113 protein-coding genes and 3 tRNA genes (2 of these 116 cut by a window edge) are annotated in these 111723 nt (G+C 64.8%); 60 read left to right on the top strand and 56 right to left on the bottom strand.

Annotated features, from left to right (window positions below):
* A protein-coding gene (locus XW59_RS06180; protein ID WP_047143838.1) for an AzlD family protein crosses the window boundary here: on the top strand, positions 1–18 show its 3' end. It extends 282 nt beyond the left edge of the window; only the last 18 of its 300 coding nucleotides appear in the window; the start codon falls outside the window, past its left edge; the stop codon is at positions 16–18.
* 18 nt (positions 19–36) lie between these two features.
* Here the strand turns inward: XW59_RS06180 and XW59_RS06175 are convergent, their stop codons facing one another.
* Positions 37–1080, bottom strand: coding sequence for a polysaccharide deacetylase family protein (locus XW59_RS06175; RefSeq protein ID WP_047143837.1), 1044 nt, complete (start codon positions 1078–1080; stop codon positions 37–39).
* A gap of 98 nt (positions 1081–1178) precedes the next feature.
* Between XW59_RS06175 and XW59_RS06170 the strand changes: the two genes are divergently transcribed.
* Entirely contained in the window at positions 1179–2384 is a 1206-nt protein-coding gene (locus tag XW59_RS06170) for a GNAT family N-acetyltransferase (protein WP_170990099.1), read from the top strand.
* Between the two features lies 1 nt (position 2385).
* Here XW59_RS06170 and XW59_RS06165 read toward each other — a convergent pair whose 3' ends face one another.
* Positions 2386–4587, bottom strand: coding sequence for a Wzz/FepE/Etk N-terminal domain-containing protein (locus tag XW59_RS06165; RefSeq protein ID WP_047143835.1), 2202 nt, complete (start codon positions 4585–4587; stop codon positions 2386–2388).
* A 190-nt stretch (positions 4588–4777) separates the two neighbouring features.
* On the opposite strand from XW59_RS06165, the gene XW59_RS06160 reads away from it, so the two are divergent.
* The 5 genes from XW59_RS06160 to XW59_RS06140 all read left to right on the top strand — a co-directional run bounded on the left by XW59_RS06160 (position 4778) and on the right by XW59_RS06140 (position 9599).
* Positions 4778–5386, top strand: a complete 609-nt coding sequence (locus tag XW59_RS06160; protein ID WP_047143834.1) for a polysaccharide biosynthesis/export family protein — start codon at positions 4778–4780, stop codon at positions 5384–5386.
* A 20-nt stretch (positions 5387–5406) separates the two neighbouring features.
* Entirely contained in the window at positions 5407–6543 is a 1137-nt protein-coding gene (locus tag XW59_RS06155; RefSeq protein ID WP_047143833.1) for a glycosyltransferase, read from the top strand.
* A 68-nt stretch (positions 6544–6611) separates the two neighbouring features.
* Positions 6612–8150: an undecaprenyl-phosphate glucose phosphotransferase gene (locus tag XW59_RS06150; RefSeq protein ID WP_047143832.1), complete on the top strand. Its 1539-nt coding sequence runs from the start codon at positions 6612–6614 to the stop codon at positions 8148–8150.
* A 56-nt stretch (positions 8151–8206) separates the two neighbouring features.
* On the top strand, positions 8207–9424 hold the full coding sequence (locus tag XW59_RS06145; RefSeq protein ID WP_047143929.1) for an O-antigen ligase family protein: 1218 nt from the start codon (positions 8207–8209) through the stop codon (positions 9422–9424).
* Between the two features lie 98 nt (positions 9425–9522).
* Positions 9523–9599: transfer RNA gene (locus tag XW59_RS06140), tRNA-Pro, on the top strand.
* On the opposite strand, the gene XW59_RS06135 is transcribed toward XW59_RS06140, so the two are convergent.
* Complete coding sequence (locus XW59_RS06135; RefSeq protein ID WP_136067966.1) at positions 9562–9891, bottom strand: hypothetical protein; 330 nt, start codon at positions 9889–9891, stop codon at positions 9562–9564. The two genes, XW59_RS06140 and XW59_RS06135, sit on opposite strands and share 38 nt — an antisense overlap.
* A gap of 59 nt (positions 9892–9950) precedes the next feature.
* Here XW59_RS06135 and XW59_RS06130 point away from each other — a divergent pair, with 59 nt between their 5' ends.
* A complete protein-coding gene (locus tag XW59_RS06130) occupies positions 9951–10268 on the top strand; it encodes a YMGG-like glycine zipper-containing protein (RefSeq protein WP_047143831.1) in 318 nt (105 codons plus the stop codon).
* Between the two features lie 175 nt (positions 10269–10443).
* Here the strand turns inward: XW59_RS06130 and XW59_RS06125 are convergent, their stop codons facing one another.
* From XW59_RS06125 to XW59_RS06100, 6 genes are all read right to left on the bottom strand, one after another.
* On the bottom strand, positions 10444–10977 hold the full coding sequence (locus tag XW59_RS06125; protein ID WP_047143830.1) for a MerR family transcriptional regulator: 534 nt from the start codon (positions 10975–10977) through the stop codon (positions 10444–10446).
* A gap of 129 nt (positions 10978–11106) precedes the next feature.
* Positions 11107–11430: an integration host factor subunit alpha gene (locus XW59_RS06120; protein WP_047143829.1), complete on the bottom strand. Its 324-nt coding sequence runs from the start codon at positions 11428–11430 to the stop codon at positions 11107–11109.
* Between the two features lie 111 nt (positions 11431–11541).
* Positions 11542–12513, bottom strand: a complete 972-nt coding sequence (locus tag XW59_RS06115; RefSeq protein ID WP_047143828.1) for a beta-ketoacyl-ACP synthase III — start codon at positions 12511–12513, stop codon at positions 11542–11544.
* A 13-nt stretch (positions 12514–12526) separates the two neighbouring features.
* Complete coding sequence (gene plsX / locus XW59_RS06110) at positions 12527–13594, bottom strand: phosphate acyltransferase PlsX (protein WP_047143827.1); 1068 nt, start codon at positions 13592–13594, stop codon at positions 12527–12529.
* 115 nt (positions 13595–13709) lie between these two features.
* Positions 13710–14261, bottom strand: coding sequence for a DUF177 domain-containing protein (locus XW59_RS06105; protein ID WP_047143826.1), 552 nt, complete (start codon positions 14259–14261; stop codon positions 13710–13712).
* Positions 14258–14806, bottom strand: a complete 549-nt coding sequence (locus tag XW59_RS06100; protein ID WP_047143825.1) for a ubiquinol-cytochrome C chaperone family protein — start codon at positions 14804–14806, stop codon at positions 14258–14260. Before XW59_RS06100 ends, XW59_RS06105 begins: the two co-directional genes overlap by 4 nt.
* A gap of 111 nt (positions 14807–14917) precedes the next feature.
* Here XW59_RS06100 and XW59_RS06095 point away from each other — a divergent pair, with 111 nt between their 5' ends.
* Positions 14918–15445, top strand: coding sequence for an outer membrane protein assembly factor BamE (locus XW59_RS06095; RefSeq protein WP_047143824.1), 528 nt, complete (start codon positions 14918–14920; stop codon positions 15443–15445).
* 87 nt (positions 15446–15532) lie between these two features.
* Here the strand turns inward: XW59_RS06095 and XW59_RS06090 are convergent, their stop codons facing one another.
* Positions 15533–17671, bottom strand: coding sequence for a sodium-translocating pyrophosphatase (locus XW59_RS06090; protein ID WP_047143823.1), 2139 nt, complete (start codon positions 17669–17671; stop codon positions 15533–15535).
* Between the two features lie 174 nt (positions 17672–17845).
* Complete coding sequence (locus XW59_RS06085) at positions 17846–18340, bottom strand: DUF2165 domain-containing protein (RefSeq protein WP_047143822.1); 495 nt, start codon at positions 18338–18340, stop codon at positions 17846–17848.
* Between XW59_RS06085 and XW59_RS06080 the strand changes: the two genes are divergently transcribed.
* Positions 18339–18650, top strand: a complete 312-nt coding sequence (locus XW59_RS06080) for a hypothetical protein (RefSeq protein ID WP_082137414.1) — start codon at positions 18339–18341, stop codon at positions 18648–18650. The two genes, XW59_RS06085 and XW59_RS06080, sit on opposite strands and share 2 nt — an antisense overlap.
* Before the next feature lie 9 nt (positions 18651–18659).
* Here XW59_RS06080 and XW59_RS06075 read toward each other — a convergent pair whose 3' ends face one another.
* The 10 genes from XW59_RS06075 to XW59_RS06030 form a co-directional block, all read right to left on the bottom strand.
* Positions 18660–19871, bottom strand: coding sequence for an MFS transporter (locus tag XW59_RS06075; RefSeq protein ID WP_047143820.1), 1212 nt, complete (start codon positions 19869–19871; stop codon positions 18660–18662).
* Positions 19868–20374 (bottom strand): transcription antitermination factor NusB, encoded by a 507-nt coding sequence (gene nusB / locus XW59_RS06070; protein WP_047143819.1) that lies wholly within the window; start codon positions 20372–20374, stop codon positions 19868–19870. Before nusB ends, XW59_RS06075 begins: the two co-directional genes overlap by 4 nt.
* A gap of 2 nt (positions 20375–20376) precedes the next feature.
* Positions 20377–20832: a 6,7-dimethyl-8-ribityllumazine synthase gene (locus XW59_RS06065; protein WP_047143928.1), complete on the bottom strand. Its 456-nt coding sequence runs from the start codon at positions 20830–20832 to the stop codon at positions 20377–20379.
* A gap of 110 nt (positions 20833–20942) precedes the next feature.
* Positions 20943–21560, bottom strand: a complete 618-nt coding sequence (locus XW59_RS06060; protein WP_047143818.1) for a riboflavin synthase — start codon at positions 21558–21560, stop codon at positions 20943–20945.
* Positions 21560–22690, bottom strand: coding sequence for a bifunctional diaminohydroxyphosphoribosylaminopyrimidine deaminase/5-amino-6-(5-phosphoribosylamino)uracil reductase RibD (gene ribD, locus XW59_RS06055; protein ID WP_047143817.1), 1131 nt, complete (start codon positions 22688–22690; stop codon positions 21560–21562). The genes XW59_RS06060 and ribD overlap by 1 nt, the downstream gene beginning before the upstream one ends.
* A 6-nt stretch (positions 22691–22696) precedes the next feature.
* On the bottom strand, positions 22697–23161 hold the full coding sequence (nrdR, locus tag XW59_RS06050) for a transcriptional regulator NrdR (RefSeq protein ID WP_047143816.1): 465 nt from the start codon (positions 23159–23161) through the stop codon (positions 22697–22699).
* Between the two features lie 37 nt (positions 23162–23198).
* Positions 23199–24512: a serine hydroxymethyltransferase gene (gene glyA, locus XW59_RS06045; RefSeq protein WP_047143815.1), complete on the bottom strand. Its 1314-nt coding sequence runs from the start codon at positions 24510–24512 to the stop codon at positions 23199–23201.
* A 175-nt stretch (positions 24513–24687) separates the two neighbouring features.
* Positions 24688–25938: a L,D-transpeptidase family protein gene (locus XW59_RS06040; protein WP_047143814.1), complete on the bottom strand. Its 1251-nt coding sequence runs from the start codon at positions 25936–25938 to the stop codon at positions 24688–24690.
* Between the two features lie 247 nt (positions 25939–26185).
* Positions 26186–26698, bottom strand: a complete 513-nt coding sequence (locus XW59_RS06035) for a winged helix DNA-binding protein (protein WP_047143813.1) — start codon at positions 26696–26698, stop codon at positions 26186–26188.
* Positions 26699–26905: 207 nt separating this feature from the next.
* Positions 26906–27328, bottom strand: coding sequence for a DUF6163 family protein (locus tag XW59_RS06030; RefSeq protein ID WP_047143927.1), 423 nt, complete (start codon positions 27326–27328; stop codon positions 26906–26908).
* A 159-nt stretch (positions 27329–27487) separates the two neighbouring features.
* On the opposite strand from XW59_RS06030, the gene hemB reads away from it, so the two are divergent.
* Positions 27488–28519 (top strand): porphobilinogen synthase, encoded by a 1032-nt coding sequence (hemB, locus tag XW59_RS06025; protein WP_047143812.1) that lies wholly within the window; start codon positions 27488–27490, stop codon positions 28517–28519.
* 7 nt (positions 28520–28526) lie between these two features.
* Here the strand turns inward: hemB and XW59_RS06020 are convergent, their stop codons facing one another.
* Together XW59_RS06020 and XW59_RS06015 are read right to left on the bottom strand one after the other, a co-directional pair.
* The gene (locus tag XW59_RS06020) at positions 28527–28922 is read right to left on the bottom strand and encodes a type II toxin-antitoxin system VapC family toxin (protein ID WP_047143811.1); all 396 of its coding nucleotides are present in this window, start codon (positions 28920–28922) and stop codon (positions 28527–28529) included.
* A complete protein-coding gene (locus XW59_RS06015; RefSeq protein WP_047143926.1) occupies positions 28922–29161 on the bottom strand; it encodes a type II toxin-antitoxin system VapB family antitoxin in 240 nt (79 codons plus the stop codon). The genes XW59_RS06020 and XW59_RS06015 overlap by 1 nt, the downstream gene beginning before the upstream one ends.
* Positions 29162–29339: 178 nt before the next feature.
* On the opposite strand from XW59_RS06015, the gene XW59_RS06010 reads away from it, so the two are divergent.
* From XW59_RS06010 to XW59_RS06000, 3 genes are all read left to right on the top strand, one after another.
* Positions 29340–29810, top strand: a complete 471-nt coding sequence (locus tag XW59_RS06010; RefSeq protein WP_047143810.1) for an RDD family protein — start codon at positions 29340–29342, stop codon at positions 29808–29810.
* Between the two features lie 121 nt (positions 29811–29931).
* Positions 29932–30684, top strand: a complete 753-nt coding sequence (locus tag XW59_RS06005; protein ID WP_047143809.1) for an arginyltransferase — start codon at positions 29932–29934, stop codon at positions 30682–30684.
* A 97-nt stretch (positions 30685–30781) separates the two neighbouring features.
* The gene (locus tag XW59_RS06000) at positions 30782–31681 is read left to right on the top strand and encodes a DMT family transporter (protein WP_047143808.1); all 900 of its coding nucleotides are present in this window, start codon (positions 30782–30784) and stop codon (positions 31679–31681) included.
* A gap of 1 nt (position 31682) precedes the next feature.
* Here the strand turns inward: XW59_RS06000 and XW59_RS05995 are convergent, their stop codons facing one another.
* Entirely contained in the window at positions 31683–33197 is a 1515-nt protein-coding gene (locus tag XW59_RS05995) for an ATP-binding protein (protein WP_047143807.1), read from the bottom strand.
* Between the two features lie 232 nt (positions 33198–33429).
* Between XW59_RS05995 and XW59_RS05990 the strand changes: the two genes are divergently transcribed.
* Positions 33430–35097: an alpha/beta-hydrolase family protein gene (locus tag XW59_RS05990; protein WP_246666009.1), complete on the top strand. Its 1668-nt coding sequence runs from the start codon at positions 33430–33432 to the stop codon at positions 35095–35097.
* 34 nt (positions 35098–35131) lie between these two features.
* On the opposite strand, the gene parC is transcribed toward XW59_RS05990, so the two are convergent.
* Positions 35132–37417, bottom strand: a complete 2286-nt coding sequence (parC, locus tag XW59_RS05985) for a DNA topoisomerase IV subunit A (protein WP_137326986.1) — start codon at positions 37415–37417, stop codon at positions 35132–35134.
* 222 nt (positions 37418–37639) lie between these two features.
* Between parC and XW59_RS05980 the strand changes: the two genes are divergently transcribed.
* Positions 37640–38824, top strand: a complete 1185-nt coding sequence (locus XW59_RS05980; RefSeq protein WP_047143805.1) for a hypothetical protein — start codon at positions 37640–37642, stop codon at positions 38822–38824.
* Between the two features lie 70 nt (positions 38825–38894).
* Here XW59_RS05980 and XW59_RS05975 read toward each other — a convergent pair whose 3' ends face one another.
* The 5 genes from XW59_RS05975 to XW59_RS05955 form a co-directional block, all read right to left on the bottom strand.
* The gene (locus XW59_RS05975; protein ID WP_246666008.1) at positions 38895–39101 is read right to left on the bottom strand and encodes a hypothetical protein; all 207 of its coding nucleotides are present in this window, start codon (positions 39099–39101) and stop codon (positions 38895–38897) included.
* A gap of 10 nt (positions 39102–39111) precedes the next feature.
* Complete coding sequence (locus XW59_RS05970; RefSeq protein WP_052957990.1) at positions 39112–39819, bottom strand: pyroglutamyl-peptidase I; 708 nt, start codon at positions 39817–39819, stop codon at positions 39112–39114.
* A gap of 1 nt (position 39820) precedes the next feature.
* Positions 39821–41611, bottom strand: coding sequence for an aspartate--tRNA ligase (aspS, locus tag XW59_RS05965; protein WP_047143923.1), 1791 nt, complete (start codon positions 41609–41611; stop codon positions 39821–39823).
* Positions 41612–41713: 102 nt separating this feature from the next.
* Entirely contained in the window at positions 41714–41986 is a 273-nt protein-coding gene (locus XW59_RS05960; RefSeq protein WP_052957989.1) for a type II toxin-antitoxin system RelE/ParE family toxin, read from the bottom strand.
* A 31-nt stretch (positions 41987–42017) separates the two neighbouring features.
* Positions 42018–42275, bottom strand: coding sequence for a type II toxin-antitoxin system ParD family antitoxin (locus XW59_RS05955; RefSeq protein ID WP_047143804.1), 258 nt, complete (start codon positions 42273–42275; stop codon positions 42018–42020).
* 171 nt (positions 42276–42446) lie between these two features.
* On the opposite strand from XW59_RS05955, the gene XW59_RS05950 reads away from it, so the two are divergent.
* Together XW59_RS05950 and rnd are read left to right on the top strand one after the other, a co-directional pair.
* On the top strand, positions 42447–43694 hold the full coding sequence (locus XW59_RS05950) for an MFS transporter (protein WP_047143803.1): 1248 nt from the start codon (positions 42447–42449) through the stop codon (positions 43692–43694).
* 78 nt (positions 43695–43772) lie between these two features.
* Complete coding sequence (gene rnd / locus XW59_RS05945; RefSeq protein WP_047143802.1) at positions 43773–44939, top strand: ribonuclease D; 1167 nt, start codon at positions 43773–43775, stop codon at positions 44937–44939.
* Positions 44940–44961: 22 nt separating this feature from the next.
* Here rnd and XW59_RS05940 read toward each other — a convergent pair whose 3' ends face one another.
* Genes XW59_RS05940 through XW59_RS05930 form a run of 3 tightly spaced genes read right to left on the bottom strand, consistent with a single transcriptional unit; the run spans position 44962 to position 49073 of the window.
* Positions 44962–45312 (bottom strand): VOC family protein, encoded by a 351-nt coding sequence (locus XW59_RS05940; RefSeq protein WP_047143801.1) that lies wholly within the window; start codon positions 45310–45312, stop codon positions 44962–44964.
* A gap of 36 nt (positions 45313–45348) precedes the next feature.
* Entirely contained in the window at positions 45349–46866 is a 1518-nt protein-coding gene (gene ppx / locus XW59_RS05935; protein ID WP_047143800.1) for an exopolyphosphatase, read from the bottom strand.
* The gene (locus XW59_RS05930) at positions 46863–49073 is read right to left on the bottom strand and encodes an RNA degradosome polyphosphate kinase (RefSeq protein ID WP_047143799.1); all 2211 of its coding nucleotides are present in this window, start codon (positions 49071–49073) and stop codon (positions 46863–46865) included. Before XW59_RS05930 ends, ppx begins: the two co-directional genes overlap by 4 nt.
* A 164-nt stretch (positions 49074–49237) precedes the next feature.
* Here XW59_RS05930 and XW59_RS05925 point away from each other — a divergent pair, with 164 nt between their 5' ends.
* On the top strand, positions 49238–49483 hold the full coding sequence (locus tag XW59_RS05925) for a zinc-finger domain-containing protein (protein ID WP_047143798.1): 246 nt from the start codon (positions 49238–49240) through the stop codon (positions 49481–49483).
* Between the two features lie 4 nt (positions 49484–49487).
* Positions 49488–50717, top strand: a complete 1230-nt coding sequence (locus XW59_RS05920; RefSeq protein ID WP_047143797.1) for an FAD-dependent monooxygenase — start codon at positions 49488–49490, stop codon at positions 50715–50717.
* A gap of 342 nt (positions 50718–51059) precedes the next feature.
* On the opposite strand, the gene XW59_RS05915 is transcribed toward XW59_RS05920, so the two are convergent.
* The 4 genes from XW59_RS05915 to XW59_RS05900 form a co-directional block, all read right to left on the bottom strand.
* Positions 51060–51863, bottom strand: a complete 804-nt coding sequence (locus XW59_RS05915; RefSeq protein WP_047143796.1) for an amino acid ABC transporter ATP-binding protein — start codon at positions 51861–51863, stop codon at positions 51060–51062.
* A 48-nt stretch (positions 51864–51911) separates the two neighbouring features.
* Complete coding sequence (locus XW59_RS05910; protein WP_047143795.1) at positions 51912–53066, bottom strand: amino acid ABC transporter permease; 1155 nt, start codon at positions 53064–53066, stop codon at positions 51912–51914.
* A 10-nt stretch (positions 53067–53076) separates the two neighbouring features.
* Complete coding sequence (locus XW59_RS05905; protein ID WP_047143794.1) at positions 53077–54267, bottom strand: amino acid ABC transporter permease; 1191 nt, start codon at positions 54265–54267, stop codon at positions 53077–53079.
* Positions 54268–54328: 61 nt separating this feature from the next.
* Positions 54329–55357, bottom strand: coding sequence for an amino acid ABC transporter substrate-binding protein (locus tag XW59_RS05900; protein ID WP_047143793.1), 1029 nt, complete (start codon positions 55355–55357; stop codon positions 54329–54331).
* 782 nt (positions 55358–56139) lie between these two features.
* Between XW59_RS05900 and XW59_RS05895 the strand changes: the two genes are divergently transcribed.
* The 4 genes from XW59_RS05895 (at position 56140) to XW59_RS05880 (ending at position 57896) form a co-directional block, all read left to right on the top strand.
* Entirely contained in the window at positions 56140–57312 is a 1173-nt protein-coding gene (locus tag XW59_RS05895) for a cystathionine beta-lyase (protein WP_047143792.1), read from the top strand.
* A gap of 86 nt (positions 57313–57398) precedes the next feature.
* Positions 57399–57475: transfer RNA gene (locus XW59_RS05890), tRNA-Pro, on the top strand.
* Positions 57476–57500: 25 nt separating this feature from the next.
* Positions 57501–57806 (top strand): ETC complex I subunit, encoded by a 306-nt coding sequence (locus XW59_RS05885; protein WP_047143791.1) that lies wholly within the window; start codon positions 57501–57503, stop codon positions 57804–57806.
* A gap of 13 nt (positions 57807–57819) precedes the next feature.
* Positions 57820–57896 (top strand) — tRNA-Arg (locus tag XW59_RS05880).
* A 42-nt stretch (positions 57897–57938) separates the two neighbouring features.
* Here XW59_RS05880 and XW59_RS05875 read toward each other — a convergent pair.
* On the bottom strand, positions 57939–58331 hold the full coding sequence (locus XW59_RS05875) for a DUF5615 family PIN-like protein (protein WP_047143790.1): 393 nt from the start codon (positions 58329–58331) through the stop codon (positions 57939–57941).
* A complete protein-coding gene (locus XW59_RS05870; RefSeq protein WP_246666007.1) occupies positions 58328–58885 on the bottom strand; it encodes a hypothetical protein in 558 nt (185 codons plus the stop codon). The genes XW59_RS05875 and XW59_RS05870 overlap by 4 nt, the downstream gene beginning before the upstream one ends.
* A 478-nt stretch (positions 58886–59363) precedes the next feature.
* On the opposite strand from XW59_RS05870, the gene XW59_RS05865 reads away from it, so the two are divergent.
* On the top strand, positions 59364–59711 hold the full coding sequence (locus XW59_RS05865; protein WP_047143787.1) for a DUF423 domain-containing protein: 348 nt from the start codon (positions 59364–59366) through the stop codon (positions 59709–59711).
* Positions 59712–59733: 22 nt separating this feature from the next.
* Here XW59_RS05865 and hdaA read toward each other — a convergent pair whose 3' ends face one another.
* Genes hdaA through XW59_RS05850 form a run of 3 tightly spaced genes read right to left on the bottom strand, consistent with a single transcriptional unit; the run spans position 59734 to position 62120 of the window.
* A complete protein-coding gene (hdaA, locus tag XW59_RS05860) occupies positions 59734–60435 on the bottom strand; it encodes a DnaA regulatory inactivator HdaA (protein ID WP_047143786.1) in 702 nt (233 codons plus the stop codon).
* A gap of 7 nt (positions 60436–60442) precedes the next feature.
* On the bottom strand, positions 60443–61591 hold the full coding sequence (locus tag XW59_RS05855; protein WP_047143785.1) for an AI-2E family transporter: 1149 nt from the start codon (positions 61589–61591) through the stop codon (positions 60443–60445).
* Positions 61572–62120: a CDP-alcohol phosphatidyltransferase family protein gene (locus tag XW59_RS05850; protein ID WP_047143784.1), complete on the bottom strand. Its 549-nt coding sequence runs from the start codon at positions 62118–62120 to the stop codon at positions 61572–61574. The genes XW59_RS05855 and XW59_RS05850 overlap by 20 nt, the downstream gene beginning before the upstream one ends.
* Before the next feature lie 214 nt (positions 62121–62334).
* On the opposite strand from XW59_RS05850, the gene purM reads away from it, so the two are divergent.
* Genes purM through XW59_RS05835 form a run of 3 tightly spaced genes read left to right on the top strand, consistent with a single transcriptional unit; the run spans position 62335 to position 64656 of the window.
* Positions 62335–63399 (top strand): phosphoribosylformylglycinamidine cyclo-ligase, encoded by a 1065-nt coding sequence (gene purM / locus XW59_RS05845; protein ID WP_047143783.1) that lies wholly within the window; start codon positions 62335–62337, stop codon positions 63397–63399.
* 5 nt (positions 63400–63404) lie between these two features.
* Positions 63405–64100: a phosphoribosylglycinamide formyltransferase gene (gene purN, locus XW59_RS05840; RefSeq protein ID WP_047143782.1), complete on the top strand. Its 696-nt coding sequence runs from the start codon at positions 63405–63407 to the stop codon at positions 64098–64100.
* Between the two features lie 40 nt (positions 64101–64140).
* The gene (locus XW59_RS05835) at positions 64141–64656 is read left to right on the top strand and encodes a histidine phosphatase family protein (protein ID WP_047143781.1); all 516 of its coding nucleotides are present in this window, start codon (positions 64141–64143) and stop codon (positions 64654–64656) included.
* A gap of 6 nt (positions 64657–64662) precedes the next feature.
* On the opposite strand, the gene XW59_RS05830 is transcribed toward XW59_RS05835, so the two are convergent.
* A complete protein-coding gene (locus tag XW59_RS05830) occupies positions 64663–66768 on the bottom strand; it encodes a molybdopterin oxidoreductase family protein (protein ID WP_047143780.1) in 2106 nt (701 codons plus the stop codon).
* A 104-nt stretch (positions 66769–66872) separates the two neighbouring features.
* Here XW59_RS05830 and XW59_RS05825 point away from each other — a divergent pair, with 104 nt between their 5' ends.
* The 4 genes from XW59_RS05825 (at position 66873) to XW59_RS05810 (ending at position 69645) form a co-directional block, all read left to right on the top strand.
* On the top strand, positions 66873–67730 hold the full coding sequence (locus XW59_RS05825; RefSeq protein ID WP_047143779.1) for a 23S rRNA (adenine(2030)-N(6))-methyltransferase RlmJ: 858 nt from the start codon (positions 66873–66875) through the stop codon (positions 67728–67730).
* Between the two features lie 60 nt (positions 67731–67790).
* Positions 67791–68237 (top strand): hypothetical protein, encoded by a 447-nt coding sequence (locus tag XW59_RS05820; RefSeq protein ID WP_137326985.1) that lies wholly within the window; start codon positions 67791–67793, stop codon positions 68235–68237.
* Positions 68238–68317: 80 nt separating this feature from the next.
* Positions 68318–68962, top strand: coding sequence for a ribonuclease (locus XW59_RS05815; RefSeq protein WP_047143777.1), 645 nt, complete (start codon positions 68318–68320; stop codon positions 68960–68962).
* Between the two features lie 80 nt (positions 68963–69042).
* Complete coding sequence (locus XW59_RS05810) at positions 69043–69645, top strand: glutathione S-transferase family protein (RefSeq protein ID WP_047143776.1); 603 nt, start codon at positions 69043–69045, stop codon at positions 69643–69645.
* 63 nt (positions 69646–69708) lie between these two features.
* Here XW59_RS05810 and XW59_RS05805 read toward each other — a convergent pair whose 3' ends face one another.
* Complete coding sequence (locus XW59_RS05805) at positions 69709–70368, bottom strand: outer membrane protein (protein ID WP_047143775.1); 660 nt, start codon at positions 70366–70368, stop codon at positions 69709–69711.
* A 437-nt stretch (positions 70369–70805) separates the two neighbouring features.
* Here XW59_RS05805 and XW59_RS05800 point away from each other — a divergent pair, with 437 nt between their 5' ends.
* The 5 genes from XW59_RS05800 to XW59_RS05780 all read left to right on the top strand — a co-directional run bounded on the left by XW59_RS05800 (position 70806) and on the right by XW59_RS05780 (position 75101).
* On the top strand, positions 70806–71570 hold the full coding sequence (locus XW59_RS05800; RefSeq protein ID WP_047143774.1) for an SDR family oxidoreductase: 765 nt from the start codon (positions 70806–70808) through the stop codon (positions 71568–71570).
* Entirely contained in the window at positions 71567–73654 is a 2088-nt protein-coding gene (uvrC, locus tag XW59_RS05795; protein WP_082137411.1) for an excinuclease ABC subunit UvrC, read from the top strand. The genes XW59_RS05800 and uvrC overlap by 4 nt, the downstream gene beginning before the upstream one ends.
* A gap of 118 nt (positions 73655–73772) precedes the next feature.
* Positions 73773–74357, top strand: coding sequence for a CDP-diacylglycerol--glycerol-3-phosphate 3-phosphatidyltransferase (pgsA, locus tag XW59_RS05790; protein ID WP_047143773.1), 585 nt, complete (start codon positions 73773–73775; stop codon positions 74355–74357).
* Positions 74358–74368: 11 nt separating this feature from the next.
* Positions 74369–74620, top strand: a complete 252-nt coding sequence (gene moaD / locus XW59_RS05785) for a molybdopterin converting factor subunit 1 (RefSeq protein WP_047143772.1) — start codon at positions 74369–74371, stop codon at positions 74618–74620.
* Between the two features lie 7 nt (positions 74621–74627).
* Positions 74628–75101, top strand: coding sequence for a molybdenum cofactor biosynthesis protein MoaE (locus XW59_RS05780; RefSeq protein WP_047143771.1), 474 nt, complete (start codon positions 74628–74630; stop codon positions 75099–75101).
* A gap of 113 nt (positions 75102–75214) precedes the next feature.
* Here XW59_RS05780 and ndk read toward each other — a convergent pair whose 3' ends face one another.
* Both ndk and XW59_RS05770 read right to left on the bottom strand, forming a co-directional pair.
* Positions 75215–75637 carry a nucleoside-diphosphate kinase gene (ndk, locus tag XW59_RS05775; RefSeq protein WP_047143770.1) on the bottom strand — a complete coding sequence of 141 codons (423 nt, stop codon included), beginning with the start codon at positions 75635–75637 and terminating at the stop codon, positions 75215–75217.
* Between the two features lie 82 nt (positions 75638–75719).
* Positions 75720–76412 (bottom strand): glutathione S-transferase family protein, encoded by a 693-nt coding sequence (locus XW59_RS05770; RefSeq protein ID WP_047143769.1) that lies wholly within the window; start codon positions 76410–76412, stop codon positions 75720–75722.
* A gap of 67 nt (positions 76413–76479) precedes the next feature.
* Here XW59_RS05770 and XW59_RS05765 point away from each other — a divergent pair, with 67 nt between their 5' ends.
* The 3 genes from XW59_RS05765 (at position 76480) to XW59_RS05755 (ending at position 79743) form a co-directional block, all read left to right on the top strand.
* Positions 76480–76992: a DinB family protein gene (locus tag XW59_RS05765; RefSeq protein WP_047143768.1), complete on the top strand. Its 513-nt coding sequence runs from the start codon at positions 76480–76482 to the stop codon at positions 76990–76992.
* 70 nt (positions 76993–77062) lie between these two features.
* Positions 77063–78940: an ABC-F family ATP-binding cassette domain-containing protein gene (locus tag XW59_RS05760; protein WP_047143767.1), complete on the top strand. Its 1878-nt coding sequence runs from the start codon at positions 77063–77065 to the stop codon at positions 78938–78940.
* Entirely contained in the window at positions 78937–79743 is an 807-nt protein-coding gene (locus XW59_RS05755) for a crotonase/enoyl-CoA hydratase family protein (protein ID WP_047143766.1), read from the top strand. Before XW59_RS05760 ends, XW59_RS05755 begins: the two co-directional genes overlap by 4 nt.
* A 140-nt stretch (positions 79744–79883) precedes the next feature.
* Here XW59_RS05755 and XW59_RS05750 read toward each other — a convergent pair whose 3' ends face one another.
* The gene (locus tag XW59_RS05750; RefSeq protein WP_047143765.1) at positions 79884–80333 is read right to left on the bottom strand and encodes a DNA polymerase III subunit chi; all 450 of its coding nucleotides are present in this window, start codon (positions 80331–80333) and stop codon (positions 79884–79886) included.
* A 16-nt stretch (positions 80334–80349) separates the two neighbouring features.
* Positions 80350–81846, bottom strand: coding sequence for a leucyl aminopeptidase (locus XW59_RS05745; protein ID WP_047143764.1), 1497 nt, complete (start codon positions 81844–81846; stop codon positions 80350–80352).
* A 164-nt stretch (positions 81847–82010) separates the two neighbouring features.
* On the opposite strand from XW59_RS05745, the gene XW59_RS05740 reads away from it, so the two are divergent.
* From XW59_RS05740 to rsmA, 7 genes are all read left to right on the top strand, one after another.
* Positions 82011–82217, top strand: a complete 207-nt coding sequence (locus XW59_RS05740; protein WP_136067962.1) for a hypothetical protein — start codon at positions 82011–82013, stop codon at positions 82215–82217.
* Complete coding sequence (lptF, locus tag XW59_RS05735; RefSeq protein ID WP_047143763.1) at positions 82214–83419, top strand: LPS export ABC transporter permease LptF; 1206 nt, start codon at positions 82214–82216, stop codon at positions 83417–83419. Before XW59_RS05740 ends, lptF begins: the two co-directional genes overlap by 4 nt.
* A complete protein-coding gene (gene lptG / locus XW59_RS05730; protein WP_047143762.1) occupies positions 83416–84504 on the top strand; it encodes an LPS export ABC transporter permease LptG in 1089 nt (362 codons plus the stop codon). Before lptF ends, lptG begins: the two co-directional genes overlap by 4 nt.
* Before the next feature lie 159 nt (positions 84505–84663).
* Positions 84664–86925, top strand: a complete 2262-nt coding sequence (locus XW59_RS05725; RefSeq protein WP_246666016.1) for an LPS-assembly protein LptD — start codon at positions 84664–84666, stop codon at positions 86923–86925.
* A gap of 113 nt (positions 86926–87038) precedes the next feature.
* Complete coding sequence (locus tag XW59_RS05720; RefSeq protein ID WP_047143760.1) at positions 87039–87977, top strand: peptidylprolyl isomerase; 939 nt, start codon at positions 87039–87041, stop codon at positions 87975–87977.
* A 30-nt stretch (positions 87978–88007) separates the two neighbouring features.
* Positions 88008–89018 carry a 4-hydroxythreonine-4-phosphate dehydrogenase PdxA gene (gene pdxA, locus XW59_RS05715; RefSeq protein ID WP_047143759.1) on the top strand — a complete coding sequence of 337 codons (1011 nt, stop codon included), beginning with the start codon at positions 88008–88010 and terminating at the stop codon, positions 89016–89018.
* Complete coding sequence (rsmA, locus tag XW59_RS05710; protein WP_047143758.1) at positions 89015–89842, top strand: 16S rRNA (adenine(1518)-N(6)/adenine(1519)-N(6))-dimethyltransferase RsmA; 828 nt, start codon at positions 89015–89017, stop codon at positions 89840–89842. The genes pdxA and rsmA overlap by 4 nt, the downstream gene beginning before the upstream one ends.
* An 88-nt stretch (positions 89843–89930) precedes the next feature.
* On the opposite strand, the gene XW59_RS05705 is transcribed toward rsmA, so the two are convergent.
* The 8 genes from XW59_RS05705 to fabD all read right to left on the bottom strand — a co-directional run bounded on the left by XW59_RS05705 (position 89931) and on the right by fabD (position 96894).
* Entirely contained in the window at positions 89931–90284 is a 354-nt protein-coding gene (locus XW59_RS05705) for a nuclear transport factor 2 family protein (protein ID WP_047143757.1), read from the bottom strand.
* Positions 90285–90445: 161 nt separating this feature from the next.
* Positions 90446–91099 (bottom strand): guanylate kinase, encoded by a 654-nt coding sequence (gene gmk / locus XW59_RS05700; protein WP_047143756.1) that lies wholly within the window; start codon positions 91097–91099, stop codon positions 90446–90448.
* A 3-nt stretch (positions 91100–91102) separates the two neighbouring features.
* Positions 91103–91990 carry a YicC/YloC family endoribonuclease gene (locus XW59_RS05695; protein WP_047143755.1) on the bottom strand — a complete coding sequence of 296 codons (888 nt, stop codon included), beginning with the start codon at positions 91988–91990 and terminating at the stop codon, positions 91103–91105.
* Positions 91991–92117: 127 nt separating this feature from the next.
* Positions 92118–93296, bottom strand: a complete 1179-nt coding sequence (mltG, locus tag XW59_RS05690; protein ID WP_047143754.1) for an endolytic transglycosylase MltG — start codon at positions 93294–93296, stop codon at positions 92118–92120.
* Positions 93297–93383: 87 nt separating this feature from the next.
* Complete coding sequence (fabF, locus tag XW59_RS05685) at positions 93384–94640, bottom strand: beta-ketoacyl-ACP synthase II (RefSeq protein WP_047143753.1); 1257 nt, start codon at positions 94638–94640, stop codon at positions 93384–93386.
* 52 nt (positions 94641–94692) lie between these two features.
* On the bottom strand, positions 94693–94929 hold the full coding sequence (locus XW59_RS05680) for an acyl carrier protein (protein WP_047143752.1): 237 nt from the start codon (positions 94927–94929) through the stop codon (positions 94693–94695).
* 233 nt (positions 94930–95162) lie between these two features.
* On the bottom strand, positions 95163–95900 hold the full coding sequence (fabG, locus tag XW59_RS05675) for a 3-oxoacyl-[acyl-carrier-protein] reductase (protein ID WP_047143751.1): 738 nt from the start codon (positions 95898–95900) through the stop codon (positions 95163–95165).
* A 52-nt stretch (positions 95901–95952) separates the two neighbouring features.
* Positions 95953–96894: an ACP S-malonyltransferase gene (fabD, locus tag XW59_RS05670; RefSeq protein WP_047143750.1), complete on the bottom strand. Its 942-nt coding sequence runs from the start codon at positions 96892–96894 to the stop codon at positions 95953–95955.
* A 229-nt stretch (positions 96895–97123) separates the two neighbouring features.
* On the opposite strand from fabD, the gene XW59_RS05665 reads away from it, so the two are divergent.
* The 13 genes from XW59_RS05665 to XW59_RS05605 all read left to right on the top strand — a co-directional run.
* Positions 97124–99067 (top strand): LTA synthase family protein, encoded by a 1944-nt coding sequence (locus XW59_RS05665; RefSeq protein ID WP_246666006.1) that lies wholly within the window; start codon positions 97124–97126, stop codon positions 99065–99067.
* Between the two features lie 271 nt (positions 99068–99338).
* Positions 99339–99806, top strand: a complete 468-nt coding sequence (rpsF, locus tag XW59_RS05660; RefSeq protein ID WP_047143920.1) for a 30S ribosomal protein S6 — start codon at positions 99339–99341, stop codon at positions 99804–99806.
* Positions 99806–100054 (top strand): 30S ribosomal protein S18, encoded by a 249-nt coding sequence (gene rpsR, locus XW59_RS05655; protein ID WP_019170551.1) that lies wholly within the window; start codon positions 99806–99808, stop codon positions 100052–100054. The genes rpsF and rpsR overlap by 1 nt, the downstream gene beginning before the upstream one ends.
* A 209-nt stretch (positions 100055–100263) precedes the next feature.
* The gene (gene rplI, locus XW59_RS05650) at positions 100264–100848 is read left to right on the top strand and encodes a 50S ribosomal protein L9 (RefSeq protein WP_047143919.1); all 585 of its coding nucleotides are present in this window, start codon (positions 100264–100266) and stop codon (positions 100846–100848) included.
* Between the two features lie 128 nt (positions 100849–100976).
* On the top strand, positions 100977–102266 hold the full coding sequence (locus XW59_RS05645) for a cyclopropane-fatty-acyl-phospholipid synthase family protein (RefSeq protein ID WP_047143749.1): 1290 nt from the start codon (positions 100977–100979) through the stop codon (positions 102264–102266).
* Positions 102267–102516: 250 nt separating this feature from the next.
* On the top strand, positions 102517–104007 hold the full coding sequence (locus tag XW59_RS05640) for a replicative DNA helicase (protein WP_047143748.1): 1491 nt from the start codon (positions 102517–102519) through the stop codon (positions 104005–104007).
* A 15-nt stretch (positions 104008–104022) separates the two neighbouring features.
* Complete coding sequence (gene alr, locus XW59_RS05635) at positions 104023–105198, top strand: alanine racemase (protein WP_052957996.1); 1176 nt, start codon at positions 104023–104025, stop codon at positions 105196–105198.
* Between the two features lie 186 nt (positions 105199–105384).
* Complete coding sequence (radA, locus tag XW59_RS05630; protein WP_047143746.1) at positions 105385–106779, top strand: DNA repair protein RadA; 1395 nt, start codon at positions 105385–105387, stop codon at positions 106777–106779.
* Positions 106780–106853: 74 nt separating this feature from the next.
* Positions 106854–107414 carry a CvpA family protein gene (locus XW59_RS05625; protein ID WP_047143745.1) on the top strand — a complete coding sequence of 187 codons (561 nt, stop codon included), beginning with the start codon at positions 106854–106856 and terminating at the stop codon, positions 107412–107414.
* Between the two features lie 39 nt (positions 107415–107453).
* Entirely contained in the window at positions 107454–108926 is a 1473-nt protein-coding gene (gene purF, locus XW59_RS05620) for an amidophosphoribosyltransferase (RefSeq protein WP_047143744.1), read from the top strand.
* 70 nt (positions 108927–108996) lie between these two features.
* Complete coding sequence (locus XW59_RS05615; protein WP_047143743.1) at positions 108997–109758, top strand: SDR family NAD(P)-dependent oxidoreductase; 762 nt, start codon at positions 108997–108999, stop codon at positions 109756–109758.
* A gap of 110 nt (positions 109759–109868) precedes the next feature.
* Positions 109869–110240: a hypothetical protein gene (locus XW59_RS05610; RefSeq protein WP_136067960.1), complete on the top strand. Its 372-nt coding sequence runs from the start codon at positions 109869–109871 to the stop codon at positions 110238–110240.
* A 225-nt stretch (positions 110241–110465) separates the two neighbouring features.
* Positions 110466–111723 carry the 5' portion of an NCS1 family nucleobase:cation symporter-1 gene (locus XW59_RS05605; protein WP_047143741.1) on the top strand. It continues 194 nt past the right edge of the window, so only the first 1258 of its 1452 coding nucleotides appear in the window; the start codon lies at positions 110466–110468; its stop codon lies off the right edge, out of view.

Below are 111723 nucleotides of genomic sequence, written 5' to 3'. Positions count from 1 at the left end.
CGCCACTTGATCGGATAGTTCCACAGACGGTCCGCCCTATACCGTCACTACCTTCCTGCCGGAATTGGCCAGCGGCGTGGTGATGCCGGAAAGCATCGTTCGCATGAACGCCAGATCCTGATAGCGGCCGTTGACGGAAAGGCGCGGTAGCGCGTGAAGCGCTTGTGCGTGGGCGGCCTGCAACAGGCCGTGGCGCGTGGTGACGGCGGAGGCGAAGCCCGCCTCTCGCGCCAGCGCCACCTCGCGCTCGCCGACGGCTGCCGCGTATCCGTAGGGATAGGCGAAATGACGCGGGCGACGACCGATCTTCTCTCCTATGAGCCGCGCCGACTCCGTCATCTCGCGAAGCGCAAGGTCGGCGTCGAGGCGCTTCAGATTGTAGTGATGAACCGTGTGCGCTCCGATCGTCGCGAGCGGATGTTCCGCAAGTCGCCGGATTTCCTCCCACGACATGAAACGCCGTCCGCTTTCGTCGTCCGGCCGCGCGCCGAGCGCCTCGAGCATGCGCTGGTGGTCGGTCTCGACGATTTGCGAGGTGAAGAAGGCGAGCAAGCGGGCGGCGGCGACGCGCTTTTCGTCCACCGTCCCGCATTCCAGCGTCGTTCCCTTCGCGGGCGAGGGCAATTCGATGCGCTCCCTGGCTGCGACCAGGTCCTCGATCACTTCCCACCATGGCAGGACATCGCCGTCGATGAGGCCGGGCGCGACATAGACGGCGAAGGGCGCGTCGTGCTCCTCGAAGACGGGCAGCGCGTCGGTGAGATTGTCGAGATAGGCGTCGTCGGCGGTGATCGCGGCGAATTTGGCGCCACCGCCCCCACGCAGCCGCTCAACCACCTCGTCGAGAGGGACGAAGGCATAGCCGGCGCGCTTCATGTCGCGGATGAGCTCGTCCAGGAATTGCGGCGTGATGCTCAGATGGCTGTTCAATCCGATCGGCGACGCGGGTCCGTCATTCACCCGATGCAGCATCAGGATGGCCCCGAGACCGGAGAGAAAGGGCGCGGCCAACGGCGCTATTCCCGAATAGCCTGCCGCCCGAAGGGCCAGCTTGCGCAGGGTTTCGCGCCTGTCGATCATTGATTCACCTTTTCGCCCTAAAGTCGCCTCGTGCCTCGTTTTTTGCCCACCCGCCGGGCCGTTGAACCATAGGCGTGAAGGATTGAGGGATGGTTGACGTGACCACCGCCGTTGAGCGCATGCCCGCGACGAGAGGCGCCAAGCCGATCGCGATGCGCGGCAGCACGAGCGCCACCGCGGCGCCCGCCGACGCAGCCGCGCTCGAGCGCTACGCCGATTTCTGCGGGACGGCCGTTCTCGCGCCGACGCAGCACCCGGTCTGGATCAAAGCATGGGTGAAGGCCACCGCCGCGGACGGGCTGGTCCTCGCCCTGTCCCTCGACGGGCGCCCGGCACTGATGCTGGCGCTCGAAGTGGTGAGAAAGGGACCTTTCCGCATCGCGAGGTTCATGGGCGGCGATCACGCCAACGGCAATTTCCCGGCCGTCCTGGCGGAAGCCGCGGCTTCGCTCACGAGCGCCGATCTCGACATGCTGATGGACGCCATACGTGACGCCAGGCCCGACATCGACATCGTCGAGCTGCATCGGCAGAACCACGGGCAAGGAGGACTTCGAAACCCGCTGATGCTGCTTCCGCAAGGTCGCAGCCCCAACGTGTCGCTGGCCGCCGACCTCGACGGCGGTTTCGACGCGCTGCTGGAGCGTGCGAGCGGCAAGCGCAAGCGCAAGAAATACCGCCTGGCGCTGCGCAAGTTCGACGAAGCGGGCGGCCACCGGCTGATCGAGGCGGCGACGCCCGGCGAGACCGAGCGGCTGCTTTCCGAATTCTTCGTGATGAAAGCCGAGCGCTTTCGCAAGAAGGGCATTCCGGACGTATTCGCAGCACCGGAGATCAAAGCGTTCTTCCACGCCCTTTTCCGCGACGCCCTCGCCGAGCCCTCGCCGCCCTTCGTCCTGCATGCAGTCGAAGTCGGTGGCGTGCTGCGGGCCGTGAACGGACTCAGCATCGGGAGCGACCGCGTCATCTGCGATTTCGGCGGCATTCGCGAGGATGAGCTGATCAACGCAAGCCCCGGCTTTTTCCTCGATTATTCGAATGTCGAACAGGCCTGCCAAAGCGGCGCGGCGATCTACGATTTCAGCGTCGGCGACGAGGATTACAAGCGTAGCTGGTGCGATCTGGAGACTTGGCAGTTCGACAATTTCGTCGCACTCAGCGCCAAGGGCGCCGCCCTGCGGCAGGCGAGCCGGTTGCGCTCGCGCATCGTCGGCTTCGTCAAATCGAACGAACGTCTCTGGTCGTTCGTCAAGCGGCTGCGCAAGGGAGTGGCCGGCCGGACCTCCGACCAGCCGACCGAATAGACTACGCCGCCGAGCGGCCTTCCGGCGCCGGAGGCGGTGTATGCCCGACTGGCGTCACCATCAGGATATCGGCATAGCCGCCCGCGGCGAGATTGGCCGTGAGGTTCGCGATCGTCTCCTCGTCAGGCTCGATGTAGCTGACAAGAACCTCCGTCCCCTCGCCCACCACGCGGCCGATTCCCTCGGCGTCTGTCGGACCGCATTCCACGACCACGACATCGTAGGCGGTCGTCAGCGAGCTCATGATGATCGGCAGCCTGTCGATCGCGCGCATGGCGACGGCCGGGTCGGCGGTGCCGACCGGGATCACGTGGCAATCGGAATAGAGGTCGCCGCGAATGATGTCGGCGAACTGCGCCTCCGAGGCCAGCAGATTGGTGATGCCCGGATAATAGGAGCTCTCCAGCATCGAGGCCGACGCCGCACCCGAATAGGTCAGGTCGAGGAAGAGGACGCGAAGACCCGCGTCGGCGACTTCACGCGCGACCATGACGGAGGCGGCAGTCGCCTCGTCGCCCTCCGGCGAGATGAAGACGGCGCGCGCGGTGCCGCCGGAAATGAGCCGTTCGGCAGCAGCCTCGACGGTGAGGCCGGCATGCGGCGCGCCGGCGGACCCAACCTCTTCTTCCTGGAAATCGATGGCTTCCGGCTGGAACGCGGCCGCGTCGTCTTCCTCGGCCGGCTCCTCGATTTCCGCCATTGCCTCGGGTTCGGGCGAAACCGGCTCCGTCGCCGCCGCGGGCTCCGCCTGCGCCGCCACAGCCGGCATGCGCACTTCCTCCACCATGAGGAATTCGGCACCCGCCGCCGGGCGCATCGCGCGCCCGCTGAAAAGCTCGCGCAGCAGCGTGATCACCGCCATGACCAGCAGGGCGCCGACGAAAGCGGCGGCCGACATCGGCAGCACCTTCGGGAAATATGGCTCGAACGGCGCGGTGGCGCGCGAGAAGACGCGCGCATCGGCCGGCAGGTAGTTGCGGTCGGACCGCGAGGCCGCCTCGCGATAGCGCGTCAGGTAGGATTCGAGCAGCGCGCGCTGGGCGGCGGCCTCGCGTTCCAGGGCGCGCAGTTCCACTTCCTCCTCGCCCGCTCGCGCGGAGGCCGCCTTCAGCACGTCGAGCTCGCCGAGGATGCGGGCTTCGCTCGCCTTGGCGCTTTCGGCCTCCGTCTCGAGGCCTGCGAGCACCTTCTGCGTCTCCCGCCTGATCTGGCCGCTCACCTCGCCGCGCTGCGAGTTGAGCGCGCGGATACGCGGATGGTTGCTCAGAAGCGAGGTGGAAAGGTCGGCGATATCCGCCTCGATCTGGAGCTGCCGTTCGCGCAGCCGCTGCACCATGGCCGACGCCATCACCTCGGGCAACGTGTCGATCGACGTACCTGACGCAAGCGCGTCGCGGATCGCGGCTGCCTTGGCTTCGGCGGCCGTGCGACCGGCGCGCACGCGGGTCAGTTCGCTAGAAAGCTCGGCAAGCTGCTGCGTCGCCAGCACCGTGTTGTTCTGGCCGACCAGCAGGTCGGACTTGGCGCGGAAGTCGGCGACCTTCGCCTCGGCATCCTTCACGCGCTGGCCGAGATCGGCGATCTCCGGCTCCAGCCATTCGGTCGCGTCCGAATTGGAAAGCCGCTTCGCCTCCTCCTGCACCGCGATATAGGCATCGGCCACCGCATTGGGCACCGCGGCGGCAAGCTCGCGATCGGCCGAGGAAAATCCCACGACGATGACGCGCGACCGCTCTACCCGGTAGACGTTGAGGTCCTCGCGCAATGCCTTCAGGACGCGTTCCTCGACGGAGGCCTGCGAAGGATCCGACTTCAGGCCGAGCAGAACCATCAGCCGGCCGACCGTCGACATCTGGCCGCCGGAAAACTCCTCGCGCTCGGCGAGGTTCAGCTTGCGCGCGACGTCGCGGAGGATGTCGGCCGAGGAGATCACCTCGACCTGGCTGGTGACCCCCTCCTCGTCGAGGATCGGCCGTTCGTTCTCGCCGGTTCCCTGCGGACGGGTGAATACGGATTCGCGGGTTTCGATGAGGATGCGGGTTTCAGCCCGGTATTTCGGCGTCGCCATCGAGGCAAGCATGTAGGCGATCGCGGTGACGCACAGCGCAACCACGACGATGCGCAGCCAATTGCGCAGCAGGCTGCCGAAGAGCCGCCCGAGATCAACATCAACGTCGCTTGCCGAAGGCCGTGCACCAGACATCCGATTCAACCCCATACTCGATCGGAGCTATGGTAAACGACCATGGTAACCGCGCGGTTAAAGCGGAAGTAACACGGCGTTGTTCTTCCCTAATGAAGTCTTAAATCCGGTACCGAGAGGTATAAGTGCGTTCGTCCAGGCACGCCTTTACCCGGCATTAACCTTAACAGGACGATAACAGGGCACAGCAATGCGGTGGCTTGGCCGCATTCATGTCGAAGGTTCTCGTCCGGTGAAAAAACGCTCAACAGCCGCTGCCCTTGCGATATGCGCCGCGCTCCTTCAGGTCGGCTGCTCCAGCTATCGCCCTGCCCCGCCTGCCTTTCACGAGGCGTTGAACCAACCTTACATGCTCGACGCGGGCGACCGCGTGCGGGTGACCGTCTTCGAGCAGGAATCGCTCACCAACACCTATTCCGTCGACCAGTCCGGCTACATCTCCTTCCCGCTGGTCGGAGCCGTGGCGGCGCGCGGCTACACCGCCCAGCAGATGGAAGGCCAGATCGCGACCAAGCTTCGCGACGGCTACCTGCGCGATCCCGACGTTTCGGTCGAGATCGATCGCTACCGGCCGATCTTCGTCATGGGCGAAGTCGGCGCGGCAGGACAATATTCCTACGTGCCCGGCATGACGGTGCAGAAGGCTATCGCCGCCGCCGGCGGGTTCAGCCCGAGAGCGCAGCAGGCCGACGTCGACGTCACCCGGGACATCAACGGCAAGGTGATGACGGGCCGGGTCGTGATCTCCGATCCGCTGCTTCCCGGCGACACGATCTTCGTGCGCGAACGATTGTTCTGACCAGAAGAAGCTGCGCGACTTTGACCACCGGCCTGCGCATCGTCCACTGCTTCCGCTCCCCCGTGGGCGGCATATTCCGCCATGTGCGCGATCTGACCGAGGCGCAGGCGGCGGCAGGGCACCAGGTCGGCATCATCTGCGATTCCTCCACCGGCGGAGAACTGGAGGAGCGCTATTTCCGCGGCATGGATGGCATGCTGGCGCTGGGCGTGCGCCGCCTGCCGATGCAACGTCATATCGGGCCCGGCGACCTCGCCGTCGCCTGGCGAACATATAAATATATCAAGGAATTGCAGCCGGACGTTCTGCACGGACACGGCGCCAAGGGCGGAATGCTCGTGCGTCTTTTCGGCTCACTCCTGCGGGTATCCAGGTTTCGCGTCGCCCGCCTCTATTCCCCTCACGGCGGGGTTTTGCACTACGATCGCCGGTCGATGGCGGGAAAGGTGTTTTTCGGCATCGAACGCGCGCTGGAGCTCGCGACCGACCATCTGCTGTTCGTCTCCGATTACGAACGGCGCACCTTCCACGCCAAGATCGGCGAGCCCCGCACCGCGAGCAGCCTGGTCTATAACGGCCTGCGCGAGCCCGAGTTCGAACCCGTCATGCCGCGTGGCGACGCGGCCGACTTCCTCTATATCGGCATGATGCGCGATCTGAAGGGGCCGGATATATTTCTCGACGCGCTGGCATTGGCCGAGAAGGAGACCGGCCGTTCCCTTTCCGCGGTGATGATCGGCGACGGCGGCGACCTTCAAAAATACAAGGATCAGGCCGAGCGGCTGGGTTTCGGGCCGCGCGTCACCTTCCTGGCGCCAATGCAGGCGCGGGAGGGCTTTTCCCATGGCCGCGTCATCGTCGTTCCCTCACGGGCGGAAGCGATGCCCTACATCGTGCTGGAAGCGCTGGCAGCCGGCAAGACGATGATCGCGACCGCGGTCGGCGGCATTCCGGAGATATTCGAGGCCGGCTCCCCGGCCATGGTCGCCCCCTCGCCCGCCGCGATCGCCGAGGCCATGGTGGCAGCGCTCGAAAACGAAAGCGCCTTCGCCGCCCTGATGCCAGGCGCGGAAACGCTGAGGGCGCGCTTCGGCGCCGGCGTGATGGCGCGACAGGTCGAGGAGGCCTACCGCGCGTGCCTGCCCGCATCTCGCTGAGTCCTCCGTCGTCAAGCATTCCTTAGCCGCTTCCTGCTATCGATGGTCGTTCTCTTGCGAGCGGGACCATGACCAAGATCGAGCCTTCGCACAGCTTCACACCCGACGCCGTCAGGAAGTTCGACGACGCGTCGAAGGGGCCGCGCCAGTCGGTGGAGCTCAACCCGATCGCGCGCCGAATCGCCACGCAATACCGGCGCGACACCATTTCCCCGGTGATGGTCAGCGGCACGGTGCGGCTCATCGAGTTCGCGCTGCTGCTGGTGTCGGGCCTCGGCATCTTCGCCCTGCATGTCGGTCTGGGCACCCATCTCGACTGGCACTATCCGGCGATCGTCTTCGTCGCATCGGCCACGGCCGTGATGTTGCTCGAAATCTGTAATTCCTATCAGATGGGGCGCCTGCGCAACCCGATCTCGACCATCGGAACCCTGTTCGTCGTCTGGGCCGGCACGCTCGCGCTCGTCTCGCTCGCCGGCTTCTTCCTCAAGATCTCGGTCGAATTCTCGCGGTTCTGGCTCGGAACCTGGTTCGTCTCGGGATTTGCGCTGCTCGCGCTGTTCAGGCTCGTGGTGGCCCGCCTGGTCCGGCGCTGGGCGCGAAACGGCGCGATCGAGCGCCGCGCCATCATCGTCGGCGGCGGCAAGGGCGCCGAAACGCTCATCCGCTCGATCGAGCAGCAGCCCGACAATGACATCCGCATCTGCGGCATCTTCGATGACCGTGACGATCGCCGCTCGCCGCCCGTCGTCGCCGGCTATCCGAAGCTCGGCAACATAGCCGAGCTGATCGAGTTCGCGCGCATCGCGCGGATCGACATGCTCATCGTCTCGCTGCCGCTTACCGCCGAGACAAGGGTGCTTTCGCTTTTGAAGAAGCTCTGGATCCTGCCGGTCGACATCCGCCTGTCGGCGCATTCCAACCAGCTTCGCTTCCGCCCGCGTTCCTATTCCTATATCGGCGCCGTGCCGATGCTCGATATTTTCGACAAGCCCATCAACGATTGGGATTCGGTAGCCAAGCGCGCCTTCGACATCGTCTTCAGCCTCGCGGGCATCGTGCTGTTCTCGCCGGTGATGCTGGCGACGGCGATCGCCATCAAGCTCGACAGCAAGGGACCGGTGATCTTCAAGCAGGAGCGTCACGGCTTCAACAACGAGATCATCAAGGTCTACAAGTTCCGCTCCATGTATGTGGAGCAAAGCGACCCGACGGCCCGCAACGCGGTCAAGAAGAACGATCCGCGCGTGACGCGCGTCGGCCGCTTCATCCGCAAGACCTCGGTCGACGAACTGCCGCAATTCTTCAATGCACTGAGAGGCGACCTGTCGCTCATCGGCCCCCGCCCCCACGCGGTGGCCGCACAGGCGCACAACCGGCTCTATCACGAGGTGGTGGACGGCTATTTCGCGCGCCACAAGGTCAAGCCCGGCGTCACCGGCTGGGCCCAGATCAATGGCTGGCGCGGCGAGGTCGACACCGACGACAAGATCAAGATGCGCACCGAATACGACCTCTATTACATCGAGAACTGGTCGCTCTGGTTCGACCTCAAGATATTGCTGTTGACGCCGATCCGGCTCCTGAACACGGAAAACGCCTATTGAGCGCGACCATCGCCAACGGGCTGCCGCGCGCGGCGGTCGACGCCAAGATCACCGCGATGCTGGCGGCAAGCGCGGTCTTCTTCGGCGTCTTCCTGTCCGGCTTCGTGGTCAACGAGCCGTCTCCCTACGAGCTCTACATGGTACCGCTGATCGCGGTCTGGTGTCTGTTCGGCCTGCCGATTTCACGTCATGCAGGCGTCCTCATGGCGATTTTCACCGTCTATTGCGTCGGCGGCCTGTTCTCCATGGCGCAGATGGCGGACCTCTACGACACGCCGATCTATCTGGCCGTCACGCTCTTCCTCGCATTGACCTCGGTCTTCTTCGCCGCCGTCACGCGCGCGCAGCCATGGCTCTTTCGCCCGATCTTCCATGGCTGGGTCGCGGCCGCGCTCGTCACCGGAACGCTCGGCATCTGCGGCTACTTCAACCTGTTTCCCGGCGCCGAGATGTTCACACGCTACGACCGGGCGATGGGCGCCTTCAAGGATCCCAACGTCTTCGGCCCGTTCCTGGCCTTGCCCGGCATCTACTTGCTCTACCTCGTACTGACGGGCGATCCGCGCAAGCTGCCGCTTCATGCAGCCATGCTGCTCGTCATCGTCGCCGCTATTTTTCTCTCGTTCTCACGCGGCGCCTGGGGCCTGTTCGTCATTTCGGCGATGTTGATGGTCGCGGCACTGTTCCTGCAGAGCAATAGCGGGCTCTTCCGGCTGCGCATCGTGCTGATGACGACTTTCGCCTTCCTTCTCCTCACGGTCGCGATACTCGTCGCGTTGCAGCTGCCTGGCGTCGGCGACTTCTTCTCCGCGCGCGCGCAGCTCGTCCAGGAATATGACGGCGGGCATCTCGGCCGGTTCGCACGCTTCGGGATCGGCTTCCAGATGGCCACGGAGCACCCCTTCGGCATCGGTCCGCTGATGTTCGGCCGCATGCTCGGCGAAGACACCCACAATATCTGGCTGAAATCGCTGATGGACTACGGCTGGATCGGCTTCGCCGCCTATGTCGGCCTCATACTGGGAACGCTCGTCGGCGGATTCCGCATCCTCTTCCGCGACAGGCCGTGGCAACCCTATCTCATGTGCGCCTACGTCGTCTTCCTCGGCCATATCGGCCTCGGCACCGTCATCGACATGGACCATTGGCGCCATTTCTATCTGCTGATCGGCCTGATCTGGGGATGTTTCGGGCTGGAACAGCGCCATCAGGCACGGCTTGCGCGGAAGACGGGGCCATCCCCCGCCGACGGAGGCATTGCGGGCGATGCGTGAAGGCCGTCGGCCGATTGAATCGCCGACAGGAATTATCGTGGCGGGCGCGAAATATGCCTTGCGTCGCGGCGGCTGAGATAATAAGCCTCTCCGCGGTTCGGAGCGTAGCGCAGCCCGGTAGCGCACTTGACTGGGGGTCAAGGGGTCGTGGGTTCGAATCCCGCCGCTCCGACCATTTTTTCCCTTTTAGACCCTAGCAATGGATCGATGAGAAATCGGCTGCAAAGTCGCCGATCGACCGGATCGATGGCTTTCCTTCGGGACGCCTGTTGGCTGAGAATCCCGCGTCCTTGCAAAGCGTCCCCATTTCCAAGACGAAGCTCCGGCTGCTGGAACCACTCGGCGCCGAGCACCGTTTTCCAGCGGGTTCGCGTTTCTTCACGGCGCGGACCATGTACGACCGCGGGCCCGATCCCCGGAACGGGCTTGCAGAACGGTTTCTTGAACAAACGGACGATTTCGTTCATCTTTCCGCCCCAATGCGTCCGCAAGCAGTCGAGGGGCGGGCATAAGGAGAGGATTTGAAATGAAACTTCGCAACACCGCGCTCGCCGCAGCCCTCATGGCAATGACGCTTGCCGGCTGTGCCTCGAGCGAGCAGGAGCAACGCGCCGGAACAGGTGCGCTGATCGGTGCCGCCGGCGGCGCTCTCGCCGGCCAGGCGCTTGGAAGAAACACGCAGAGCACGCTCGTCGGCGCCGCCGGCGGCGCGCTTCTGGGTGCAGCCGTGGGTACCGCCACGACGCCGCAAAGGCGCGGCCAGGACATGTGCCGTTACCAGGCGCCCAACGGCAGCATCTACACCGCACCCTGCGACGACCGCTATTATCGCGGCAATTACTGATCACCCAATCTCCACCCGGCAGGCCGATCGCCTCGCCGGGTGGTCCTCCTTGCGGGCTTTCCGCCGCGAGCGACATCGTTCCGGCTGCCGGAAATCGCGCATCGGCGAGCATCGGCGCGGCGCTGGACGGCGTGCGCACGGATGGCCGGCAAGCATGACCCGCTTTGTCAGCCCGCTAGCGAACCTGGTCCAGTAGCCGCTTGCATTCCAGGAGATCGAACAGGGCTTCCTGCAGGAGCGCGCGATTGTCGCGCGACAACCGGGAATCGCCGGCCTCCGCCCCGCCTTCCTCGTCGGATTTCCCGAGGCCGAAGAAGCGCCGGCTCGGCTTCACCTTCGGCTGGCCGACCAGCATCTCGTCGTCGGCGCGCTGCTGCATGGAAGCGGCTTCCGCCTCCGCCTGCTTGCGCTGGGTGATCGCCTCTATGGCGGCCAGGTCGCCGCTGCCGATGGCGACCAGGAACTGGTTGCCGTTCTCGCGCAGGAGCTTCTGCACGCCCTTGATCGTATAGCCCTGGTCGTAGAGCATGTGGCGAATGCCCTTGATCAGCTCCACGTCCTGGGGACGGTAGTAGCGCCTGCCGCCGCCGCGCTTCATCGGCTTGATCTGGTTGAACCGTGTCTCCCAGAAGCGCAGCACGTGCTGCGGCAAATCCAGGCTTTCTGCCACCTCGCTGATGGTGCGGAATGCGTCGGGGCTCTTGTCCATCGCCGTAACTCACTTTCAGGTTGCGACTCGGGCGTTATTTCAGCGCTTTATGCAGCCTTATTCAAGAAATAACGAAAATGCAGGCCGCAAGCCTGTGCACAATCGGAACCCGCCGAAGGCCGAGAAAAGCTAGCGCTTGCCGGATTTCTTCGCCACTTGATGCGCGCGCAGGATGCGCTGCTTGAGCACGTTCGATGCCTTGAACGTCATGACCCGGCGAGGCAGGATCGGCACTTCCTCGCCCGTCTTTGGGTTGCGGCCGATGCGCTCGTTCTTGTCGCGAACGTGGAAGGTGGCGAAGGAGGAGAGCTTCACCGTCTCGCCGCGCACGATGGCGTCACAGATCTCGTCGAGCACCATCTCGACGAGCTGGGCGGATTCCGTTCGCGACAGGCCGACCTTCCGATATACGGACTCGGCGAGATCGGCGCGTGTTAAAGTCTTTCCCCCCATCCGGGCTTCAACCATCTCGGAATATCTGAAAAACGATCAATATTTCGGGAGGTTAAGGAATTGGCCCTGCAAGGTCAAGGACTTAACTTTTCAACTTGCTAGATTTGCCGTTTACCAGCGCAGGAGCACCGCGCCCCAGGTGAAGCCGCCGCCCATCGCCTCCAGAAGAACGTAGTCGCCTTCCTTGATCCGGCCGTCGGCAACGGCGGCCGCGAGCGCCAGGGGAACCGACGCCGCGGAGGTGTTGCCGTGCAGGTGCACAGTGACGACCACCTTGTCGTCGGCGATGCCGAGCTTCTTCGCCGAGGCATCGATGATGCGCTTGTTGGCCTGGTGGGGAACGAACCAGTCGAGTTCTTCGGCGGTGATGCCGCCCTGCGCCAGCGCGTCCTCGACCACGTCGGTGATCATGCCCACGGCATGCTTGAAGACCTCGCGGCCCTCCATGCGCAGATGCCCCACGGTACCGGTCGTCGATGGGCCGCCGTCCACGAACAACTTTTCGCGGTGGCTGCCGTCGGAACGCAGGCTCGCGGAGAGGATGCCGCGATCGGAACGCGTCCCCTCGCCTGCCTGCGCTTCGAGGACGATCGCCCCGGCGCCGTCACCGAAAAGCACGCAGGTCGTCCGGTCGGTCCAGTCGAGGATGCGCGAGAAGGTCTCCGAACCGATCACCAGCACGCGCTTGGCCATTCCGCCCCGGATATAGGTGTCGGCGGTCGCCACGGCATAGACGAAGCCGCTGCAGACGGCCTGCATGTCGAAGGCGAAGCCGTGCCGCATGCCCAGCCGCTCCTGGATTTCCACGGCGGTCGCGGGAAAGGTATTGTTGGGCGTCGAGGTGGCCAGAATGATGAGGTCGATGTCGGCGGGCGACAGGCCGGCATCGTCGAGCGCGGCACGCGCCGCGGCCTCGCCCAGCGAAGCCGTCGTCTCGTCCTCGGCGGCGATGTAGCGCTGCGTGATGCCGGTACGCTGAACGATCCACTCGTCCGACGTATCCACGAGGCTCTCGAATTCGGCATTCTTCATGACCTTGCGCGGCAGGGCCTGCCCTACGCCGCGCACCACCGATCTGATCATTTCCTGCACCTGCTTACTCTTCACCGGCGACCGAATCCTCGGCCGCCTTCTCGCGCAGCTTGAGCGCCTTGCCGTGGAAAATGTCCAGCTCGATCTTGATCCTGTCGAGCAAACCGGCCTGGACCATATCGTAGCCGAGCTCGACGGCGGCCGCGAATCCCTCGTCGTCGGTGCCGCCGTGGCTCTTCACCACGATGCCGTTGAGCCCGAGGAACACGCCGCCATTGATCTTGCGGACATCCATTTTCTCGCGAAGCAGGTCGAAGGCGTCCTTGGCCAGCAGATAGCCGAGCTTCGCGCGCAGCGTCCTCGACATGGCCTCGCGCAGATACTCGCCGATCTGGCGCGCCGTGCCCTCGGCCGTCTTGAGCGCGATGTTGCCGGAAAAACCCTCGGTCACCACCACGTCGACCGACCCCTTGCCGATGTCGTCGCCCTCGACGAAGCCGTGATAGTCCATCGATTTGAGGTTCGCCTCGCGCAGGAGGCGGCCGGCTTCCTTGACCTCTTCCTGCCCTTTCACCTCCTCGACGCCGACATTGAGAAGGCCGACCGACGGCCGCTCGATCGCAAACAGCGCGCGCGCCATGGCCGAACCGAGAATGGAAAAGTCTATGAGCTGATGGGCATCGGCGCCGATCGTCGCGCCGACATCGAGAACCACGCTTTCGCCACGGATCGTCGGCCAGATCGCCGCGATCGCCGGGCGCTCGATGCTGGCCATGGTGCGCAGGCAGAATTTGGACATCGCCATCAGAGCGCCGGTGTTGCCGGCGGAGATGCACACATCCGCGTCGCCGTTCTTCACCGCCTCGATGGCTTTCCACATCGACGATTTCCATCGTCCCTGGCGAAGCGCCTGGCTGGGTTTGTCGTCCATGCGCACGGCCACGTCGCAATGGGTGAACTCGCTGACGGCGACCAGCTTCTCGTATCCGTCGAGCAGCGGACGCACCTTCTCGGCACGTCCGAAGATCAAAAACCTCGCGTCGGGACGGCGTTCGACCACCTTCATCAGGCCGGGCAGGACGACTTCCGGCCCGTGGTCTCCGCCCATTGCGTCAATTGCGATTCTTACCAAGCGACAACAGTCTCATTTAGGCCCGACCGGAGTCCGGGCACTGGCGAAAAGTTTTGGGGAAAATAGCGGTTTTGCGCGTCCGCACAACCTTGATTCAGCCGTGGCGACGGTCAATTCAAAGTTTCTTCCGCAATGCCTGCAGCTTTTCGAAGAGCGGGCCGCGCTTTTCCTCCCCGCCCTCGGCCCCGGCCTGCAACGAAGCGCCGGATTTGCGCGGATAGGGGTCGATGCCGAGCGAGAAGAACTCCTCCGCAAGCTTGCCGACGTCGATCGTGTCGCCGGAGAAAATCTCGGGACTGTCGGGCCCTGCGGCGTCCAAGAGGATCTCGCCGTTCTCGAGCGCGTCCGGCAGAGCGAGTTTCGACCCCTCCGGGAGGAAGAGCGCGGAAACCTCCTCGTCCACCGTCGCATCGATCGGCTCCAGCGTGACGATGCAGCTCTGCACGATCTGCGCCTGCAGGCGGCCGGAAACCTTGATCCCGTCCCGCTTCCACGAAGTGACGAGTAAATCCGCCCGCAGCGAGCCGACCGACACGAGTTCGTGCGCCCGTGCCAGGGCCGCTCGCTGGGCCTCGTCGGCGTCGATGGTCACCGGCATGCCCTTCTGCGGCAGCCTCGCCACGGAAACCGCGTGGGAGATGGGGCTTTGCTCGACGTTCAACTTCACGCCTCCATTTCACCGGCTTGCGGAAACTCGACCTTCCCGGAAACGAGATCCGCCGCTCCCTGGCCGGCAAGCGCGCGGTCCGCCGTCTCGACATAGCGGGCGAGCGCGGCCGCTTCAGGCCAATCACCGACATCCGGCCTTACGTTGCGCTTCAAAGCGGCCGCCAATGCGGCGGCGTCCTTCTTTTCCACCGCCTCGCGATAGGCCTCGGCGCGACCGTAGAACATCTTGGCGAGCTTTTTCATGCGTTTGGGAACTCCGACATCGCCGATCCCCAGTTCGCGCAGCGAATGCTCGACATCGAGAAAGAACTCGTCCGTCAATTCCTGGGCGATATCGGACAGGGCCCCTGCCTCGCCGCGCGCGCGCTGAAGGAACAGGAACATGTGGACCGACAGCATCTCGAAACGGCCGAGCGGCGTGTCAGGCACGCCGAGGCCGGAATAAAAGGCCGGTTGCCGCGCGGCTGCCACGATTTGTTCGTAGAGCGCGTTCGTTATGGCGCGGTTCGGGTTTCGGCCTAGACCAAACAGTCTTTTGAACATGCCCTGCGGCCTCCGAGGGGTAATTTGCCGATATGGCGCGGTTGCATCGGTGAGAAAGCTGGTTTACCGCTTTTGCCGCCCGGCGCAAGCCGCTGACAGGACGGGGACGATATGGATTTGTTGTTGCATTCGCGGAATTTCAAGTCGCACACGCTCGGCCGCACGCTCACGCTCGCATTGGCGGTAAGTGCCACGGTCGCGCTTTCGGGCTGCAACACGAGCGAGGCGCTGTCGCCCAGCGAGACTTTGAACCAGGGCTATCTGGTCGACGAGGAAACGCTGCAGCAGGTGCCGGTCGGCTCGAGCCGCGAACAGGTCCTCCTGGCGCTCGGCACGCCTTCCACCACCGCGACCTTCGACAACGAGGTCTTCTACTACATCTCGCAGAAGCGCGTGCGAAACGTCGCCTTCATGAACCCGCGCATCGTCGACCAGCGCATCCTCGCCGTCTATTTCGGCGACGACGGCCGCGTCGCCAACATCGCGCATTACGGCCTGCAGGACGGCAAGGTGTTCGATTTCATCTCGCGCACGACGCCCACAGGTGGCCAGGACCGCTCGTTCATCGGCCAGCTCCTCTCCGGCGCGGGCGGCATGCCGGCCAATCCGTTCGGCGGAGGCGGCGGCCCGCAATATTGAGGCCGGGCGGCCCTCGACCGAATCAATACATGAAAAAACCGCGGGAACATCCTCCCGCGGTTTCTTTTTTGCCGATCGAAGTAAGGCTCAGTGCGCAAGCACCGCCAGCAGCAGCAGCGCCATGATGTTGGTGATCTTGATCGCCGGGTTGACGGCCGGTCCGGCGGTGTCCTTGTAGGGATCGCCGACCGTGTCGCCGGTGACGGAGGCCTTGTGGGCTTCCGAACCCTTGAGGTGCTTCACGCCGTCCTTGTCGGTGAAGCCGTCCTCGAAGGACTTCTTGGCGTTGTCCCAGGCACCGCCGCCCGAGGTCATCGAGATCGCGACGAACAGGCCGTTGACGATCACGCCGAGAAGCGACGCGCCGAGGGCGGCGAAGGCCGAAGCCTTGGAACCCGAGATCAGCAGCACGCCGAAATAGACCACGAGCGGCGCAAGGACCGGCAGCAGCGACGGTATGATCATCTCCTTGATCGCGGCCTTGGTCAGCAGATCCACCGCGCGTGCGTAGTTCGGCTTGGAGGTGCCGGCCATGATGCCCGGATCATCGCGGAACTGCTTGCGCACCTCCTCGACGATCGCCCCCGCGGCGCGCCCGACGGCGGTCATCGCGATGCCGCCGAACAGATACGGGATGAGACCGCCGAAGATCAGGCCGGCCACCACGTACGGGTTGGACAGCGAGAACGAGACGTTCCCCATGTCCGCGAAATACGGGTACTGCTCGCTGTTGGCGGCAAAATATTCCAGATCGTAGGAATAGGCCGCGAACAGCACCAGCGCGCCGAGGCCGGCCGAACCGATGGCGTAGCCCTTGGTCACGGCCTTGGTGGTGTTGCCGACCGCGTCGAGCGCGTCGGTCGACTGGCGAACTTCCGGCGGCAGGCCGGACATCTCGGCGATGCCGCCGGCATTGTCCGTCACCGGTCCGAACGCGTCGAGCGCGACGATCATGCCGGCAAGGCCGAGCATGGTGGTCACCGCGATGGCGGTGCCGAACAGGCCGGCGAGCTGGAACGTGGTGAGGATGCCGCCGACGATGACGATAGCGGGCAGCGCCGTCGATTCCAGCGAGACGGCGAGGCCCTGGATGACGTTGGTGCCGTGGCCGGTGACCGACGCCTGGGCGATCGAATTCACCGGACGCTTGTTGGTGCCGGTGTAGTATTCGGTGATCACCACGATCAACCCCGTCACCACCAGGCCGATGAGACCGCAGGCGAAGAGGTTCGCGCCGGTGATCTCCATGCCGCCGACAGTGCCGATGACGCCCCAGCCGATGGTGAGCGAGGTCGCCACCGCGACGCCGCCCACGGTCAGGACGCCGGTCACGATCAGCCCCTTGTAGAGGGCGCCCATGATGGAGCTGTTGGCGCCGAGCTTGACGAAGAAGGTGCCGATGATCGAGGTGATGATGCACGCGCCGCAGATGGCGAGCGGGTAGAGCATCACTGAATTCAGCACGTCGGTGCCGGCGAAGAAGATCGCGGCGAGCACCATGGTGGCGACGACCGTCACCGCGTAGGTCTCGAACAGGTCGGCCGCCATGCCGGCGCAGTCGCCGACGTTGTCGCCGACATTGTCGGCGATGGTGGCCGGGTTGCGCGGATCGTCCTCCGGGATCCCCGCCTCGACCTTGCCGACGAGATCGCCGCCGACGTCCGCGCCCTTGGTGAAGATGCCGCCGCCGAGACGCGCGAAGATCGAGATCAGCGAGGCGCCGAAGCCGAGCGCCACGAGCGCGTCGATGACGGCGCGGTCGGCGGGCGCGTAGCCCATCGGGCCGATCAGGATCCAGTAGTAGACGGCGACGCCCAGAAGGGCGAGGCCGGCAACGAGCATGCCGGTTATCGCGCCGGATTTGAAGGCGATATCAAGACCCGCGGCGAGGCTGTTGGATGCGGCTTGCGCCGTGCGCACATTGGCGCGCACCGAAACGTGCATGCCGATGAAGCCGGCCGCGCCGGAAAGGACGGCGCCGATGAGGAAACCCACCGCGGCGGCGCCCGAAAGCAGCCACCAGGCGAGAAGGAAGACGACGACGCCAACAATGGCGATGGTTGTGTACTGACGGGTCAGATATGCCTGCGCTCCCTCCCGGATAGCGCCGGCTATTTCCTGCATGCGCGCGCTGCCCTGATCGGCCGCGAGGACCGATTGCGTCGCCCAAATGGCGTACAGGACAGAAAGCAGGCCGCAGGCGATGACGACGTAAAGCATGGTCATTGCCGAATGTTCCTTGAGCTTGGCCCGAAAGAACCCCTCCCCGGGCCGGTTTGAGGAAGGTCAGCATCCCGGACGGAATCCGACCTTCCCTTGCGGTATGCGAAACGGCCCGGCGAACGTCAAGGTTTTGTTGAGCTTTTTACCCGTCGCCCGATGCATTTAAGCGCGGAATGCTTACTCGAGATCGGCATCCGGCTGGTTCACGAAGATCAGAACGGCAAGAATTGTCATGTAGAACCTGAAGGCTGCTTCCTGACCATTCCAGGTCTGCGACTGCCACATGGCAAACCACTCGCCGCCAATCACCATGAAGCCCAGGAACCAGACGAGGAAACCCAAGGTCGCGGCAATCACCACGAAGCGCTTGGCCGCGTTGAACGCGGCGGCCGAAAGCTTGCGGGCCTGCCACAGCCTGAATGAAGCGACCAGGAAGAAGATACAGGTCAGCCCTTCGCCGAAGATGATGAGCCAGTAGCCGGCTGTCCACATTGCCGGGTTCGCGATCGCGCGATACATCAGCGCATTGCCCGGAAAGGTGGTGTCCATGCTCAGAACGTGCTGGACGAAAGCATAGTTCGAGCCGTAATCGGTAATATTGCCGAACGTCACGAGAAACGCGAATACCGCAAGGCAAAGGCACATGATGATCTTGGAAAGGCGCAGGGTCATGACGAAACCTCCTCTCGCAAAACCTGAAGACTATTCCACCGCGGCCGCGCCAAGTCTCGGCACAGCCGCCGCCGTCGATGGAGCCAAGCTGGCCCTGACTGCATCCGCCGCGCGCCATGCCGCGCGGAGCGGATTGTCGGAAAGGCTGGAAGCGCTTCGGCTCGGAACGGCCTGCCTCGTCGGTGATCTCGTCACGCTCGATGCGGAGGGCGAAAGCCAAGACTTCAGGATCATGCGCCGCAGATGGATCGCCGGCGGGAAAGGCGCCGTGCTGGAGCTTACGATCGACTATCCCGCCGGGCGCGCCTGAGGGAAAGGATCAAAGCGCGCGGGCGCGCCTCTGGCTCGCCATGAGCAACCCGAGGCTGACGAAGCAGATGACGGTCACGGGGAAGACGATCCAGTTCAGCATCTCCCAGCCCCAGCCATTGTAGACCAGGCCCGACGAGAGCGAGGCAAGCGCCACGCTGCCGAACAGGATGAAATCATGCAGCCCGAGCACCTTGCCCTTCTCCGAGGGGCGGTAGGTTTCGGCCACCATCGCGGTGGCGGCGATGAAGCCGAAGTTCCAGCCGAGGCCGAGAAGGATCAGCGCCGTCCAGAACTGCCACAACGCGATGCCCGAAAGCGCCACGATCGCACAGCCGACGAGCAGAACGAGGCCCGTCGCGAGGATCGTCTCGCGGCCGAACCTCACGATCAGCCGGCCAGTGAAGAAGCTCGGCGCGAACATCGCCATGACGTGCCACGAGATGCCGAGCGTCGCCTCGTCCGGCGAGAAGCCGCAGCCGACCATGGCGAGAGGCGCGCCGGTCATGACGAAACTCATCAGCGCATAGGTGCCGACGGCGCAGATGAGACCGACGACGAATTGCGGCTGGCGCAGAATGACCGACAGCGGCCGGGCGGGCGCGCCGGCCGAAAGATCGGCGGCGCCGGCGCGGTCGCGCACCCGCAGGAAGGAGAGGACGATCGCGCCGACGGCCGCGAGGCCGAGGATCGACGCGAACGAGCCCGCGAACATCACGGGCGCGAACAACTCGCGCGTGAAGATGACGATCTGCGGACCGAGGATCGCGGTGATCACGCCGCCGGCAAGCACGAAGGAGATCGCGCGCGCCTTGAACGCGGGCGGGGCGTTGTCCGCGGCGGCGAAGCGGAACTGCTGCACGAAGGCGCCGCCGAGACCGAGGACGACGAGGCCGAAGGCAAAAAGCCAGAAATCGGCGTTGAAGAGGCCGAGCGTCGCGATCGCGCCGCCGAGCGCGGTGATTGCGGTGCCGGTCATGAAGCCGTTGCGCTGGCCGAGCGCGCGGATGAGCGCGGCGGCGGGAATGGCGCCCAGCGCCACGCCCAGGTTGAAGCCGGTGATCGGCAGGGTCGCCAGCGATTTGTCGGCGTCAAGCAGATAGTGGCCGGCGAGACCGCCGATCGAGATCGCAATGGGAGCGGCCGAGCCGACGATCGCCTGAGAAGCGGCCAGGATGATCGCCGTGCGTCGTGCTTCCCTCTGGTCGATCCCGGTGGTCATGCCGCAGGGTCTCTGCCCCTTCCCTCGCCGCGCACCCGACGCGAAACGCGATCGAGCACGGCGTTGACGAGCTTCGGTTCGTCCTCGTCGTAGAACGCCTTGGCGATGTCGACATATTCCGAAACGATGACGGCTACCGGCACGTCCTCGCGCTTCATCAATTCGTAGACGCCGGCGCGAAGGATGGCGCGCAACGTCGAATCGAGCCGCGAAAGCGGCCAGTCCTCGGTCAGCGCCTGGCGGATGACCGGATCGACGATCTTCTGGTTCTCGACCACGCCGGCGAGGATGGCGCGGAACCATTGCGGGTCGGCCTCGCGGTAGAGCGCGCCGTCGACCTCCTTGCCGAGCCGGAATTCCTCGTATTCCGCGGTGATCTCGAGGATTCCGCTGCCGGCGACGTCCATCTGGTAGAGCGCCTGGACGGCGGCCAGCCGCGCCGCGCCCCGCTTGTTGGCGTGGCGGGGTTCCTTCGGTTTCGCGGGATCCGTCTTGGGAGACAATTTCAAGCTCCGAGGCGTTTGCGAAGGTCGATCATGGTGAGCGCGGCGCGCGCGGCGAAACCGCCCTTGTCGCCCTCCGACTTGCGGGCGCGAGCCCAGGCCTGCTCCTCGTTCTCGACGGTGAGGATGCCGTTTCCGATCGCGGCGGATTCCTCGACGGCGAGATCCATCAGCGCGCGGCAGGATTCGTTCGCCACTATGTCGAAATGATAGGTCTCGCCGCGGATCACGCAACCGAGCGCGACAAAACCGTCATAGTTCGTGCCCTCGTCCTCGGCACCATCGAGCGCGAACGAAATCGCGGCAGGAACCTCCAGCGCTCCCGGCACGGTGACGACGTCGTAGCCGGCGCCGGCCGCGTCGAGCGCGGCCTTCGCGCCCTCAAGCAGCGCATCCGAGAGATCGTCGTAGAAACGCGCCTCGACGATGAGGAGATGTGGCTTTGAACTGACTGGCATGATGGTCTCCGAATTGTCGAGACCCATAGGCCGAACCGACCGAGGGCGCAAGCATCCTGAACCCGCAGGCAGGCAGAACTGCCATGCGCCCGGCGAATAGCGCCAGGAGACTACAGCCCCTGCCCCGCGGCCTCCGCCAGGCGTGCCGCATAGCGCGCCATCGTGTCGATCTCGATGTTGACCTCGTCGCCGACCTCGCGCTGCCCCCATGTCGTCACCGACAGGGAATGGTGGATGAGGAGGACGTCGAAAAGCGTTCCTTCCACCTTGTTGACGGTCAGCGACGTGCCGTCGAGCGCGGCCGAGCCCTTCGGCGCGATGAACCGCGCCAGTTCCGCCGGCGCCTCCAGCGTGAAGCGGACGGCCTCGCCCTCGTCCTCGCGCGCGACGATCCTCGCCTTGCCGTCGACGTGGCCGGAGACGATGTGCCCGCCGAGCTCGTCGCCGATCTTCAGCGCGCGCTCGAGATTGAGCTTCGTCCCCTCGCTCCAATCCGAGGCGGTCGTCAGTCGCAGCGCCTCCTCCCACGCCTCCACCTCGAACCAGCGCTGGTTCGAGCCGCCCTGCGGCAGGGCGACGACGGTCAGGCAGACGCCGGCGCAGGAGATCGACGCACCGATGTCGATCGTCTCGGGATCGTAGGCAGTCTCGATCCGCAGCTTCACGCCCTTGGGAAGCGTCGAGACCGCGGCGACTGTTCCAATGTCGGTGACGATGCCTGTGAACATCAGCTTGTCCTCGTGAATTCCTGATACAGGTCCTCGCCGAACCGCGCTTGGCGCAGAAGCCTGAAATCGGGAGGCATATGGTCGGGATCAAGCGGGGAAGCAACACCGCCCTCGCCTATCGTCTTCGCTCCCCGGAAGAGCGCGATGCGATCCACCAGCCCCTCCTCCAGGAAATAGCGGGCCGTCTCCGCTCCGCCTTCGACCATCAGCGTCGCCATGCCCTGCGCGGCGATATCCTCCAGCAGCTCGGGCAGCGCGATCCGGCCCTGGAAGGTCTCGGTGGCGAGGAATGAGACGCCGGCCGCGGCCAGCGCGGCCTTGCGGTCCGCGTCCGCCTCGGAGGAGACGGCGAGCAGCACCGGCGCTTCGCGCGCGCTCAGAACGAGCTTCGAATGCGGCGAAAGCCTGCCGGTCCGGTCGAGCACGATGCGCGCGGGCGAGCGCTTTTCGAGACCCGGCAGGCGGCATGTCAGCTCGGGATCGTCTGCAAGCGCGGTACCGATGCCGACCAGGATCGCGTCGGTCTCGGCACGCATCAGATGCACCTGCCTGCGTGCGACCGGACCGGTGATCGCGACCTGCCCCTCGCCCAGCCGGCCGATCATGCCGTCAGCCGAAACCGCAAGTTTCAGAGTCACTTCGGGGCGTTTTTTCAGAGACCGAATCAAATAGCCGGCCATCTGGTCGGCGGCCTCGTCGGCGAGCACGCCCTCGACCACTTCCATTCCCGCGTCCCGTAAAATCGCGTAGCCGCGACCGGACACCCTGTCATCGGGGTCGCTCGCCCCGCCGACCACGCGAGCGATGCCGGCGCTGGCGAGCGCATTGGCGCAGGGCGGCGTTCGGCCATGGTGGGCGCAGGGTTCGAGCGTGACATAGGCCGTGGCGCCGCGCGCAAGCTCGCCCGCCTCCTCCAGCGCCTGCGGCTCGGCATGCGGCCGCCCGCCGATCGCCGTGACGCCGCGCCCGACGATCACCGGACCGTCGCCGTCGTCACGCACGATCAACGTCGCGACGGAAGGATTGGTGGCGGTCAGTCCCAGATGCCGGCGCGACAGGCGGATCGCCGCCGCCATGAAGCGCCGGTCGATTTCAGCCTGCCGGGCGACCTGCGAACCGCCTCTCGCCATCGAACGTCACTCCTGCTCCTCGTCCCCACGCAACTCGCCGAGAACCTCGTGGAAATCCTTGGCCTCGCGGAAATTGCGATAGACGGAGGCGAAGCGGACATAGGCGACGTCGTCCAGCGACTTCAGCGCTTCCATCACCAGACGGCCGATCTCGCCGGACGGCACTTCCGTCTCGCCTGTGCTTTCGAGCTGGCGCACGATGCCGGTGACGGCGCGGTCGATCCGGTCCGGATCGACATTGCGCTTGCGCACCGCGGTCTCCATCGAGCGCAGGAGCTTGTCGCGGTCGAAGGGAACCTTGCGGCCGGACTTCTTTACGACGACGAGGTCGCGCAATTGCACGCGCTCGAAAGTCGTGAAGCGGCCGCCGCAATCCGGGCAGACGCGACGGCGCCTGATCGCGGCGCCGTCCTCGGCTGGGCGGGAGTCTTTGACCTGCGTGTCTTCCGACTGGCAGTAGGGGCAACGCATTTTTCAATTCCGGCGATTCTAGAAAATCGCCTACTGCTTAGCCCATATAGGGATAGATCGGAAAGCGCTCGCAGAGAGCCTCGACCTTTTTCTTGACCGCCGCCTCGACCGAGGCGTTGCCCTCGTCGGAATTGGCCGCCTTGAGACCGTCGAGCACCTCGGCGATCAGATGGCCGATCTCGCGGAACTCCGCGACGCCGAAGCCGCGCGTCGTGCCGGCCGGGGTTCCGAGCCGCACGCCCGAGGTGACGAAGGGTTTTTCCGGGTCGAAGGGAATGCCGTTCTTGTTGCAGGTGACGTTGGCGCGCCCGAGCGCGGCCTCGGCGCGCTTGCCGGTGGCGTTCTTCGGGCGCAGGTCGACCAGCATCAGGTGGTTGTCGGTGCCGCCCGAAACGATGTCGAGGCCGGTTTCCTGAAGGCTGGCCGCAAGCGCTTTGGCATTGGCGACGACGTCCGCGGCGTAGCGCTTGAAGTCGGGCTGCAGCGCCTCGCCGAAGGCCACCGCCTTGGCGGCGATGACATGCATCAGCGGTCCGCCCTGGAGACCAGGGAAAACCGCCGAATTGACCTTTTTCGCCACGTCCTCGTCATTGGTGAGGATCATGCCGCCGCGCGGGCCGCGCAGCGATTTGTGCGTGGTCGTCGTCACGACATGGGCGTGCGGCAGCGGCGACGGGTGAGCGCCGCCGGCGACGAGTCCGGCGATATGCGCCATGTCGACCATCAGCCACGCGCCGACCGAATCGGCGATTTCACGGAACCGCTTCCAGTCCCAGACGCGCGAATAGGCGGTGCCGCCGGCGAGGATCAGCTTCGGCCTGTGCTCCCGCGCGAGCCTTTCGACCTCGTCCATGTCGAGCAGGTGGTCGTCCTTGCGCACGCCGTAGGAGACGACATTGAACCACTTGCCGGACATGTTGACCGGAGAGCCGTGCGTCAGGTGGCCGCCCGAATTGAGGTCGAGCCCCATGAAGGTGTCGCCCGGCTGCAGCAGCGCCAGGAACACGGCCTGGTTCATCTGGCTGCCGGAATTGGGCTGGACGTTGGCGAACTTGCAGTCGAACAGCTTCTTGGCCCGCTCGATCGCCAGTTCCTCGGCGATGTCGACGAACTGGCAGCCGCCATAGTAGCGCTTGCCCGGATAGCCCTCGGCATATTTGTTCGTCATGATCGAACCCTGCGCTTCGAGCACGGCGCGGGAGACGATGTTTTCCGAGGCGATCAGCTCGATCTCGTGGCGCTGGCGACCGAGTTCGCTGCGGATGGCGTTGAAGATTTCGGGATCGCGCGATTCAAGCGTCTCGGTGAAGAACGAGCCGGCGGTGGCCGGCGCGGCGGTCGCTATTGCCATGGAAGTTCAATCCTTCGATTGCGGGGCCGAGGTCGAGCGCGCATTAACACACTTCCCCGCCTGCTTCCATGTTCGAGGCGCGAATTTTGATCGCTGCTTTGCGGCGTCACGACGCAAGCGCACGAAAAAGGCCGCCCGAACGCCGGACGGCCTCCAAAAGCTGGGTCGGATCCGATCAGAGGGTCGAGATCTGGAGCTCGTCGACGCCGTCGCGGCCGTAGATGTCGTCGCGGAAATGGGTGACGCCGTCGCCGGTCGACCAGGCCGAGACATAGGTGAAATAGACCGGAACCGGCAGTGCGAGCTGGACCGGCACGCTTTCGCCGGTCTGGATCGTCTGCTCGAAGCGCTGGCGCGTCCAGCCGTCAGTGCCGCGCAGCAGCCAGGTGACGAGGTCGCGCACGTTCTGAACGCGCACGCAGCCGGAAGAGTGGAAGCGCTCGTTCTCGGCGAACAGGCTCTGCTGCGGCGTGTCGTGCATGTAGACCGCGTGCGTGTTGGGGAAGTTGATCTTCACCGACGCCATCGCATTGATCTTGCCCGGATCCTGACGGAAGCGCAGCCTCGCGGCCTCCTCCGTCGACCAGTCGAGCGTCATCGGGTCGACCTCGTTGCCGTCGGGTCCCAGGATGCGGATGTTGTTGTTCTTCAGATAGTTCGGATCCTTGCGCATCAGCGGAATGATGTCCTTGCGGACGATCGATTCCGGAGCATTCCAATAGGGATTGACGATGATCTCGTTGATCTTGGAATTCAGGATCGGGGTCTGGCGATCGATCTTGCCGACGACCGCCGTATGGCGCGAGACGACGCGGCCGTTCTCCACCGCTTCGATCGACGCGGCCGGAATGTTCACCATCACGTAGCGCTGGCCCAGTTCGCCCGCCATTTCGCGCAGGCGGCCGAGATTGGTCTGGAGCTGACCGAGGCGAACCGGGGCCGTCACGTTGAGCGCGGCATAGGTGTAGCGGCCGGTCACGCCGTCGGCCGGAAGGCCGTGGCGCGTCTGGAAACGCTTGAGCGCGGCGTCGACATAGGTGTCGAAGGCCGGCGAAATACCGGCGCGCTCGGACAGATCGCCCGAAACCATCAGGCGGCGGCGCAGCGCCTCGACGGAAGGATCGACGACGCCGAGCTGCAGCTTGGCATTGGCCGGAACCATGGGCCAGCCGCCGTTGCCGACGATGTTGGAATATGCGCCGATCGCCTGCTCCGTGCTCATCACGGTCTGCTCGCTCATGATCGGAGTGGTGGAGCTCACCCTGCCGCCCTCGCTGGCGCGGGCGTCGAACTGGGTGTCCCAGTTGCCGCGGTTCGGCGAGTTCAGAATATCGTTGATGACATTCTGCGCCTGCGCGCGCTGCGAAACGGCCGCGACCGCAACGGCGCCGGCGGCTGTCAGAAAAGTTCGGCGAGTGGCTTTCATTGGGATATTCCCCGAAATTTACTATCGACCCAGACGGCGCATTATGAGGGGTAACCTTAACAAATCGCCAAACACCCCTCCCGCATCGCCGAACTTCTTAACGGAAGTCGCCTTTTCCGGTTCCATTTCAATATGGCGGTATCGTGGCCAAGCGGCCGTCCGCGCATGCCTAGCCGGCATAAAGAATGGCCGGCGTGGCTTTCCCACACCGGCCATTCACGATTCCCGATCCGCGGCGGAGCGTCGCTCACATGCGGTAAGCGATCGTGTCGTTCCAGAAGCGGTCGAGGCGCTGCAGGGCCCGGTTCATCTGGCGGAACTCGTCCTGGTTGATGCCGCCGACCTGTTCGATCGAGCCGATGTGGCGCTCGTAGAGCTTGCCGACCACCTCGGCCACCTCCTGGCCCTTCTCGGTCAGGCTCACCCGGACCGAGCGGCGGTCGATGCGCGAGCGCTGGTGGTTGATGAAGCCGAGATCGACCAGCTTCTTCAGATTGTAGGAGACGTTCGATCCCAGATAGTAGCCGCGCGAACGCAGCTCGCCGGCGGTCAGCTCGGCATTGCCGATATTGAAGAGCAGCAGCGCCTGGATGGCATTGATGTCGCTGCGGCCGTTGCGGTCGAATTCATCCTTGATCACGTCAAGAAGACGGCGGTGCAGCCTTTCGACGAGCTGAAGTGATTCCATGTAAAGGGAACGGATTGCATCCTTGCGCTCGGTGTTGGTTTCAACCGGCTGTGCGGACTGTCGCGAGTTCATCGTGGTCTAGCCTCTCGTTTAACGCCCGGTGACTTTTCTTTTGTTCTCACCTTGGCACGACCCTATCGAATGCCTCTAAAATTCGACTTAAACGCCAGCCTTAACAGGTGCTTACCCAAGCCCTGCCTCGAAAGAGGGTGAATCAACGATAAAGCGCGGTAAGAAATTCTTAGGGGTTCGCCGAGCGGCTTGCCCTGCCCGGGCTCCCTACTTCTCGGCCTGGCCCCGCTTCTGCAGGAGCATGACCACCCGGAAGGTGGCGTAGAGCAGCGCCACCAGCACGTGCGATATCACGAGCTGGTAGCGGTGGCCGAAGAGATCGGGAAAACCGACATACATCACCGCCTCGATCGCGGCGCAGATGAACCAGATGACCGGCCCCCAGGAAGCCATCATCCAGAGGCCGCTCGCGGCGAAGGGAAAGAGCACCGCCAGCGTGACGGAGGCGACCTGCCAGTGAGCCGGCATCAGGTCGAAGCGCCAGTTCGGGCCGTCATAATAACCGATGAGGCGGACCCAGTAGAGCATGCCGAACAGCAGGCAATAGAACGCGATCACCCGATGGAAGAGCTGATAGGTCAGCTCCGTGGTCGTCGCGCGCAACGGCGTGCGCTCGAATGCCTGCTGCATATGGGTACGGGACTCCTGCGATTCGAAGGAGCATATGATCGATGAAGGCGCGCGGAAAGCAAATCCCGCATCCGTCGGCGCGCGGCGATTTGATCCGATCGCAACGCTTTGAGCGGCAGCGGCGGCGTGATAGAACGCCGGCAATCGGAGCTTAGCATCATGCACAAGATCGCGCGCACGGGCCTCGCCGCCCCCAGGAACGTGGACGAGATAACCGGCAGCCGCCGCCTGCGCCGCATGCGCAAAGCCGACTGGTCGCGCCGGCTGGTGCAGGAGAACCGTCTGACCGTGGACGACCTGATCTGGCCGATCTTTCTGATCGACGGCGAGAACCGCCGCGAGGAAGTGGCGGCGATGCCGGGCGTCCACAGGCTTTCGGTGGACCTCGCGGTCAAGGAGGCCGAGCGCGCGGCGAAGCTCGGCATTCCGGCGCTCGCGACCTTCCCGAACGTCGATCTCTCGCTGCGCGACCAGACCGGCTCGGAAATCCTCAATCCCGACAATCTGATCAACCGCGCGACCCGCGCCATCAAGCAGGCCGTGCCGGAGATCGGCATGATCACCGACGCCGCGCTCGACCCGTTCACCAGCCACGGCCATGACGGCATCCTGCGCGACGGCATCATCGTCAACGACGAGACGGTGGACCAGGTCGCCGCCGCCGCGGTGTTGCAGGCCGCCGCCGGCTCCGACATCGTCGCGCCTTCCGACATGATGGACGGCCGCATCGGCGCGATCCGCGAAGCACTCGACGCCAACGGCTTCCAGGACGTGGCGATCATGTCCTACGCGACCAAGTTCGCCTCCGCCTTCTACGGCCCCTATCGCGAGGCGATCGGCACGAGCGGACTGTTGAAGGGCGACAAGAAAACCTACTACATCGACCACGCCAACAGTGACGAGGCGATCCGGGAGACCGAGCAGGATCTTGCCGAAGGCGCCGACATGATCATGGTCAAGCCCGGCCTGCCCTATCTCGACATCATCTGCCGCCTGAAGGACGAGTTCCGCGTCCCGACCTTCGCCTATCAGGTCTCGGGCGAGTATTCGATGATCGAGGCGGCGGCCGCCAATGGCTGGATCGACGGCGAAAAGGCGATGCTGGAAAGCCTCCTCGCCTTCAAGCGGGCGGGCTGCGACGGCATCCTCACCTATTTCGCGCCGCGTGTCGCGGAGCTGTTGAGGGGATAGGGCGCGGCTACCCCGCCTCTATGTCGGTTTTCGTGAAGTCGCCGCCCTTGAACATCAGCGGCTGGTCGAATTGCCTCGCGCAGGCATAGGCGAAACAATCACCGAAATTGAGCTGTGCCGGATGTCGGCCCTTTCCGAACCTCTCAAAAGCATCGACCGCCGTTTTCCAGGTTTGAGGCGGCACCGCGACAAGCTCGATGTCCATCAAGGCGAGATATTTCTCGATCTCTTCCGCCACTTCTCCCGTCGGCAGACCCAATATGCGGGCAACGGCGATCGTGGTCTCCCAGACGGCGAGAGGCGAGGTCATGCGGACCTTGCTTCGTTGCAAGCGCGAGAGGAGCTCCCGCGCATCCTCCTCATTAGTGAGCATGGCGGTCAGGGCCGAAGCATCGACGAACATCAGTCTCTCTCGTAAAGGCTGTCCCGGAACGCCTTGTTCGCAGGTCGTCCGTCCCTGGCCCTCTTCCGCAAAGTACGCGTGAACGTCACGCCCGTCTCCACCAAGGGCGGCTTGCCGGTTTCACGCTCCAGTTCGTTCTCCAGCGCCCGATGTACGGCCTCCGTAAGTCCGACCTGCTTGAGCGCGGCCAGCTTCCTGGCAAGCACGTCGGTGCGCTCATTCTTTATATGAAAGGCCATGCGGATATCCTTTGTAGTGTATCCCACTATCATCTAAAGGATATCCGAATGAGGCGGCAATGTCATCAACCATATCAAACAAGGGCAAGCGATCCGCCGACATGGCTCCGTGCTTGAATTCGCTTGCGGAACGCACCATCTGCAACTTTGGCGCTTCTGCCGAAATGCGGGAAGATCGATGAACACACGCGTTCTTGATGGCGAAATCATCAGCTCCAGGCTCGACGACATGCGCGTCTATGACGGCGTGCGCACGCGCCGGGTCATGGCTTTCCTGATCGACTACCTGATCGTCGGCCTCCTGCTGATTCCCTTCGCGATCCTGGTTTTCCTGCTCGGCATCATCACGCTCGGCCTCGGCTGGGCACTGTTCGGCGTTCTCGCGCCGGCCGTGGCGCTCATCTATGTCTGGAACACGCTGGGCGGCATCAACCAGGCCACGCTGGGCATGCAGATGATGGGCATCCGCCTTGAGCGGCTGGACGGGCGTCCCGTCGACGGCATGCTGGCCATCGTCCATTCGGTGCTTTTCTGGGCCGGCAACGTGCTTCTGACGCCGCTCATCCTGCTTGCGACGCTGTTTCTCGACCGCAAGCGCACGGTCCACGACCTGCTGCTCGGCACGGTGGTGACGCGCAGCGACCGCTGATCCGACGCCGGTCTGTCCTTACGTCAGCATCACATAGGCGCGCGCACCGCACTTTCCTGTTGACGTTTTCCTCCCGCGAGACAAGCCTAGGGGGAGGATAGCACTTCTTGCAGCACCATCCATGACGCAGCATCCGACCCAGTCTCCGCAATTCTTCCTGACAGCGCCCTCGGCCTGTCCGTATGTGGAGGGTCAGTTCGAGCGCAAGGTCTTCACCCACCTCGTCGGCGAAAAGGCGCCGGAGCTGAACGACCTGCTTACGCAGGGCGGGTTCCGCCGCTCGCAGAACATAGCCTACCGGCCGGCCTGCGAAACCTGCCGCGCCTGCATATCGGTGCGCATCCTCGCCAGCGAGTTCGCGCCGACGCGCAACATGAAACGCGTCGCGTCGCGCAACGCGGATCTCATCGGCGTCGCCCACGACGCGGAGCCTTCGACGGAGCAATATTCGCTGTTCCGCGCCTATCTCGACGCCCGCCACAAGCGCGGCGGCATGTCCGACATGACCGTCCTGGATTATGCGATGATGGTGGAGGACACGCATGTCACCACCAAGATCATCGAATACCGCCGGCGCGGGCCGGATACCTTCGTCACCGGCAAGGGCGAAGGCGAGCTGATAGCCGTCGCCCTCACCGACCAGATGAGCGACGGCTTGTCGATGGTCTATTCCTTCTACAATCCCGAGCTCGTCGACCGCTCGCTCGGCACCTTCATGATCCTCGACCACATCGCGCGGGCGAAGAGCGCTGGCCTGCCCCATGTCTATCTCGGCTACTGGGTCAACGGCTCGCGCAAGATGGCCTATAAGGTCCGCTTCAAACCTCAGGAGCATCTGGGCCCCAAGGGCTGGGAACGCTACGAGGCGGACTGATCCGCCAAGATGGCGGCGCCTCGGCGGGGCGTCCGCGCCAGCGGCCCGAATTTCCTGCCATCGTTCGCAATTCGCCCGCCGGAGCCGCTTTTCCCTCATGTCCGCAAAGTTTTCCGATCATTCCAAGGGACTGATCCTCACCGCGATAGGCGGGATGACGCTGACCATCGACATTCCGCTGGTCAAGCTCGCCAATGGGGACCTCTGGTCGATCCTGCTGGTGCGCACCGGCACCACGCTGATCGCCGCGCTTCTGGTTTGGTCCTTGTGGCGGCGTTTTGGCGGCAACGCTCCCAAGCTCATCCCGGGACGGGAAGGCCTCGCGGTCGCCCTCCTCTACGGTCTCGGCTCGATCACCTTCGTGAGCGCCGTCTTCAACACGTCGACGGCCAATCTCGTCTTCATCCTGACCTTCAACACCGTGTTTTCGGCACTGCTTTCCTGGATATTCCTCAAGGAGCGGCCGCGCCCGGCGACCATCGCCACCATGTTCGCGATGATGGTCGGCGTGCTGATCATCGTCGGCGACAGTGTGGGTACCGGAAGCCTCTTCGGCGACGTTCTCGCGCTTGCCTCGTCCTTCTGCGTCGCATCCGCCATCACGATCACGCGGGCGAGCGGCAAGGACATGGGCTTCACCGCGCTGGTTGCCGTCGCGCTGCCCTGCCTCGTCGCCGCGTTCATGGTCGGGCGGAACGGCTTCGACATGGAGGTGCCGTGGTGGATCATCCTCAACGGCGCGGTGATCATGCCGATCTCGTTCTTCTGCCTGGCGACCGGGCCGAAATACATCTCCGGCCCGGAAGTGGCGATGTTCTACATCCTGGAAACGGTGCTTGCGCCGATCTGGGTCTGGCTGATCTTCACCGAAGTGCCGTCACGACAGAGCCTGATCGGCGGACTGATCCTCGTCACCGCCCTCGTCTCGCATTCGATCTGGCAGATACACCAGGGCCGCAAGCGTCGCGCCGCGATGACGCTCAGGCACTCGATCTGATCTATTCGGCCGCGTCGCGGCGTTCCGCTTCCTCATCCGGCCGGTTCGGGTCGCCCGGCGCCGTCTCGCAGCCGAGATCGGGAAAGACGACGATGCGCAGCCCGTGGAAATCGGTGCGCACCACGAGCAGGCCGCGCTCCTCGAAATAGGTCAGCAGGCGGCGCGCCCGCGACAGCGAATGCGTGCCGTAGGCGCGGGCGAGCGTCGCGTCGGATGGGCAGGGCTCGCCGGAAACCGCCGCCTGGGCGACGATGAGGAACACGCCCTGAATGTCGTCCGTCAGGCTTTCCGACATGGCGAGCGCCTGCTGCCAGACCTCCCCCGACGCCATGTCCTCGTCCATGCCGGCGCGTGCTATGGCGAGCCTACGCTTGAAGGTGGCGAGGTCCAGCGGTTCGCCCGGTACGCGGTGGATACGGCAGCGCACCAGGAAATCCTGGTAGAGGACCGCCACCGAGCGAAACGAGGCATCGGGATCCTCTACGATCTCTCGCATCACCTTGGTGAGGAGCGCGTCGCGCTCGGCTTCGTCGATCTCGGGAAACAGCGATGCCGGCGCCGCCTCGATTTCCGGCCGCGGCCTGGAAAGCTGCGCGAGGATTTCAGCCGTCGGCGTCGGCGGAGGCGGTGGCGGCGGACGCCGCACCGGCTGCCGGAATTCCTGCGGGTCCACCTTGAAGATGAGTTCGGCGGCATCTTCCGGCGCGGTTTCCGGCAGCGGCATCAGCTTCGGGCTGACCGAACGCGCCGAGGTTTCGACCGGCCCGATGGAAACGGGCAGGGAGCGGCGCGAAATGGCGGGTCCCAGCGCCACGAATTTTCCACGCTCCAGGTCGCGGAACTGCTCCGCCTGACGGCGGTCCATTCCGAGCAGGTCGGCCGCGCGCGCCATGTCGATATCGAGGAAGGTGCGGCCCATGAGGAAGTTCGACGCCTCGGCGGCCACGTTCTTGGCGAGCTTCGCCAGGCGCTGCGTGGCGATGACGCCGGCAAGGCCGCGCTTGCGGCCGCGGCACATCAGGTTCGTCATCGCGCCCAGAGACAATTTGCGCGCCTCGTCGGAAACCTCGCCCGCCGCCGCCGGCGCGAAGAGCTGGGCCTCGTCCACCACCACCAGGACCGGATACCAGTAGTCGCGTTCGGCATCGAACATGCCGCCGAGGAAGGCGGCGGCCGCGCGCATCTGCTGCTCGACGTCGAGCCCCTCGAGATTGAGCACGACGGAAACGCGATGCTGGCGGATGCGGCCGGCAATGCGCGTCAGTTCGGCTTCCGTGCGCGCCGCGTCGACCACGACATGGCCGAACTTGTCGCCGAGCGTGACGAAATCACCTTCCGGATCGATCACGCATTGCTGCACCCAGGGCGCCGACTGCTCCATCAGCCTGCGCAGGAGATGCGATTTGCCCGAACCCGAATTGCCCTGCACCAGCAGGCGGGTGGCAAGCAATTCCTCCAGATCAACCATGGCCGGCGCGCCGCCGGCGCCCGTGCCGAGATCGATACCGACCTTCATCTGCTCACTCCGGATATCATGCCGGGGGCAGGCATAGCATCGCACGGCCGATGATGCGCGGGTCCAGGCAAGAAATGCACAGGAGCTTCGCCGCCCCAAAGGGCGATGTGACGATATTTTCCGTTGGGTCTCGCCCGGCTTTGTGCGAGCATCGGCACGAATTGCCCGAGACTTCGCTTAAACGCCGCCAGAATTCACACAGCGTCCGCCTGCCATGTCGTCCAATACCACCTTGAGCAAACTGACCACCGTGTTGCCCTCCTGGCTCTTCGCGCCGGCGCGCACGCTCTCGGTGGTCGGCATTCTGCTCGGCACGCTGTTCTTCGCCGCGTCGCTGACGCCGAGCCTGCTGCCGCGCGCGCCGCTGATGCAGGGCGTGCTTTCCGGCTGCTCCTTCGCGGCCGGCTACGGCATCGGCGTCTTCAGCCGCTGGCTGTGGACCTATATGGGCTTCCGGCTGCCGAACGCCCGCTTCAGGACGAACATCACCTGGCTTGCCGGCGCCGCATGCGCCGTGATCGTCCTCATCTTCCTGTGGCGCGAGGCGGAATGGCAGAACTCGGTGCGCACGCTGATGGGGCTGGAGCCCGTGCACAGCGCGCAGCCGCTGACCGTCGGCACCATCGCGCTCGCGGTCTTCGCGGTGCTGATCGTGGTCGCGCGGCTCTTCGCCCTGACGTTCCGGCTCCTGTCGCGCTGGCTGGAGCGCTATGTTCCGAGACGGGTCTCGCGCGTCATCGGCATATTCCTCGCCGTCGGGCTGTTCTGGTCGATCGTCGACGGTGTTCTGTTCCGCTTCGGATTGCGCGTCGCCGACAGCTCGTTCCAGCAATTCGACGAGTTGATGGAATCGGGCGTGGAGAAGCCGACCGATCCGCTCAGCACGGGCAGCGCGGCCTCGCTCATCAATTGGGACGAAATGGGCCGCGCGGGCCGCGAGTTCATCTCCACCGGGCCGACGAAAGAGGAGATGGACGCCTATTTCGGCGCGGAAACGCTCGAGCCGATTCGGGTCTTCGTCGGCCTCAACTCGGCCGGCACGGCGGAGGAGCGCGCCAAACTCGCGCTCGACGAACTGAAGCGCGTCGGCGCCTTCGAACGCTCGCTGCTCGTCATCGCCACGCCCACCGGAACCGGCTGGATGGACCCGGCCGCCACGGACACGCTCGACTACCTGCATCGCGGCGACGTCGCGACGGTCGCGGTGCAATATTCCTACCTGACGAGCTGGCTGTCGCTTCTGGTCGAGCCGGGTTACGGCGCGGAGACGGCCCGCGCCCTCTTCAAGGAGGTCTACGAGCACTGGACCCATCTGCCGCACGACAGCCGTCCGAAGCTCTACGTCTACGGATTGAGCCTCGGCGCGCTCAATTCGTCGCTGTCGAGCGACGTCTACGACATCATCGGCGATCCGTATCAGGGCGCGCTATGGGCGGGGCCGCCGTTCAACACGCCGAGCTGGCGCGCCGCCACCGCGGGCAGGAATCCGGGCTCGCCCGCCTGGCTGCCGCGCTTCCGCGACGGCTCGGTGATCCGCTTCACCGACCAGCACAACGCGCTCGAAATACCCGGCGCCGAATGGGGGCCGATGCGGATCATCTACCTGCAATATGCGAGCGATCCGGTCACCTTCTTCGATCCGCAATCCTTCTACCGGCAGCCGGCCTGGATGTACGATCCGCGCGGCGCGGACGTGACCCCCGAACTGCGCTGGTTTCCGATCGTGACCTTCCTGCAATTGCTGCTCGACATGGCCGCGGCCACCACCGCGCCGATCGGCTACGGCCATCTCTATTCGCCGGTCCACTATATCGACGCCTGGGCGGCGCTGACGGATCCTGAAGGCTGGGACGCCGAGAGCATCGCCAAGCTGAAGGCGGATTTCGCCGCGCGCTTCTGACCGCCGCGACCAAGCGGCGGTCAGAAGCGAAAGTTCAGCCGAACTTGCCGGTACGCGGAAAACCCTTCGGCACCATGCGGCCGGCGCCCGCGCGGCTCGCCAGCCATTCCGCCAGTTCGTCCTTCGACTTGACGAAGGTCCGATCGGCCGAATCCTGCCAGGTCAGCCCCGCGTCGATGGCGAAGGTCTTGGCGTCGGAGACGCCGCCGTCCTTGTATTTCTGCAGCCGCACACCCTTGCCCCGCGTCATTTCGGGGATCTCGGCCAGCGGGAAGATCAGGAGCTTGCGGTTCTCGCCGACGATGGCGACGTGGTCGCCGGCGACGGGAATGCAAAGCTTGGCCTCGTCGGGCGTCTTCACGTTGACCACCTGCTTGCCCTTGCGGGTGTTGGCGACAACCTCGACCTCCGGCACCACGAAGCCGTTGCCCTGGTACGAGCCGACGAGCAGCTTGCGCGAAGGATCGTGCACGAAGGCGGTGACGATGTCCTGATCGTTCTCCATGTCGACGATGATACGGATCGGCTCGCCATGGCCGCGCCCGCCGGGCAGGCGGTCGACGCCGATCGTGTAGAACTTGCCGCCGGTGGTGAAGACCAGCACCTTGTCCGTCGTCTGCGCATGGAACGCCAGCTTGAGCTTGTCGCCCTCCTTGAAGGAGAGGCTCTCGAAATCCGCGAGATGGCCCTTCATGGCGCGCAGCCAGCCTTTTTCGGAGACCACCACCGTGACCGGCTCGCGCTCGATCATGGCGTGGTGGATGTCGCTGACGTCGTGCTCGGGCGCATCGGCGAACTGGGTGCGCCGGCGGCCGAGCTCGGTATGGGAGCCGAAGCGGTCGCGCAGCTTCTCCACCTCCCAGCGGATCGTCTTCCACTGCTTGGCGTCCGAGCCCAGCAGCGCCTCGATCTGGGCCTTTTCCGCCGTCAGCGCGTCGAACTCCTTGCGGATCTCGAATTCCTCCAGCTTGCGCAATGCGCGCAGCCGCATGTTGAGGATGGATTCGACCTGGAGATCGGTCAGGTCCCACCGCGCCATCATCACCGGCTTGGGCTCGTCCTCCTCGCGGATGATGCGGATCACCTCGTCGATGTTGAGATAGGCGATGAGGTAGCCGCCAAGCACCTCGAGGCGGCGTTCGATCTCGGCGAGCCGGTGCCGCGAACGGCGGACGAGCACCTCCCTGCGATGCTCCAGCCATTCCTTCAGAACGTCCCTCAGCGACAGGACGTTCGGCACCTTGCCGCGCGAAAGCACGTTCATGTTGAGCGGGAAGCGCGATTCCAGTTCGGTGAGCTTGAACAGCGATTCCATCAGGATCGCGGGATCGACGGTGCGGCTCTTCGGCACCAGCACGACGCGCACGTCCTCCGCGCTCTCGTCGCGCACGTCGTCGAGCAGCGGCAGCCGGCGGGCAAGAAGCAGTTCGGCGATCTTCTCGATCAGGCGCGACTTCTGGACGCCGTAGGGAATTTCCGTGACGACGATCTGCCAGGTGCCCCTGCCCTGGTCCTCCTGCTCCCATTTGGCGCGCACGCGGAAGGAGCCGCGGCCTGTCTTGTAGGCTTCGAGGATCGTGTCGAAATGGTCGACGATGATGCCGCCGGTCGGGAAATCGGGCCCACGGACCTTGTTCTCGTCGGGGTCGCCGGCATGCGGCTCGCTGGTCATCAACTCCTCGACCGTGGCCTCGGGATTGTCGATGAGATGAAGAGCCGCCTTGCAGAGCTCGGCCACGTTGTGCGGCGGGATGGAGGTCGCCATGCCGACCGCGATGCCGGACGAGCCGTTGGCGAGAAGGTTCGGGAACGCGCCCGGCAGGACGACAGGTTCCTCGTCCTCCTCGTTGTAGGTCGGGCGGAAATCGACCGCGTCCTCGGTGATGCCCTCGAGCAGCGCGGATGCGACCTCGGTCATGCGCGCCTCGGTGTAGCGCATGGCGGCGGCGTTATCGCCGTCGATATTGCCGAAATTGCCCTGTCCGTCGACCAGCGGGTAGCGTACGGAGAATGACTGGGCGAGGCGCACCAGCGCGTCGTAGATCGACTGGTCGCCGTGCGGATGGAACTTGCCCATCACCTCACCGACGATGCGGGCGCATTTCGCGAAGCCCTGCTCGGGGTTGAGGCGCAGAAGACGCATGGCGTGCATGATGCGGCGGTGGACCGGTTTCAGGCCGTCGCGCACGTCCGGCAGGGCGCGGTGCATGATGGTCGACAGCGCATAGGCGAGATAACGCTCCTCGAGCGCTTTCCTCAAGTCGACCGGTTCGATATTGTCGCCGCCGTCGGAGCCGGGCGGAATAAGGCTTTTTCCCATGAGTTCCGGTTATCCGAGAGGGCGATTCGCGGCAAGAGGCGCATTGTCCCGGTATTGTCCATAACTCGGATACATTCATCTTCAGGTTGCCGGCGGAAGAGGTTCAACCGATTTTTCGGTGAAAACCGGCTTTCTTTCCACGCCTCCTTGCCGCCACCTTATTTTCCGGTCTTTATCTTCGGCGTAAGGGCTGGGGAAACGAGATACACAACAGGGATCGCAATGAACTCAGTGCTTGGACAATCCAAATTGCTCGCCGCATGCGGTCTCATGGCCGCGCTGCCGCTGCAGGCGGCTCAGGCGCAGAATGTCGACGGCGCGCTCGATCGGCTGAAGGAGCTCACCGTCGGCCAGGGCATCGTGCTCGACTGGCAGGACGCCAGGATCTCCGGCTCCGACGTCGAGCTCGTCGGCGTGACGGCGAAGGCCGGTGAGGAGACGGCGGTCGTGGGCGATGTCCAATTGAAGGGCATCGGCGAGATCGACCAAGGCTACCGCATCGCCGAAATCACCCTGCCGCAGTACAAATTCGGCGGCGACGAGGGTTCGCTCGCGCTGGACGGCATCTCGATGACCGACGTCATCCTGCCGAACGAAGCCGAAATCGACAGGTTCGGCGGCTTCCTCTTCTACAAGACCGCCGACATGGCGAAGGCGGCGTTCACGATCGACGGCACCGACATCTTCACCATGGACGACCTGCGCGTCGAGGTGACGGAACCGGTCGGCGACGGCCCGATGAGCTTCATCGGCAATGCCCGCAATTTCAACGTCGATCTCTCCATCGTGGACGACCCGAATTCCAAGGCGGTGATCGAGGCGCTCGGATACCAGACCCTGACCGGCGACTTCCAGATGGCGGGAAGCTGGCGCGCCAGCGATGGGCGCATGGAGCTGTCGCAATACGACGTCACGGTGAACGACGCGGGAACGCTCGGGCTCTCCTTCGATCTCGGCGGCTACACGACCGATTTCGTCAAGTCGCTACGCGAGTTGCAGCAGCAAATGGCGGAAAGCCCCGAGGGCGAGGACAATTCCGCGCAAGGGCTGGCCATGCTCGGGCTGCTGCAGCAGCTCAATTTCCATCGCGCGGAGATCACATTCGCCGACGATTCGCTGACCGGAAAACTGCTCGACTACGCCGCGAAGCAGCAGGGCACCACGCCGTCGAACGTCGCCAACCAGGCGAAGGCGGTGCTGCCCTTCGTGATGGCGCAGCTCAACAATCCGGACCTGACCAAGATGGTCGCCTCGGCGGTGTCCACGTTCCTGGACGATCCGAAGAGCCTGCGCGTCACCGCCGCGCCGGAGGAACCGGTGCCGTTCGCGTTGATCATGGCCGGTGCCATGTCGGCACCGCAGGAACTGACCAAGACGCTCGGTGTGAACGTCACGGCGAACGACTGAGCCTCACCCTCGACCTTGAAAGGAAAAGGCCCGGTCGACGCCGGGCCTTTCTCCTGTTCGAACGAGGGGCTCAGGCCGTCTCCAACTCCGCCGCGAGCCGCTCGAACAGTTCGCGCCAGCCCTCCTCCCGATTCTTCACCCCATCCGGAGCACCGTCGAAGAAGGCGGCCTGCTCGGTATAGGTGAGCAGCATGCCGCCTTGCGTGGGCGACAGCAGAATGGTCGCGAGAGACACGGACATCAGCTCGCCGCCGATCGCCATCCGATAGGAAACCACGATGCGGCGATCAGGAACGATGTCGTGGCAGTAGGCTTCGTTGCCGATCTCGGGGATTCGGCTTTTCAGCCCAGGCTGCGACGCTGGCATCGATGATCAGCCGGGCGCCGGCGACGAGATCGTCTATGCCCATGGCGTGCGGATTTTCCGGCTCGGCCTCCTTCAGCGGCGGCACGTGAACGAAGCCGGACATGACCGGACGCAGCCCGTCGCAGGCATAGGCGAGCGACAGCGTCATGACGGTGTTGCACAGATAGCCGCCGGCGTCGTCGGACCATTCGACCGGCAGGCCGGCCAAGGCGAGGCGTTCGGCGATCCGATCCAGCGGCAGCGTCGACGGCAAGATGTCGGGTCCTGCGCAGATCAGCGCCGCGTCTGGCATGTGGCCGGACTGGTCCGGCCGCGCCTCGGCATGACTGTTACGCGCGACACGCTCCAGCCTGAAGCCCGAACATTCGCGCGCGAGACCGAAATGGATCACGATGTCGGGCAGGAATTCGCGGCCGATCGCCGAAAGCCGGTCCTGGATCGTCGCATATTCGACCGCGAGCACGTCGGCGCGGAACGCCTCGATCCCCTCGCCCGTGGGCGGCTCGTCATGAAGGATGCGGGCGAGCGCCTCGGTGGGATTCACCGGCGCCCCGGGAAAGACGGAAAAGCCCGTGACCAGGATGCGGACAGGACGCGCCGGGGCGGAAGCTTCCGGCGCGCCGGCCATGTCAGTCGTCCTTCTTCGGCGCCACCGTACGAAGATGCAGCTCGCGCAATTGCTGCGCAGAGGCATCGGAAGGCGCGTTCATCAGCAGATCCTGCGCCTGCTGGTTCATCGGGAACATCGTGATCTCGCGCAGGTTCTTCGCCCCGCAGAGCAGCATCACCACGCGGTCGATGCCCGCCGCCATGCCGCCATGCGGCGGCGCGCCGTACTGGAACGCGCGGTAGAGGCCGCCGAAACGCTCCTCCACGTCGTCGCGGCTGAAGCCGACGATCTCGAACGCCTTGACCATCGTCTCGGGAAGATGGTTGCGGATGCCGCCCGACGAGATCTCGAAGCCGTTGCAGACGAGGTCGTACTGGAACGCCTTGATTGTCAGCGGATCCTGGCCTTCCAGCGCATCGATGCCGCCCTGCGGCATGGAGAACGGGTTGTGGCCGAAATCGATCTTCTTCTCGTCCTCGTTCCACTCGAAGAACGGGAAGTCGACGATCCAGCACAGCTCGAAACGGTCGCGGTCGACGAGGTTCAACTCCTCGCCGGCGCGCGTGCGCGCGGCACCGGCGAAACCGGCGAACTTCTTCGGATCGCCGGCGACGAAGAAGCAGGCGTCGCCGTCCTCCAGGCCGAGCTGGGTACGGATCGCGTCGGTGCGCTCCTCGCCGATGTTCTTGGCGATCGGACCGGCGCCCTCGAGCTTGTCGCCCTCCTTGCGCCAGAAGATGTAGCCGAGGCCGGGCTGCCCCTCGCCCTGCGCCCATGAGTTCATGCGGTCGCAGAAGGCGCGCGAGCCGCCGGTCTTGGCCGGGATCGCCCAGACTTCCGCCTTGGCGTCATTGGCGAGGATGTTGGCGAAGACCTTGAAGCCGGAGCCGCGGAAATGCTCCGACACCTCCTCCATGACGATCGGGTTGCGCAGGTCCGGCTTGTCGGAGCCATATTTGCGCATGGCGACGTCGTAGGGAATGCGCGGGAATTCCCGCGTCACCGGCTTGCCGTCGGCGAAGGTCTCGAACACGCCGCGCATCACCGGCTCGACGGTCGAGAGCACGTCCTCCTGCTCCACGAAGCTCATTTCGAGGTCGAGCTGGTAGAACTCGCCCGGCAGGCGGTCGGCGCGCGGGTCCTCGTCGCGGAAGCACGGCGCGATCTGGAAATAGCGGTCGAAGCCCGACACCATGATCAACTGCTTGTAGACCTGCGGCGCCTGCGGCAGCGCGTAGAACTTGCCGGCATGGATACGCGAGGGCACGAGGAAGTCGCGCGCGCCTTCCGGGCTCGACGCCGTGAGAATCGGCGTCGAATATTCGGTGAAGCCCGTCTCCGCCATGCGTCGGCGCATCTCGGCGATGATCCTGGTGCGCATGACGATGTTCTTGTGCAGCGTCTCGCGGCGCAGGTCGAGGAAACGATATTTCAGGCGGATGTCTTCCGGATAGTCCGGCTCGCCGAAGACAGGAAGCGGCAGCTCCTTGGCCGCCGACAGCACTTCCATGTCGCGCGCGAAAATCTCGATCTCGCCGGTCGGCAGGTTCGCATTGACGGTCTCGGCGGTGCGCGCCTTGACCTCGCCGTCGACGCAGATGACCCATTCGCCGCGAACGGTCTCGGCGGTCTTGAAGCAGGGCGAATCCGGGTCGGCGACGATCTGCGTCAGGCCGTAATGATCGCGCAGGTCGATGAACAGCAGGCCGCCATGGTCGCGCACGCGGTGAACCCAGCCCGAGAGGCGGACGGACGAACCGACGTCCGATTTTCTGAGTTGAGCGCAGGTATGGCTGCGATAACGGTGCATGGGATAGTCTTCCAATTGTCCTGAAGCTTCGCGAGAGGCCGGCACTCGATAGAACGGCAGCCTCGAAAATCCGCGCGAAAAGCGCATGCGAGCCATGATTTGTCAAGGTAAAGGGCGCGGCGGGCTAAATCTCCAGCCCGCGAATGCTGCGGCCGTGGACGACGGCGACGATGAGCAGCCCCCGATCTCTTCCTGGTACAGGATCACATGGCTGCCATGCTCGTGGCGCCGAAGCCCGGGCGCTATCGTGCTCGAAAGACGGCCGATGCGCGGATGCCGCGTCAGCATGGCAAAGCAGTCCTCCAATTCCTTCTGATATTCGACCGCCTGAATCGGGCCGAACCTCTCAAGTCCGTAGACATAAATGTCGATCAAATTCTGGTTTGCTCTCGCGGACAGCCGGAACTTAGTCACGCAGCAAACCACGCTCGCGCGCGATCCGGTTTCCTTCCGCGATGCGTTCTTCGAACGTCATCGTGCTGATCCCGCTCTCCAGCCCCTCGGCAACGATGCGGCGGAGTTCGGCGAGGCGTTCGTCATGGTCGCGGTCGCGGCGAACCAGCTCGCTGATATAGTCGCCCGAACTGGAGAACTGCCCTTCGCGCACCTGCGCGTCGATCCATTCCTTGATCTGGTCCGGCACTGATACGGTCACGGTCGCCATGTCACGCGCTCCTTAGCGTTCCCGAAGATAAGGAATAGCCACCCGTCAGGCAAGGAGATCCGCCCTCGCCCGCCGGCCGCCGTGGACCACAATGCGGCGGAAACTGCCGGTAGCCTCGTTTGCCGGCGCATCCTATAGATGGGCTTCCAACGCCCGAAAATCTCCGGTCCTATGCAAAGCCTGCGACCACTCTACCCGATCCTGACGGCGGCCGGCATCCTGCTCGCGGGAAACGGGCTCCAGGGCACGCTGATCGCGCTGCGCGGCGCACAGGAAGGGTTCTCGCCGTTCCTCATCGGTTTCATGGGCGCGTCCTATTTCGCCGGCTTCTTCTTCGGCTGCATGGTGATCACCCACATGCTGCGCGCGGTCGGCCATATCCGCGTCTTCGCGGCACTCGCCGCGATCGCCGCCTCGATGACGCTGATGCTCGTTCTCGTCGTCGACCCGGTCGTCTGGATCGTGCTGCGCTTCATCGTCGGCTTCTGCTTCTCCGGCCTCTTCACCGTGATGGAAAGCTGGATCAATTCCGGCATCGGCAATGAAGGCCGTGCCCGCGCGCTCGCCGTCTACCGCATCATCGACCTCGGCTCGGTCACGCTTTCCCAGTTCATGATCCCGCTTTTCGGCACCGACGGCTTCGTCATCTTCGGCGTCATGGCGATCATGATCACGCTTTCGCTCGTGCCGGTCTCGCTCGGCGACCGCTCCAACCCGCAGCCGCCGAGCGAGGTCGCGCTCGACGTTTGGGGCGTTTGGCGCCTCTCGCCGGTCGCCTGCGCGGCAAGTCTCGTCGCGGGCCTCACGAACAGCGCCTTCCGCCTCGTCGGCCCGATCTATGCGCAAGGGATCGGCCTTTCGGTCAGCGACGTCGCGATCTTCATCAGCCTCGGCGTCATCGGCGGCGTCGCCCTGCAATATCCGCTGGGCTCGCTGTCGGACCGTTGGGACCGGCGCATGGTGCTGCTGATCTCCTCCGGCTGCGCCATGGTGACCGGCATCGTCATCGCGCTTTTCGCCGGCAGCGACCGCATCGCCAATTTCGTGCTGGTGACGATCTTCGCGGCCTTCGCGCTGCCGCTCTATTCGCTGGCGGCCGCCCATGCCAACGACAACGCCGGCAAGGGAGAATTCGTCAAGATCGCCGCCGTGCTGATGTTCTTCTATTCCATCGGCGCGGTGATCGGTCCGCTCGCGTCCTCGCTGCTGATGGAGCAATACGGGCTGTCGGCGCTCTTCGTCTTCTCCAGCGCGGTCTATGCCATTTTCGTGGCCATGACCGCCTATCGCATGCGCATCCGAGGGCCCGTGCCGAAATCGCAGCGCGGCCGTTTTACCGCGCTGCTTCGCACCTCGCCGGTCTTCGCACGCCTCGCCCAGCGCGCAAGCGAGCGGAAAAATGGCGACGGGGAGAGATGACGCTGCGGCACAAAAGGGTTGACGGATCACAAGCCGGCTGGAATTGAGGCAGACGATTTTACCACTTATGGAAGTTTGATGCATCTCATCACAAGGCAAGACGAACTGGAAACGGCCATCCGCGCGCTGGAGCAATCCGCGTTCGTCACCGTCGACACCGAGTTCATACGCGAAACCACGTTCTGGCCCGAGCTGTGCCTGATCCAGATGGCCGCTCCGGGGGTGACCGCCCTGGTCGACCCGCTTTCGCCCGGCATCGATCTGAAACCCTTCTTCGACCTGATGGCGAACGAGAATGTGGTGAAGGTCTTCCATGCCGCGAGGCAGGACATCGAGATCATCTTCCATCTCGGCGAGCTCATTCCGCATCCGGTGTTCGACACCCAGGTCGCCGCCATGGTCTGCGGCTTCGGCGACAGCGTTTCCTACGACCAGCTGGTGCAGAGGGTGACCGGAACGAGGCTCGACAAATCCTCCCGTTTCACCGACTGGCGCCATCGTCCGCTCTCCGACCGGCAGCTCGAATACGCGCTGGCCGACGTCACCTATCTGATCGAGGTCTATCAGTATCTCGGCGCCGAGCTGGATCGCGAGAACCGCGCGCACTGGCTGAACGAGGAGATGGACGTGCTGACGGCGCGCGAGACCTATGATCCGCATCCCGACGACGCCTGGAAGCGGCTCAAGATGCGTGTGAAGAAGCCGCAGGAGCTCGCCGTCGTGCAGGCCGTCGCCGCGTGGCGTGACCGCGAGGCGCGCGAACGCAACGTCCCGCGCGGGCGCGTCATCAAGGACGACACGATCTACGAGATCGCCCAGCAGGGACCGCGTGACGCCGCCGCGCTCGGCAGGCTGCGCTCGATCCCCAAGGGATGGGAGCGTTCCTCCACCGCTTCCGCACTGCTCGCGGTCGTCAATGCAGCGCTCGACATGCCGAAGGAAGACATGCCGAAACTGCCGAAGATGACCCAGCAGCCGGAAGGCACGAGTGCCGCGGCCGAACTGCTCAAGGTGCTGCTCAAGCTGGTGGCGGAAAAGGAAGGCGTGGCGCCGAAGGTGCTCGCCTCAAGCGACGACATCGAGAAGATCGCCGCCACCGGCGAGGATGCCGACGTGCCGGCGCTCCATGGCTGGCGGCGCGAAGTATTCGGCGAAAAGGCACTCAGCCTGGTGCGCGGCGAGATCGCGCTGAAGTTTCACAAGCGCAAGATCGCCGTCCTCGAAATCCCTCCGGCATCGACCTGACGTCCCGTTCGCGGCCCGCGTTTCAGACGTGGGCGAGAATATTGACGAGGCGGCCGAACGGGTCGCGCACGTAGAAGCGGCGCACGCCCCAGGGCTCCGTCGCGGGCCCGTATTCGACGACCATCCCAGCCTGGACCATCCTGCGGTGAACATCGTCGAGATCGTCCACCTCGATCGACAGGTCGGGCACCGACGTTCCCGACCCGCCCTCGGTCGCGATACTGATTTGCGGTGTGGTGCTCGCTTCGGAGGCGAACGTCACGATCCAGCCGTGATCCATCACGACATCCATGCCGAGAATGTCGCCATAGAACGCCTTGGCACCTTCGAGGCCGGGCGCTGCGATATTGGCGACTATGCGCTTTACGGTCATGCGGTCCTCCCGAACATGATCATCACACGGCCGAGTTTAGCCTTCTCCGATCACGATCTCCATCGGCCGCCCGAGAACCTTGGAAAGCTGGGACATGCGCCCGTCGGGACGCTCGCCCATCAGGGCGGCATGCCGCGGCGGCACGACCAGCGACAGCCCGCCGTCTGGCCGGTCCCGCCATTTCAGATCCGCCATGACACCGGGCATGGAGGCTGAAAAGAGATAGACCACGCGCAGGAGCGCGCCCAGGATGCGCGCGCGCTCGACATAGCGCGGACCGGCAAGGGCCCGCATTTCCGGGGACACGGCGTCGTCGAACACGCCCTCGTGGCGGAAGAGATTGGCAAGCGCGATGAAGGCCCTGCCCGGATGGTCGACGCCGATGAAGGAAGCGTGGGCGATGATGTTGAGCGACTGCGTGCCGCGATATTCGGGATGCGCGCGCCAGCCGATATCGGCCAGCAGGCAGGCCGCCCGCCGGTAGCGCTCCTCGTCCCCGGTTTCCTCGAGGCCGAACGCCCTGAACGCCTCGCCGGTCCATTCCGCCAGCTCGCGCGCATGGGCGACCGAGCGGGCGCGCAGGATCGCAAGCTCCTCGGCGGCCGAAATGAGCGGATCGGAAAGCTTCTCCCGCTCGTCGAGAAGCGAATAGAGATAGCCCTCGCGCACGCCCAGCGCCGAGACGATGATCTTCGACGGCTTCATGGCGCGGATGATCTCCTGCAGCACGGTCGCACCGTAAGGCAGAAGCGCGCGGCGGCTCTTGGAGATGCGATCCAGCCCCTTGATCTTGTCCATTTCGCCGCTGGCGACGTCCCGCAGGAAACCGGCCGAGCTTTCGACGTCGAATTCGTAATTGTGCATCACGCTCAGCGGATAGCCGGTCGTGTTCATGTGCAGTCGCGCCAGGTTTCGCCAGGTGCCGCCGACGCAATAGAACGCCCTGCCCCGCCCGGCTTCGAGCAGCTTGGCGCGGCGCAGCTCGGTCCGGGCGATCTTGATCGCGGCGGTCGGCGAGCTCTTCGCCATGTCCTGCAGGCGCAGGCCGCCCAGCGGCAGGGTGATGCCGTCGCCGATCTCGCGACCCGACACGTCGACCAGTTCGAGACTGCCGCCGCCCAGGTCACCGGCGATTCCGTCGGCGCGGTGGAAGCCCGAGATGATGCCCTGCGCGGAATAGAAGGCTTCCTCGCGGCCGCTGAGAACGCGGATCTTGGCGCGGAGGATGTCTTCCGCCCGGCGGATGAAATCCATGCCGTTCTCCGCCTCGCGCGCGGCGGCGGTGGCGATCACGTGGAGCGATTCGGCGCCGGCCTGGTCCGACAGCGCGCGGAAACGGCGGAACTCTCCGACGGCGCGCTGCACGGCCTCGGGGTCGAGGCGGCCGGTGGAGACGATGCCGCGCCCGAGGCCGGCAAGCATCTTCTCGTTGAAGAGCACGGTCGGCGAACGCGCCACGCCCTCATACACCACCAGACGGATCGAGTTCGATCCGATGTCGATGATCGACAGTGGCCGGCGATCCTGGAGCCGGCCTTGGGAAGCGGCCATCATGCGCCGGCTGCTGCGCTGGCTTTCTTGCGGCGCTTGTGCTGCGCGATGCGCTTGGGAGCGTGGGACTTGAGGGCATGCCCCCGACCGGACAGGCTCGGATTCGTCATGAAGTATTCCTGCGCGTTGAACGGTTCTTCGCCCTCCTCCGGCACCATGCGCCGGGAAGTTCCGTCTGCCAATACTTCGAAACTTTGCTGGTTGTCCATGATGTTTCCGAGCATGATCTGCCCAAGCACCTGCTCGTGAACGGTCGGATTGGTGATCGGAACCATGGTTTCGACCCGCCGGTCGAGGTTCCTGGGCATGATGTCGGCGGAGGCGATATAGACGATCGCCTCGTCGGAAGGCAGGCCGTGGCCGTTGCCGAAGCAATAGATGCGGCTGTGTTCGAGGAACCTGCCGACGATCGATTTGACCCGGATGTTTTCCGACAGGCCCGGCACTTGCGGGCGCAGGCAGCATATGCCGCGCACGACCAGGTCGATCTCGACCCCCGCGCGGCTCGCCTCGTAGAGCGCATCGATCACGAGCGGATCGACGAGCGAGTTCATCTTCATCCAGATCTGCGCGGGCTTGCCGTCCTGGGCGAACTTCACCTCGCCGGCGATGTGCTCCAGAATCCGGCTGCGCAGGGTGAAGGGCGAGATAGCCATGCGCATGTCATGGGTCGGCTCGGCATATCCGGTGATGAAATTGAAGATCTGGGCCACGTCGCGGGCGATCGCCGGATCGCTGGTGAAATAGGAGAGATCGGTATAGATGCGCGCCGTGATCGGATGGTAGTTGCCGGTGCCCAGATGCACGTAGTTGCGCAGCTTGCTGTCCTCGCGGCGCACCACCAGCGACATCTTCGCATGCGTCTTCAATTCGATGAAGCCGAACACCACCTGCACGCCGGCGCGCTCCAGGTCGCGCGCCCAGCGGATGTTCGCCTCCTCGTCGAAACGGGCCTTCAATTCCACCAGCGCCGTCACCGACTTTCCCGCCTCCGCGGCGTCGATCAGCGCGCGGACGATCGGACTGTCGTTCGAGGTGCGATAAAGCGTCTGCTTTATGGCCACCACTTCGGGATCGAGCGCGGCCTGCCTGAGGAACTGCACCACCACGTCGAAGGATTCATAGGGGTGGTGGACGATGATGTCCTTCTCGCGGATCGCCGCGAAGCAGTCTCCGCCGTGCTCGCGGATGCGCTCGGGAAACCGGGGATTGTAGGGGGTGAACTTCAGGTCGTCGCGCGGCAGCGAGACGATCTCGGATATCTGGTTTACCGCCAGAGGGCCCTGGAGCATGCTGATTCGGCCGGCGCTCACGCCGAGCTCGCTCGCCACGAACTCGCGCAGCTCCTCCGGCATCTCGTCGTCGAATTCGATGCGGATGACCTGCCCGCGGCGGCGGCGCTTCAGCGCGCTCTCGAACAGGCGCACCAGATCCTCCGCCTCCTCCTCCACCTCGATATCGCTGTCGCGGATGATGCGGAAAGTGCCGGACCCCTTGACCTCGTAGCCCGGAAACAGCTTGCCGATGGACATGCTGACCACGTCCTCGAGCGTGATGAAGCGCACGATGCTCTTGCGGTCCGGCAGGCGGACGAAACGCTTGAGCGCGACCGGCAGGCGCAGGAGCGCCGTCATCTGCTCGCCGTCGCGGCGGTTGCGGAGCTGGAGGGCGATCGAGAAACCCAGGTTCGGTATAAACGGGAACGGATGCGCCGGGTCGATCGACAATGGCGTCAGCACCGGGAAGATCGCCTCCCGGAAATGCTCGTCGAGCCATGCCTTGTCGTCCTTGTTGAGCGCGGCGGCGCGGACGATCTCGATGCCTTCCTTGCGCATCAGGTCCGTGAGGCGCGAATAGCTCGCCTGCTGGTCCTCCTGCAGTCGCTCGACCTCGAGAAGCGCGTGCTCGAGCTGCTGTTCCGGCGTGCGGCCGTCCGGGCTCTTGACGGCGATGCCGGCGCGAACCTGACCGGCGAGGCCCGCCACGCGCACCATGAAGAATTCGTCGAGATTGGTGGCCGAGATCGACAGGAAGCGGACGCGCTCCAACAGCGGATGGTGCGGGTTCTGCGATTGCTCGAGCACGCGGCGATTGAACTGCAGCCACGAGAATTCGCGGTTGACGAAACGGTCGGGATTGCCCCCGGACACGATTGTCAGGTCCCCCGCCTCGCCCGTGAATTCGCTCGTTGCCGGCTTCAGTTCGTTCATGCTCCTACCCGCTTCGTTACCGCGCTTCGGCGGATTTCCGTTTCAATCTACCTCGTGACACGCATTTGCGACAGTTTCATATCACAGGCTTGCAAACACCGGTTTTATGCTGCAAACGCTCAAGCGAAACGGCATTGCACGCGACCATTTTGCGGGAGAGTTTCATGGCGGGTCACAGCATACCGCATTTCCAGAACGATGCGGGCCACAGCGCGATCGAAATCGGCGTGAAGGAATTCATGTGCGTGGGCGCCAATCCGCCCTTCGACCACCCGCACGTGTTTCTCGACATGGGCGACGAGAGCGAGAAGGTCTGCCCCTACTGCTCCACGCTCTACCGCTACGATCCGGCGCTGAAGGCCGGCGACACGGTTCCCGCCGGCTGCCTCTACGAAGCCCGCGCGGCCTGACAAAGTGGCGCGGGGCGCCGGACCGGTCGCCATTGCCGGAGCCGGCATCGCCGGGCTGACGGCCGCCCTTGCCTTCTCCGCCGGGAAAATTCCGTCGCGGATTTTCGAGCGCGCGCCGCGCTTCGAGGAAGTCGGCGCCGGCATCCAGCTTTCCCCCAACGCGACGCGCATCCTGCGCAGGCTCGGCGCACTCGACCGCCTGCTGGCGCACGCCGTCAAGCCAAAGTCCATCGACATCAGGGATGCCGGGACGCTGAAGCGACTTGCCCGCGTGCCCCTCGGCGAGGCCGGCGAAAGGCGCTGGGGCGCGCCATATCTCGTCATCCACCGAAGCGATCTTCAGGACGCGCTCGTCCAACTCGTCGCGGAGAGGACGGATATCGAGCTGACGGCGGATGCGCGCGTGACCGGCATCGACCCCATAACGGACGGTGCAAGACTTTCCGTCACGCGGGCCGGCGGCGCGGAAGACTTTCCCTGCCGTTTCGCCGTCGGCGCCGATGGCGTCTGGTCGACGCTGCGGGATCTCGCCGGCCGGCCCGGCACCAGCCGCTACACCGGCTATCTGGCATGGCGGGCGACGATCGACGCCGATGCGAGCGCGGTGAAAATCCTCGGCGAGGCGATGCCAAGCGACCGGGTGACGACCTTCCTCTCGCCGCGGTTCCACCTCGTCGCCTATCCGGTGCGCGGCGGGCGGGAAATCAATCTCGTCGCGGTGACCAGGGGCGCCGGCCTTTCCCGCGAATGGTCGAACCTGGCCGATCCGTCGCTGCTGAATTCCACCCTGAAGCGTGCGGCCCCGCGCCTGCGCGAGCTGGTGGGCGCCGCGCCGTCGTGGCGGGCATGGCCGATCCACGCCGTCGCGAGCGATTGCCCCTGGACGTTCGAATCGCGGCTGGTGCTGATCGGCGATGCGGCGCATGCGATGAGCCCCTACGCGGCGCAAGGCGCGGCGATGGCGATCGAGGACGCCGACGTGCTCGCGCAAATGGCGGCAGAGAGCGCCGATACGGCCGAGGTTTTCGCGCGCTACGAAGCCGCGCGGCGTGAACGTGTGCGCAGGGTCGCCGCGCGTGGCGCCTTCAACCGCTTCGCCTGGCACGCCGCCGGCCCCTTCGCACTCGGCCGCAACCTCGTGCTCTCCCTGCGCGGGCCGGAGCGATTGGCCGGCGATCTGGACTGGCTCTACGGCTGGTCCTTCGAGGCTCGCTCCGCTCGCTCCTCAGGATGAGGGAAGCCGGCTCGCTCGTTCGCTCCTCAGCATGAGGAAAGTCGACTCGCTTCATTTGCTCCTCAAAATGAGAAAGGTCGAGCCTCGCTCCCAAGGATCGGCAGTCTCGATGCTCGCCGCGCCCGCTCCTCAGGATCAGCAACGTCGAGGCCCGCAACACCCGCTCCTCAGGACGGCAACGTCGAGGCTCGCCGCGCTCGCCCCTCGGGATCAGGACGGTCGAGCCTCGCCATGCTCGGAATCGGGAGCGGTTTGATCGAGCCCGCTAATTACAGGCGGTAGCACCGCGTCCCTCATCCTGAGGCGCTCCCCGAAGGGGAGCCTCGAAGGACGCACCCGACCTCAGTGAAGAATCTGCGACAGGAACAGCTTGGTGCGCTCGTGGCGAGGATTGTCGAAGAACTCCTTCGGCGTGTTCTGCTCGACGATCTGGCCCTGGTCCATGAAGATGACGCGGTTGGCGACCTGGCGCGCGAAACCCATTTCGTGGGTCACGCAGATCATCGTCATGCCTTCCTCGGCGAGCCCCACCATGGTTTCCAGCACTTCCTTGATCATCTCGGGATCGAGCGCGGAGGTCGGCTCGTCGAAGAGCATGATGCGCGGGTTCATGCACAGCGAGCGGGCGATCGCCACGCGCTGCTGCTGGCCGCCCGAGAGCTGGCCGGGATATTTGTTGGCCTGTTCGGGAATCTTGACCCGCTCCAGGAAGTGCATGGCCGCCTGCTCGGCCTCCTTCTTCGGGACCTTCCGCACCCAGATCGGGGCGAGCGTGCAATTCTCCAGGATGGTCAGGTGCGGAAAGAGATTGAAGTGCTGGAACACCATGCCGACCTCGCGGCGCACTTCGTCGATCTTCTTCAGATCGTTGGTGAGCTCGATGCCGTCGACGACGATCTTGCCCTTCTGATGCTCCTCGAGACGGTTGATGCAGCGGATCATGGTCGACTTGCCCGATCCCGAAGGACCGCAGACCACGATGCGCTCGCCGCGCATGACCTTGAGGTTGATGTCCTTCAGCACGTGGAAATCGCCATACCATTTATGCATGTTGACGATCTCGATCGCGACGTCGGTATCGGAGACCTGCATCTTCGCCCGGTCGACCTGGATCTCCTCGGCGCTGACTGCGTTTTCTACCGGCATTTCTTTTCCCCTTGGCTCTTCGGCCTTATGTGGTGGTTCCTTGGTCCGTTATCTATGGCTCGTGTCCAGCCGGCGTTCCATGAAGATGGAATAACGCGACATGCCGAAGCAGAATATCCAGAACACGAAGCCCGCGAACAGCAGACCCGACATCGGCGTCTGCGGCGAGGCCCATGCGGCGTCGGAGAAATTCTGCCGGACGATGCCGAGCAGGTCGAACATGCCGATGATGTAGACCAGGCTGGTGTCCTTGAACAGGCCGATGAAGGTGTTGACGATGCCGGGGATCACCAGCTTGAGCGCCTGCGGCAGGACGATGAGGATCATCTTCTGCCAATAGCTCAGGCCGAGCGAATCCGCGCCTTCGTACTGCCCCTTCGGGATCGCCTGCAGGCCGCCGCGTATCACCTCCGCCATATAGGCCGAGGCGAACATCGCCACGCCGACGAGCGCGCGCAGCAGGCGGTCGAAGGTCATGCCGGTCGGCAGGAAGAGCGGCAGCATGACGCTCGCCATGAACAGCACGGTGACCAGCGGCACGCCGCGGACGATCTCGATGAAGGTGACGCACAGCATCTTCACCACCGGCAGGCTCGATCTTCGCCCGAGCGCCAGCAGGATGCCGAGCGGCAGCGAGACCGCGATGCCGACGAAGGAGAGCACCATGGTCACCAGGAGACCGCCCCAGAGCTGGGTCGGCACGTAGGTGAGCCCGAAATAGCCGCCGACGAGCAGGAAATAGGCGACGATCGGAAAGACGATGAAGAACAGGAAGGCGTTCAGCATCTTGTAGGGCGCGCGCGGGATCAGCAGCGGCACCAGAAGCAGCACGAACATGATCGCCGTGTAGTCCACCCGCCACCTCTGGGTGAAGGTGTAGCGGCCATACATGAATTGCTGGAACTTCGCCGAGACGAAGGCCCAGCAGGCGCCGGACCAGCCGTCGGGATGGATGCCGCCCTGGGCGACGGTGGAGCAGAAGGTGCGGTCGGTGCCGGTCCATTGCGCGTCGATGAATGCCCAGCGCAGAAGCGGCGGCACGGTATAGGCGACGAACAGAAGGCCGATCACGGTGAGAACGCTGTCGACCGGCGTCGCGAAGAGGTTCTTGCGAAGCCATTGAACGATGCCCCTTTCGCCGCGCGGCGCGGGTTGGGCGGCCACCATTTCGGTGCGCACGAAGGTCATGTCGTGTTCCTGCATCGGACCACCCCTACCTTTCCACCAGCGCCATGCGGGCGTTGAACCAGTTCATGAAGACGGAGGTCGCGAGGCTCAGGCCGAGATAGATGACCATCCAGATCGCCACAACCTCGATCGCCTGGCCGGTCTGGTTCATCGCCGTCTGGCCGACCGCCACGAGATCGGGATAGCCGATGGCGACGGCAAGCGAGGAATTCTTCGTCAGGTTGAGATACTGGCTGGTGAGCGGCGGGATGATGATCCTGAGCGCCTGGGGAATCACGACCAGCCTCAGCGTTGGCCCTGGACGCAGGCCCACGGCGTAGGAAGCCTCCGTCTGCCCCTTGCTGACGCCGAGAATGCCGGCGCGCACGATCTCCGCGATGAAGGAGGCCGTGTAGAAGGAGAGCGCCAGGAAGAGCGAAAGGAATTCCGGCTTGATCGTCCACCCGCCCGTCAGGTTGAAGGTCGATTTCTGCGGAAATTCGAGCGTTACCGGAAATCCGCCCAGGATGTAGGCCAGAACCGGCAGGCCGACGATCAGTCCGATCGAGGTCAGGGCGACCGGAAACTGCTGGCCGGTGGCGGCCTGCCTCGTCCTCGCCCAGCGCGCGGCCAGGAAGGACATCGCAATGCCGAGCACCAGGCCGAGAAGGATCAGCCAGCTCCCCTCGCCCCAGATCGCGCGCGGGAGGAAAAAGCCGCGGGCGTTGAGGTAGGAGCCGAAGGGCAGCTCGATGCTGTCGCGGGGGGGCGGCAGGACCTGCAGGACGGCGAAGTACCAGAAGAAGATGACGAGCAAGGGCGGGATGTTGCGGAAGACCTCGACATAGACCGTGCAGATCTTGCGGATCAGCCAATTGCGCGACAGCCGGCCGATGCCGACGATGAAGCCGAGAATCGACGCGAGCACGATGCCCGACACCGCCACGAGCAGCGTGTTGAGCAGGCCGACGACGAACGCGTCGATATATCTGGAATTCGACGAGTACGGGATCAGCGTCTGCGCGATGTCGAAGCCGCTGCGCGCGTTCAGGAACGCGAAGCCGGAGGAGATGTTCGAGCGGCGAAGGTTTTCGGTGGTGTTGCCGATTATCCAGTAGATGACGGCGACGAGCGCCGCGAAGACCACGACCTGGTAGATGAGGCCGCGGATTTTAGGATCGTTCAGAAAGGCCGCGCGCGCAGGCGCGCCGCCATGGGCAGTGTCCTCTGACGCCATGACTGTTCCCCGGAAAGGAAACCGGAAGGCGGCGAGCCACCTTCCGGCAATCTGCGTTCGATCAGCGGATCGGCGGAGCGTAGAGGATGCCGCCCTTTGTCCACAGATTGTTCAGGCCACGGGCAATCTTGAGCGGGGAGCCCGAACCGATGTTGCGCTCGAAGACCTCGCCATAGTTTCCGACGCCCTTGACGATGTTGACGACCCATTCATTGTCGAGGCCGAGATCGGTGGCGAGCGTCGAGCCTTCTTCCTTGCCCAGCACGCGCTTGATCTCCGGATTGTCGGAATTTGCCATCTCGTCGACATTTGCCTGGGTGATGCCCAGCTCCTCGGCGATGATCAGCGCGTTGAGCGTCCACTTGACGATGTCGAACCATTGATCGTCGCCCTGGCGGACGGCGGGTCCGAGCGGCTCCTTGGAGATGATCTCCGGCAGAACCACGTGGTCGTCCGGCGAGGCGAGCGTCAGGCGGATGGCATAGAGGCCGGACTGGTCGGTCGTATAAGCATCGCAACGGCCGGATTCATAGGCCGCGTTGACTTCTTCCAGGGCCTGGAACACGACGGGATTGTATTCCATGTTGTTGGCGCGGAAGTAGTCGGCGAGATTCAGCTCGGTCGTGGTTCCGCCCTGCACGCAGACGGAGGCGCCGGAGAGCTGGAGCGCCGAGTTGACGCCCGGCAGCGACTTCGCGTTGATCATGAAGCCCTGGCCGTCATAATAGTTGACGCCGGCGAAGTTGAAGCCGAGCTTCGTATCGCGGCTGAGCGTCCAGGTCGTGTTGCGCGACAGAAGGTCGATTTCGCCGGACTGCAGCGCGGTGAAACGCTCGGTCGCGTTGGTCGGAGTGAAATTCACCTTCGTCGCGTCGCCGAAAATAGCGGCAGCGACGGCGCGGCAAAGATCGACGTCGAAGCCGACCCACTCACCCTTGTCGTTCGGCGCGGCGAAGCCGGCAAGACCGGTGTTGACGCCGCATTGGAGATGCCCTCTGGCCTTGACGTCGTCCAGCGTGGCCGCGGAAGCGACCGAGGCCGACGCGACCATGGCGGCCGAGCCCAGAAGTCCCAGAATAACCTTTTTCATGCCCACATACCCTTTTCTGTTTTTTTGGGACGTTGATCCCTTAGTGCTTTTCGTGGAAGCAGCAGGTTGTTCGGGCAAAAATACCTGAAACCCGCCCATCAAGGGCGACATGCATGCTCCACCTCCCACTCACGGCTCGCATCGAAGGCGATTATTGAGCGCCGGTCAAGTATGAAAGGATTTAAGTGCCGAATTGGTGATCCGTACCGCGGATTGATCAAGGAATGGGCAAGCGAAGCCGTTTTCTTCGGCGCATAACGGGCTATTTCGGCCGTCCGCGCCATGAGCGCGCATAGCGGAGCGCCGGCGGCGGCGTCCCCCGCTTCCAACCTGAAAACGAGGCCGCGCGCACCCAGCCAGCGCGCCACGATCAGCGCGCCTGGAAGGCCGCACGCGTCGTGCGCGAACGGCGGATGAAGGGCGTGCTCGACCGCCGGGATCCGCGCGTTGCTTCCTCGCCGCTCACCTCTTCTTCCCTACGATCGGTTTGTCCGGCCGAATACCGCACCAATGTTGCAGAAGTTCGATGCGACCTCTATGCCTTGGAGTCGGGTCTATCGATCTGATCGAAACGGCGCGGCCAGGCGGCCGCATGCGGGGAGGCGCGGCAGGGTGTTCCACTTTCAGATCCTTCGTGGCGGGGGCAGCGGGACGGATGAAGCGCGCCGGATTCGAGAGGCGTTCCGGGCACGATGCCTCAGGGTGCCTGGCGGATTTCCCGGCGCCGTTTCGATCATCTCAAGAGAATCCGAACCGCTCATCCAACGACAGGTGCTGCTTTCATGACCACGCGTGATTTCAAGAACAAGGGCATTCACACCAGGCTGGCGCATGGCGGCAACGATCCGCGTGATTTTCACGGCTTCGTCAATCCGCCGGTCGTTCATGCATCGACCGTGCTGTTCCCCGATGCGGCGACCATGGCCGCGCGCAATCAGAAATACACCTACGGCACCAGGGGCACGCCGACATCCGACGCGCTGGCCGCGGCCATCGACGATCTCGAAGGGTCGGCCGGCACGATCATCGTGCCCTCGGGGCTCGCCGCCGTCACGATCCCGCTGCTCGCCTTCCTTTCGGCGGGCGACCATGTGCTCATCGTCGATTCGGTCTACCATCCGACGCGCAACTTCGCAGACACGATGCTGGCAAGGCTCGGCGTCGAGGTCCAGTATTACGAGCCGACGATCGGCGCGGGCATTTCCGGACTGATGAAACCGAACACGAAGGTCGTCTTCACCGAATCGCCGGGCTCCAACACGTTCGAGATGCAGGACATTCCCGCCGTCGCCAGGGCCGCCCGCGAAGGCGGCGCGGTGGTGATGATGGACAACACCTGGGCGACGCCGGTCTATTTCCGGCCGCTCGAGCATGGCGTCGACATCTCCATCCACGCCGCCACCAAATATCCGGCCGGTCATTCGGACGTGCTGCTCGGCACCGTTTCGGCGAACGAACGCTCGTGGAAGAAGCTGCACGAGACCCACATCACCATGGGCTGCTGCGCCGCGCCCGACGACGTCTACCAGGTGCTGCGCGGGCTGCGGACGATGGGCGTGCGCCTCGAAAGGCACGAGAAGAACGCGCTCGAGATCGCCCGCTGGCTCGAACGCCAGGAGGGCGTCGCGCGGGTCCTGCATCCGGCGCTCGAGAGCTTTCCCGGCCACGAGCTGTGGAAGCGCGACTTCGGCGGCTCCAGCGGCATCTTCTCCTTCGTGCTGAAGGGCGGCGGCGAGAAAGAGGCGCACGCCTTCCTCGACGCGCTGGAGATTTTCGGGCTCGGCTATTCCTGGGGCGGCTACGAGAGCCTTGCCGTGAACGTCTTCCTCGGCGACCGCACCGTCGCCAAGGGCGACTACGAGGGGCCGATCATCCGGCTGCAGATCGGGCTCGAAAATCCGGAGGACATCATCGCCGACATCGCCCGGGGTCTTGCCGCCGCCAAAGTCGCCTGAACGGCTTTCGTTTTCGACGGCTTCGCAAGTTTCCTCTTGCGATAAGCGCTTCGAGACACTAGGCACTTGGCGATCCATCGCGGTCGCGGAGCGTAGCGCAGCCTGGTAGCGCACCTGATTTGGGATCAGGGGGTCGCAGGTTCGAATCCTGCCGCTCCGACCACGGATGGAAGAGAAGAGGTGCAAGGATGTCAGCGCGCATTTACAGCCCGGCCAAGACCGCCATGCAGTCCGGCAAGGCCAAGACCGGTTATTGGGTGCTCGATTTCGATCCGGAGCTTCCGCGCACGATAGACCCGCTGATGGGCTATACGAGCTCGGGCGACATGAAGAGCCAGATTCGCCTCACCTTCGAGACGAAGGAAGAAGCGATCGCCTATGCCGACAAGAACGGCATCGCCTATCGCGTCGAGGAGCCCAAGGAAGCGCGCCGACGCCAGATTTCCTACGCGGACAATTTCCGCTATGACCGAACGACGCCCTGGACACACTGAGGGCGGACGGGACGGTCCCGTAGCTCAGCTGGATAGAGCACCGGCCTTCTAAGCCGATGGTCGCAGGTTCGAATCCTGCCGGGATCGCCAGTTTTGAAAAGTTTCTCTCGTCAACGCGCGGGAAGAAGCCTTTCACATCTGTTTGAGTTTCGCGCTCGTCATTGGCAGTTCAAACATTGCACCGCCCTGCACGATTGCAGATTGAGTCTCCATCGCTTGCCAAAGCGCTAGGATACGCTCCATCTGCTTCGTTATCGGTGATTTATAGAGCCCTTTCGATAGAAAGAAGCCAACGAGATTTGAGCTCCTGAAAGCTCCGTATTCTGTCTTGTTACGTGTAATCCGCCTATCGCCAGAGACGATTACCCAGCGCCCCTCCGAACTTAATTGAACTATCCACTCAATATCTTTTACTCCGGGTCCAAACCGCTCCCGAATATGCACAACTTCATGCTTTCCTGCGAATAATGCATTTAGGGAGCGAGCAAGCGCAGGGGCCAAATTCTCGTCAACAAGAACCTTCACGCGGCCTTCATGAGCTCATCTTCGAAGGTCACGGCGTCGCGAACAACGTTCACCGAAACATCGAAAAGCCGTGCAACATCTTCAACCGATCCTTCAGCTTGGACCGCTTGCGCAAGGGCGACCGTAGGAACACCAAAGTCTGAAGCAATAGGCTGTCCAAATGCGCGGTTGGGGTCGATCACAATCGAACGCTTACCATGAAATGGACGCCAACTGACGACTGTATCGTCTTCTATGTCGAGATCTTTGAAGGTGCGCTCGATGACCTGTTTAAATACATACTGACGCTTCTTAAGATCGATAAGCTTACTCTCGCCAGCTTTTTCGATGCTTTCAAGAAAAATTGTACGTCCGTCTGTCTCAAACCTTCGCGTCGAAAAGGGGCGCTCATCTTCAACACATTTTCGAGCGTACTCAAGACAATTGCGGATGGCGAGTAAACCAACACCAGCATCGATGAACGCTTTGACAAAGCGCAACTCGATTAAATCACGAAACCCTATTTCAAGATGATCCTCGACTTCAGCGTGCTGTGATGACCAAAGAGGCGGCATCCGACGTTCCTCGCCACTCCTCCGGTAGGTATAACCTCGCAGCCAACGGTTGATATTGAGAGGGGAAGTTTTGAGTAGGCGAGCGGCCTCAGGCGCAGTGTATGAGCCTGCGCCGACTGCATCCAATGTCTGTGCATGCATCAAGGCCATAGCCGCAAACTAGCCAAATCTTGAGATCGTGCAAGATAGGATTCTTAACATCGGGCTAGGTTCTGAACACACGGATTCCCGTCTACGCATGCGCCCAAGCAAACACCCTGTCATCAACCTGTCACCGCGCCCGCGCTATATGTCGGTCGCTGACTGCGGATGAACCAGCAGCAAATACGCGGGGCCGGGTAAGAACCCGGCCTTGTTCGTTTCCGCTTCCTGCTCGTCGCTGTGGACGCAACCGCTCCGATCCTCATCGAAGGGACGGTGAGCTATTGGCAGCCGGCGCCTGCCGGCCTATTCCTCCACCGTTGAACCGGAGACGACAATGGATCGGCTGTTCCTCCTGGCGGCGGGCATCAGCGGCGCGGCGGGCGTCGGGCTGTCGGCCGCGGCTGCCCATATGGGCGGCGGCAATGTCGGCACCGCGGCCACTTTTCTTCTGGCGCACGCGCCGGCCTTCCTGGCCGCGTCGTTCATCCGCGACAGGATCGTCGCGCGCTACGGCGCCGCGGTCCTGCTCGTGGGCGTGATCTTCTTTTCCGGCGATCTCCTGGCAAGGGAATTTCTCGGCCAGCGCCTCTTTCCCTACGCCGCGCCGGCCGGCGGCATCCTGATGATCGCCGGCTGGCTGGCGGTCGCGCTGTCGGCACTCACGGGACGTGGATCGTCCTAGCCGGCAGCCTGCTCCCGCAGGACTACTGTTCCAGCCGCCCCTGCCCTTCGTCCAGCGAGGAAACCACCTCCGCCGCGAGCGCGCGGCTGATCCGCGTCTTCTGTTCCAGTGCCGCCCGGTCGAGCCTGGCGACCACCTCGATGGCGGTGGAAAGCGAGCGCTCGATGCGCTTGACGATATATTGCACCACATGCGGCTCGACCTCGACCTGGCGATCGGCGAAGAGCTTCATCATCACCGCCGCGAGCAGCATGTCGTCCGGCTCGTCGATCTCCACCGTCGAGGCGGCCTTCAGGCGCGACGTGAGGTCGGGCAGCCTCACGCCCCAGGCAAGCGGAAAGCGGCGCGCGGTCAGGAGCAGGTGGCTGCCCGCCGATTTCACCGCGTTGACGAGGTGAAAGAGCCCGTTCTCGTCCACCGGCTGGGAATCGATGTCGTCGATCAGCACCGGCCCGCTGGCCGCGTCCAGCGCCTTCTCCCCGATCGGGCCGGGCGAAAACGCCGCCGCGCCGCTGACCTCCCGCCAGATCGAGGCGAGGTGCGACTTGCCCGCTCCTGCAGGACCCGCGAGCACGACCACCGAGGACGGCCAGTCCGGCCAGCGGTCGATCAGGGCGACGGCCGCGGCGTTGGAGGGACCGACGACGAGATCGTCGCGGCTTGCGCCCGCCTGGTGCGCGAGATCGAGCGGCAATTGCCGCGGAGTGGTGAAGTCGGCCGCCATTCAGGATTTACTTCTTGCGCGCGGCCCGCGTCTCGGCCTCCGCCGGATGCCCCTGATAGAGCGGAGACGCGAGATAGCGCGACAGCGCGAAGCGCGTGAGCACGCCGACGGCCGCCGCCGCCGGCACCGCGACGAGAAGCCCGACGAAGCCGAACAGCGAGCCGAAGGCGAACAGCGCGAACATCAGCCAGACGGGATGCAGGCCCACGCTCTTGCCCACCAGATTGGGCTGGAGAATGTTGCCCTCGATGAACTGGCCGCCGAAAAAGACCACGGCGACCGCGACGACCCAGTGCCATTCGGGCCAGAACTGCACGATCGCCACGCCGACGGAGAGGACCAGGCCGACCAGCGAGCCGACATAGGGGATGAAGCTGATGAGGCCGGCGAACAGGCCGATCAGCAGGCCGAAATTGAGGCCGACCAGCGTGAGGCCGACGGCGTACATCACGCCGAGGATCAGGCAGAGCGTGCCCTGCCCGCGCACGAAGCCGGCCACGGCGACGTCGACGTCCTTCGCGATCTGGCGGACGGTCGAAACATGGTCGCGCGGCACCCAGCTATCGACCTTGGCGACCATCTTGTCCCAGTCGAGCAGCATGTAGAAGGCGACGACGGGGGTGATCACGAACAGGCCGGCAATGTCGATCAGCGTCTTGCCGGAGCTCCAGATCGACTGGAAGAGCGTGGTTATGAAGCCGGCGCCCTGCGTCAGCAGCGAATTGAGGCCGTCACGAAGCGCCGCCGGCTCGACGCCGATCGTGTTGCTCAGCCATTCCGGATCGATGCCGGTGAAGAGATTCTGCAGCCGCGACAGGTAATCCGGCACGCGACCGATGAAATCGGCCATCTGCGAGGCGAGGATCGGCACGAAGATGATCAGCGCCAGCACCAGGACGATGATGAACATCACCAGGATGAAAACCGTCGCCCACAGGCGCGAGAAGCCCAGCTTCTCCAGCCGGTCGGCCACCGGATCGAGGAAGTAGGCAAGGATCATGCCGGCCAGGAAAGGCAGCAGGATCGAGCTGAACACGTACAGGAAACCAATGAAGAAGACGGCCGCGAACAGCCAGAACAGCACCTGGCGCCGAAACCCGGATGCAATGACGACCTCGACCGCGCGTTCTTCTAGTTCAGGATTCGGCTTCTTCATAACGGCCCATGTGCTTCAGCCACTGAACGAGATAGGCCGCAGCGGAAGCCACGGTCAAGAGGCCGGACGACCAGATCAGCAAGGTTCTCGCCGGCCCGAACGCGGTGGCGAAGGCGAGTTCGGCAAGAACGGCGATGACGAGGACGATCTGGACCGCCGTGTTGGCCTTGGAAACGAAGAGCGGCTTGACCGCCACCGGGTGCGACATGATCGTCGACAGAAGCACGGCGCCGACGATGAGCGCGTCGCGCGAGACGGCCGCGATCACCAGCCACAGCGGCAGTTCGCCCATGAAGCCCAGCACCACGAAGACGCTGACGAGCAGCAGCTTGTCGGCCATCGGGTCGAGATAGGCGCCGAGCACCGAGCGCTGGTTGAAATGGCGGGCGATGAAGCCGTCGACGCCATCGGAAACGCCGGCGACGACGAAGCAGATGAGCGCCCAGCCCATATGGCCGGTGAGCAGGGCGAAAACCACCGCGGGAACGAGGAAAAAACGGATGATGGTGATGATATTGGGTATCGTCACGCCTTTTCGCCTCCCTTCCCGGGCCGCTTCGCCGGCCGACAGTCACGTCCTTAAATGGCCGCATCGGCGCATTCTATCAAGCTGCCAGGCGGCGGGAACGGCCTGTCCACCGGTTTCGGTGGCGCGAATAGCGGGTTTCCACGCGCTCGCGCTTGCGGCACATTCCTCTTCATGCGAATAGCGCCGACAATCGCAGCCCAAGGGACGCCAAGCCATGAGCGACGCAAAGAACGGCCTAACCTATTCCCAGGCGGGAGTGGACATCGACGCCGGCAATGCCCTCGTCGAGAAGATCAAGCCGCTCGTCCGCTCGACGCGGCGGCCGGGCGCGGATGGCGAGATCGGCGGCTTCGGCGGCCTCTTCGACCTGAAGGCGGCGGGTTTTTCCGATCCGATCCTGGTGGCGGCCAATGACGGCGTCGGCACCAAGCTGAAGGTCGCCATCGAGGCCGGCAAGCACGACACGGTCGGTATCGATCTCGTCGCAATGTGCGTCAACGACCTCGTCGTGCAGGGCGCGGAGCCCTTGTTCTTCCTCGACTATTTCGCCACGGGCAAGCTCGATCCGGATCAGGGCGCGGCGATCGTCGGCGGCATCGCCGAAGGCTGCCGCCAGGCCGGCTGCGCGCTGATCGGCGGCGAGACGGCCGAGATGCCGGGCATGTATGCGGGCGACGACTACGACCTTGCCGGCTTCGCCGTGGGCGCGGCCGAGCGCGGCCAGTTGCTGCCGACCGACGACGTGGTCGAAGGCGACGTGATACTCGGCCTCGCATCCTCCGGCGTCCATTCCAACGGGTTCTCGCTGGTGCGCAGGATCGTCGCCCTTTCCGGCCTCGGCTGGGACGAGCAGGCGCCGTTCGACAAATACCGCTCGCTCGGCGAGGCGTTGCTGGAGCCGACGCGCATCTACGTCAAATCCATTCTCAAGGCGATCCGCTCGACCCACGGCATCAAGGCGCTGGCGCACATCACCGGCGGCGGCTTTCCCGAAAACATCCCGCGCGTGCTGCCGAAGGATTTCGCCGCCGAGCTCGACCTCGACGCCGTCGACGTGCCGCCCGTCTTTTTCTGGCTCGCCAAGACCGGCGGCGTTGCCTCCGCCGAGATGATGCGTACCTTCAACTGCGGCATCGGCATGATCCTGGTGGTCGCCGCCGGACAGGCCGCGCAGGTGGCCGCCGTCCTCCAGCAGGCCGGCGAGGAGGTGACGACGATGGGACGGATCGTGCCGCGCCGCGACGCAGGCGTGATCTATCGCGGCCAGATCGGACTTTGACGCGCATGAACAAGAAGCCTGTAGCAATCCTGATCTCCGGCCGCGGCTCCAACATGTCGGCGCTGATCGAGGCAACGAGGGACCGCGATTACCCGGTGGAAATCGTTGGCGTGATCTCGAACCGCGCCGATGCCAAGGGCCTCGGCATCGCGGCGGCCGCCGGCATCGAGACGAAGGTGATCGCGCCCAAGGATCATCCCGGCAAGGAAGCGCTCGACGCGGCCCTCGACGAGGCGTTGCGCGCCATGGGCGCGGAGATCGTGTGCCTTGCCGGCTACATGCGGCTGCTGACGCCCGGATTCGTGGAGAAATGGGCGGGCCGGATCATCAACATCCACCCGTCGCTGCTGCCGCTGTTCAAGGGCCTCGAAACCCACCGGCGCGCGATCGAGGCAGGCATGCGCGTCCATGGCTGCACGGTGCATTTCGTGACGGCGGAGATGGACGACGGCCCGATCATCGCGCAGGCGGTGGTGCCCGTCCTGCCGGCCGACGGCGAGGACGACCTCACCCGGCGCGTGCTCGCCGTCGAGCATCAGCTCTATCCGCTGGCGCTCAAGCTGGTCGCCGAGGGCAAGGCGCGCATGACCGGGGGGCGGACGGTGTTCTCCGGTTCCTTCAACGGATCGGGCAGCCTCGTCGCCCCGATCGCGGGCGAAGAGGCCTTCGACATCGAAAGCCTTGCCCGGATGACGCCGTAGAAACATGCGCGGCTGACAAGGCAGGAAGGGACGAGCCCCCGTGAAAACTCTCCTTCTCCTGCGTCACGCCAAATCCAGCTGGGACGATCCGGCGCTCGACGATTTCGACCGGCCTCTCGCCAGGCGCGGCCGCGCCGCCGCTCCATTGATGGGACGTCTGCTCGCGGAACGCGCGTGGGTGCCCGATCTCGCGCTTGTTTCGCCCGCGCTGCGCACACGGCAGACCTGGCGGCTCGTCGCCCCTGAATTGGCCGAGCCGGTGGACGCCGCCTTTGCCGACGGGCTCTACGAGGCTTCCGCCGAGCAAATTCTCGGCGAGATACGGAAGCAGGCAGCGAAGATCGGTACGCTTCTCGTTCTCGGCCACAATCCCGGGCTCGAGGAACTCGCCCGCCGTCTATGCGGGCCTTCGAGCGATCGCGAAGCTCTCGCGTGGCTCACGGCGAAATTTCCCACCGCCGCCCTTGCCCGGTTCGAATTCGACCGGGGTTGGAGCAATCTCGGCTTCGGCGTTGGAAAGCTTACGGATTTCGTGCGCCCGAGGGATCTGGAGTAGAGGGCGTCAGGCCGCCCTCACCCAGACCTTGTTGTCGTGAAAGGCTGCACCTCCATACGGCGCCGCCGCATCTCCACCGGTCAGCACGTTGATGCCTTCGCCGCGCTCATGCGCGGAATTCGGCCAGATGCCCTCGGCTATGACGACGCCGCGCTTGACCCCCTCGAAGAGCTTGGCGTGGATGACGACCTCGCCGCGCTCGTTGCCGATCTCGACGCGATCGCCATCCGCGATGCCGAGCGCTACCGCATCCTCGGGATGCAGCATGAGTTCCGGTCGACCCTCGCGCTTCAGCGAGCTCGGCGTTTCGGTGAAGCTGGAATTGAGGAAGGTGCGGGCCGGCGAGGTCGCCAGCCTGAAGGGATGGCGTTCGTCGGCCACTTCGATGAGGTCGACATGATCGGGGAATTCCGGCAGCGCCTCATGGCGGCCGAGCAGACCCACCGATTCCGGCGGCTTGTTGGGCGCCCGGCCGCCCGCCCATTCCGGCTTGAAGCGGAACTTGCCGTCCGGATGGCCGAAACCGTCGATATAGTGCGCGGCCTCGAAATCGGGCTGGACGTCGGCCCAGCGCTCGTCCTTCAAGGTCTGGTAGTTGCCGATCCCCTGGCGCGACAGGATCTGGTCGATATGCTCGCGCTCGTCGAGGCCGAAACCCGGCATGTCGGCGACCCCGAGGCGCTTCGCCAGTTCCTCGATGACGTAAAGGTTCGTGCGCGGGCCTTCCGGCGGGTCGATCAGCTTCGGCCCGAGAACGAGGAACTGGTGCCCGCCGCCCTTGTAAATGTCGTCATGCTCCATGAACATCGTCGCGGGCAGCACCACGTCGGCGAGCTTCGCCGTATCGGTCATGAACTGCTCGTGGACGCAGGCGAAGAGATCGTCGCGCAGGAAGCCGCGTTTCACCAGCCTCTGCTCCGGCGCGACATTGGCCGGATTGGTGTTCTGGATCAGCATCGCCGTGACCGGCGGCCCATCTCGCAGCGCTTCCGCGTCGCCCGTCAGCACGCGGCCGATCTGCGACTGGTCGAGATGGCGGATGCGCGGATCGACGAGGCTTGCGCCTTCGAGCAGGCCCTTGTCGAGCTTGTAGATCGCGCCGTTGTTGTGAAACGCACCGCCGCCCTCATATTGCCAGCAGCCGGTGATCAGCGAGATCGACAGCGCGGCATGCATGTTGACGGCGCCGTTGCGCTGGCGGGCAAAGCCGTAGCCGAGACGGAAGAAGGTCTTCTTCGTCGTTCCGACGAGGCGGGCGAAGGTTTCGATCTCCTCCACCGACAGGCCGGTGATCGCGGCCGCCCATTCGGGGGTACGCGTCCTCACATGCGCTTCGAGCCCGCGCGGATCGTCCGTGTACCTCTCCAGATAATCCCAGTCGGCATGGCCGTCGCGGAAGAGGACGTGCATCACCGCGCAGGCGAGCGCGCCGTCGGTGCCCGGTTTGACGATCAGGCCCATGTCGGCCTGCTTCATGGTCGCATTGCCGTAGACGTCGATGACGACGATCTTGGCGCCGCGCTCCTTGCGGGCGCGGGTGGCGTGGGTCATCACATTGACCTGGGTGACGACGGCATTGGTCCCCCAGATGACGACGCAATCCGCCTTCGCCATCTCGCGCGGATCGGGACCGGCGAGTCGGCCGGTGCCCATGACGTAGCCGGTCCAGGCGAGATTGGTGCAGATCGTGTCGAAGAAGCCGGAATACTTCTTGGCGTGGCGCAGGCGATTGATCGAATCGCGCTGCACCAGCCCCATCGTGCCTGCGTAATAGTAGGGCCAGACGGCCTCGGAGCCATGACGCGCCTCGGCCTCGACGAACTTTTCCGCGACGAGGTCGAGGGCGGCTTCCCAGCTCGCTTCCCTCCACTGGCCGTCGCCCTTCGCGCCGGCCCGAACGAGCGGCTTCATCAACCTGTCGGGGTGGTGGATGCGCTCCGAGTAGCGCGCGACCTTGGCGCAGATCACCCCGGCCGTGTAGCTGTTGTCCTTGGCGCCGTGGATGCGACCTATCCTGCGTCCGTCGATGACTTCGACGTCGAGCGCGCAGGTCGAGGGGCAGTCGTGCGGACAGGCCGAATGGCAGATGTGAATATTGGCGTGCTGGTTCATCGTCGCAAACTAGCCGAAAAGGTCGCGGCAGTGTAGGCCATGACCGGTCAAAACCTTTGATGCAGGCCGGAGCGGCGTGATGCCGCCCGCGATGGAGTTTCTTCGTGAATTACCGCCATGCCTATCATGCCGGAAACTTCGCCGACGTCGTCAAGCACGTCGTGCTCGCGCGCATCCTCGACTACCTCAAGCGCAAGGACAAGGCGTTCCGGGTGATCGATACTCATGCCGGCGTCGGCCTCTACGATCTTTCCGGCGAGGAAGCGCAGAAGACCGGCGAATGGCGCGACGGCATCGGCAGGCTGCTCGCGGCAAGGCTTCCGGCCGAGGTCGATCCGCTCCTCGCCCCCTATCTCGGCATCGTGCGCGGTTGCAACCCGGACGGAACCTTCCGCTTCTATCCGGGTTCGCCGCTGATCACCCGCGAAATGCTGCGCCCGCAGGACCGGCTGACGGCGATCGAACTGCATCCCTCGGACAATGCGGCGCTGAAATCCCGCTTCGCCGGCGATTTCCAGACACGGGTGCTGGAACTGGACGGCTGGCTGGCGCTGGGCGCTCACGTACCGCCGAAGGAGAAGCGTGGCCTCGTGCTCGTCGACCCGCCGTTCGAGAAGGAGGGGGAGTTCGACCGACTGCTGGAGGGTCTCGCCAAGGCACATCGCCGCTGGCCGGGCGGCATCTACGCGCTCTGGTATCCGATCAAGGACCGTGCGGCGGTCGAGCGGTTCCGCGCTTCGCTGAAGGAGGCGGGAATCGCGAAGATCGTCGACATCCGCTTCGAGATCCGGTCTCCCTCGGCGACGCCCGCCCTCGACGGCAGCGGCATGATCGTCGTCAATCCCCCGTACCCGCTCGTCGGCGAAATGGAGACCGTTCTTCCCGTGCTCCAGCGCATTCTCGGCGGCAAGGGTGGCAGCCATGGCACGGACGTGCTCGCCGGCGAGAGCGTGGCGACTTGACCGAAAGCCTCCGGTGAAAGACAGTGACGCAAAGTCACCTCTTCGAACCGGGGAACTTCGATGATTCGCATTGCAAGGCGCGGCATTCTGGCTCTGGCGGCGGTGCTTGCCGCGGCAATCGGCGGCACGGCACCGGCGGCGGCCGCGGACATGGTGGTCGGCGTTTATGTCTCCGATCCGGGCGTATGCGCCAATCAAAGGGTGCTGAACCGAATCTCCCACCGCTTCCGCCATCAGGTGACGCATGTCCCGCACCTGCCGCAGGTCGACATCGTCGATTTCCAAGGCATCCGCGAGACCCGCTTCTTTCCCCGATACGAAGAGAGCCCGATCGAACGGCGCTACTGCCAGGCGACCGTTGCCCTCTCCGACGGCTACAGCCGCGACGTCTGGTATCTGATCGAGCGCCCGATGGGCTTCGCCGGCTTCGGCAGCAATGTCGAATTCTGCGTTTCCGGCTTCGATCGCTGGAACGTCTATGGCGGCCGCTGCCGGGTCCTGCACTGATCTTCAGCACGTCGAACCAAACCGGGAAATCCGTCGCCGGCCCGACCATAAGAGGGCTGGCAGCGGGATTCTGCCTTCTCATGGCAGCCTGCCAGGAGCAAAGCCCCGCCGGCGCGCAGGCCGATCCCTCCTCCAAGCTTCCCGAGGGGTCGGGTTTCGATTTTCTCGTCCTGTCGCTGTCCTGGTCGCCGAGCTACTGCGCGGCGGAGGGCGAGGACGCCAATCGCCAGCAATGCTCCGGGCGGAGGCAGTATGCCTTCGTCGCCCACGGGCTTTGGCCCCAATTCGAAAGCGGCTGGCCCGAATTCTGCGCGAGCGGGGAGCCCGACCGTGTTCCGCAATCGATCGTGGACGGGATGCTGGACATCATGCCGTCGGCCGGGCTGATGGGGCATCAATGGCGCAAGCACGGCTCCTGTGCCGGCGTCTCCCAGCGCGACTATTTCGCCCTGCTGCGCGCGGCATGGGAGCGGGTCGAGATACCGGACGGGTTCGGGCACGTGGAGCGCCACCAGTCGGTGCGCCCGCGGGACGTCGAAACGTCTTTCCTTCAGGCGAATCAAGGGCTGCCCGCCGACGGCATCGCGGTGACCTGCGACAACCGGTATCTGCGCGAAGTCCGCATCTGCATGACGAAGTCGCTCGAGTTCCGCGCCTGCGAGGAGGTCGACCGGCGCGCCTGCACGCGCAATTCGGTCGTCATGCCGCCCGCGCGCGGCAGATAGGCGCCCGTCTGGACGATTGCGGCCGGGCCGGAGCCCAAATAGCCTGCGTCGGCAGAATCACCACGCGGAGCGCTTCGAGAATGGCCAAGGTCCTTTATTCGTCCACATCGCCCTACAGCGCCAAGGTGCGCATGGCGGCCGCCTATTGCGGCGTCGCGCTCGAGGCGGTCCCCGTCAATACCGGCGACGAGCCCGAAATCCTGATCTCCGCCAACCCGCTCGGCAAGATCCCGACGCTCGTCCCCGACGAGGGCGAGCCGATCTTCGACAGCCGCGCGATCACCCAGCATCTCAACAGGATTTCCGGCAGCAGGCTCTTTCCGCGCAACGCCGCCAAGCGGCTGGAGGCGGAGCGCCTCGAGGCGCTCGCGGACGGCATCTGCGACTGCCTGCTCGCCCATGTCTACGAAAGGCGCTACCGGCCGGAAGACAAGGTTCACCAGCCGTGGCTCGATCAGCAATGGTCGAAGGTCATGCGCGCCCTCGACCACCTCAACGCGCATCCGCCGAAGCTCACCAAGAATGCGACCGGCGGGCAGATCGCGCTGCGCGCGGCCCTGGGCTATCTCACCCTGCGGTTCGAAGGGAAATGGGAGCGCGGACGCGCCAGGCTGGTCCGCTGGGCCAGGCGTTTCGACGAACGCTTCCCCGATTTGCAGCCCTATCTGCCGAAGGTCGGCTGAGGTTCCGCAAAAACAAAAAGGCCGGGCACAAGGCCCGGCCTTTTGGTCTCGTTACTCAGATACTTAGAACTTCACACCGAGACCAACCGAAACGCGGTTGTTGCTGCTTTCAAAGTCGGTGCTCTCACCGGGGAAGTCGAAGGTTTCCTTCCCGTAGTCGGTGTAGCGGTATTCGACGCGGCCGAAGACCTGGTCGGTCAGCTTGGCATCGATACCGGCGCCAACCGTGTAGCCGAGCATCACGTTGGTGTCGCGGTTGCCGGCAATGCCGACGCGCTGACGCTCAGCGGCGCCACCAGCCGTACCGTAGACGAGGATGTCGTCGGTGACGGCCACACCGGCGCGAGCGCGGATCGAACCGTCGACGCTCGTGCGCGAGGAGACGCCAGCCTCTTCACCCTTCACGTTGCTGTAGTTGACGTCACCTTCAACACCGTAGACGAACTGGCCGTTCTGGAAGTTGAAGCCGCCGAAGGCGCCGCCCAGGAAGCCATCGGTCTCGATGGAGTCGATGTCGGACTCGGTCTTGCCCGAGAAGCCGTAGCCGAGGCTCACACCGGCGTAGGGGCCGGCCCAGGTGTTGACCGGAGCGACTTCCATCGGAGCAGCCGGTGCCGGGGGCTCCTGATAGACGACGTCCGCTGCCATGGCCGGCAGAGCCGCGATGGAGGCGAGGCCGAGGCCAGCAACTGCCGACAGGGCGAATCTCTTGTTGATGTTCATTTCTTTCTACTCCTTAGCCGCAGGAAACTCAGTACGCGCTCCCGCTTCCTTTTTGCATGCGCCCGGGGACCGCGATGGGAGGTGAACGACCCGAGACGACAACGGTTCCCTTCTCGTGTGAAAATGAGGCCGAACCGCACCTGAATAAGGGTCATTTACCGGCAGGATTCTGGCAGAAAGGTGACGTTGCATTTGAGCAACAGCGTTGTGAAGCAACGCCTGGAGCGCCGTAGCCGGCAAAGCGCACCGCTGCGGAAATCCCGCATCCCCCTTCTTATATATGCAGGGTTCGACATCGGCGTCATCAAATGGCAGTTGTCGCCATCAAGGCTGCTTGGGGACACCGCAAAACCGTCGTTTTGCGCTATAGAGTTCGGAATCGCGATCTCGTTCCCCCGGGAACGCGACGCATCGGGCAGATCGGGAAAGCAAGGGCTGTGGCGAAACTGAAGAAAGTTGCACTGGTCACGGGCGGCGCCCAGCGTGTCGGGCGCGCGATCGCCGAGGATCTCGCCGCGCACGGTTTCGCGGTCGCGATCCATTGCAACGCCTCGCGGAAGGAAGCGGACCTGTTGGCCGAGAGCCTCGTTTCATCCGGAGCGGAAGCGGCGGTGATGCAGGCCGACCTTACCGACATGGCGGCCGTCGAGACCCTCGTCTCCGACGCCGCCTCCCTGCTCGGCCCCGTCAGCCTGCTGGTGAACAACGCTTCCGTCTTCGACGAGGACTCCGTCGAGGAATTCGACTGGAACGGATGGGACAGGCATTTCGACGTCCACCTGAAGGCACCGGTCGCCCTGACGCAGCATATGGCGGCCGCCCTGCCCGAGGACGGGGAAGGATTGGTCGTCAACATGATCGACCAGCGCGTGTGGCGCCTCACGCCGCGCTTCTTTTCCTACACGCTGTCGAAATCGGCGCTCTGGACCGCCACGCGAACGATGGCTCAGGCGCTCGGGCCGCGCCTGCGCGTCAACGCGATCGGGCCGGGACCCACATTGAAGAACGAGCGGCAGGATGCTTCCGATTTCCAGGCGCAGGTCGACGCCCTCACGTTGAAGCGCGGGCCGGATCTTGCGGAATTCGGCCGCACGATCCGATATCTATGGGAGGCACGGTCCGTGACCGGACAGATGATCGCCCTCGACGGCGGTCAGCATCTGGCCTGGGAAACGCCGGACGTCGCCGGAGTAGCCGAATGAAGCCGCCGATCCCTTCCAACAGCCTCAGCGAGGCAGAGCGCAAGGCGCGTTCCGGCTCGGATATCGCCGGTTTCGCGGGCGGCGACAACGGCGACGAGGACGAGAACGAAATCGCGGAGCCCGAGCCGGTGCCGGTGCCGGCACGCGATCTCGGCATAGAATGGGACGGCGTGGCGGGCGACGCCGACGGCAAGGACGGCATCGAGGTCATCCAGACCCTGGTCAAGCGGCTTCCGAACGCGCCCGGCGTCTATCGCATGATGAACAAGGCCGGCGACGTGCTGTATGTCGGCAAGGCGCGCAGCCTCAAGAAGCGCGTGACCAACTACGCGCAGGGGCGCGGCCACACCAACCGCATCGGGCGGATGGTCCGCGAAACCGCGGCGATGGAATTCGTCGTGACCCGCACGGAGACCGAAGCGCTGCTCCTGGAAGCGAATCTGATCAAGCGCTTGCGGCCGCGTTTTAATGTTCTGATGCGGGACGACAAGTCGTTCCCCTACATCCTCATCACCGGCGACCATCCCTCGCCCGGCATCTTCAAGCACCGCGGCGCGCGTTCGCGCAAGGGCGATTACTACGGCCCGTTCGCCTCCGCCGGCGCGGTCGACCGCACGATCAATTCGCTGCAGCGGGCGTTCCTTCTGCGCAGTTGCACCGATTCGGTATTCGAGAGCCGCACCCGGCCTTGCCTGCTTTACCAGATCAAGCGCTGCTCCGGTCCGTGCACGAACGAGATCGCGCCGGCCGACTATGCCGAGCTCGTCGCGGAAGCGAAGGCGTTCCTTTCGGGCCGCTCCAACAAGGTAAAGGCGGAAATCTCGACCGCCATGCAGGACGCCTCCGAGGCGCTCGACTTCGAGCGGGCGGCGATCTATCGCGACCGCCTCGCCGCGCTCAGCCATGTCCAGAGCTATCAGGGCATCAACCCGCAATCGGTCGAGGAGGCCGACGTCTTCGCCATCCACCAGGAGGGCGGGCAGAACTGCATCGAGGTCTTCTTCTTCCGCACCGGCCAGAACTGGGGCAACCGCGCATATTTTCCCAAGGCCGACCCCTCGCTGGAGACCGCCGAGGTGCTGGGCGCGTTCCTGGCGCAGTTCTACGACGACAAGCCCTGCCCGCGCACGATCCTCCTTTCGCATGCGGTCGAGGAACAGAGCCTGCTCGCCGAGGCGCTTTCGACGCGCGCCGGCCACAGGGTCTCGATCTCCGTGCCGCAGCGCGGCGAAAAGAAGGACCTGACCGACCATGCGCTGCAAAATGCGCGCGAGGCGCTGGGCCGCAGGCTCGCCGAAACATCCTCGCAGGCGCGCCTGCTGGCCGGGCTTGCCGAAACCTTCGGCCTTCCGCGCGCGCCGCGGCGCATCGAGGTCTACGACAACTCGCACATCATGGGCACCAACGCCGTCGGCGCGATGATCGTCGCCGGGCGGGAAGGATTCGCGAAGAACCAGTACCGCAAGTTCAACATCCGCTCGACCGAGATCACCCCCGGCGACGATTTCGGCATGATGCGCGAAGTGATGGAGCGCCGGTTCTCCAGGCTGCTCAAGGAACACGGCCTGCCTGAGGAAAGGCCGGAACAGGCCGAGGAGGAGGACGCCGAAGCCGTCGACGCGTTTCCCGCCTGGCCCGATCTCATCCTCATCGACGGCGGCCAGGGCCAGATGACCGCCGTTCGCGGGATCCTCGACGAACTGGGCATAATCGACAAGGTGACGGCGATCGGCGTGGCAAAGGGCGTCGATCGCGATGCCGGACGCGAACGCTTCTTCGTCACCGGTCGCGACGCCTTCATGCTGCCGGTGCGCGACCCCGTGCTCTACTTCATCCAGCGCCTGCGCGACGAGGCCCACCGCTTCGCGATCGGCTCGCATCGCGCGCGGCGCAAGAAGGAGATGGTGAAGAGCCCTCTCGACGAAATCTCGGGAATCGGCCCGAACCGGAAGCGCGCGCTGCTGCACCATTTCGGCACCGCCAAGGCGGTCAGCCGGGCCGGCGTGGAGGATCTGATGGCGGTTGAAGGCATATCGGAAGGCACGGCCCGCCTGATTTATGGCCATTTTCACGAAAATGGATGATCCAGTTGCATGTTTCGGGGCGACCGCGACCTTACGGCGGTTGACCCCGGCAAGAAGCATCTGATTGTAGTGTCTCAGGGGGTTTCCCTGACATCGAATGACAGAAAGACGGGAAATTATGGCCAACCGCGCCTTCAATCTTCCAAACATCCTCACCTATGCCCGCATTCTGGCGGTGCCGCTGGTGGTGCTTTGCTTCTTCCTCGAAGGCCGGTTGCAGTCGAGCGATCCGGCGCGGTGGACCGCGCTCGCGATCTTCGCCATCGCCAGCATCACCGACTTCCTCGACGGATATCTGGCCCGCATCTGGAAGCAGACCTCGAATATCGGCAGGATGCTCGATCCGATCGCCGACAAGCTGCTGGTCTCGTCCGTGCTGCTCCTGCTCGCCGCCGACGGCACGATCGCCGGCTGGACGCTCTGGGCGGCGATCATCATCCTGTGCCGCGAAATCCTCGTCTCGGGTCTGCGCGAATATCTCGCCGCGCTCAAGGTCTCGGTGCCGGTCACCCAACTCGCCAAGTGGAAGACCACGATCCAGCTCGTCTCAATCGCCTTCCTGCTTGCCGGCCCCGCCGGCGACAAGATCCTGCCCTATACCACCGAGATCGGCCTCGTCCTGCTTTGGGTGTCGGCGCTCATCACGCTCTACACGGGCTATGACTATTTCCGCGCCGGACTGAAGCACGTGATCGACGAGTAGCGGAGGTCGCGATGAAACTGAAATATTTCGCATGGGTGCGCGAGCGCATCGGCAAGGCGGAAGAGGACGTCGAGCTGCCCGACACGGTCACCACCGTGCGCGAGCTTCTCCTGTGGCTGAAGGGGCGCGGCGAGGAATACGACTTCGCCCTGCAGCACCCCGAGGCGATCCGCGTCGCGATCAATCAGGAGCATGCCGGTCACCAGGAGAAGATCGCCGGCGCGCGCGAGATCGGTCTCTTTCCGCCGATGACCGGAGGCTGACGCCGCCATGGCCGCCGCGATCACGCCGACGATCCGCATCCAGGCCGAGGATTTCGACGTCGCGGCCGAAATCGCCCGTCTGGCCGAAGGGCGCGGCGACGTCGGCGCGGTCGTGACCTTTTCAGGCCTTTGCCGCGACGAGAACGGCACGCTTGCCGCGCTCGAATTGGAGCATTATCCGGGAATGGCGGAGGCCGAGATCGGCCGCATCGCCGCGCAGGCGATCGAGCGCTGGCCGCTCACCGGGCTGACCGCCATCCATCGCCATGGAAAGCTGCGTCCCGGCGAAAACATCGTCCTCGTGGTCGCGGCCTCCGCGCATCGCCAGGCGGCGTTCGAGGCGGCTTCCTTCATGATGGATTTCTTGAAGACCAGCGCGCCCTTCTGGAAGAAGGAGCACCGCCCGGACGGCAGCAGCGAAAGCTGGGTGGAGGCGAAGGACCAAGACGATCTCGCCAGGAGGAAATGGACCGAATCCTGACACTCCTCGATCGGCGTGGATCGGATGCCCGCGGCAGGCCCCTTCCGTGGGCATCGCCAAAAAGAAAAGCCGCGGCTTTCGCCACGGCTTTTCCCGAAGCAGGATCGATCAGATCAGCCGACGATCTCGGTGTCGGAGAACCAGTACCTGATTTCCTGGGCGGCGGTTTCCGGCGCATCCGAGCCGTGGACGGAGTTCTCGCCGATCGAGAGCGCGTGAATCTTGCGGATCGTTCCCTCGGCGGCATCGGCCGGGTTGGTCGCGCCCATCACTTCGCGGTTCTTCGCGATCGCGTTCTCGCCTTCCAGCACCTGGACGATGGTCGGGCCGGAGGACATGGACTCGCAGAGCTCGCCGAAGAAGGGACGCTCCTTGTGCACGGCGTAGAAGCCCTCGGCCTCGCGGCGGCTCATCCAGACGCGACGAGACGCGACGACGCGCAGGCCGGCATCCTCCAGCATCTTGGTGATTGCGCCGGTCAGATTGCGCCTGGTCGCGTCCGGCTTGATCATCGAAAAGGTGCGTTCGATCGCCATTCTTGTGTCCTTCATTCGGGGAAACGGAAAAGATGGGGGTCTATACAGTTCCCTTTCCGCGATGTGAAGGCCCTCCGGCCGTTCATGCCGCCGCAGGCACCTTGCGCGCAAGCCCCCCATGCAGGTCCAGGCAGCGTTCGAACCATGCCGATACCGGATCGGCCTTTTCGAGCGGCTGGAAAGGCGACATCACGCGCACCCATTGGAGCGCGCCGGCGACGATGTAGTCCGAGAACAGCGGACCTTCGCCGCCGATGAAGGGCTGGTAGGCGAGCACCTGACGCAGCGGCTCCAGCGAGGAACGCCAGGCGGCCAGGCCGGCCTCGCGCCCCTGCCCGACCTCCTCCAGCTTCTTGCCGAAACGGATCTCGCGGCTCTTGCGGAAATAATCCCGGTCGGCGGGCGCCAGCCTGTCGTGGATGTCCATCAGCACGGCCGCGCCCAGGAACGAATGCAACGTCGATTGCGACCAGCGTTCGATGAAGCGGGCCATCGCCTTGCCGCCATCGCCGCGAAACAGGCTCGGCCGGTCGGGATAGGCCTCCTCCAGATAAAGCGCGATGTCGAAGCTGTCGCCGACGACCTTGCTCCCGTCTCGGATGACGGGAACGGTCTTGCAGACGCCTTCCTCGACATTCGGGACCGCGGTGAACGGCGTCGGCACGCTTTCGAAGGAAAGGCCCTTGTGGGCGAGCGCGAACGCCGTTTTCCAGCAATGCGGGCTGAAGGGGCGCGCACTGTCTTCGCCGACGAGATCGTATAGCAATATGGCCATTGGCGGACATTCTCCAGAGATGTAAACAGGCGCGATATTTGCAGCTTCGAAGCAAAAGGGAAGCGCGGTGAGGCAACATTTTTCGATGCTGGCGGCCTACAACCGGTGGGCCAACGCCCAGGTTTACGATGCCGCCGGCGAGCTGACGGCCGAGGAGCTCAATCGCGACACCGGCGCCTTCTTCAAATCATTGATCGGTACCCTCAACCACGTATTGGTGGCCGACCAGATCTGGCTCAGGCGCTTCACCGGGAGCGGCAGCGCTCCGACCGCGCTGAATGCCGTGCTGTTCAGCGAGCTCGCCCCGCTGCGGGCAGCGCGCGAGGCGGAGGACCGCAGGATCGTCGAGTGGATCGCGGGTCTCGGCGACAAGGAACTCGCCGGCCGCTTCACCTATCTGACCGTGACCGACATGCGCACCATTTCGCAGCGGCTGGCGCCGGCACTGGCGCATTTCTTCAACCACCAGACCCATCATCGCGGCCAGGCGCATGCGATACTGACCGCGCTGAAGAAGCCGTCGATCGTTCTCGACATGGTCTATTTCCAGCGCACGGAAGAAGGCAGGGAATACGCCTGACCCGCATGGATCGGTTGCGGGAGGCCCGCTGGCACTTGTCGCGGGCCGCGCAACCGTGCAAAACGCGGCCATGCTTATCATCAATGACATATCGCTGCGCATCGCAGGACGGCTGCTTCTCGACCACGCCTCCGTGACCCTTCCCGCGGGCTCCAAGGCGGGCCTCGTCGGCCGCAACGGAACCGGCAAGACGACGCTCTTCAAGGCGATCACCGGCGAGCTGCCGAGCGAGACCGGCTCGATCACCTATCCCAAGAACACCCGGATCGGGCAGGTCGCGCAGGAGGCGCCCGGCACCGAGGAACCGCTGATCGACATCGTGCTGAAGGCCGACACGGAGCGGGTGACGCTGCTGCACGAGGCGGAGACCGCGACCGACCCGCACCGCATCGCCGAGATCCAGATGCGGCTCGCCGATATCGACGCGCATTCGGCCGAGGCGCGCGCCGCGACCATCCTCGCCGGCCTCGGCTTCGACACGGAAGCGCAGAAGCGCCCCGCCTCCTCCTTCTCCGGCGGCTGGCGGATGCGGGTCGCGCTGGCCTCGGTGCTTTTCGCGCAACCCGACCTGCTGCTGCTCGACGAGCCGACCAACTATCTCGACCTCGAAGGCACGATGTGGCTGGAGAACTATGTCGCGAAATATCCGCACACCGTCCTCCTCATCAGCCACGACCGCGACCTGCTCAACCGCGCCGTCAATTCCATCGTCCATCTCGACCAGAAGAAGCTGACCTTCTGGCGCGGCGGCTACGACCAGTTCGAGCGCCAGCTCACCGAGCAGCGCGAATTGCAGGAAAAGAGCCGCGTCAAGCAGGAAGCGGCGCGCAAGCACATGGAAAGCTTCGTCGAGCGCTTCCGCTACAAGGCGTCGAAGGCGCGTCAGGCGCAGTCCCGCCTGAAGGCCCTGGAAAAGATGAAACCGATCGCCGCGCTCGTCAACGACACGGTGCGGCCGTTCTCCTTTCCCGAGCCGGTGAAGAGCGTCGCCTCGCCGATCCTCGCGCTGCAGGGCGGCGCGGTCGGCTACACCGCCGGAAAGCCGGTGTTGAAGGGGCTGACCCTGCGCATCGACGATGACGACCGCATCGCGCTTCTCGGAGCCAACGGCAACGGCAAGTCGACCTTCGCCAAGCTTCTGGCCGGGCGGCTGAAGCTGGAAAGCGGGTCGATGACGATCGCGCCTGGCCTGAAAGTGTCGATCTTCGCGCAGCACCAGCTCGACGATCTGCGGCCGGAGGAAAGCGCGGTCGAGCATGTGCGCCGGCTGATGCCGGACGCGCCCGAGGCCAAGGTCCGCTCGCGCGTCGCGCAGATGGGGCTTTCGACGGAGAAGATGAGCACCGCCGCCAGGGATCTTTCCGGTGGCGAGAAGGCGCGCCTCCTGATGGGCATCGCCGCTTTCGACGGTCCGAACCTGCTGATCCTCGACGAGCCGACCAACCATCTCGACATCGATTCCAGGGAATCGCTGATCCACGCGCTCAACGACTATTCCGGCGCGGTCATGCTGATCAGCCACGACCGCCACCTGATCGAGGCGACGGTCGACCGGCTCTGGCTCGTCAAGGACGGCACGGTCGGCAATTACGACGGCGACCTTTCAGACTACTACCAGGTCGTGACCGGCAGTTCCGTCGACCGGCGGGAGAAGCGCGAGGCCGACAAGGCGTCGAAGGCGGATCGACGCCGCGAGGCGGCCGCGCGCCGTGCAGCGCTGGAGCCGATCGCCAAGGAGATCAAAGCCACCGAGGCGCTGATGGAACGCATCCGCAAGCGGATCGACGGCATCGAAGGACAGCTTGCCGACCCCTTGCTTTACGAGAAGGAACCTTCCAAGCTCCAGACGCTTTCCAAGGAGCGGGCACAACTGGTGACCCAATTGTCCGGCCACGAGGAAAAATGGCTCTCGCTGTCGGCGGAATACGAAGAGGGAATCGCGGAATGACGATCAGGGTCGATCGGGACGGCGAGACAACCATCGTGACGATCGACCGGCCGGAGGCGCGCAACGCCGTCGACCCGCGGATGGCGGACGAGCTCTTCAAGGCCTTCGTCGCCTTCGAGCGCGACGAGGCGAGCAAGGTTGCCGTGCTCACCGGCGTGCCCGGCGCCTTCTCCGCCGGCTTCGACCTCAAGCACGCGGCCGGCGGCATCGACGATAGCTGGTTTGCCGAACACGACCTCGATGCGAGCTTCGACGGCGACGACGATCGCCCGCGCAAGGGTCCGATGGGCCCGACCCGTCTCCTGCTTTCGAAACCCGTCATCGCCGCCGTCTCGGGACCGGCGGTCGCGGGCGGCATGGAGCTGGCGCTTTGGTGCGACCTGCGGGTGATGGAGGCTTCCGCCTATATGGGCGTCTACTGCCGGCGCTGGGGCGTGCCGCTGATCGACGGCGGCACGGTTCGCCTGCCGCGCATCGTCGGCCACGGCCGCGCCATGGACCTGATACTCACGGGACGTCAGGTCAAGGCCGGCGAATGCCTGGAAATGGGCCTCGCCAACAGGGTTTGCGAGGACGGAAGCTCGCTCGAAACCGCGCTGGAGATCGCCCGCGAACTCGCGCGTTTCCCCCAGGCCTGCATGCGGGCCGACCGCATCTCGGCGATCCGGCAATGGTCCCTCGGCCCGGAAGCGGCGCTCGCCAACGAATGGAAGAGCGTTGCCGCCTTCCGCAAGGAAGGCCTGGCCGGAGCGGGACGCTTCGCCGCCGGCAAGGGCCGCTCGGGCGATTTCGAGGAAATCTGAGCCGAAAGCCGCCCTGACCGTCGCCGGAATCTCGACCGCTCGCGCCGAGCCCCTCGATCGCCGCCACCAACGTCCTCAACCGCCGCGACGTCGCCACGCGTCAGCGGGCGGGCGAACTCGGCCGGCCTGCGTCCCGACGCTCAGGCCTTGCGTTCCCAGCGGCGCTCCGGTGTCTGCTGCCAGTAGGTCGCAGCGTGGCCGGCGGCCTTCATCGCCTTCCACTGCCCGCGAGCGACCTCGAGCTGGTGCGCATCGTGGCCGTCGAACATGAAGACGGCGCGCTCATAGGCCGAGATGTCCGGTGGCTCGGCGCCGTCCACCATGAAGCGGATCCGCGCCGAATTGCCGTTCCCCGCCCCGGTCGTCAGCAGGACCGGCTGGTGCTCGGCGTGCCTGTCGTGATCGGTACCATGCGCGAGGAAGGAATCGTCGCGATAGGTCCACAGATGCTGGTCGAGCGCGTCGCGCCGCTCCTCGCTGCCGGTCTGCACGACGACGCTCCAGCCGCGGCCGAGGCTCTTCTCGACCAGCGGCGGCAACGCATCCTCGAGCGTCGATTCGGTCAGGTGGTAGAACAGCACCTCGGTCATCGGCGGGATATCCTGCTCAGCCCTCGTAATTGTCGGCGACGAGGCGATCGAGAAGCCGCACGCCGAAGCCGGAGGCCCAGGACTGGTTGATCTCCGTCGCCGGCGAGCCCATGGCGGTGCCGGCGATGTCGAGATGCGCCCAGGGCGTGTCGTTGACGAAGCGCTGCAGGAACTGCGCCGCCGTGATCGCGCCGCCATAGCGGCCGCCGATATTCTTCATGTCGGCATTCTTGGAATCGATCAGCTTGTCGTAGTCCGGTCCGATCGGCATGCGCCAGACCCTCTCGGCCGTGGCGCCACCGGCGTCGTAAAGACGCTCGGCAAGCTCGTCATTGTTGGAGAAGAGACCGGCGTGGTGCTGCCCGAGCGCCACCATGATCGCGCCGGTGAGCGTCGCCAGATTGACCATGAATTCCGGCTTGAAGCGATCCTGGCAGTACCAGAGCGCATCCGCGAGAACCAGGCGCCCCTCGGCGTCGGTGTTCAAGACCTCGATGGTCTGGCCGGACATCGAGGTGACGATGTCGCCGGGGCGCTGGGCGTTGCCGTCGACCATGTTCTCGACCAGGCCGATGATGCCGACCGCGTTCACCTTGGCCTGGCGCGCGGCAAGCGCGTGGATGAGCCCGGTGACGGCCGCGGCCCCGCCCATGTCGCCCTTCATGTCCTCCATGCCGGCGGCGGGCTTGATGGAGATGCCGCCCGAATCGAAGACCACGCCCTTGCCGACGAAGGCGACGGGGTTGGCCTTCGCCTTGCCGCCGTTCCACTGCATGACGACGAGACGCGGCGGGCGCACGGAGCCCTGCGCGACGCCGAGCAGCGCGCCCATGCCGAGCTTCTTCATCTCCTTCTCGGTGAGAATCTCGACCTTCACGCCGAGCTTCTCGAGCTCCTTCGCCTTGGCGGCGAATTCGATCGGGCCGAGGATGTTCGCCGGCTCGTTGACGAGATCGCGCGCCAGGATCACGCCGTCGGCGATCGCCTCGGCTGCGGCGAACGCCTTCTTGGCCGCCGACGGATTTGCGCACAGGATGGCGATTTTCGCCGGCTTGTCGGACGCGGGCTTGCCGTCGCCATTGTCCTTCTTCGTCTTGTACTTGTCGAAGGAGTAGGAGCGGAGCACCAGGCCCATGGCGAGCTGCGCGACATTTTCCGGACCGGCTTCAGCGCCCGCCACCTCGACCACGAGCGACACATCCTGCGACTTCCTGACGGCCGCGAAGGCCGCGCCGCCGATCTTCTGCCAAGTCTGCTCGTCGAGCGCCGACGCCTTGCCCGCGCCGATCACCGCCACGCGATCGAGATCGGAGCCCTGCGGAGCGAGAATTTCCGCCGACGAGCCGAGCTTGCCGCTGAAATCCGCCGCTGCGAAAGCCCTTTCGAACACGCCGGCGGGATCGCATTCCCTCGCGACCGGCCCCAGACCGCCCTCCTCGGCCGAAATCAGAATGGCCGTTCCCTTCCTGGGGGCCGCAAGCTTGGCAAAAGTGACGGTGGGGCGAGCTGTCATGGAATATCCTGTCCTGGTTCCTCAAATCGAACGCGATTCTGCAGTGCGATGCCTTCGCCAGTTTGGCAAGGCCCGGCCCGAATAGCCAGTTTCGGTTGAGCCTGGCCCGATACAAGAGAGCGGGCTGGCTGCCGATGTCGAGGCCCAACGTAGAATGCCGGATCGTGATCTTCAATCACGACCGCGAGAATGATGCGGTGCGACGGAGCGTTAACCTTGTTTATTTGCCGTTTATTCGCCAAATGAAGCCAGATTGCGAACCGGGTGAAGGGGCGCGGCGAGCCGAATTCCATTGTGCCGGCGCGGCGCGAGGAATAGCCTTGCTGTTGCCGCACCATCGCCAAAATGAAACGGAAAAACGCGACGCATGAAAGTCATAGAACTCTATATCATGCGTCGCGCGCTGGGCATCTTCACGGCGACGCTGTTTTGGGTTCTGGCGATCGTCTGGACGACGCAGGTGTTGACGCGCATCGACATCGTCACCGGCAACGGCCAGTCGGCCTCCACCTTCTTCGAGCTCGCATGGCTGGTTCTTCCGGCGGTCATCCCGGTGGTGATGCCCTTCGCCATCGGCATCGCGGTGGCGCACACGCTGACGACGATGAACACCGATTCGGAGATGGTGGTCATTTCGGCGGCCGGCAGCCCGCGCATGACGGTCATCAGGCCGATCCTGCTGATCGCGACCGTCGCCTGCATCCTCTCCTTCGTCATCAACAATTTCGTCGAGCCCTATTCGCGGGAACGGCTGCGCGTGCTGGTCTCGGAGGCGCGGGCGGAGCTGATCACCACCGTCATCCAGGAAGGCAGCTTCCAGAAGCTCGACGACGATCTCTACATGCAGATCGGCGAGCGCCTGCCCGACGGGCGCTTCGGCGGCATATTCCTGGCGGATTCGCGCGAGCAGAACGTCGAGCTGCTCTACTACGCCAAGACCGGCGCGGCGGTGGAGGTCGACGGCCAGCACATCCTCGTGATGGAAGACGGCGTCGTCCACCGGAAGGCCAGCGACGGCGACGTGTCGATGGTGCGCTACAAATCCTACGCGTTCGACCTTTCGCAGTTCGATTCGGCAGCCTCCGGGCCGGTTCTCCTGCCCAAGGACCGCCCCCTCGGCTACCTCATGAACCCCGATCCGTCGGACAAGCGTTTCCAGCAGAAGCCGCAATCCTTCCGGGCGGAGCTGCATCGCCGTTTCTCCGAATGGCTTTACCCGCTCGTTTTCGCGCTCATCGGCCTCGCCGTCGCGGGCGATGCCCGTTCGTTCCGCGAGGCGCGCATCCATCCGCTTTTGACGACGATGACGATCGCGCTTCTCGTCAGGTGGGCCGGCTTCTTCGCGTCCAACAAGGCCGGCACCTCGCCGTTCTTCATCTATGTGGTCTATGCGGTACCGATCCTCGCCTCGCTGACGGCCGTGTATTTCATAATGACCAATCGCGTGATGGAGCTACCAACGTCGCTGACCGACAGGGCCGGCGCGTTCTTCGGCCGCGTCCGCGACAGGCTGACGGCTCTGCGCCTCAGGCTGTCGGGCTTCAGGCGCCCAGCCAGGGAGGGCCGCTCATGATCGGCCTGACGCTGGGGCGCTATTTCTTCATGCGCTACATCTCCATCACCTTCTGGTTCTTCCTGGGGATTTTCGCGCTCGTCTTCATCATCAATTTCACCGAGCTTTCGGGTCGGATGAGCGGCCTGCCCGGCTATTCGATAGACTGGGCGCTGACGGTCGCCGCGCTTCAGGTTCCGATGGTCATGCAGCAGACCGTGCCGTTCATCGGCCTGGTTTCGGGCATGGTCACGCTGATCTCGCTCAACCGCAAATACGAACTCGTCGTCGCCCGTTCGGCCGGCATATCGGCCTGGCAGTTCCTCGCGCCGGTGTGCGCCGGCGCCTTCATGTTCGGCCTCGCCGCGATCGTGGTGCTCAACCCGATCGCGGCGCATGGCTACGCGCGCAGCCAGTTCCTCGAAACGGAGGTTCGCGGGGCGCGGCCGCAGGATGGCAACGCCGGCAACGCGCCCTGGATCAAGCAGCGGACCGACGAAGGCGAGACGATCATCGGCGCGCGCAGCGTGCTGGCCCAGGGGCTCGAACTCGCCGACGCCACCTTCCTGCGCATGGACCTGGACGGCGACATCATCGAACGGCTCGATGCCGAGCGCGCCTATCTGCGCCAGGGACACTGGGAGCTTCGCAACGTGTCGCGGCTCGGCGACGGGTCGACGCGCGAGAAGGTCGAATCGGTGTCGGTGAAGACGAATCTCAGCCCGGAATTCGTCACCGAGCGGCTGGCCCGTCCCGAGACGATTCCCTTCTTCGAACTGCCGAGAAAAATCGCCGCTGCAAGGTCTTTCGGGCTCGGCGCAAACGCTTTCGCAACACATTTCCACACACTTCTCGCACTGCCGGTCCTGCTCGTCGCCATGACCCTGATCGCGGCCACCGTCTCGATGAGATTTGCGCGGATGGGACAGTCGGCGACGATTATTCTGGGTGGAATCCTCGCGGGCTTTCTGCTTTATGTCGTTACGGTTTTGGTCAAGGCGTTCGGTAGCGCTGGATTTGTGCCTCCGGTCGCGGCGGCATGGTTTCCGGTCATCATCGCCGGTTTTTTCGGGGTCACGTTTCTCTTGTACAAGGAGGACGGTTAGTTGCGGGGGATGTGCGCGTTGAATAGCAGGTCCGCCCGGCATGCATGGTTGGCAGGCGCGACGGCGCTCGCATGCGTGTTCGCGTATACGCTTGCTCCCGACCAGGCATGGGCGCAGGACGTCGACTTCGAAGGCGCCCAGGTCTCCGAGGACGCGGAGATGCTGCTGGAAGCCGACACGCTCGTCTACGACAACGACCGCAACACCGTGACCGCCGTCGGCGGCGTGCAGATCGACTATGACGGCAACCGCCTCGTCGCCCAGCGCGTCGCTTATGACCGCAATACCAGAAAGCTGATCGCCACCGGCGCTGTCGAGATCGTCGACCGCGACGGCACGAAGATCTATTCCGACGAAATCGACGTGACCGACGATTTCCGCGACGGCTTCGTCAACGCGCTGCGCGTTGAGACCACCGACAAGACCTATTTCGCCGCCGAGAGCGCGGAGCGCCGCAGCGGCACGGTCACGACCTTCAACCGCGGCATCTACACGGCCTGCGAACCGTGCGAGGAAAAGCCCGACAAGCCGCCGATCTGGCGCATCAAGGCGCAGAAGATCATCTGGAACGGCGAAGCGAAGACCGTGCGCTTCGAGCGCGCGCGCTTCGAGATGTTCGGCTTCCCGTTGGCCTTCCTGCCGGCCTTCGAGGTCGCCGATCCGACCGTGAAGCGGAAATCCGGCTTCCTGATACCGAGCTATCAGGGTTCCTCGAAGCTGGGCTACGGGGTGCAGGTTCCCTACTATCTGGCGCTTTCGCCGACCTTCGACGCGACCTTCTACCCGACCTATTATTCGAAGCAGGGCTTCCTCGGCATGGCCGAATGGCGCCAGCGCTTCAACAATGGCGCGTACGACATCCGCATCGCCGGCATCCGCCAGCAGAGCCCGGAGGAATTCGATCCCGGCACCGTCGACAGTCGCGAGAAGTTCCGCGGCATGATCGGCACGAAGGGCGAGTTCCAGATCAATCCGCGCTGGAGCTTCGGCTGGGACGTTCTTGCCCAGACCGACAAGAACTTCTCCAGGACCTACAGCATCGACGGCTTCAACCAGTCGGTCCACCGCTCGCAGGTCTACCTGACCGGCCTCAACGACCGGAACTATTTCGACCTGCGCGCCTACCGCTTCGAGGTCCAGGAGCGGCTGCTGGATGCCGACCCCCGCTCGCGGAGTGAAAAGCAGCCCTGGGTCCTGCCGTCCTTCGACTATTCCTACACGCCGGACGAGGCGATCGCCGGCGGCGAGCTCAACATCGACGTCAACGCGCAGTCGCTCTACCGACGCGAACTCGACCGGTCCGGATGGCAGGGCAGTGGCGACAGCGACGCGCTTGTTCGCGGAACCGAGGGCTGGAACGGCCGGGTGACGGCGGAAGCCGAGTGGAAGCGTTCCTTCATCGCGCCCGGCGGACTGATGCTGACGCCGCTTCTGGCGGCGCGCGGCGACGCGATCGGCACCAGCTATTCCGGCCTGAGCGAAGCCGCCATCGCGGATCTCGCCGGCACGCTCGGCGTCGAGGACGACATTCGCTCGGCCTATTTCCGTTCGATGGCGACCGCCGGCCTCGAGGCGCGGTGGCCGATCCTGTTCTCCACGACCAGCTCGACCCATGTGCTCGAACCGATGGGCCAGATCTTCGCCCGGCCCGATGCCGCCTATCAGAACCGGCTCGGCATCCCCAACGAGGACGCGCAGAGCCTCGTCTTCGACGCCACCAGCCTGTTCGAGCGCGACAAGTTCTCCGGCTTCGACCGCATCGAGGGCGGCACGCGCGCCAATCTCGGCGTGCGCTATTCCGGCGCGTTCCAGAACGGCTGGGGTCTGCACGGCCTGGCCGGACAATCCTACCACCTCGCCGGCGACAACCCGTTCGCCTCGCCCGATCTCGTCAGCGCGGGCGCCTATTCCGGCCTCGAATCGGACCGCTCGGACTATGTCGCCATGGTCGGCCTGACCACCCCGGTGGGGCTTTCCTTCTCGGCCGGCGGCCGCTTCGACGAGGATTCCTTCGAGATGCGCCGCACCGACCTGACCGCCGGCTACACGACGCGGCCGTTCTCCATCGTCGGCCGCTACAGCTTCATCGAGGCGCAGGCGCCCGAGGAAGCGGGCGATCCGCCTGCCTACGGCTTCGATTCCGATCGCCAGGAGGTGCAGCTCAGCGCCTCGGCGAGGTTCTTCGAGAACTGGCGCGTCTTCGGCTCGGGCACCTACGACCTGGAAAAGGACGTGCTCGTCGCCCGCTCGATCGGCTTCGCCTATGACGACGAGTGCTTCGCCTATTCGTTCACCGTTTCGGAGACGGAGAACCGCGACACCAATGAAGTCGACCGCAGTTTCGGCTTCAGCATCTCGCTCAGGACGATCGGCGATTTCGGCACCGCATCCAACAGCCCGTTTGCTTCCAGCCGCCTTTGACACTATTCAGGGCCCTCAAGACTGGCATTCGTCACTCTTTTGCCCCATAAGGCGGGCAAACGACTTGTCTGGCGTGCCGAAATCGCTCTGGAAGATACGGGGATTTACTTGCAATGATGCCGATCAGGAAAAGCCTGCGCACCATCGCTCTCGCCTTGATGGTATCCGCGGTGACGGTTCCAGTCGCCTTCGCGCCGCTGCCCGCGGCGGCGACCGAAATCAAGTACGTCGTCAACAACCAGCCGGTGACCAGCTACGATATCCAGCGCAGGGCCGCCTTCCTCAAGCTGCAGCAGCGGAAGGGCAATCTGCAGCAGATGGCCGCCGACGATATGGTCGACCAGGCGCTGCGCACGGCCGAGATCAAGCGCCTCAACATCCGCATCACGGACGAGCAGGTGGCCGATTCCTATGCCCGCTTCGCCCAGTCGAACAATCTCAGCCCGCAGCAGATGGACGAGATACTCGCCCAGACCGGCGTGACCAAGGCGCATTTCCGCGAATTCATCCGCACCCAGATGGGCTGGGGTCAGGCGATCAACGCCCGCAGCCGCTCTGCCAACCGGATGAGCGAGCAGGACGTCGTGCAGCGCATGCTGCAGCAGGGCGGCAACAAGCCTTCCGCCACCGAATACATGCTTCAGCAGGTGATCTTCGTGGTTCCGGCGTCCGAACGAGGCGCCAAGCTCGCGGCCCGCAAGCGCGAGGCCGAGGCCATGCGCCAGCGCTTCCGCAGCTGCGACACGACGCGTGAGTTCGTCAAGGGCCTGCTCGACGTGACGGTGCGCGATCTCGGCCGCATCCTCCAGCCGGAGCTTCCGCCGGAATGGAAGGAATCCGTCACGGCCACGAACGCCGGCGCGGCGACCGCCGTCCGCGAGACCGACCGCGGCGTGGAGTTCATCGGCGTGTGCAGCGCCCGCGAAGTCTCGGACGACCGCGTGGCGCAGATGGTCTTCCAGGCCGAGGGAACCGGTGGCGAGAAGGCCGACGAGCTTTCCAAGGAATACACCGCCGAGTTGCGCGAGAAGGCGACGATCATCAACCGCTGATCGTCGATCAACTGCATTTAGGAGACGGGCTTGGCTCCACTCGCGCTGACATCGGGCGATCCTTCGGGAATCGGCCCCGAAATCGCAATCCGGGCCTGGCGCGAACGCAGCGAACGCGGCGTTCCCGCCTTCTACGTCCTCGGCGACCCGGCCCTCCTCAAGGCGCGCGCGGCGATGACCGGCGAGGCTGCCGAGATCGCGATCATCCACCCGGCCGAGACCCTTGCGGCATTCGACAAGGTGCTTCCCGTGGTTCCGCTCGCGGCGCGGTTCCGTGACGTTCCCGGCAGCCCCGACGGCGCCAACGCCACCGGCATCATCGAGGCGATCGAGCGGGCGGTCGCCGACGTGCGCACCGGCGAGGCCGACGCCGTCGTCACCTGCCCCATCGCCAAGAAACCGCTCTACGATGCCGGCTTCGAGTTTCCGGGCCATACCGAATTTCTCGGCCATCTCGCCGAGCTGGAGACCGGCAGGCCCGTACGGCCGGTGATGATGCTGGCCGGGCCCGACCTGCGGGCCGTTCCGGTGACCATCCACATTCCGCTGGCCGACGTCAGCCGCAGCCTGACGAGCGAGGCGATCGTGGCCACCGCCACCATCACCGCCCGCGACCTCGCCGGGAGATTCGGCATCGCCAGGCCGCGCCTCGCCGTTTCCGGGCTCAATCCGCACGCCGGAGAGGACGGCGCGATGGGCCGCGAGGACATCGAGATCATCCGCCCGGCGATCGAGGCGCTGCGCGCGCAGGGGCTCGACGTGGCTGGCCCCCTGCCCGCCGACACCATGTTCCACCCGCAGGCGCGCGCCACCTACGACGCGGCGATCTGCATGTATCACGACCAGGCGCTGATCCCGGCGAAGGCGCTCGCCTTCGACGAGACCGTCAACGTGACGCTCGGACTGCCCTTCATCCGCACCTCGCCGGACCACGGCACCGCCTTCGGCATCGCCGGCAAGGGCGTCGCCAGGCCGGACAGCCTCGTCGCCGCGCTGAAACTTGCCCGCAAGATGGCCGACGCGAAAGCCGCGCGACAATGACGATCGACGGGCTGCCGCCGCTGCGCGACGTGATCGAGCGCCACGGCCTGCGGGCCAAGAAATCGCTCGGCCAGAACTTTCTCCTCGACCTCAACCTCACCGGCAAGATCGCCCGGACGGCCGGCGACCTCTCCGATTCCACGGTCATCGAGGTCGGACCGGGTCCGGGAGGACTGACGCGCGCGCTGCTCCTTTCCGGCGCCAAGCGCGTGGTTGCGATCGAGCGCGACGAGCGCTGTCTCGAGGCGCTGGCGGAGATCGCCGCGCATTATCCCGGCCGGCTGGAGGTGATCGCCGGCGACGCGCTGAAAACCGATTTCGCCGCCCTCGCCGCCGGTGGCGGAGACGTGCGCATCGCGGCGAACCTGCCCTACAATATCGGCACCGAGCTTCTGATCCGCTGGCTGACGACGGCCCAATGGCCGCCCTTCTATTCCTCGCTGACGCTGATGTTCCAGCGCGAAGTGGCGCAACGCGTGGTGGCGCGGCCGGGCGACGACGCCTATGGCCGGCTCGGCGTGCTCGCGGGCTGGCGGACGCGGGCGCGCATCGCCTTCGACCTTCCGCCGCAGGCCTTCACGCCGCCGCCCAAGGTGACCTCCTCCGTCGTCAGCATCGAGCCGCGGGAAAATCCACTGCCCGCCGACGTGCAAAAGCTCGCGAAGATAACCGAAGCAGCCTTCGGCCAACGCCGCAAGATGCTGCGCCAGAGCCTCAAGAGCGTTGGCGGCGAGCGGCTTCTCGCGGCCACCGGCATCGACGGGACCCGCCGGGCGGAGACGCTGACCGTCGAGGAATTCGTGGCGTTGGCGAACGCGGTGTGAGCCGCAGGGCGGTGGAATCGCGCCGAGCGACCGCGAACGGCACGGCCGCTCTTGGATAGCGCCGCCTGACGGCGCTATCAGCGCCTAGCTAATAGTAGAACCGCTCCTCGACGATCTTGCCGGCCCTGACCGTGTAGACGCCGACCTCGTCGAGCGTGATGCGTTCACCGGTCGCCTTCCGCGTCAAATCCATCGTGAAACGGATGGCGAACTGGTCGCCGTTGACGTAGGGGCCCTCGACGGTCACGCCGTGGACCTCGTGATTGGCGCCCCACGTCTCGCCCTTCTGCCTGACGGCGTCCTTGCCCCTGCTGACCGCCGTCGGGCCTTCCATCGCTTCATAACTCACGATGTCGTCGGAATTGTATTTCGCGGCCGCGCCGTCGTGGTCGCCGCGCTTGAGAATTTCGGTGAAATCCTTCGCAAGTTCTGCCGTAGTCATGGGTGTTCCTCCCTGAACCGAGGTCCGGAAAATAGCACCGGCGGCGCAGGCGGCATATGGGAGGTCGCCGTGCCAGCTGACAGCTTGATGTCAGGAGCTCGTGAACGACGCGTTCCGGGCGGTCCTGTCTAGCCATGCCCGTTGCAGGCGTGGCCGCGTCGCTACAGCTTCTCGTCGAGCAATCCGGAAACGAACTCGAACAGGCCGGGGCGGCGGTCGCGCCGCAGCCGCTCGGCGGCGACGATCGCCTGCACGGAGACGAAAGCCCTGTCCAGATCGTCGTTGACGACGACGTAGTCGTATTCGCGCCAATGCTCGATCTCCGCGCGCGCGTTCTCCAGGCGCGCCGCGATGACGCTGTCCTGGTCCTCCGCCCGGCGCCGCAGCCGCTCCTTCAGCTCGCGCATCGAGGGCGGCAGGATGAAGATCGAGACGATGTCGCCTTGCATCTTCTCGCGAAGCTGGACGGCGCCCTGCCAGTCGATGTCGAAGAGCATGTCGCGGCCCTCGGCCATCGCCCTTTCGGCCGGCTCGCGCGGCGTGGCGTAGAAATTGCCGTGCACCTCGGCCCATTCGAGCAACTGATCGTTGTCGCGCAGCATCTCGAACTCGCGGGTCGTGCGGAAATGATAGTGCGCGCCATCAATCTCGCTGCCGCGGCGCGGGCGCGTCGTCACGCTGACCGAAAGCTCGAACGCCTTGTCCCTTTCCAGGAGATTGCGCGCGATCGTCGACTTCCCGGCGCCTGAAGGCGAGGAGAGCACGAGCATGAGGCCGCGCCGGCGGATCTGTGCGGTTTCGGGCTCGGCCGCCATGACTTACTCCAGATTCTGGACCTGTTCGCGAAACTGGTCGACCACCGCCTTCAATTCAAGGCCGATCGCGGTGACCGAGGCGGCGTTCGACTTCGAGCATAGCGTGTTCGATTCGCGGTTGAATTCCTGCGCGAGGAAGTCGAGCTTGCGACCGACGGGGCCTCCGCCGGCCAGAAGCGCGCGGCCGGAAGCGACATGCGTCTTCAGCCGGTCGATCTCCTCGCGGATATCCGCCTTGGTGGCGAGGAATGCCGCCTCCATGTGCAGGCGTTGCTCGTCCAGCGCCGGGGCGGCGTCGAGCAGCAGCTTCACCTGCTCGCCGAGCCGCTCGCGGATCACCGAAGGCTCGCGAGAGGGATCGGCCTCGGCGCTCGCGGAAAGCCCGGCGATTGCGTCGAGATGCCCTGAAAGCAGGCCGCCGAGCGCGGTGCCTTCATCCCGCCGTGCCGCCTCGAGATTTGCAAGCGCGGCGTCGAGCGCGGCCAGGATCGCGGCGTCGAGCGCGTTGCGGCCCTCCTCATCCTCGAGCGCATCGGGAATGTCGAGCACGCCGCGCAGGGAAAGAAGTCCGTCGGCGGTCGCGGGCGCGACCCCGAACTGCTCCTCGAGGCGCTTGGCGAGCCCCGCCAGATCCCTCAGGAACTCCTCGTTGACGACCGGCTGCGCCTGTACGCCCGAGCGCGTCAGCGTGAGGCCGGCCTGGACGTTGCCGCGGGAAAAACGCTTCTGGATCGCCTGACGGGCGGCCTGCTCGAGCCGCTCGCAACCGGGCGGAAGGCGCAGGCGCACCTCCAGGCTCTTTCCGTTGACCGATTTGAGCTCCCAGGCGATGGCGGCGCCGAGATGTTCGGCGGCTGCCCGGCCAAAGCCCGTCATGCTCTGCAAGCTCATTCGTCCCCCAGACCGGATCGCCATGCGCCCGAGGGACGCGCGAAAGTCGATCCATCTCTTGTTCTTGACATCGGATTGGCCCGAAAACCGGATTCCACTTTCGGTCCGATGTTCTGGCTGCCGGTGTTTATTCGGCGTCCGTTTCCGCCTCGGCATCCGGCGTCGTTCCGGCGGCTTCGGCGCGTTCCCGCACGATGCGGCGCCAGCGTGCGACGTTCCGGTTGTGCTCGTCGAGCGTGGTAGCGAAGACGTGGCCGCCGGTGCCGTCCGCGACGAAATAGAGGTCGTCGGTCAGCGACGGGTTGGCCACGGCCTCCAGCGAGGCCCGGCCGGGAATGGCGATCGGACCGGGCGGCAGGCCGTTGATGGTGTAGGTGTTGTATTCCGTCGGCTTGTCGATGTCCGAGCGATAGATCGGCCGGTCGGCCGGCTTGCCCTCGCCGCCGAAGATTCCATAGATGATCGTCGGGTCGGATTGCAGCCGCATGCCGCGCTTCAGCCGGTTGATGAAGACCGATGCCACGCGCGAGCGCTCGTCGGCGCGGGCGGTCTCCTTCTCCACGATCGAGGCGAGCGTGACGAATTCGTTGACGTCGGAAATCGGAAGATCGGGCGAGCGGCGCTCCCAGATGCCTTCCACCAGCCGCTCCTGGTCGGCGACCATCTTGCGCACCACTTCCTCGCGCGTCATGCCGCGCTCGATCCGCAACGTGTCGGCCATGAGGCCGCCTTCGGTCGGAACATCGGAAGGCATGTCGCCGGTGAGGATCTCGTTCGCCTCGATGCGCCTCAATGCCTGCAGGACGGTCAGTCCTTCCGGCACGACGAGCGAATAGGTGACGGAACGTCCGCTCTTCAGGAGCTCCATGATCTCGCGCATCGAGGCGCCCGCCTTGACCATGTACTCGCCGGCCTTGAGCTGGCCGTCATTGCCATAGGCCCGCACGCCGAGGCGGAAGATCGTCTCGTTGGAGATCATGTCGTTGCGCGCGAGCAGCTCGGCGATGCCCTGCACGCCGGTGTTCGGGCGGATTATGACCGTGTCGGCGTCCGTCGACGGCCCGGGCGCGTCGAAAGCCTGCTTGCCGAGATAGACGGCCACGAAGGCGGCGATGGCGACGAGCACCACCACCGACATGAGGAAATTCAGGAAAATGACGAACTGGCTGCGCGACTGGCGCGACCTGCGCGGCGGCGGCGTTCCGGCCTGGGGGCGCAGCGCCTCGCTCGCGGTCTTGGGTACGATCGGCTTGGAAGCTTCGGGAGTGGTGCCGCTCACGGCCTCTTCAGACGGATTTGATGTCATCTTGCTTCAGCACGCTCCTGATGCCGATTCCCGAGCTTCCCGGCCGATCCCGACCGTAGCCCCAAATATGGCAAAAATGGCGGTGATTCAGCCGTTGTAACGCTGAAACACAAGAGATGCGTTGGTCCCGCCAAAGCCGAACGAATTCGAAAGCGCGACATCGATCCGGCGCTCGCGAGGAGCGTTGGGAACCAGATCGATCGCCGTCTCCTTTTCAGGATTGTCGAGATTGATCGTCGGGGGCGCCACGTTGTTCTTGATGGCGAGCACGGAGAAGATCGCCTCCGCCGCTCCGGCCGCGCCGAGCAGGTGGCCGATCGACGATTTCGTCGACGACATGGAAACCTTGGACGCCGCGTTGCCGACCAGTCGCTCGACCGCGCCGAGTTCGATCGTGTCGGCCATGGTGGAGGTGCCATGGGCGTTGATGTAGTCGATGTCCGCGGGCGCGAGATTGGCGCGCTTGATCGCCGCGCTCATGCAGCGGAACGCGCCGTCGCCGTCCTCGGAGGGGGCGGTGATGTGATAGGCGTCGCCGGACAGACCGTAGCCGACGACCTCGGCGTAGATCTTCGCGCCGCGCGCCTTGGCGTGCTCCAGCTCCTCCAGCACCACGACGCCCGCGCCCTCGCCCATGACGAAGCCGTCGCGGTCGCGGTCATAGGGACGCGAAGCCTTCTGCGGCGTGTCGTTGTAGCTCGTGGAGAGCGCCTTGCAGGCGGCGAAGCCGGCCAGCGACAGCCGGGTGACCGGCGATTCCGCACCGCCCGCCACCATCACGTCGGCATCGCCGAACATGATCAGGCGCGCCGCGTCGCCGATCGCGTGCGCGCCGGTCGAGCAGGCCGTGACGACCGCGTGATTCGGCCCCTTGAGGCCGTGGCGGATCGACACCTGGCCGGAAACGAGATTGATGATGTTGCCGGGGATGAAGAACGGGCTGATGCGGCGCGGGCCGCGTTCCTTGAGGATCATCGCGTTCTCGGCGATGCCCTCGATGCCGCCGATGCCCGAGCCGATCATCACGCCGGTGGCGTTCTGGTCCTCGGGGCTCTCGGGATGCCAGCCGGCATCGTCCAGCGCCATGTCGGCGGCGGCCATTCCGTAGAGAATGAAGTCGCCGACCTTGCGCTGATCCTTGGGTTCCATGAACCGGTCGGGATCGAAGGCGGCCTCCCCCTCCCGGGGGATGACGTTGGCGATCTTGCAGGGAAGATCGTCAACCTCGAAAGTCTCGATGCGGCGCGCAGCGCTCTTGCCTGCAAGCAATTGCTTCCAGGCATGCTCCACACCCACCCCGAAGGGCGAAAGCAGACCCATGCCGGTGACGACGACGCGCCTCATCGCAGGACCTCTTTACTTATCGTGGTGCTTCGGAAGCCGCGCGACGACAGCGTCAGGCGGACGCCTTGTCGATGTACTTGACCGCGTCGCCGACAGTCAGGATGGTCTCGGCGGCATCGTCCGGAATCTCGACGCCGAATTCTTCCTCGAAAGCCATGACCAGCTCAACCGTATCAAGGCTGTCCGCGCCGAGGTCGTCGATGAAGCTCGCGCCTTCGGTGACCTTGTCGGCATCGACGCCCAGATGCTCGACAACGATTTTCTTGACGCGTTCTGCGGTATCGCTCATTTGCAAACCCTCGACTTGTGTTGGTTCGTCTTCGTTAGCGGCACGATTGCCGCTAATCAAGTTCAAAGATAACTGTTCCGGCGGCAAGAAATCAGTGGATAATGCGACGTCGTCTCTTTGTCGGCGACAGTGTCGAACCCCACGGAAAGCTCAATTCTCCGCCTTTTCGAGCGCCCGATTACACGAAAACGCGGCTGCGTCCAAGGCGAAAAAGCCTTCTCGGGCGGTCATCCTCAGATCATCGCCATGCCGCCGTTGACGTGCAGCGTCTGGCCGGTGACGTAGCCGGCCTCGTCGGAAGCCAGATAGACGACGGCCGCGGCGATGTCGCCGCCCGCACCCATCTTCTTCATCGGGATGGCGCCCATGATCGCCTCCTTCTGCTTGTCGTTCAGCTTGTCGGTCATGGCCGATTCGATGAAGCCCGGCGCGACGCAGTTGACGGTAATGTTGCGCGTCGCGATCTCCTGCGCCAGCGATTTGGAGAAGCCTATGAGGCCGGCCTTGGTGGCGCAGTAGTTGGCCTGGCCGGGGTTGCCGGTGACGCCCACCACCGAGCTGATGTTGATGATACGGCCGTGACGGCGGCGCATCATCGGATGGGTGAGCTCGCGGGTAAGCCGGAAAACGGCGGTCAGGTTGACCTCGAGCACGGCATCCCAGTCCTCGTCGGACATGCGCACGAACAGCCCGTCCTTGGTGATGCCGGCATTGTTGACGAGAATGTCGACGCCTTCGAGCTCGGCCTCGGCCTTGGCGCCGAGCGCCTTGACCTCGTCGCGGTCCGAAAGGTTCGCCGGGAAAAGCTTCACGCGCTCGCCGAGCTCGCCGCCGAGCGCTTCGAGCTTTTCGATCCGCGTGCCGTGCAGGCCGACGACGGCGCCCTGCGCGTGCAGCGCGCGGGCGATCGCCTCTCCGAGGCCGCCGGTGGCGCCGGTCACGAGTGCCTTGCGGCCAGTAAGATCAAACATCCTTCACTCCTTCCAGAGCAGACCCGCCGCTGCGGATCGCTGGTTCAAGCCGTCAGGCGAGCGCGGCGAGCGCCGTCTCCATGTCGGCCGGCGTGCCGACGGACGCGGTGGCGATATCGCGGTTGATACGCCGGGCGAGCCCGGAAAGCACCTTGCCCGATCCGATTTCATAAAGCGTCGAAACACCGTTCGCGCCGAACCATTCGACGGTCTCGCGCCAGCGCACGCGGCCGGTGACCTGCTCGACCAGGCGTGCGGCGATCTCATCCGGATCGGAAATCGGCGCGACGACCACGTTCGCCACGACCGGCACGACCGGCGCCCTCTTCTCCACCTCGGCGAGCGCGATGCGCATCGCCTCGGCGGCGGGCGCCATCAGGGCCGAATGGAAAGGCGCCGAGACGGGCAGCATCAGGGCGCGCTTGGCGCCCTTTTCCGTGCAGATGCGCGCGGCGTGCTCGACCGCCGCCTTCGCGCCGGAAATGACGAGCTGGCCGCCGCCATTGTCGTTGGCGACCTGGCAGACGGAGCCCCGCGCGGCCTCCTCGCAGGCGGCTTCCACGTCCGGCTGCTCCAGGCCGATGATCGCCGCCATGGCGCCCTCGCCCACCGGCACGGCGGCCTGCATGGCATTGCCGCGGATACGCAGGAGCTTCGCCGTGTCGGCGATCGAGAAGGTTCCGGCGGCGGCGAGCGCCGAATACTCGCCGAGCGAATGGCCGGCGACATAGGCAACCTTGTCCTTGAGCGAGAAGCCGCGCGCCTCGAGCACCCGGACGACCGCGAGCGACACCGCCATGAGCGCCGGCTGGGCGTTGGCCGTCAGCGTCAGCGTCTCCTCCGGCCCCTCCCACATGATCGCGGAGAGCTTTTCGCCCAGCGCATCGTCCACTTCCTGAAAGACCGCGCGGGCCTCGGGGAAGGCGTCGGCGAGGTCCTTGCCCATACCGACGGCCTGGCTTCCCTGACCAGGAAATGTGAATGCGATCGCCATGGAGCGTCTCTCCGGTTTCGTGCCTTTCGCCTGCCGTGTGGCGCAATGAGCGCGGCAGGTCAAGTCTCGGCGTCCTCGGCGGCGGCTTTCCCGATTTACGCGAGAACGAAACGGGACTCATCAGCAACGTGTGAACGCCGTTCCTCGAAAGTGAAGCAACCTAAGGGTTTCATGACGGTTTAATGACTGTTAGATGACGCGCCCCCATTTTGACGACAGGAAGCTGACGTTGAGCGACATTATAGCCCATGAGCAATCGCTCAAACGAAATGAACGGTTGCGTGGACGGTCGGCCTCCTGGGGACCGAAATTCGCGCGCGGGCTCGTCTCGTTCCTGATCACCCTTCTGGCGGCGGTCGCCCTCGTCTTCGCCGTCGAGCTGATCGGGCGCGGGTCCGTTTCCGAGGTCGTCCGCTTCTTCAGCGAGACGCATCGCCCTGCCTGGACGACGGTGGCGCTGTTCGCGCTCCTCTTTCTCGCGCTCGACGCGATATTGTGGCGGGCGCACCAGTCGATCCTGCTGGTCGCGCCGATCGTCCTGGGATTGGCGTGGATCGGCTATGAGAAGCGCTTCTATCTCGGCGATCCGCTTTATCCGACCGACATTCTTTATGCGCGGCAGATCGTCGAGCTGCTCCCCCTGATGGCGAGCGACCGGCCGGTCACCGCGCTCGTGATCGCCCTGTCGACGGTCGCGGCCGCCGCCTTCATGGTCTTTGCATGGCGCAAGGCGCGGCACCTGCCCAGGAAAAGCATCGGCGGACGGCTGCTCTGCCTGATCGTCTCGGTGCCGATCCTCGGCTATTTCGCCTCGATCATGGACTATTCGAGCTTCTCGCAGATGCGCGACAATCTGCGCATTTCCCCAATGATGTGGGACCAGAAGGCGAATTACGCCCACAACGGCTTCACGCTCGCCTTCCTCCTCAACGTGCCGATGGCGAACGTCGCGGCGCCCGCGGGCTATTCGCAGTACGCGATGACCTCGATCGACCGCGCGACCGATGCGGTCTACATCCCCGCGCAGCAGCCGGACATCATCGTGGTGATGAGCGAATCCCTCTGGGACGCGACCCGCCTGCCGAATGTGACGATCAGGCCGGACCCGCTGAAATTCGTCAAGTCGGTGCAGTCGGGCCACGTCTTCTCGCCCGAATTCGGCGGCATGACCGCCAATGTCGAATTCGAGGCGCTGACGGGCTTTTCCAATGCCTTCCTGCCCTATGGCAGCATTCCCTATCAGCAATATGTGCGCGGCGAGCTTCCCTCGATGGCAAGCTTCCTCAGGAATGCCGGCTACGAGACCCTCGCCGTCCATCCCTTCGCCGAATGGTTCTGGAACCGCGGTCCGGTCTACGAGGCGTTCGGCTTCGACCGCTTCCTGTCGCAGGAGAACCTTCCGCCGCTGGAAAAGCGCGGCAAGCTCGCCTCCGACGAGGCGCTGACGGAAGAGATCATCAAGCAGGCCGAGGCGGCGACCGATCCGCTCTTCCTGTTCGCGGTCACCCTGCAGGGCCACGGACCCTACGGCTCCGACCGCTATCCGGAGCCCAAGCATGAGGTGATCACGGCGGCCGGCGAGGCGGCGCGCTCCTCGATCCAGAGTTTCGCCGAGGGCGCGGCCGACGCCGACAAGAGCCTGCGGCGGCTGATTCGCTGGGCGGCCAAGCGGGAGCAGCCGACCGTCATCGCGCTCTTCGGCGACCACCTGCCGCCACTGGGGCCGGCCTATGTCGCCACCGGCTTCATGGAGCGCAACGTCGCCAACCGCTTCGCGCCCGCCGACGAAATGCTCGTGCAGCACGAGACGCCGCTGGTGGTCTGGAACAACAAGACCGGCCGGGTCCCGAACATCGGCACCGTCAGCCCGGCCTTCCTGCCGTTCCACGTCTTTCAGGCGGCCGGCATCGAGCATCCTTATTACACGGGCTTCCTCGGCGACCTTCGCCACCGCTATGCCGTGATCGACAGGCACCTGCTCATCGGCGCCGACGGTGGCAATGCCGAGGGCTGGATGCGGCGGCCGACGATCGATCCGCTGCTGCGCCAGTACCGGCTGCTGCAATACGACACGATGTTCGGCAGGCGCTACGGCCAGGACCGCTTCTTCCCCGCGGTGCCACCGGAGCTCGTCGCGGAGCGCGCGCGACGCGCGGACATTGCGACCTATTGATCCGTTCCCGCCCGCAGCGCTTGTCTTCCGCGAAAAAACCTGTATAGACGGCCGCAATCTGCCGGTCCTTGCTGGGGGCTGAACGGAGGGCCGTGCGTTTTTTCCGCAAGGGAAGACCGCGTGTGTGAAGGCAGAAGGCCTTCCGCCTCCCGTGTCTCCGCTCTCGACCGTCTCGTCATGCTCCTTTCTTCGCCGCAACCGCGGAAAAGAGAAGTTGCAGAGGCTTAGCCGCTGGGCGCCGGACAGGGAAAACGAAGAAAGGCAAGACAATATGGCTCTTTACGAACATGTGTTCCTTGCCCGGCAGGACCTCTCGCCGCAGCAGATCGAAGCCCTCGTGGAACAGTACAAGGGTGTGATCGAGGCGAATGGCGGTTCCGTCGGCCGGGTCGAGAACTGGGGACTGAAGTCCCTCACCTACCGCATCAACAAGAACCGCAAGGCCTACTACACCCTCATGGACCTGACGGCTCCGGCCGCCGCGATCCAGGAGATGGAACGCCAGATGGGCCTGTCGGAAGACGTGCTGCGCTTCATGACGATCCGCGTCGAAGCGCACGAGGAAGGCCCGTCCGCGATGATGCAGAAGCGCGACGACCGCAGCGACCGTTTCGGCGACCGTCCGTCGCGTTTCGGCGATCGTGGTGACCGCGGCGGCGATCGCGGTGATCGTGGCGGCGACCGTGGTGACCGGGGCCCGCGCCGTCCGCGCGAAGCTGCTGAAGGAGCTGCAGAATAATGGTCGACATCAACCAGATCCCGACGCGGCGTCCGTTCCACCGTCGCCGCAAGACCTGCCCGTTCTCCGGCGCCAACGCACCGAAGATCGACTACAAGGACGTCCGCCTCCTGCAGCGCTACATTTCCGAGCGCGGCAAGATCGTGCCGTCCCGCATCACGGCCGTGAGCCAGAAGAAGCAGCGCGAGCTCGCCAAGGCGATCAAGCGCGCGCGCTTCCTCGGCCTGCTTCCCTACGTGGTGAAGTAAGTTCCGGTTCCGGGCGGTCCCGATCGGGGATCGCCCGGACCCCTCCTCCGCGTTGGGCGCGGCGGAGAAGCATGAAAATCCCGAGTTGGGCCGATCGGCCCTAACTGCCAGGCAGGCAGGACAGCGAAACGGCCTAGCGCCCCTTCTTTTGCTTCCTTGCCTGTTCCGGAATTTCCGCCAGAGATGGCGACGTTGAAAGGAACATGAAAATGGAAGTCATTCTCCTCGAACGCATTTCCCGTCTCGGCCAGATGGGCGACACGGTGAAGGTCAAGGACGGTTTCGCCCGCAACTTCCTTCTGCCGCAGGGCAAGGCGCTGCGCGCGAATGAGGCCAATAAGAAGAAGTTTGAGGGCCAGCGCGCCCAGCTCGAGACCCGCAATCTCGAGCGCAAGTCGGAGGCCCAGCAGGTCGCCGACAAGCTCGACGGCAAGAGCTTCGTGGTCGTCCGCTCCGCCGGCGAAACCGGCCAGCTCTACGGCTCGGTCTCGACCCGCGACATTTCCGAAATCCTCACCGCCGAGGGCTTCTCCGTCGGCCGCAACCAGGTCGAGCTGAACCAGCCGATCAAGACGATCGGCCTTACGAATGTTGCGATTGCGCTGCATCCCGAGGTCGAGGTCACCATCACGCTGAACATCGCCCGCTCGGCTGACGAGGCGGAGCGCCAGGCGGCCGGCGAGAAGCTGGATTCGGCCGAGGCGATCTACGGCGACGACATCAACGAGAACGCCCGCCCCGATGCTTTCTTCGACCCGAACGAAGAAGGTTTCGAGGACGAAGAGAACGCCTGATCTCTTCGAACGGCACCGAAAAAGCGATGCCCGGATGGCGACATCCGGGCATTTTTTTGTCTTGAACGGAACCTCGGGAGGGTCACATAGTTACCTAAGGTTGTCTTATGCCTTAGGTGGACGAGAGAATGAACAGACTGCTTCAGGGCGTCGTCGGGCGCCTGGTTCGCACCGGAAACCTCACGGTCACGGATCCCGACGGGATCGTCGACGTCTTCGGCGACGGAACCGGAACGCCGGTCCACGTCGTCATCAAGACGCATCATGCGCAGCGCGCGATCACCATGGATCCGATGCTGGCGGTGCCGGAAGCCTACATGAACAGCGAGCTCGACATCGTCGAAGGCGACGTGATGGAGCTTCTTCACACCGTCTATCAGAACATGGGCCCGCACGGCGTGGAAGCCGCCTGGATGAAGGCGCTCGACAGCTTGCGCCATGCCTTCCGCCGGCTCCAGCAGGTCAACACCGCCGGGCGCTCGAGGCGCAACGTCGCGCACCACTACGACCTTTCCGGCGAGTTCTACCGGCTTTTCCTAGACGAGGACCTGCAATATTCCTGCGCCTATTTCGAACGGCCCGACATGACGCTGGAGGATGCGCAACTCGCCAAGAAGCGGCATATCGCGGCCAAGCTGAACCTCAAGCCCGGCCACCATGTGCTCGACATCGGCTCCGGCTGGGGCGGCCTCGGCCTCTATCTGTCACGCACCTTCGACGTCGACGTGCTCGGCGTCACCCTCTCCACCGAGCAGCACGCGGTCGCGACCGACCGGGCGCATGAGGAAGGGCTGCAGAGCCGCGTCCATTTCGAGATCAAGGACTACCGCTCCCTGCAGGAACGCTTCGACCGGATCGTGTCGGTCGGCATGTTCGAGCATGTCGGCGTCAACCACTACCGCGCCTTCTTCGAACGCTGTGCGGCGCTGCTGAAGCCGGATGGCGTCATGGTGCTGCACTCGATCGGCCGCTCCGGGCCGCCCTCGGCCACCAACGCGTTCATCCGCAAGCACATCTTCCCCGGCGGCTACATCCCCGCCCTCTCCGAGGTGCTTCCGCATATCGAGAAGGCCGGCCTGGTGGTCACCGACACCGAAATCCTGCGGCTCCACTATGCCGAGACGCTGCGCAACTGGCGCGAACGCTTCATGGCGAATCGCGACAAGGCGAAGGCGATCTACGACGAGCGCTTCTGCCGGATGTGGGAATTCTATCTCGCCGGCTCGGAGGCCTCGTTCCGCTGGCAGGACATGATTGTGTTCCAGATCCAGCTCGCCCTCAAGAACGACGCGCTGCCTATCACCCGCGACTATATCGGCAAGTGCGAGAAGGCGATCGTCATGCACGAGATGGGGCATGCGCCGCAGCCGGCGTCGCCGCGCGCCCGCGGAAGGCGCAAAATGGCCGACGGCAAATAGCGGATAACCTTATTTTCCTGTTTTGTTCTCCTCGGCGCGGCGCTAAGCTGCGCCGAGCTGATTCGTGTCAACCGCAAAAGGAAGAGCGGGCACGCTTGCCTGTGAGTTGCTGTGTGTATCGCGAAACACTCCGATCTCGGCAGGAATCCGCATTGGCCCAAACCGATTCTCGGGGTAGGACCGATGCATTGGATGCCGGGATTTGGTGTTTCGTTCTATCCGGCGAATAACACGAATCGATGGAACCGGCATGGCTGAGGCAGCCCGCAAACTCAATGCGGCGGAAACACCGCTTTATCGGGAAGCTCCGAACAATATCGAGGCCGAGCAGGCGCTTCTGGGCGCCATCCTCGTCAACAACGACGCCTTCTACCGCGTCTCCGACTTCCTGAAGGCCGCGCATTTCTACGAGCCGCTGCACCGCAAGATCTACGAGGTGCTGGCCGAGCTGATCCGGATGGGCAAGATGGCCAATCCGGTGACGATCAAGACCTTCCTGCCGGCCGACGAGAAGGTCGGCGAAATGACGGTGGCGCAGTATCTCGCCCGGCTCGCCGGCGAGGCGACGACGGTCATCAACGCCGCCGACTACGGCCGCGCCATCTACGACCTCGCGACGCGGCGCGCGTTGATCACGGTCGGCGAGGACATGGTCAACATCGCCTATGACGCGCCGGTGGACATGTCGCCGTCCGACCAGATCGAGGACGCCGAGAGGCGGCTCTTCGAGCTTGCCGAGACCGGCCGCTACGACGGCGGCTTCGAAAGCTTCAGCGATGCGGTCAAGACCGCCGTGGACATGGCCAACGCCGCCTATATGCGCGACGGCCATCTTTCCGGCGTCGCCACGGGCCTGCGCGACCTCGACCGCCGCATGGGCGGGCTGCAGCCCTCGGATCTGATCATCCTTGCCGGACGTCCCGGCATGGGCAAGACGTCGCTCGCCACCAACATCGCCTTCAACATCGCGGCCTCGTACGAGCCGGTGCAGCAGGCGGACGGTTCGTTCAAGGCAGCGAACGGCGGCGTGGTCGGCTTCTTCTCGCTGGAAATGTCGTCCGAGCAGCTCGCCACCCGCATCGTCTCCGAACAAACGGAAATTCCGTCATCCAAAATTCGCCGAGGCGAAATCAACGAAGCGCAATTCGAGCAACTCGTCGGTTGTGCGCAAACGATGCAGAAGCTTCCGCTGTTCATCGACCAGACCGGCGGCATCTCGATCGCCCAGCTCGCCGCCCGCGCCAGGCGGCTGAAGCGGCAGCGCGGGCTCGACGTGCTCGTCATCGACTACGTCCAGCTCATGCAGGGCACCAGCGCCCGCGCGCAGCAGAACCGCGTCCAGGAAATCACCGAGATCACCACCGGCCTCAAGGCGCTGGGCAAGGAACTCGGCGTGCCGATCATCGCGCTTTCGCAGCTCTCCCGTCAGGTCGAAAGCCGCGACGACAAGCGTCCGCAGCTTTCCGACCTGCGCGAATCGGGCTCGATCGAGCAGGACGCCGACGTGGTTCTCTTCGTCTATCGCGAGGAATACTATCTGAAGAACAAGGAGCCGAAGCCCGGCACCGAGGAGTACATCAAGTGGGAAGGCGAGATGCACGAGGTCAAGGGCAAGGCCGAGGTCATCATCGCCAAGCAGCGTCACGGTCCCACCGGAACCGTCTCGCTCGCCTTCCAGGGCGAGTTCACCCGCTTCTCGGACCTGGCCGAGGAACATCATCTGCCTGAACGTTTCGAGTAGGAATTGAGCGACTTTATTCCATTCTCTCCCGACAGCGCCCACCAGGGCGCCGACCCGAGGCTTGCCGGCGGCAGGCTGACGATCGACCTCGGCGCGCTGGCGGAGAATTACCGCATGCTCGCGCAACGGGCCGCCCCCGCCAGGGTTGCGGGCGTGGTCAAGGCCAACGCCTACGGCCTCGGGATAGCGATGGTCGTGCCGACGCTGTGGCAGGCGGGCTGCCGGACGTTCTTCGTGGCCCTTCCGGAGGAAGGCATCGCCGCGCGGCGGGCGGCGCCCGGTGCCGACATCTTCGTCCTCAACGGTCTTTTCGGGCCTGAATCCGCCCCCGCCTACGCCCAGCACCGCCTGATGCCGGTATTGAACACGCAGGCGGACATATCGGCATGGGAAGCTTTCGGATGGGATGGGAAAGCGCCGCGCCCGTGCGCCATCCACGTCGATTCGGGCATGAACCGGCTCGGCGTGACGGCGGAGGAGCTGCATGCCTTCGCCCATGAAAACTCGCTGACGCAGGCCGTCACGCCGCTGCTGCTGATGAGCCATCTCGCCTGCGCCGACGACGCCGCCAGCCCGATGAACGCGAGGCAGCTTGAATCCTTTCAAAAGGTTAGACGGATTCTCGCAGATTCCGATTCAAGTCTCTCGAACTCGGCCGGCATCTTCCTCGGCCCGGACTACCATTTCGACCTCGTCCGTCCCGGCATCGCGCTCTATGGCGGCGCGCCCTACAATGGCGGCCGGAATCCGATGAAGCCGGTGGTGACCGCGGAAGCGCGCATCGTGCAGGTGCGCCACGCGCGCGCCGGCGAAACCGCGAGCTACGGCGCGAGCGCGGCACTCGCCCGCGACACGGTCATCGCGGTCGCCTCGGTCGGCTATGCCGACGGTTACCCGCGTTCGGCCTCGGGCGCCGGCGTGCCGCTGCGATACGCGGTCACGAACGGCGCGCACGGCTTCCTGCACGGCAAGCGCGTGCCGCTGCTCGGCCGCGTCACCATGGACCTCACCCTGTTCGACGTGACGGGACTTGGCGACGCGGCGAATGTCGGCGACCATATCGAGCTCTTCGGCCCCAACATTCCGATCGACGAGGCGGCGACGGCCGCCGGCACGATCTCCTACGAGCTGCTGACCTCGCTGGGGAAGAGATACTACCGGCACTACGTGGCGGCGGATCAGCCGCAATGACCGGCGCTTCCCCTTCCCCCTCCGCCACGCGTCGCATCCTCCTGCCCCGCTTCGCGGGGGAGATACCGCCGTCGCGGCCGTCGCCGACCTTGCTGCTTCCTGGCGACTTCGTGCCTCCACCCCCTGCCCGCTCATGGCGACGCGGAGACGACAGCCATGCCGCCGCACGGGGAAGAACCCGTCCCCATGGCTAAGTCCCGCGTCCAGTTCATCTGCCAGAATTGCGGCACCGTCCACACGCGCTGGGCGGGCAAGTGCGACGCCTGCGGCGAATGGAACACGCTGATCGAGGAAGGCACGTCCGGTGGCATCGGCAGCGGCCCCTCGGGCATGCGCAACGCCCGCAAGGGCCGCGCCGTCACGCTGACGACGCTGTCCGGCGAGATCGAGGAAGCGCCGCGCATCGTGTCGGGCATCGGCGAACTCGACCGGGCGACGGGCGGCGGCTTCGTCCGCGGCTCGGCATTGCTGGTCGGCGGCGATCCCGGCATCGGCAAGTCGACGCTCCTCACCCAGGCGGCGGCGGCCCTCGCCCTTCGCGGCCACCGCGTCGTCTACGTGTCCGGCGAGGAGGCGGTCGCGCAGATCCGGCTGCGCGCGCAGCGGCTGAACGCCGCCGAGACGCCGGTAGAGCTCGCGGCCGAGACCAATGTCGAGGACATATTGGCGACGATCGCCGACGGCAGGCGCCCCGACCTCGTCATCCTGGATTCGATCCAGACGCTGTGGACCGACATGGCCGATTCGGCCCCCGGCACGGTCACGCAGGTGCGCGCCTCGGCCCAGGCGATGATCCGCTACGCGAAATCCACAGGCGCGGCGGTGGTGCTCGTCGGGCACGTCACCAAGGAAGGCCAGATCGCCGGCCCGCGCGTCGTCGAGCACATGGTCGACGGCGTCCTCTATTTCGAGGGCGAAGGCGGACATCACTACCGGATCCTGCGCACGGTGAAGAACCGCTTCGGGCCGACCGACGAGATCGGTGTCTTCGAAATGTCGGACAAGGGTCTGCGCGAGGTGGCCAACCCGTCCGAGCTGTTCCTCGGCGAACGCAGCGCGAAAGCGCCGGGCGCCGCGGTTTTCGCGGGCATGGAAGGCACCCGCCCGGTGCTCGTCGAGATACAGGCGCTGGTCGCCCCCTCCCCGCTCGGCACGCCGCGCCGCGCCGTGGTCGGCTGGGATTCGGCGCGGCTTTCGATGGTGCTCGCCGTGCTGGAGGCGCATTGCGGCGTCCGCTTCGCCACCCACGACGTCTATCTGAACGTCGCCGGGGGCTACCGGATTTCGGAACCGGCGGCCGACCTCGCGGTCGCGGCGGCGCTGGTTTCGTCTCTCACCGGACTTGCCCTTCCGGCGGATTGCGTTTATTTCGGCGAAATCAGTCTTTCGGGGGCAATCAGGCCTGTCGCGCATGCGCAGCAGCGTCTGAAGGAGGCGGAAAAGCTGGGCTTCGGGCAGGCGGTCATGCCGGCGTCGAGCGAGGACAAGGGCGGAGGTCAGAGATCGGCCTTCCAACCGGACACCCTCGCTGACCTCGTGGCGCGGATCGCCGGGTCGAAGGGGCGGAGCACGGAAGACTGACGCGGAAACGCGCGGTGCCGTATTTCGAATGAACACGGCCGATTTGGTGGCCGGCGCTATGGAGTGGAGCCACAATGCCCATTACGCTGCTTGACGGAATTCTCGTCGGCTTCACTCTGGTCTCGGCGATGCTGGCGATGGTGCGCGGCTTCTCGCGCGAAATCCTGTCCATCGCCTCCTGGGCGGCGGCGGCGGCCGCAGCATATTTCTTCTACCCCGTTGTATTGCCCTACGTGCAACCCTATGTGGACAACGCGCAGATCTCGATCGCGGCGGCGGCGGCAATCGTCTTTCTCATCGCCCTGATCATCGTGACGGTGATCACCATGAAGATTGCCGACTTCATCATCGATTCCCGGATCGGCGCGCTCGACAGGACCCTGGGCTTTCTCTACGGGGCGGCTCGCGGTATCCTCGTCGTGGCAGTGGGCTTCCTGTTCTTCAGCTGGCTGGTGGGAACGAACTCGCCGCCCTGGATAGCGGAAGCCAAGTCGCGGCCGTTGCTGGAAGGCATCGGCAACTGGCTTGAAGGAGTTCTGCCGGACGATCCGGAAAATTCGATCCTCAATCGGGTCTCACCGGATGCCGACACTCCCGAAGCCGAACAGCCGGCCGAAGCTCAGCCCAGCGACTAACACGGCCGACGTGAAACTCCACCGGAAGGGCGCAGCCTGATGGCAGACGCAGACGATACCCCGTTTTCATCCGGTGCCGACGACCGCTTTCACGACGAATGCGGCGTTTTCGGCATTTTCGGCCGGCAGGATGCCGCCGCCATCACCACTCTCGGCCTGCACGCGCTCCAGCATCGCGGCCAGGAAGCCGCGGGCATCGTCTCCTATGACGGCAGCCAGTTCCACGTCGAGCGCCATGTCGGGCTCATCGGCGACACCTTCACCAAGCAGTCGGTGATCGACCGGCTGCAGGGTACGCGCGCCATCGGCCACACGCGCTACGCCACGACGGGCGGCGCCGGCCTGCGCAACGTGCAGCCCTTCTTCGCCGAGCTTTCGACCGGCGGCCTCGCCGTCGCCCACAACGGCAACATCACCAATGCCCTGACCGTGCAGCGCACGCTGCAGAAGCAGGGCGCGATCTTCTCCTCCACCTCCGACACCGAGACGATCCTGCACCTCGTCGCCACCAGCAAGGAGCGCGACATCAATTCGCGCTTCATCGAGGCGATCCGCCAGCTCGAGGGCGCCTTCTCGCTCGTCGCGCTCACCTCGAAGAAGATGATCGGCGTGCGCGACCCGCTCGGCATCCGCCCGCTCGTGCTCGGCGATCTCGACGGCGCCTGGATTCTCGCCTCGGAGACCTGCGCGCTCGACATCATCGGCGCGCGCTTCGTGCGCGACCTGAAGCCCGGCGAGATGGTGGTCGTCACCTCCAAGGGCATCGAGAGCCTATTTCCGTTCGAGGCGCAGAAGCCGCGCTTCTGCATCTTCGAATATGTCTATTTCGCCCGGCCGGATTCTTCCGTCGAGGGCCGCAACGTCTACGACGTGCGCAAGCGCATCGGCATGGAACTCGCCATCGAAAGCCCGATCGATGCCGATATCGTCGTTCCGGTGCCGGATTCCGGCACGCCCGCCGCGATCGGTTTCTCGCAGCAGGCAGGCATTCCGTTCGAGCTCGGCATCATCCGCAACCACTATGTCGGCCGCACCTTCATTTCGCCCGGCGATTCGATCCGCCACATGGGCGTGAAGCTGAAGCACAACGCCAACCGCCGCATGATCGAGGGCAAGCGGGTCGTCCTCGTCGACGATTCCATCGTGCGCGGCACGACCTCGCAGAAGATCGTGCAGATGGTGCGCGAGGCAGGCGCGCGCGAAGTGCACATGCGCATCGCATCGCCGCCCACCCGCGCCTCGTGCTTCTACGGCGTCGATACGCCGGAAAAGTCGAAGCTGCTCGCCTCGCGCATGACGGTCGAGGAGATGGCGGAGTTCATCCGCGTCGATTCGCTCGGCTTCCTCTCGATCGAAGGGCTCTACCGCGCCGTCGGCGAGGCCAACCGCAACGCCGAGCAGCCGCAATTCTGCGACGCCTGCTTCACCGGCGAGTATCCGACCCGGCTGCTCGACCACGAAGGCACGGACAATGTGCGCACGCTGTCGCTGCTGGCGACCGGCGCGCAGTAGGCAGCAGCTATATCGCAGACCTTGCCGCCCTATTTAGGGGCAACATAGGGCACCTACATAGGAAACCGGCATGACCCCTCCCCTCGACCTCACCGGCCGCGTGGCCCTCGTCACCGGCGCATCGCGCGGCATCGGCTATTTCATCGCCAGGGATCTCGCCGCGGCGGGCGCGCATGTGATCGCGGTTGCCCGCACGGTGGGCGGGCTTGAGGAGCTCGACGACGAGATCAAGGCCGAAAAGGCGCGCAGCGGCAAGGGCGAGGCCACGCTGGTGCCGCTCGACCTTACCGACATGGCCGGCATCGACCGTCTCGGCGGCGCCATCCACGAGCGCTGGGGCAAGCTCGACGTGCTCGTCGCCAATGCCGGCGTGCTCGGCGTCATCGCGCCGATCGGCCATGTCGAGGCCAAGGTGTTCGACAAGGTGATGTCGATCAACGTGACCGGCACCTGGCGGCTGATCCGCTCCGTCGACCCGCTGCTGCGCCTGTCGGACGCCGGCCGCGCGATCGTCATGTCGTCGGGGGCGGCCCATTCGGCGAAGGCCTATTGGGCTCCCTATGCCGCCTCCAAGGCGGCGGTCGAGGCCATGGCCCGCTCTTGGGCCGACGAGACGAAGAACCTCGCCTTGCGGGTGAACTCGGTCAATCCCGGCGCGACGCGCACCGCCATGCGCGCCCAGGCGATGCCCGGCGAGGATCCGCAGACATTGCCGCATCCCTCCGAGGTGGCGGCGAAGATCGTCGCGCTGGCAAGTCCCTCGCTCGGGGAGACCGGGCTCATCTACGACGTCCCGCAAGGCAGGTTCATCTCCTACCGCATGCCGGAATAGTGAAGGGGCGTGAAAAGCGCTGCCCCGGTCAAACACTGGACCAAATTCCGGCGCATGTGGTAGCCTAGTGTCAGATTGCGGGGCATCAGATGTTTGGAAGGGTCGATGAGATGACCGGATTTTCCGTTTCGCCATTTGCCGGGCTGCTTTGCGGCGCGCTCCTGTTTGCCGCGACGCCCGCCCATGCCGACGTCTTCAGCTCGCAGTCCTTCTCGGGCGACCCGGCGACCATGGACCAATTGCCGGGCGTCAATCTCGACTTCTCGTCCAACGGCATCATCACCGGAACGAGCAGCTGCGTCGAAAAGCAGGGTCCCGCCTTCGAGACGCGCCACGGCATGCGGTCGAGCACGGTGCAGGAGTGCACCATCGGCAATTTCACCTTCAGCAGCGGCGTCGCCAATTCGACGCCGAAGGTCTATGACGAGACCTATGGCGGCAACCCGCCGCCCTGGGCCGCCGGCTGGCGCCCGAGCCGGTAAGCCGGCGAAGCGCCGGGTCCCGGCGCTTCCCGACTCCTTGTCCGGCAAACAGACAAGCCCGCAAATCCAAAAATCTCTTTCCTGATATTCGTTGCAATCGAGACCTCGACTGCGATGGGCGATAGCGCGATGCTGCCTGACGCTGCGTAATCCGGCGACGCCGATCAACGTCGTTTCCGCGCGAGAAAAACCCGCATCGAATATCGCAGAGAGGGGATTTGCGACATGCAGGAACACGAGCTCACGATCCGACGGATCGACCCGTCACTCTACAACGAGGATCTCGCGCCGCTTCACCCGAAGAAGCGGAAGTGGGGCTGGTTCGAGATATTCAACGTCTGGGCGAACGACGTGCAGAGCCTGTTCGGCTACACGCTCGCCGCCTCGCTCTTCCTCACCTACGGGCTGAACGGATGGGCGGTGTTCGCGGCGATCGTCGTCGCCGGCTTCATCGTCATGTTCCTGGTCAATCTCTCCGGGCGGCCGAGCGTGAAATACGGGATTCCCTATCCGGTCATGGCGCGTGCCTCGATGGGCGTGCGCGGTGCCAACTTTCCCGCGCTGGTGCGCGGCATCGTAGCCATCTTCTGGTATGGCGTGCAGACCTATTTCGCCTCCACGGCGGTCGCTCTCCTGATCAACTCCGTCTTCGGCATTTCCGGCGGCGCGCAGTTCCTCGGCATGACGGCCGTCGGCTGGATTTCCTACGTCATCGTCTGCGCGTTCCAGCTCGCCCTCTTCCTGCGCGGCATCGATTCGATCGCCCGCTTCCTCAACTGGGCGGGCCCGCTGGTCTACGTCGTCATGATCGCCCTGATGATCGCCATCTGGTACCAGGCCGGCGGCGGACTGCTTTCGGCGGTCGGCGACATCTTCCAGGGAACCGGCACCTATGAGGGCAGCTCGATCAGCGCCTTCGTCGCCATCGTCGGCACGATGGTCGCCTATTTCGCCGCCGTCATCATCAATTTCGGCGACTTCTCGCGCTTCGTGAAGACCGAATCCGAAATGCGCAAGGGCAACCTGCTCGGCCTTCCGGGCAATCTCGCGCTCTTTTCCTTCATCGCGCTGTTCGTCACGGCGGGCACGGTGGCGGTGTTCGGCGAGGCGCTGACCAACCCGGCCGAGATCGTCGAACGCGTCGACAATCTGCTGCTCACGGTGGTCGCCGCCATCACCTTCTTCGCCGCGACCGTCGGCATCAACCTGGTCGCCAACTTCATCCCGCCGGCCTACGACCTCGCCAACCTGTCGCCGTCGCGCATCTCCTCGCGCACCGGCGGCATCATCGCGGCGGTCATCGCCTTCTTCATCGGCGCGCTGTGGGTGTCGTTCATCAGCAATATCGGCATCACCGGCTTCGTCGACACGCTCGGCGCCGTGCTCGCGCCGCTCTACGGCATATTGGTCGTCGACTATTATCTCGTCCGGCGCCGGCAGCTCGACGTGCAGCAGCTTTTCTCGGCTGAACCCGGCTCGGCCT

This window comes from Aquamicrobium sp. LC103, assembly GCF_001014615.2.
GTDB lineage: Bacteria > Pseudomonadota > Alphaproteobacteria > Rhizobiales > Rhizobiaceae > LBCQ02.
This window is presented reverse-complemented; position numbering and strand designations above follow the sequence as displayed.

Coding starts and splice junctions, on each gene's coding strand:
- XW59_RS06175 (WP_047143837.1), bottom strand. CDS start 1,080: ATGATCGACAGGCGCGAAACCCTGCGCAAGCTGGCCCTTCGGGCGGCA.
- XW59_RS06165 (WP_047143835.1), bottom strand. CDS start 4,587: ATGTCTGGTGCACGGCCTTCGGCAAGCGACGTTGATGTTGATCTCGGG.
- XW59_RS06160 (WP_047143834.1), top strand. CDS start 4,778: ATGCGGTGGCTTGGCCGCATTCATGTCGAAGGTTCTCGTCCGGTGAAA.
- XW59_RS06150 (WP_047143832.1), top strand. CDS start 6,612: ATGACCAAGATCGAGCCTTCGCACAGCTTCACACCCGACGCCGTCAGG.
- XW59_RS06145 (WP_047143929.1), top strand. CDS start 8,207: ATGCTGGCGGCAAGCGCGGTCTTCTTCGGCGTCTTCCTGTCCGGCTTC.
- XW59_RS06135 (WP_136067966.1), bottom strand. CDS start 9,891: ATGAACGAAATCGTCCGTTTGTTCAAGAAACCGTTCTGCAAGCCCGTT.
- XW59_RS06130 (WP_047143831.1), top strand. CDS start 9,951: ATGAAACTTCGCAACACCGCGCTCGCCGCAGCCCTCATGGCAATGACG.
- XW59_RS06125 (WP_047143830.1), bottom strand. CDS start 10,977: ATGGACAAGAGCCCCGACGCATTCCGCACCATCAGCGAGGTGGCAGAA.
- XW59_RS06120 (WP_047143829.1), bottom strand. CDS start 11,430: ATGGGGGGAAAGACTTTAACACGCGCCGATCTCGCCGAGTCCGTATAT.
- XW59_RS06115 (WP_047143828.1), bottom strand. CDS start 12,513: ATGATCAGATCGGTGGTGCGCGGCGTAGGGCAGGCCCTGCCGCGCAAG.
- XW59_RS06100 (WP_047143825.1), bottom strand. CDS start 14,806: ATGTTCAAAAGACTGTTTGGTCTAGGCCGAAACCCGAACCGCGCCATA.
- XW59_RS06095 (WP_047143824.1), top strand. CDS start 14,918: ATGGATTTGTTGTTGCATTCGCGGAATTTCAAGTCGCACACGCTCGGC.
- XW59_RS06090 (WP_047143823.1), bottom strand. CDS start 17,671: ATGACCATGCTTTACGTCGTCATCGCCTGCGGCCTGCTTTCTGTCCTG.
- XW59_RS06080 (WP_082137414.1), top strand. CDS start 18,339: ATGACGAAACCTCCTCTCGCAAAACCTGAAGACTATTCCACCGCGGCC.
- XW59_RS06085 (WP_047143822.1), bottom strand. CDS start 18,340: ATGACCCTGCGCCTTTCCAAGATCATCATGTGCCTTTGCCTTGCGGTA.
- XW59_RS06075 (WP_047143820.1), bottom strand. CDS start 19,871: ATGACCACCGGGATCGACCAGAGGGAAGCACGACGCACGGCGATCATC.
- XW59_RS06065 (WP_047143928.1), bottom strand. CDS start 20,832: ATGCCAGTCAGTTCAAAGCCACATCTCCTCATCGTCGAGGCGCGTTTC.
- XW59_RS06060 (WP_047143818.1), bottom strand. CDS start 21,560: ATGTTCACAGGCATCGTCACCGACATTGGAACAGTCGCCGCGGTCTCG.
- ribD (WP_047143817.1), bottom strand. CDS start 22,690: ATGGCGAGAGGCGGTTCGCAGGTCGCCCGGCAGGCTGAAATCGACCGG.
- nrdR (WP_047143816.1), bottom strand. CDS start 23,161: ATGCGTTGCCCCTACTGCCAGTCGGAAGACACGCAGGTCAAAGACTCC.
- glyA (WP_047143815.1), bottom strand. CDS start 24,512: ATGGCAATAGCGACCGCCGCGCCGGCCACCGCCGGCTCGTTCTTCACC.
- XW59_RS06040 (WP_047143814.1), bottom strand. CDS start 25,938: ATGAAAGCCACTCGCCGAACTTTTCTGACAGCCGCCGGCGCCGTTGCG.
- XW59_RS06035 (WP_047143813.1), bottom strand. CDS start 26,698: ATGAACTCGCGACAGTCCGCACAGCCGGTTGAAACCAACACCGAGCGC.
- XW59_RS06030 (WP_047143927.1), bottom strand. CDS start 27,328: ATGCAGCAGGCATTCGAGCGCACGCCGTTGCGCGCGACGACCACGGAG.
- hemB (WP_047143812.1), top strand. CDS start 27,488: ATGCACAAGATCGCGCGCACGGGCCTCGCCGCCCCCAGGAACGTGGAC.
- XW59_RS06020 (WP_047143811.1), bottom strand. CDS start 28,922: ATGTTCGTCGATGCTTCGGCCCTGACCGCCATGCTCACTAATGAGGAG.
- XW59_RS06015 (WP_047143926.1), bottom strand. CDS start 29,161: ATGGCCTTTCATATAAAGAATGAGCGCACCGACGTGCTTGCCAGGAAG.
- XW59_RS06010 (WP_047143810.1), top strand. CDS start 29,340: ATGAACACACGCGTTCTTGATGGCGAAATCATCAGCTCCAGGCTCGAC.
- XW59_RS06005 (WP_047143809.1), top strand. CDS start 29,932: ATGACGCAGCATCCGACCCAGTCTCCGCAATTCTTCCTGACAGCGCCC.
- XW59_RS06000 (WP_047143808.1), top strand. CDS start 30,782: ATGTCCGCAAAGTTTTCCGATCATTCCAAGGGACTGATCCTCACCGCG.
- XW59_RS05995 (WP_047143807.1), bottom strand. CDS start 33,197: ATGAAGGTCGGTATCGATCTCGGCACGGGCGCCGGCGGCGCGCCGGCC.
- parC (WP_137326986.1), bottom strand. CDS start 37,417: ATGGGAAAAAGCCTTATTCCGCCCGGCTCCGACGGCGGCGACAATATC.
- XW59_RS05980 (WP_047143805.1), top strand. CDS start 37,640: ATGAACTCAGTGCTTGGACAATCCAAATTGCTCGCCGCATGCGGTCTC.
- XW59_RS05970 (WP_052957990.1), bottom strand. CDS start 39,819: ATGGCCGGCGCGCCGGAAGCTTCCGCCCCGGCGCGTCCTGTCCGCATC.
- aspS (WP_047143923.1), bottom strand. CDS start 41,611: ATGCACCGTTATCGCAGCCATACCTGCGCTCAACTCAGAAAATCGGAC.
- XW59_RS05955 (WP_047143804.1), bottom strand. CDS start 42,275: ATGGCGACCGTGACCGTATCAGTGCCGGACCAGATCAAGGAATGGATC.
- XW59_RS05950 (WP_047143803.1), top strand. CDS start 42,447: ATGCAAAGCCTGCGACCACTCTACCCGATCCTGACGGCGGCCGGCATC.
- rnd (WP_047143802.1), top strand. CDS start 43,773: ATGCATCTCATCACAAGGCAAGACGAACTGGAAACGGCCATCCGCGCG.
- XW59_RS05940 (WP_047143801.1), bottom strand. CDS start 45,312: ATGACCGTAAAGCGCATAGTCGCCAATATCGCAGCGCCCGGCCTCGAA.
- ppx (WP_047143800.1), bottom strand. CDS start 46,866: ATGATGGCCGCTTCCCAAGGCCGGCTCCAGGATCGCCGGCCACTGTCG.
- XW59_RS05930 (WP_047143799.1), bottom strand. CDS start 49,073: ATGAACGAACTGAAGCCGGCAACGAGCGAATTCACGGGCGAGGCGGGG.
- XW59_RS05925 (WP_047143798.1), top strand. CDS start 49,238: ATGGCGGGTCACAGCATACCGCATTTCCAGAACGATGCGGGCCACAGC.
- XW59_RS05915 (WP_047143796.1), bottom strand. CDS start 51,863: ATGCCGGTAGAAAACGCAGTCAGCGCCGAGGAGATCCAGGTCGACCGG.
- XW59_RS05910 (WP_047143795.1), bottom strand. CDS start 53,066: ATGCAGGAACACGACATGACCTTCGTGCGCACCGAAATGGTGGCCGCC.
- XW59_RS05905 (WP_047143794.1), bottom strand. CDS start 54,267: ATGGCGTCAGAGGACACTGCCCATGGCGGCGCGCCTGCGCGCGCGGCC.
- XW59_RS05900 (WP_047143793.1), bottom strand. CDS start 55,357: ATGAAAAAGGTTATTCTGGGACTTCTGGGCTCGGCCGCCATGGTCGCG.
- XW59_RS05895 (WP_047143792.1), top strand. CDS start 56,140: ATGACCACGCGTGATTTCAAGAACAAGGGCATTCACACCAGGCTGGCG.
- XW59_RS05885 (WP_047143791.1), top strand. CDS start 57,501: ATGTCAGCGCGCATTTACAGCCCGGCCAAGACCGCCATGCAGTCCGGC.
- XW59_RS05870 (WP_246666007.1), bottom strand. CDS start 58,885: ATGCCGCCTCTTTGGTCATCACAGCACGCTGAAGTCGAGGATCATCTT.
- XW59_RS05865 (WP_047143787.1), top strand. CDS start 59,364: ATGGATCGGCTGTTCCTCCTGGCGGCGGGCATCAGCGGCGCGGCGGGC.
- hdaA (WP_047143786.1), bottom strand. CDS start 60,435: ATGGCGGCCGACTTCACCACTCCGCGGCAATTGCCGCTCGATCTCGCG.
- XW59_RS05855 (WP_047143785.1), bottom strand. CDS start 61,591: ATGAAGAAGCCGAATCCTGAACTAGAAGAACGCGCGGTCGAGGTCGTC.
- purM (WP_047143783.1), top strand. CDS start 62,335: ATGAGCGACGCAAAGAACGGCCTAACCTATTCCCAGGCGGGAGTGGAC.
- purN (WP_047143782.1), top strand. CDS start 63,405: ATGAACAAGAAGCCTGTAGCAATCCTGATCTCCGGCCGCGGCTCCAAC.
- XW59_RS05830 (WP_047143780.1), bottom strand. CDS start 66,768: ATGAACCAGCACGCCAATATTCACATCTGCCATTCGGCCTGTCCGCAC.
- XW59_RS05820 (WP_137326985.1), top strand. CDS start 67,791: ATGATTCGCATTGCAAGGCGCGGCATTCTGGCTCTGGCGGCGGTGCTT.
- XW59_RS05815 (WP_047143777.1), top strand. CDS start 68,318: ATGGCAGCCTGCCAGGAGCAAAGCCCCGCCGGCGCGCAGGCCGATCCC.
- XW59_RS05810 (WP_047143776.1), top strand. CDS start 69,043: ATGGCCAAGGTCCTTTATTCGTCCACATCGCCCTACAGCGCCAAGGTG.
- XW59_RS05805 (WP_047143775.1), bottom strand. CDS start 70,368: ATGAACATCAACAAGAGATTCGCCCTGTCGGCAGTTGCTGGCCTCGGC.
- uvrC (WP_082137411.1), top strand. CDS start 71,567: ATGAAGCCGCCGATCCCTTCCAACAGCCTCAGCGAGGCAGAGCGCAAG.
- pgsA (WP_047143773.1), top strand. CDS start 73,773: ATGGCCAACCGCGCCTTCAATCTTCCAAACATCCTCACCTATGCCCGC.
- moaD (WP_047143772.1), top strand. CDS start 74,369: ATGAAACTGAAATATTTCGCATGGGTGCGCGAGCGCATCGGCAAGGCG.
- XW59_RS05780 (WP_047143771.1), top strand. CDS start 74,628: ATGGCCGCCGCGATCACGCCGACGATCCGCATCCAGGCCGAGGATTTC.
- ndk (WP_047143770.1), bottom strand. CDS start 75,637: ATGGCGATCGAACGCACCTTTTCGATGATCAAGCCGGACGCGACCAGG.
- XW59_RS05770 (WP_047143769.1), bottom strand. CDS start 76,412: ATGGCCATATTGCTATACGATCTCGTCGGCGAAGACAGTGCGCGCCCC.
- XW59_RS05760 (WP_047143767.1), top strand. CDS start 77,063: ATGCTTATCATCAATGACATATCGCTGCGCATCGCAGGACGGCTGCTT.
- XW59_RS05755 (WP_047143766.1), top strand. CDS start 78,937: ATGACGATCAGGGTCGATCGGGACGGCGAGACAACCATCGTGACGATC.
- XW59_RS05750 (WP_047143765.1), bottom strand. CDS start 80,333: ATGACCGAGGTGCTGTTCTACCACCTGACCGAATCGACGCTCGAGGAT.
- XW59_RS05745 (WP_047143764.1), bottom strand. CDS start 81,846: ATGACAGCTCGCCCCACCGTCACTTTTGCCAAGCTTGCGGCCCCCAGG.
- lptF (WP_047143763.1), top strand. CDS start 82,214: ATGAAAGTCATAGAACTCTATATCATGCGTCGCGCGCTGGGCATCTTC.
- lptG (WP_047143762.1), top strand. CDS start 83,416: ATGATCGGCCTGACGCTGGGGCGCTATTTCTTCATGCGCTACATCTCC.
- XW59_RS05725 (WP_246666016.1), top strand. CDS start 84,664: ATGCTGCTGGAAGCCGACACGCTCGTCTACGACAACGACCGCAACACC.
- XW59_RS05720 (WP_047143760.1), top strand. CDS start 87,039: ATGATGCCGATCAGGAAAAGCCTGCGCACCATCGCTCTCGCCTTGATG.
- rsmA (WP_047143758.1), top strand. CDS start 89,015: ATGACGATCGACGGGCTGCCGCCGCTGCGCGACGTGATCGAGCGCCAC.
- XW59_RS05705 (WP_047143757.1), bottom strand. CDS start 90,284: ATGACTACGGCAGAACTTGCGAAGGATTTCACCGAAATTCTCAAGCGC.
- gmk (WP_047143756.1), bottom strand. CDS start 91,099: ATGGCGGCCGAGCCCGAAACCGCACAGATCCGCCGGCGCGGCCTCATG.
- XW59_RS05695 (WP_047143755.1), bottom strand. CDS start 91,990: ATGAGCTTGCAGAGCATGACGGGCTTTGGCCGGGCAGCCGCCGAACAT.
- mltG (WP_047143754.1), bottom strand. CDS start 93,296: ATGACATCAAATCCGTCTGAAGAGGCCGTGAGCGGCACCACTCCCGAA.
- fabF (WP_047143753.1), bottom strand. CDS start 94,640: ATGAGGCGCGTCGTCGTCACCGGCATGGGTCTGCTTTCGCCCTTCGGG.
- XW59_RS05680 (WP_047143752.1), bottom strand. CDS start 94,929: ATGAGCGATACCGCAGAACGCGTCAAGAAAATCGTTGTCGAGCATCTG.
- fabG (WP_047143751.1), bottom strand. CDS start 95,900: ATGTTTGATCTTACTGGCCGCAAGGCACTCGTGACCGGCGCCACCGGC.
- fabD (WP_047143750.1), bottom strand. CDS start 96,894: ATGGCGATCGCATTCACATTTCCTGGTCAGGGAAGCCAGGCCGTCGGT.
- rpsF (WP_047143920.1), top strand. CDS start 99,339: ATGGCTCTTTACGAACATGTGTTCCTTGCCCGGCAGGACCTCTCGCCG.
- rpsR (WP_019170551.1), top strand. CDS start 99,806: ATGGTCGACATCAACCAGATCCCGACGCGGCGTCCGTTCCACCGTCGC.
- rplI (WP_047143919.1), top strand. CDS start 100,264: ATGGAAGTCATTCTCCTCGAACGCATTTCCCGTCTCGGCCAGATGGGC.
- XW59_RS05645 (WP_047143749.1), top strand. CDS start 100,977: ATGAACAGACTGCTTCAGGGCGTCGTCGGGCGCCTGGTTCGCACCGGA.
- XW59_RS05640 (WP_047143748.1), top strand. CDS start 102,517: ATGGCTGAGGCAGCCCGCAAACTCAATGCGGCGGAAACACCGCTTTAT.
- radA (WP_047143746.1), top strand. CDS start 105,385: ATGGCTAAGTCCCGCGTCCAGTTCATCTGCCAGAATTGCGGCACCGTC.
- XW59_RS05625 (WP_047143745.1), top strand. CDS start 106,854: ATGCCCATTACGCTGCTTGACGGAATTCTCGTCGGCTTCACTCTGGTC.
- purF (WP_047143744.1), top strand. CDS start 107,454: ATGGCAGACGCAGACGATACCCCGTTTTCATCCGGTGCCGACGACCGC.
- XW59_RS05615 (WP_047143743.1), top strand. CDS start 108,997: ATGACCCCTCCCCTCGACCTCACCGGCCGCGTGGCCCTCGTCACCGGC.
- XW59_RS05610 (WP_136067960.1), top strand. CDS start 109,869: ATGACCGGATTTTCCGTTTCGCCATTTGCCGGGCTGCTTTGCGGCGCG.